This window comes from Streptomyces meridianus, assembly GCF_023703325.1.
GTDB classification, from domain to species: Bacteria; Actinomycetota; Actinomycetes; order Streptomycetales; family Streptomycetaceae; genus Streptomyces; species Streptomyces meridianus.
Genome location: NZ_JAMQGM010000015.1, coordinates 1 through 113,385, shown reverse-complemented (window position 1 = coordinate 113,385; position 113,385 = coordinate 1). Strand labels below are relative to the sequence as shown.

Annotated in this window: 106 protein-coding genes and 6 tRNA genes (1 of these 112 only partly in view); 33 read left to right on the top strand and 79 right to left on the bottom strand. The window is 71.2% G+C overall.

The window, feature by feature from the left end:
- Window positions 1–379 carry part of the coding region annotated (locus tag M1E25_RS07105; RefSeq protein ID WP_372500535.1) for an SCO7613 C-terminal domain-containing membrane protein on the top strand (this coding region is incomplete at its 5' end). 407 nt of the annotated region lie to the left of the window's left edge, so 379 of the 786 annotated nt are shown.
- Window positions 380–463: 84 nt separating this feature from the next.
- On the opposite strand, the gene M1E25_RS07100 is transcribed toward M1E25_RS07105, so the two are convergent.
- Window positions 464–535: transfer RNA gene (locus M1E25_RS07100), tRNA-Val, on the bottom strand.
- Window positions 536–590: 55 nt separating this feature from the next.
- Window positions 591–1,082 (bottom strand): TIGR02611 family protein, encoded by a 492-nt coding sequence (locus tag M1E25_RS07095; protein WP_285830472.1) that lies wholly within the window; start codon window positions 1,080–1,082, stop codon window positions 591–593.
- Between the two features lie 187 nt (window positions 1,083–1,269).
- Here M1E25_RS07095 and M1E25_RS07090 point away from each other — a divergent pair, with 187 nt between their 5' ends.
- Window positions 1,270–1,683 (top strand): SsgA family sporulation/cell division regulator, encoded by a 414-nt coding sequence (locus M1E25_RS07090; RefSeq protein ID WP_190129223.1) that lies wholly within the window; start codon window positions 1,270–1,272, stop codon window positions 1,681–1,683.
- 220 nt (window positions 1,684–1,903) lie between these two features.
- Window positions 1,904–2,461: a CGNR zinc finger domain-containing protein gene (locus tag M1E25_RS07085; protein ID WP_251411357.1), complete on the top strand. Its 558-nt coding sequence runs from the start codon at window positions 1,904–1,906 to the stop codon at window positions 2,459–2,461.
- 4 nt (window positions 2,462–2,465) lie between these two features.
- Here the strand turns inward: M1E25_RS07085 and M1E25_RS07080 are convergent, their stop codons facing one another.
- Complete coding sequence (locus tag M1E25_RS07080) at window positions 2,466–2,714, bottom strand: hypothetical protein (protein WP_251411354.1); 249 nt, start codon at window positions 2,712–2,714, stop codon at window positions 2,466–2,468.
- 225 nt (window positions 2,715–2,939) lie between these two features.
- Between M1E25_RS07080 and M1E25_RS07075 the strand changes: the two genes are divergently transcribed.
- Window positions 2,940–3,461 (top strand): DsbA family protein, encoded by a 522-nt coding sequence (locus M1E25_RS07075; RefSeq protein ID WP_251411351.1) that lies wholly within the window; start codon window positions 2,940–2,942, stop codon window positions 3,459–3,461.
- Between the two features lie 28 nt (window positions 3,462–3,489).
- Here the strand turns inward: M1E25_RS07075 and M1E25_RS07070 are convergent, their stop codons facing one another.
- Genes M1E25_RS07070 through M1E25_RS07060 form a run of 3 tightly spaced genes read right to left on the bottom strand, consistent with a single transcriptional unit; the run spans window position 3,490 to window position 6,257 of the window.
- Window positions 3,490–4,329 (bottom strand): GNAT family N-acetyltransferase, encoded by an 840-nt coding sequence (locus tag M1E25_RS07070; RefSeq protein WP_251411348.1) that lies wholly within the window; start codon window positions 4,327–4,329, stop codon window positions 3,490–3,492.
- A 57-nt stretch (window positions 4,330–4,386) separates the two neighbouring features.
- Window positions 4,387–5,211 carry an aminotransferase class IV gene (locus M1E25_RS07065; RefSeq protein ID WP_251411346.1) on the bottom strand — a complete coding sequence of 275 codons (825 nt, stop codon included), beginning with the start codon at window positions 5,209–5,211 and terminating at the stop codon, window positions 4,387–4,389.
- Window positions 5,208–6,257: a chorismate-binding protein gene (locus M1E25_RS07060; protein ID WP_285830491.1), complete on the bottom strand. Its 1,050-nt coding sequence runs from the start codon at window positions 6,255–6,257 to the stop codon at window positions 5,208–5,210. Before M1E25_RS07060 ends, M1E25_RS07065 begins: the two co-directional genes overlap by 4 nt.
- A gap of 226 nt (window positions 6,258–6,483) precedes the next feature.
- Here M1E25_RS07060 and M1E25_RS07055 point away from each other — a divergent pair.
- From M1E25_RS07055 to M1E25_RS07035, 5 genes are all read left to right on the top strand, one after another.
- Window positions 6,484–6,556 (top strand) — tRNA-Gly (locus M1E25_RS07055).
- A 27-nt stretch (window positions 6,557–6,583) separates the two neighbouring features.
- A tRNA-Cys gene (locus M1E25_RS07050) sits at window positions 6,584–6,654 on the top strand.
- Window position 6,655: 1 nt separating this feature from the next.
- Window positions 6,656–6,727, top strand: a tRNA-Val gene (locus tag M1E25_RS07045).
- Between the two features lie 51 nt (window positions 6,728–6,778).
- Window positions 6,779–6,850: transfer RNA gene (locus M1E25_RS07040), tRNA-Val, on the top strand.
- A gap of 25 nt (window positions 6,851–6,875) precedes the next feature.
- Window positions 6,876–6,947, top strand: a tRNA-Val gene (locus tag M1E25_RS07035).
- A 63-nt stretch (window positions 6,948–7,010) separates the two neighbouring features.
- On the opposite strand, the gene M1E25_RS07030 is transcribed toward M1E25_RS07035, so the two are convergent.
- The 4 genes from M1E25_RS07030 to M1E25_RS07015 form a co-directional block, all read right to left on the bottom strand.
- Window positions 7,011–7,283 (bottom strand): TFIIB-type zinc ribbon-containing protein, encoded by a 273-nt coding sequence (locus M1E25_RS07030; protein ID WP_251411389.1) that lies wholly within the window; start codon window positions 7,281–7,283, stop codon window positions 7,011–7,013.
- A 70-nt stretch (window positions 7,284–7,353) separates the two neighbouring features.
- A complete protein-coding gene (locus tag M1E25_RS07025) occupies window positions 7,354–8,340 on the bottom strand; it encodes a phosphotransferase enzyme family protein (RefSeq protein WP_251411340.1) in 987 nt (328 codons plus the stop codon).
- A gap of 270 nt (window positions 8,341–8,610) precedes the next feature.
- Window positions 8,611–8,817, bottom strand: a complete 207-nt coding sequence (locus tag M1E25_RS07020) for a hypothetical protein (protein ID WP_251411337.1) — start codon at window positions 8,815–8,817, stop codon at window positions 8,611–8,613.
- A gap of 184 nt (window positions 8,818–9,001) precedes the next feature.
- Window positions 9,002–9,256, bottom strand: a complete 255-nt coding sequence (locus M1E25_RS07015; protein ID WP_251411335.1) for a DUF8836 family protein — start codon at window positions 9,254–9,256, stop codon at window positions 9,002–9,004.
- Window positions 9,257–9,483: 227 nt separating this feature from the next.
- Between M1E25_RS07015 and M1E25_RS07010 the strand changes: the two genes are divergently transcribed.
- On the top strand, window positions 9,484–10,755 hold the full coding sequence (locus M1E25_RS07010; protein ID WP_251411332.1) for a serine/threonine-protein kinase: 1,272 nt from the start codon (window positions 9,484–9,486) through the stop codon (window positions 10,753–10,755).
- A gap of 406 nt (window positions 10,756–11,161) precedes the next feature.
- Here M1E25_RS07010 and M1E25_RS07005 read toward each other — a convergent pair whose 3' ends face one another.
- The 10 genes from M1E25_RS07005 to M1E25_RS06960 all read right to left on the bottom strand — a co-directional run bounded on the left by M1E25_RS07005 (window position 11,162) and on the right by M1E25_RS06960 (window position 24,075).
- The gene (locus M1E25_RS07005; protein WP_251411330.1) at window positions 11,162–12,058 is read right to left on the bottom strand and encodes a TrmH family RNA methyltransferase; all 897 of its coding nucleotides are present in this window, start codon (window positions 12,056–12,058) and stop codon (window positions 11,162–11,164) included.
- A gap of 113 nt (window positions 12,059–12,171) precedes the next feature.
- On the bottom strand, window positions 12,172–12,783 hold the full coding sequence (locus M1E25_RS07000; protein ID WP_251411327.1) for a TetR/AcrR family transcriptional regulator: 612 nt from the start codon (window positions 12,781–12,783) through the stop codon (window positions 12,172–12,174).
- Between the two features lie 106 nt (window positions 12,784–12,889).
- Window positions 12,890–14,134 (bottom strand): uroporphyrinogen-III C-methyltransferase, encoded by a 1,245-nt coding sequence (gene cobA, locus M1E25_RS06995; RefSeq protein ID WP_251411324.1) that lies wholly within the window; start codon window positions 14,132–14,134, stop codon window positions 12,890–12,892.
- Between the two features lie 246 nt (window positions 14,135–14,380).
- The gene (gene cobT, locus M1E25_RS06990) at window positions 14,381–17,884 is read right to left on the bottom strand and encodes a nicotinate-nucleotide--dimethylbenzimidazole phosphoribosyltransferase (protein ID WP_251411321.1); all 3,504 of its coding nucleotides are present in this window, start codon (window positions 17,882–17,884) and stop codon (window positions 14,381–14,383) included.
- 257 nt (window positions 17,885–18,141) lie between these two features.
- Window positions 18,142–19,371 carry a precorrin-6y C5,15-methyltransferase (decarboxylating) subunit CbiE gene (gene cbiE / locus M1E25_RS06985; protein ID WP_251411320.1) on the bottom strand — a complete coding sequence of 410 codons (1,230 nt, stop codon included), beginning with the start codon at window positions 19,369–19,371 and terminating at the stop codon, window positions 18,142–18,144.
- Window positions 19,372–19,496: 125 nt separating this feature from the next.
- Window positions 19,497–20,135: a GNAT family N-acetyltransferase gene (locus M1E25_RS06980; RefSeq protein ID WP_251411317.1), complete on the bottom strand. Its 639-nt coding sequence runs from the start codon at window positions 20,133–20,135 to the stop codon at window positions 19,497–19,499.
- Between the two features lie 156 nt (window positions 20,136–20,291).
- Window positions 20,292–21,146, bottom strand: coding sequence for a MetQ/NlpA family ABC transporter substrate-binding protein (locus M1E25_RS06975; protein ID WP_251411315.1), 855 nt, complete (start codon window positions 21,144–21,146; stop codon window positions 20,292–20,294).
- A gap of 81 nt (window positions 21,147–21,227) precedes the next feature.
- On the bottom strand, window positions 21,228–22,001 hold the full coding sequence (locus tag M1E25_RS06970) for a methionine ABC transporter permease (protein ID WP_251411312.1): 774 nt from the start codon (window positions 21,999–22,001) through the stop codon (window positions 21,228–21,230).
- Window positions 21,998–23,038, bottom strand: coding sequence for a methionine ABC transporter ATP-binding protein (locus tag M1E25_RS06965; RefSeq protein ID WP_251411308.1), 1,041 nt, complete (start codon window positions 23,036–23,038; stop codon window positions 21,998–22,000). The genes M1E25_RS06970 and M1E25_RS06965 overlap by 4 nt, the downstream gene beginning before the upstream one ends.
- A gap of 392 nt (window positions 23,039–23,430) precedes the next feature.
- Window positions 23,431–24,075: an HAD-IA family hydrolase gene (locus M1E25_RS06960; RefSeq protein ID WP_251411305.1), complete on the bottom strand. Its 645-nt coding sequence runs from the start codon at window positions 24,073–24,075 to the stop codon at window positions 23,431–23,433.
- 102 nt (window positions 24,076–24,177) lie between these two features.
- Here M1E25_RS06960 and M1E25_RS06955 point away from each other — a divergent pair, with 102 nt between their 5' ends.
- Window positions 24,178–24,546, top strand: coding sequence for a hypothetical protein (locus M1E25_RS06955; protein ID WP_251411302.1), 369 nt, complete (start codon window positions 24,178–24,180; stop codon window positions 24,544–24,546).
- Complete coding sequence (locus tag M1E25_RS06950) at window positions 24,539–24,991, top strand: hypothetical protein (RefSeq protein ID WP_251411299.1); 453 nt, start codon at window positions 24,539–24,541, stop codon at window positions 24,989–24,991. Before M1E25_RS06955 ends, M1E25_RS06950 begins: the two co-directional genes overlap by 8 nt.
- 64 nt (window positions 24,992–25,055) lie before the next feature.
- Here the strand turns inward: M1E25_RS06950 and M1E25_RS06945 are convergent, their stop codons facing one another.
- From M1E25_RS06945 to M1E25_RS06935, 3 genes are all read right to left on the bottom strand, one after another.
- Complete coding sequence (locus tag M1E25_RS06945; protein ID WP_251411386.1) at window positions 25,056–25,559, bottom strand: GNAT family N-acetyltransferase; 504 nt, start codon at window positions 25,557–25,559, stop codon at window positions 25,056–25,058.
- Window positions 25,560–25,659: 100 nt separating this feature from the next.
- Window positions 25,660–26,196 carry a sigma-70 family RNA polymerase sigma factor gene (locus M1E25_RS06940; RefSeq protein ID WP_251411296.1) on the bottom strand — a complete coding sequence of 179 codons (537 nt, stop codon included), beginning with the start codon at window positions 26,194–26,196 and terminating at the stop codon, window positions 25,660–25,662.
- Between the two features lie 174 nt (window positions 26,197–26,370).
- A complete protein-coding gene (locus tag M1E25_RS06935; protein ID WP_251411293.1) occupies window positions 26,371–27,543 on the bottom strand; it encodes a glycerophosphodiester phosphodiesterase in 1,173 nt (390 codons plus the stop codon).
- Between the two features lie 241 nt (window positions 27,544–27,784).
- Between M1E25_RS06935 and M1E25_RS06930 the strand changes: the two genes are divergently transcribed.
- Window positions 27,785–28,453, top strand: coding sequence for a lysophospholipid acyltransferase family protein (locus tag M1E25_RS06930; RefSeq protein ID WP_251411290.1), 669 nt, complete (start codon window positions 27,785–27,787; stop codon window positions 28,451–28,453).
- A 1-nt stretch (window position 28,454) separates the two neighbouring features.
- Here M1E25_RS06930 and M1E25_RS06925 read toward each other — a convergent pair whose 3' ends face one another.
- The 4 genes from M1E25_RS06925 to M1E25_RS06910 all read right to left on the bottom strand — a co-directional run bounded on the left by M1E25_RS06925 (window position 28,455) and on the right by M1E25_RS06910 (window position 33,077).
- The gene (locus tag M1E25_RS06925) at window positions 28,455–28,919 is read right to left on the bottom strand and encodes a phosphatase domain-containing protein (protein ID WP_251411287.1); all 465 of its coding nucleotides are present in this window, start codon (window positions 28,917–28,919) and stop codon (window positions 28,455–28,457) included.
- 353 nt (window positions 28,920–29,272) lie between these two features.
- Window positions 29,273–30,247, bottom strand: coding sequence for an aldo/keto reductase (locus M1E25_RS06920; RefSeq protein ID WP_251411284.1), 975 nt, complete (start codon window positions 30,245–30,247; stop codon window positions 29,273–29,275).
- 71 nt (window positions 30,248–30,318) lie between these two features.
- The gene (argH, locus tag M1E25_RS06915; RefSeq protein ID WP_251411281.1) at window positions 30,319–31,770 is read right to left on the bottom strand and encodes an argininosuccinate lyase; all 1,452 of its coding nucleotides are present in this window, start codon (window positions 31,768–31,770) and stop codon (window positions 30,319–30,321) included.
- A gap of 110 nt (window positions 31,771–31,880) precedes the next feature.
- Window positions 31,881–33,077, bottom strand: a complete 1,197-nt coding sequence (locus M1E25_RS06910) for an argininosuccinate synthase (RefSeq protein ID WP_251411278.1) — start codon at window positions 33,075–33,077, stop codon at window positions 31,881–31,883.
- Between the two features lie 313 nt (window positions 33,078–33,390).
- On the opposite strand from M1E25_RS06910, the gene M1E25_RS06905 reads away from it, so the two are divergent.
- Complete coding sequence (locus M1E25_RS06905) at window positions 33,391–33,564, top strand: CsbD family protein (RefSeq protein WP_251411275.1); 174 nt, start codon at window positions 33,391–33,393, stop codon at window positions 33,562–33,564.
- A 251-nt stretch (window positions 33,565–33,815) separates the two neighbouring features.
- On the opposite strand, the gene M1E25_RS06900 is transcribed toward M1E25_RS06905, so the two are convergent.
- Entirely contained in the window at window positions 33,816–34,703 is an 888-nt protein-coding gene (locus M1E25_RS06900; RefSeq protein ID WP_251411271.1) for a SigB/SigF/SigG family RNA polymerase sigma factor, read from the bottom strand.
- Window positions 34,704–34,904: 201 nt separating this feature from the next.
- On the opposite strand from M1E25_RS06900, the gene M1E25_RS06895 reads away from it, so the two are divergent.
- On the top strand, window positions 34,905–35,063 hold the full coding sequence (locus M1E25_RS06895) for a hypothetical protein (RefSeq protein ID WP_251411269.1): 159 nt from the start codon (window positions 34,905–34,907) through the stop codon (window positions 35,061–35,063).
- Window positions 35,064–35,106: 43 nt separating this feature from the next.
- Here M1E25_RS06895 and M1E25_RS06890 read toward each other — a convergent pair whose 3' ends face one another.
- The gene (locus M1E25_RS06890) at window positions 35,107–36,495 is read right to left on the bottom strand and encodes a protein kinase domain-containing protein (RefSeq protein WP_251411266.1); all 1,389 of its coding nucleotides are present in this window, start codon (window positions 36,493–36,495) and stop codon (window positions 35,107–35,109) included.
- Window positions 36,496–36,695: 200 nt separating this feature from the next.
- Here M1E25_RS06890 and M1E25_RS06885 point away from each other — a divergent pair, with 200 nt between their 5' ends.
- Window positions 36,696–37,937: a PP2C family protein-serine/threonine phosphatase gene (locus M1E25_RS06885; RefSeq protein ID WP_251411263.1), complete on the top strand. Its 1,242-nt coding sequence runs from the start codon at window positions 36,696–36,698 to the stop codon at window positions 37,935–37,937.
- A gap of 188 nt (window positions 37,938–38,125) precedes the next feature.
- Here the strand turns inward: M1E25_RS06885 and M1E25_RS06880 are convergent, their stop codons facing one another.
- Complete coding sequence (locus M1E25_RS06880; RefSeq protein WP_251411260.1) at window positions 38,126–38,632, bottom strand: MarR family winged helix-turn-helix transcriptional regulator; 507 nt, start codon at window positions 38,630–38,632, stop codon at window positions 38,126–38,128.
- Between the two features lie 278 nt (window positions 38,633–38,910).
- On the opposite strand from M1E25_RS06880, the gene M1E25_RS06875 reads away from it, so the two are divergent.
- Complete coding sequence (locus tag M1E25_RS06875) at window positions 38,911–39,360, top strand: SRPBCC family protein (RefSeq protein ID WP_251411257.1); 450 nt, start codon at window positions 38,911–38,913, stop codon at window positions 39,358–39,360.
- A gap of 135 nt (window positions 39,361–39,495) precedes the next feature.
- Here M1E25_RS06875 and M1E25_RS06870 read toward each other — a convergent pair whose 3' ends face one another.
- The 5 genes from M1E25_RS06870 to argC form a co-directional block, all read right to left on the bottom strand.
- Complete coding sequence (locus M1E25_RS06870; protein ID WP_251411383.1) at window positions 39,496–40,032, bottom strand: arginine repressor; 537 nt, start codon at window positions 40,030–40,032, stop codon at window positions 39,496–39,498.
- A gap of 5 nt (window positions 40,033–40,037) precedes the next feature.
- A complete protein-coding gene (locus M1E25_RS06865) occupies window positions 40,038–41,243 on the bottom strand; it encodes an acetylornithine transaminase (protein ID WP_251411254.1) in 1,206 nt (401 codons plus the stop codon).
- Window positions 41,240–42,151 carry an acetylglutamate kinase gene (gene argB / locus M1E25_RS06860; RefSeq protein WP_251411251.1) on the bottom strand — a complete coding sequence of 304 codons (912 nt, stop codon included), beginning with the start codon at window positions 42,149–42,151 and terminating at the stop codon, window positions 41,240–41,242. Before argB ends, M1E25_RS06865 begins: the two co-directional genes overlap by 4 nt.
- Entirely contained in the window at window positions 42,148–43,299 is a 1,152-nt protein-coding gene (gene argJ, locus M1E25_RS06855; protein ID WP_251411248.1) for a bifunctional glutamate N-acetyltransferase/amino-acid acetyltransferase ArgJ, read from the bottom strand. The genes argB and argJ overlap by 4 nt, the downstream gene beginning before the upstream one ends.
- Window positions 43,300–43,402: 103 nt before the next feature.
- Window positions 43,403–44,431, bottom strand: coding sequence for an N-acetyl-gamma-glutamyl-phosphate reductase (gene argC / locus M1E25_RS06850; RefSeq protein WP_251411380.1), 1,029 nt, complete (start codon window positions 44,429–44,431; stop codon window positions 43,403–43,405).
- A 176-nt stretch (window positions 44,432–44,607) separates the two neighbouring features.
- Here argC and M1E25_RS06845 point away from each other — a divergent pair, with 176 nt between their 5' ends.
- Window positions 44,608–45,513: an aminoglycoside phosphotransferase family protein gene (locus M1E25_RS06845; RefSeq protein ID WP_251411245.1), complete on the top strand. Its 906-nt coding sequence runs from the start codon at window positions 44,608–44,610 to the stop codon at window positions 45,511–45,513.
- An 80-nt stretch (window positions 45,514–45,593) separates the two neighbouring features.
- Here the strand turns inward: M1E25_RS06845 and M1E25_RS06840 are convergent, their stop codons facing one another.
- Window positions 45,594–48,356 (bottom strand): discoidin domain-containing protein, encoded by a 2,763-nt coding sequence (locus M1E25_RS06840; RefSeq protein WP_251411242.1) that lies wholly within the window; start codon window positions 48,354–48,356, stop codon window positions 45,594–45,596.
- Window positions 48,357–48,607: 251 nt separating this feature from the next.
- Between M1E25_RS06840 and M1E25_RS06835 the strand changes: the two genes are divergently transcribed.
- Window positions 48,608–48,808 (top strand): DUF1918 domain-containing protein, encoded by a 201-nt coding sequence (locus M1E25_RS06835; protein ID WP_251411239.1) that lies wholly within the window; start codon window positions 48,608–48,610, stop codon window positions 48,806–48,808.
- Between the two features lie 51 nt (window positions 48,809–48,859).
- Here M1E25_RS06835 and M1E25_RS06830 read toward each other — a convergent pair whose 3' ends face one another.
- Window positions 48,860–50,101 carry a glycoside hydrolase family 10-like protein gene (locus tag M1E25_RS06830; RefSeq protein WP_251411236.1) on the bottom strand — a complete coding sequence of 414 codons (1,242 nt, stop codon included), beginning with the start codon at window positions 50,099–50,101 and terminating at the stop codon, window positions 48,860–48,862.
- 182 nt (window positions 50,102–50,283) lie between these two features.
- Here M1E25_RS06830 and M1E25_RS06825 point away from each other — a divergent pair, with 182 nt between their 5' ends.
- Window positions 50,284–51,141 (top strand): 3-hydroxybutyryl-CoA dehydrogenase, encoded by an 858-nt coding sequence (locus M1E25_RS06825; protein WP_251411233.1) that lies wholly within the window; start codon window positions 50,284–50,286, stop codon window positions 51,139–51,141.
- A gap of 125 nt (window positions 51,142–51,266) precedes the next feature.
- Here the strand turns inward: M1E25_RS06825 and M1E25_RS06820 are convergent, their stop codons facing one another.
- The 3 genes from M1E25_RS06820 to M1E25_RS06810 form a co-directional block, all read right to left on the bottom strand.
- On the bottom strand, window positions 51,267–51,446 hold the full coding sequence (locus M1E25_RS06820; RefSeq protein WP_251411230.1) for a hypothetical protein: 180 nt from the start codon (window positions 51,444–51,446) through the stop codon (window positions 51,267–51,269).
- A gap of 321 nt (window positions 51,447–51,767) precedes the next feature.
- Entirely contained in the window at window positions 51,768–52,475 is a 708-nt protein-coding gene (locus M1E25_RS06815; RefSeq protein WP_251411227.1) for a response regulator, read from the bottom strand.
- Complete coding sequence (locus tag M1E25_RS06810; protein WP_251411225.1) at window positions 52,472–56,788, bottom strand: HAMP domain-containing protein; 4,317 nt, start codon at window positions 56,786–56,788, stop codon at window positions 52,472–52,474. Before M1E25_RS06810 ends, M1E25_RS06815 begins: the two co-directional genes overlap by 4 nt.
- A gap of 103 nt (window positions 56,789–56,891) precedes the next feature.
- Here M1E25_RS06810 and M1E25_RS06805 point away from each other — a divergent pair, with 103 nt between their 5' ends.
- Window positions 56,892–58,781, top strand: coding sequence for a SpoIIE family protein phosphatase (locus tag M1E25_RS06805; protein ID WP_251411222.1), 1,890 nt, complete (start codon window positions 56,892–56,894; stop codon window positions 58,779–58,781).
- A gap of 184 nt (window positions 58,782–58,965) precedes the next feature.
- On the opposite strand, the gene M1E25_RS06800 is transcribed toward M1E25_RS06805, so the two are convergent.
- From M1E25_RS06800 to infC, 8 genes are all read right to left on the bottom strand, one after another.
- Window positions 58,966–59,106: a hypothetical protein gene (locus M1E25_RS06800; protein ID WP_251411218.1), complete on the bottom strand. Its 141-nt coding sequence runs from the start codon at window positions 59,104–59,106 to the stop codon at window positions 58,966–58,968.
- A gap of 243 nt (window positions 59,107–59,349) precedes the next feature.
- On the bottom strand, window positions 59,350–61,878 hold the full coding sequence (gene pheT / locus M1E25_RS06795; RefSeq protein WP_251411215.1) for a phenylalanine--tRNA ligase subunit beta: 2,529 nt from the start codon (window positions 61,876–61,878) through the stop codon (window positions 59,350–59,352).
- On the bottom strand, window positions 61,878–63,023 hold the full coding sequence (gene pheS / locus M1E25_RS06790) for a phenylalanine--tRNA ligase subunit alpha (protein WP_251411212.1): 1,146 nt from the start codon (window positions 63,021–63,023) through the stop codon (window positions 61,878–61,880). Before pheS ends, pheT begins: the two co-directional genes overlap by 1 nt.
- Window positions 63,024–63,197: 174 nt before the next feature.
- A complete protein-coding gene (locus M1E25_RS06785) occupies window positions 63,198–64,322 on the bottom strand; it encodes a sensor histidine kinase (protein WP_251411209.1) in 1,125 nt (374 codons plus the stop codon).
- Between the two features lie 38 nt (window positions 64,323–64,360).
- Entirely contained in the window at window positions 64,361–65,215 is an 855-nt protein-coding gene (locus M1E25_RS06780) for a TrmH family RNA methyltransferase (RefSeq protein ID WP_251411206.1), read from the bottom strand.
- 144 nt (window positions 65,216–65,359) lie between these two features.
- Window positions 65,360–65,743: a 50S ribosomal protein L20 gene (gene rplT, locus M1E25_RS06775; protein WP_251411203.1), complete on the bottom strand. Its 384-nt coding sequence runs from the start codon at window positions 65,741–65,743 to the stop codon at window positions 65,360–65,362.
- 122 nt (window positions 65,744–65,865) lie between these two features.
- Window positions 65,866–66,060, bottom strand: coding sequence for a 50S ribosomal protein L35 (gene rpmI, locus M1E25_RS06770; protein ID WP_251411198.1), 195 nt, complete (start codon window positions 66,058–66,060; stop codon window positions 65,866–65,868).
- Window positions 66,061–66,174: 114 nt separating this feature from the next.
- Entirely contained in the window at window positions 66,175–66,789 is a 615-nt protein-coding gene (gene infC, locus M1E25_RS06765) for a translation initiation factor IF-3 (RefSeq protein ID WP_251411376.1), read from the bottom strand.
- 384 nt (window positions 66,790–67,173) lie between these two features.
- Between infC and M1E25_RS06760 the strand changes: the two genes are divergently transcribed.
- Complete coding sequence (locus M1E25_RS06760; protein WP_251411196.1) at window positions 67,174–67,560, top strand: DUF1844 domain-containing protein; 387 nt, start codon at window positions 67,174–67,176, stop codon at window positions 67,558–67,560.
- Between the two features lie 46 nt (window positions 67,561–67,606).
- On the opposite strand, the gene M1E25_RS06755 is transcribed toward M1E25_RS06760, so the two are convergent.
- Genes M1E25_RS06755 through M1E25_RS06740 form a run of 4 tightly spaced genes read right to left on the bottom strand, consistent with a single transcriptional unit; the run spans window position 67,607 to window position 71,308 of the window.
- Window positions 67,607–68,449, bottom strand: coding sequence for an aquaporin (locus tag M1E25_RS06755; RefSeq protein WP_285830468.1), 843 nt, complete (start codon window positions 68,447–68,449; stop codon window positions 67,607–67,609).
- Window positions 68,450–68,505: 56 nt separating this feature from the next.
- Complete coding sequence (locus M1E25_RS06750) at window positions 68,506–69,243, bottom strand: SseB family protein (RefSeq protein ID WP_251411193.1); 738 nt, start codon at window positions 69,241–69,243, stop codon at window positions 68,506–68,508.
- 50 nt (window positions 69,244–69,293) lie between these two features.
- The gene (mycP, locus tag M1E25_RS06745) at window positions 69,294–70,517 is read right to left on the bottom strand and encodes a type VII secretion-associated serine protease mycosin (RefSeq protein ID WP_251411190.1); all 1,224 of its coding nucleotides are present in this window, start codon (window positions 70,515–70,517) and stop codon (window positions 69,294–69,296) included.
- A complete protein-coding gene (locus tag M1E25_RS06740; protein WP_251411187.1) occupies window positions 70,514–71,308 on the bottom strand; it encodes a hypothetical protein in 795 nt (264 codons plus the stop codon). The genes mycP and M1E25_RS06740 overlap by 4 nt, the downstream gene beginning before the upstream one ends.
- A gap of 646 nt (window positions 71,309–71,954) precedes the next feature.
- On the opposite strand from M1E25_RS06740, the gene M1E25_RS06735 reads away from it, so the two are divergent.
- A complete protein-coding gene (locus M1E25_RS06735) occupies window positions 71,955–73,154 on the top strand; it encodes an amino acid deaminase/aldolase (RefSeq protein ID WP_251411184.1) in 1,200 nt (399 codons plus the stop codon).
- A 408-nt stretch (window positions 73,155–73,562) separates the two neighbouring features.
- Here the strand turns inward: M1E25_RS06735 and M1E25_RS06730 are convergent, their stop codons facing one another.
- The 3 genes from M1E25_RS06730 to M1E25_RS06720 are packed head-to-tail and all read right to left on the bottom strand — an operon-like array spanning window position 73,563 to window position 77,117.
- The gene (locus M1E25_RS06730) at window positions 73,563–74,372 is read right to left on the bottom strand and encodes a 3-oxoacyl-ACP reductase (RefSeq protein WP_251411181.1); all 810 of its coding nucleotides are present in this window, start codon (window positions 74,370–74,372) and stop codon (window positions 73,563–73,565) included.
- On the bottom strand, window positions 74,365–75,741 hold the full coding sequence (locus M1E25_RS06725; protein ID WP_251411178.1) for an aldehyde dehydrogenase family protein: 1,377 nt from the start codon (window positions 75,739–75,741) through the stop codon (window positions 74,365–74,367). Before M1E25_RS06725 ends, M1E25_RS06730 begins: the two co-directional genes overlap by 8 nt.
- Before the next feature lie 8 nt (window positions 75,742–75,749).
- Window positions 75,750–77,117, bottom strand: a complete 1,368-nt coding sequence (locus M1E25_RS06720) for a glutamine synthetase family protein (protein WP_251411175.1) — start codon at window positions 77,115–77,117, stop codon at window positions 75,750–75,752.
- 135 nt (window positions 77,118–77,252) lie between these two features.
- Between M1E25_RS06720 and M1E25_RS06715 the strand changes: the two genes are divergently transcribed.
- From M1E25_RS06715 to M1E25_RS06690, 6 genes are all read left to right on the top strand, one after another.
- Complete coding sequence (locus tag M1E25_RS06715; protein ID WP_251411172.1) at window positions 77,253–78,002, top strand: FadR/GntR family transcriptional regulator; 750 nt, start codon at window positions 77,253–77,255, stop codon at window positions 78,000–78,002.
- Window positions 78,003–78,114: 112 nt separating this feature from the next.
- Complete coding sequence (gene eat / locus M1E25_RS06710) at window positions 78,115–79,590, top strand: ethanolamine permease (RefSeq protein WP_251411169.1); 1,476 nt, start codon at window positions 78,115–78,117, stop codon at window positions 79,588–79,590.
- 22 nt (window positions 79,591–79,612) lie between these two features.
- Window positions 79,613–80,320 (top strand): gamma-glutamyl-gamma-aminobutyrate hydrolase family protein, encoded by a 708-nt coding sequence (locus M1E25_RS06705; protein ID WP_251411167.1) that lies wholly within the window; start codon window positions 79,613–79,615, stop codon window positions 80,318–80,320.
- Between the two features lie 311 nt (window positions 80,321–80,631).
- Window positions 80,632–81,129, top strand: coding sequence for an ATP-binding protein (locus M1E25_RS06700; RefSeq protein WP_251411165.1), 498 nt, complete (start codon window positions 80,632–80,634; stop codon window positions 81,127–81,129).
- 294 nt (window positions 81,130–81,423) lie between these two features.
- Entirely contained in the window at window positions 81,424–82,557 is a 1,134-nt protein-coding gene (locus M1E25_RS06695) for a site-2 protease family protein (RefSeq protein ID WP_251411163.1), read from the top strand.
- A 148-nt stretch (window positions 82,558–82,705) separates the two neighbouring features.
- On the top strand, window positions 82,706–83,617 hold the full coding sequence (locus M1E25_RS06690) for a 5'-3' exonuclease (protein ID WP_251411369.1): 912 nt from the start codon (window positions 82,706–82,708) through the stop codon (window positions 83,615–83,617).
- Window positions 83,618–83,702: 85 nt separating this feature from the next.
- Here the strand turns inward: M1E25_RS06690 and M1E25_RS06685 are convergent, their stop codons facing one another.
- The 12 genes from M1E25_RS06685 to M1E25_RS06630 form a co-directional block, all read right to left on the bottom strand.
- On the bottom strand, window positions 83,703–86,525 hold the full coding sequence (locus M1E25_RS06685) for a DEAD/DEAH box helicase (protein ID WP_251411161.1): 2,823 nt from the start codon (window positions 86,523–86,525) through the stop codon (window positions 83,703–83,705).
- Window positions 86,526–86,604: 79 nt separating this feature from the next.
- Entirely contained in the window at window positions 86,605–87,495 is an 891-nt protein-coding gene (locus tag M1E25_RS06680; protein WP_251411159.1) for a diacylglycerol kinase, read from the bottom strand.
- A gap of 157 nt (window positions 87,496–87,652) precedes the next feature.
- A complete protein-coding gene (gene tatC, locus M1E25_RS06675; protein WP_251411366.1) occupies window positions 87,653–88,558 on the bottom strand; it encodes a twin-arginine translocase subunit TatC in 906 nt (301 codons plus the stop codon).
- A 97-nt stretch (window positions 88,559–88,655) separates the two neighbouring features.
- Window positions 88,656–88,940, bottom strand: coding sequence for a Sec-independent protein translocase subunit TatA (gene tatA, locus M1E25_RS06670; RefSeq protein WP_251411156.1), 285 nt, complete (start codon window positions 88,938–88,940; stop codon window positions 88,656–88,658).
- 224 nt (window positions 88,941–89,164) lie between these two features.
- Window positions 89,165–89,368, bottom strand: coding sequence for a hypothetical protein (locus tag M1E25_RS06665; RefSeq protein ID WP_251411151.1), 204 nt, complete (start codon window positions 89,366–89,368; stop codon window positions 89,165–89,167).
- 68 nt (window positions 89,369–89,436) lie between these two features.
- Window positions 89,437–89,667: a CpXC domain-containing protein gene (locus M1E25_RS06660; RefSeq protein WP_251411148.1), complete on the bottom strand. Its 231-nt coding sequence runs from the start codon at window positions 89,665–89,667 to the stop codon at window positions 89,437–89,439.
- Window positions 89,668–89,680: 13 nt separating this feature from the next.
- Window positions 89,681–90,631, bottom strand: a complete 951-nt coding sequence (locus tag M1E25_RS06655) for a helix-turn-helix transcriptional regulator (protein WP_251411145.1) — start codon at window positions 90,629–90,631, stop codon at window positions 89,681–89,683.
- 19 nt (window positions 90,632–90,650) lie between these two features.
- Entirely contained in the window at window positions 90,651–91,622 is a 972-nt protein-coding gene (locus M1E25_RS06650) for a helix-turn-helix transcriptional regulator (RefSeq protein ID WP_251411142.1), read from the bottom strand.
- Window positions 91,623–91,761: 139 nt separating this feature from the next.
- Complete coding sequence (locus M1E25_RS06645) at window positions 91,762–92,133, bottom strand: FKBP-type peptidyl-prolyl cis-trans isomerase (protein WP_251411139.1); 372 nt, start codon at window positions 92,131–92,133, stop codon at window positions 91,762–91,764.
- A gap of 39 nt (window positions 92,134–92,172) precedes the next feature.
- A complete protein-coding gene (locus M1E25_RS06640; RefSeq protein WP_251411136.1) occupies window positions 92,173–93,153 on the bottom strand; it encodes an FKBP-type peptidyl-prolyl cis-trans isomerase in 981 nt (326 codons plus the stop codon).
- Window positions 93,154–93,309: 156 nt separating this feature from the next.
- The gene (pafA, locus tag M1E25_RS06635; RefSeq protein WP_251411133.1) at window positions 93,310–94,671 is read right to left on the bottom strand and encodes a Pup--protein ligase; all 1,362 of its coding nucleotides are present in this window, start codon (window positions 94,669–94,671) and stop codon (window positions 93,310–93,312) included.
- Between the two features lie 9 nt (window positions 94,672–94,680).
- Window positions 94,681–95,964, bottom strand: coding sequence for an MFS transporter (locus tag M1E25_RS06630; RefSeq protein WP_251411129.1), 1,284 nt, complete (start codon window positions 95,962–95,964; stop codon window positions 94,681–94,683).
- A 218-nt stretch (window positions 95,965–96,182) separates the two neighbouring features.
- Here M1E25_RS06630 and M1E25_RS06625 point away from each other — a divergent pair, with 218 nt between their 5' ends.
- Window positions 96,183–97,163 (top strand): LacI family DNA-binding transcriptional regulator, encoded by a 981-nt coding sequence (locus M1E25_RS06625; RefSeq protein ID WP_251411126.1) that lies wholly within the window; start codon window positions 96,183–96,185, stop codon window positions 97,161–97,163.
- A gap of 55 nt (window positions 97,164–97,218) precedes the next feature.
- On the opposite strand, the gene prcA is transcribed toward M1E25_RS06625, so the two are convergent.
- The 5 genes from prcA to arc form a co-directional block, all read right to left on the bottom strand.
- Window positions 97,219–97,986 carry a proteasome subunit alpha gene (prcA, locus tag M1E25_RS06620; protein ID WP_251411123.1) on the bottom strand — a complete coding sequence of 256 codons (768 nt, stop codon included), beginning with the start codon at window positions 97,984–97,986 and terminating at the stop codon, window positions 97,219–97,221.
- Between the two features lie 64 nt (window positions 97,987–98,050).
- Window positions 98,051–98,896: a proteasome subunit beta gene (gene prcB, locus M1E25_RS06615; RefSeq protein WP_251411120.1), complete on the bottom strand. Its 846-nt coding sequence runs from the start codon at window positions 98,894–98,896 to the stop codon at window positions 98,051–98,053.
- A gap of 114 nt (window positions 98,897–99,010) precedes the next feature.
- The gene (locus M1E25_RS06610) at window positions 99,011–99,229 is read right to left on the bottom strand and encodes a ubiquitin-like protein Pup (RefSeq protein ID WP_251411117.1); all 219 of its coding nucleotides are present in this window, start codon (window positions 99,227–99,229) and stop codon (window positions 99,011–99,013) included.
- Between the two features lie 134 nt (window positions 99,230–99,363).
- Complete coding sequence (gene dop, locus M1E25_RS06605; RefSeq protein WP_251411114.1) at window positions 99,364–100,875, bottom strand: depupylase/deamidase Dop; 1,512 nt, start codon at window positions 100,873–100,875, stop codon at window positions 99,364–99,366.
- 230 nt (window positions 100,876–101,105) lie between these two features.
- A complete protein-coding gene (gene arc / locus M1E25_RS06600; RefSeq protein WP_251411112.1) occupies window positions 101,106–102,872 on the bottom strand; it encodes a proteasome ATPase in 1,767 nt (588 codons plus the stop codon).
- Between the two features lie 251 nt (window positions 102,873–103,123).
- On the opposite strand from arc, the gene M1E25_RS06595 reads away from it, so the two are divergent.
- Window positions 103,124–103,447, top strand: coding sequence for a ferredoxin (locus M1E25_RS06595; protein WP_251411109.1), 324 nt, complete (start codon window positions 103,124–103,126; stop codon window positions 103,445–103,447).
- A gap of 4 nt (window positions 103,448–103,451) precedes the next feature.
- On the opposite strand, the gene M1E25_RS06590 is transcribed toward M1E25_RS06595, so the two are convergent.
- The 3 genes from M1E25_RS06590 to M1E25_RS06580 form a co-directional block, all read right to left on the bottom strand.
- On the bottom strand, window positions 103,452–104,072 hold the full coding sequence (locus M1E25_RS06590) for a hypothetical protein (protein ID WP_308290397.1): 621 nt from the start codon (window positions 104,070–104,072) through the stop codon (window positions 103,452–103,454).
- Between the two features lie 185 nt (window positions 104,073–104,257).
- A complete protein-coding gene (locus M1E25_RS06585; RefSeq protein ID WP_251411107.1) occupies window positions 104,258–105,166 on the bottom strand; it encodes a tRNA (adenine-N1)-methyltransferase in 909 nt (302 codons plus the stop codon).
- A 65-nt stretch (window positions 105,167–105,231) separates the two neighbouring features.
- Window positions 105,232–106,479, bottom strand: coding sequence for a site-2 protease family protein (locus M1E25_RS06580; protein ID WP_251411104.1), 1,248 nt, complete (start codon window positions 106,477–106,479; stop codon window positions 105,232–105,234).
- Between the two features lie 117 nt (window positions 106,480–106,596).
- On the opposite strand from M1E25_RS06580, the gene M1E25_RS06575 reads away from it, so the two are divergent.
- Together M1E25_RS06575 and M1E25_RS06570 are read left to right on the top strand one after the other, a co-directional pair.
- Window positions 106,597–107,619, top strand: coding sequence for a RecB family exonuclease (locus M1E25_RS06575; RefSeq protein ID WP_251411102.1), 1,023 nt, complete (start codon window positions 106,597–106,599; stop codon window positions 107,617–107,619).
- A gap of 12 nt (window positions 107,620–107,631) precedes the next feature.
- Window positions 107,632–108,303, top strand: coding sequence for a response regulator (locus M1E25_RS06570; RefSeq protein ID WP_251411099.1), 672 nt, complete (start codon window positions 107,632–107,634; stop codon window positions 108,301–108,303).
- 285 nt (window positions 108,304–108,588) lie between these two features.
- On the opposite strand, the gene M1E25_RS06565 is transcribed toward M1E25_RS06570, so the two are convergent.
- The 4 genes from M1E25_RS06565 to M1E25_RS06550 all read right to left on the bottom strand — a co-directional run.
- Window positions 108,589–110,181 (bottom strand): ABC transporter substrate-binding protein, encoded by a 1,593-nt coding sequence (locus M1E25_RS06565; protein ID WP_251411096.1) that lies wholly within the window; start codon window positions 110,179–110,181, stop codon window positions 108,589–108,591.
- 112 nt (window positions 110,182–110,293) lie between these two features.
- The gene (locus tag M1E25_RS06560; protein WP_251411092.1) at window positions 110,294–111,895 is read right to left on the bottom strand and encodes an ABC transporter substrate-binding protein; all 1,602 of its coding nucleotides are present in this window, start codon (window positions 111,893–111,895) and stop codon (window positions 110,294–110,296) included.
- Window positions 111,896–112,326: 431 nt separating this feature from the next.
- Window positions 112,327–113,019 carry an HAD family hydrolase gene (locus M1E25_RS06555; protein ID WP_251411089.1) on the bottom strand — a complete coding sequence of 231 codons (693 nt, stop codon included), beginning with the start codon at window positions 113,017–113,019 and terminating at the stop codon, window positions 112,327–112,329.
- A 106-nt stretch (window positions 113,020–113,125) separates the two neighbouring features.
- Window positions 113,126–113,385: vitamin B12 dependent-methionine synthase activation domain-containing protein (locus tag M1E25_RS06550; protein ID WP_251411086.1), on the bottom strand; the 260-nt coding region annotated here is incomplete at its 5' end.

The following is a 113,385-nucleotide window of genomic DNA, read 5'->3' as shown; positions in this document are numbered from 1 at the left end:
CCGGCAACGACGTGACCCCGGGGTCTCGTCGTGGAAGGCCTACGGGCCGGGGCTGGCGGCAACGCTGGTGCCCAGTCTGATCGCCGCCTGGGCGGACCCCGACTGGGTACGGCCGCTGGTTCTCGGACCGACCGCGCTGGCCGTCACGCTGGCGGGCGCCCGGTGGCGGCTGCAGGCGCCGCTGCTGCTGGGCGGAGCCGTCGTCGCTCTGGTGGCGGTGCACGAGTTGGCCCCGTACATCGTCCAGGTGGTGGACGGTCTGCCGCGCTGGCTGCCGCCGGCCCTGGCCGGGGCCCTGCTGCTCGCCCTGGGCACCACCTACGAGCAGCGGCTGCGGGACGCCCGCCGGATCCGCGAGGCACTGGGCAGACTGCGCTGACGCCTGTTGCGGCCCCCGGGCCGCAACAGGCCCCTGGGCACGCGGAAGGGCCCGGAAGCCGTCGGCTTCCGGGCCCTTTCCCGGTGGGCGATACTGGGTTCGAACCAGTGACCTCTTCGGTGTGAACGAAGCGCTCTCCCGCTGAGCTAATCGCCCGGGCGCAGGGCAAACATTACCCCATGTCAGGGCCTGCCCCGGACCAGTGCGCCGGTCAGCCGACCTGCCACGGCATGCGGATCCCGAAGTTGGACACCCACAACCCGACGCCGGCCGCGATCACCAGCAGCCCGATCGTCAGCATGGCCGTGTTGCGGCGCCGCACCTTCGGATCCATGGCCCGGTGCGCGGCCTCGGTGACCTTGCGCTTGGTCCACCGAAGAATCAGTTGGGCCCAGATGAATTCGGTCGCCCAGACCGCCATGCCACCGAAGATCACCAGCCATCCCGGGCCGGGGAGCGGCAGCAGCACGATTCCGGCTCCGACGATGGCGAGGCCCACCGCGAAGACGCCCACCTGCCAGCTCAGGTGCAGTGGCCGTGATGCCTTGACGAACCGCGGCGCACGGGACCCCAGGGGCCGGGGGGGCCGGTCGGCGGCCTCGTCGTGAGAGCTGTCCGGGACGTCCCGGCCATGCCGGTCCGGTGCCACGCCGGCGCCCGTTCCACCGGCACCCCTGCACCGTTCGTCACGCTCCGCATCCATGCCATCCAAACTACCCGACGCGTCCGTTTCCGGAACGATCGTGGAGGCGATCACCTGCTCCCCCATCAGAGGTACCTGAAGGCCCACAAAACGCTCAGAGGGGTTTACAACGGCACCGTAGGTGGCATGTCGATTTCGCCGACGTGCGAATCCCCGAGCGCACACTGAGCGAAAGGCCATGGCGCTTATGAACACCACGGTCAGCTGTGAGCTGCACCTGCGCCTCATTGTGTCGAGTGAATCCTCCCTGCCCGTTCCGGCGGGCCTGCGGTATGACACGGCCGATCCCTATGCCGTGCACGCCACCTTCCACACCGGAGCGGAAGAGACCGTCGAGTGGGTGTTCGCCCGCGATCTGCTCGCCGAGGGCCTGCACCGGCCCACCGGCACCGGTGACGTCCGCGTGTGGCCGTCGCGCAGCCACGGCCAGGGCGTCGTCTGCATCGCGTTGAGCTCGCCGGAAGGCGAAGCCCTTCTCGAGGCTCCCGCCCGGGCCCTGGAGTCGTTCCTCAAGCGGACCGATGCCGCGGTGCCCCCGGGCACCGAGCATCGCCATTTCGACCTCGACACGGAGCTGTCCCACATCCTGGCCGAGAGCTGAATCCGGCCGCCGACAGGAGAACGACTCCGACACAATCCGCTCGCTTCCGCAGCCGTCCGACTCGGGGAGACGGCACGGAGAACACAACCGCATACGGCACACATGGGCGCCCTCCGCCGCAGACCCACCGCGACGGGGGCGCCGATGCGTTCCCGAGCCGCTACAGTCGGCCGTCACCGACCGAACGAGCCGTCCGACCCCCTCGGCCAGGGAGCGAACCGTGCTGATCAACCACGACACCCGGTGCGCCCTCGACTGCGTCGTCGACCTGGTCAACACCACGGCCGAGGGCGATGAGCCGGACACCCTGACGGGCATCGGCGATCTCGATGACTTCGTGCGGCGCAACGCCGTCAGCGACGTCGGAACGCTGCGGCCCGAGGACCTGCACGCCGTGCGCCGCGTACGCGGCCGGTTCGCGGAGGTCTTCGCGGCGACGGACACCACCCGGGCCGCGGAGGTGGTGAACGCCCTCGTGGCAGCGGCCGGCACCACGCCGCGCCTCACCGACCACGACGGCTACGACTGGCACGTGCACTACTTCGCACCGGGCGCCTCCGTCGCCGATCACCTGGCGGCCGACGGCGGGATGGCCCTCGCCTTCCTCATCGTTGCAGGCGAGCAGGGACGGCTGAGGCGCTGCGAGGCACCGGACTGCCGCCGGGCCTTCGTGGACCTGTCGCGGAACCGCTCCCGGCGCTACTGCGACAGTCGCACCTGCGGGAACCGGCTGCACGTGGCCGCCTACCGTGCGCGCCGGCGCGAGTCCGCCGGCTGAACGCTCAGCCTGCGTACAGGTCGTGGACGGCCGCCAGCAGCAGAAGAAGGCCGATGAACCCGAGGAAGAGCATCAGCGGGGGCTGGGACAGGGCGAAGAGGCAGCCGCGCGGATCGTCCGGGCCGCTCCGGCCGGGCGGGTCCGGGCCGCTCCGGTCCTCCTCGGCGGCCAGCAGTGCACCACCGCGGTGCGGGTCCGGCGGGAGGGGCACCGGAGGCGATGCCGGTCCCGGTTCGGCGATGTGCTCGTTCATCTCGGGCGATGATGACGCAGCACGGTCCACCGCCGGGGCCAACACGCCCAGTCGCCGGCTCATCACCGAAGAGCACCAGAACTTTCCGGCGCCCGTTGCTCCGTCGGGGTCACGACCCCGCCCCCGGGACTCCCCCTCCGGACGCACCCCGGTCGCCGGGCGTGCCCCGGCGCGGGCTCCCGGTGCGGCTGGAGCCGTGGGAGGCCAGGCTGGAAGACTGTGACCATGACCGATACTCCTTCCGCCCGCCCCGGCCCCCTCGTCCTGGACTTCTGGTGCGAGCTGCAGTGCCCCGACTGCCGTGCCGCGCTGGCCGACGTCCGGGCTCTGCGCGAGCGCTACGGCGGCACACTGGACATCCGGTTGCGCCACTTCCCGCTGGAGAAGCACAAGTACGCCTATGCAGCGGCGCAGGCGGCCGAGGAGGCCGCTGCTCAGGGCCGGGGCACGGAGTTCGCCGAGGCGGTCCTCGGACGCACCGAGGAGTTCTCCCGGCGCGGCGAGCAGCTGCTGACCGAAGTGGCGGGCGAGCTGGGCCTGGACACCGAGGAGGTGGACACCGCGCTGATCGACGGCCGGCACATGCTGGTCGTCGACGCGGACCAGGCAGAGGGCAAGGCGATCGGCGTGACGGGGACTCCGGCCTACGTGATCGACGGTGTGCGGCTGGACGGCGGCCGGAGCCAGGAGGGTCTGCGCGGGCGGATCGAGGAGATCGCCGACCGGCTGCTGGCCGGCCGGGACTGACCACCGCGCCGGATCGGGCGGTCCGGCGTCAGACCAGCGTCTTGACGATGTTGATCCGGCTGGTCTCGTAGCCGAGCGAGCGGTAGAGGCCGAGCGCCGGGGCGTTGTCGGCGAAGACGTGCAGGCCCGTGCGTTGCGCGCCGGCCTCGGTGCTCTCACGCTCGCCGACCAGCATCAACGACCGTCCATGGCCCCGGCCCCGGTGCTCCGGTGCCACGTCGACGCCGAAGGTGTAGGTGCCGGCGCCGTCCGGCAACTCCCGGCCGACAGCGAGCCAGAGCGCGCCGACCGCGACACCCCGGTGGAGCAGCACACGCAGGACGGCGCCCGGGGTGCGCAACCCGTCCGGGAGCAGCCTGGCGTGATCCGCCTCGGCCTTGGCCCGGGCCTCGTCGGCGGGCAGACCGCGGTCGAGCCAGCTCCGGGCGTACTCCTGCCTGGCCTTCTCCTCCCAGACCCGGTACTCCGCTTCCTCCATGGGCCGGCTCGCGGTCCCGTCCGGCAGCTCCGGCCCCGGGCCGCCGAGGCGCTTGGTCATGTTGCGGCTGCGTTCGGCGTAGCCGAGGGATCCGGCGAGGCGCAGGGCGGCCGTCGCGTCCGCCGGAAGTGTGGCCTCGATCCGGTGGCACCCCCAGCTCCGCAGCACCTCCTCGGCGGTCAGCACCGCCACGGCTCCGCGGCCACGACGGCGGTCGCCCTCGTCGACCCGCAGATCGTGGATGCGGCCGACGGAGGGACCCCAGCGCCGGTCGGTGCCGATGTGGACGGAGCCCACCGGGCGGCTGTTGACGCACACCCGGAAGTCCCGGGAACGCTGCCCGCCGGGGCCGCTGCGTTCCGGGCCCGTGGGTCGCAGTGTGGTGGTCACCGTCGTGTTCTACCGGCTGCCGCCCGCCCCGTCAGCCGGTTCCGCGACAATCTCCGCTCAGGCGGGGTCGTTGTCGGCCGCCGCGCGCTCGTCGAAGACACGCATGGCCTTGGCGGTCACGGGGCCGGGGGCGTCCGCGAGTTCGCGGCCGTCCACCCGGTGCACGGCCTGGACGTCGCGGAGGGAGGAGGTCAGGAAGATCTCCTCCGCGCGTTCGAGGACGTCCGGGGTGAGTTCGGTCTCGCGGGCGCCGGTCCAGCGGATGACGAGGTCGCGGGTGATGCCGGCGAGGCAACCGGAGGCCAGCGGCGGGGTGTGGATCTCACCGCCCAGGACGACGAAGACGTTGGAGCCGGTGCCCTCGCACAGCTGCCCCGCCGTGTTGGCGAGCAGCGCTTCGGACGCCCCGCTCTCGTGGGCCCGGGCGAGCGCCACCACGTTCTCGGCGTAGGACGTCGTCTTCAGGCCGGTGAGAGCGCCGCGTTCGTTGCGCGTCCAGGGCACGGTGACGACTGCCGTCGAGTCCGGTCGGCGAGTGGTCGCACCGACCGCGACGACGAGCGTCGGCCCGGCCGTGCCCCGGTCGGATCCGAGCGGGGACAGGCCGCCGGTGTAGGTGATGCGCAGCCGGCCGAGTTCGACGGGTTCCGCCTCCAGTACGGCCTCGCAGGCCCGGCGGACCTCGTCCCGGTCGGGCTCGGGCAGGCCCAGGCCGCGGGCCGAGCGGGCCAGCCGCTCGAGGTGGCGGGCCATCGCGAACGCGCCGCCGCGGGTGGCCTTGAGGGTTTCGAACACGCCGTCGCCCACGGTCAGGCCGTGGTCGAGCACCGAGACCCGCGCGTCGTCGACGTCGCGCAGTCCACCGTCGAGCCAGATCTTCACCGGACCGTCCCTTCGCTCTCCTGGTACGCCCCCGACGCTACATCGAGCAGCCGGGCCGCCTTCAGTTCGGTCTCCGCCCATTCGCGCTCCGGGTCCGATCCCCAGGTGATCCCTGCGCCGGTGCCGAACCGCAGCAGCGGGCGACCGGGGGTGGCCCTGTCGATCCAGAACGTCCGGATTCCCACTGCCAGTTCGGCGGTTACGCGATCGGCGTCGACCCAGCCGACCGCTCCGCAGTACGGGCCGCGGGGTGCGGTCTCCAGACTGCGGATGATGCGCAGCGCGCTGGACTTGGGCGCGCCGGTGACCGAACCCGGCGGGAACGTGGCGGCCAGCAGTTCGGCCCAGCCCATGTCCGGGGCGAGTCTGCCGCGGACCGTGGAGACCAGGTGCACCAGGCCTGGGTGGGGCTCCACCGTGCACAGGGCCGGGACGCCGACCGAACCGGCGGCGCAGACCCGTCCCAGGTCGTTGCGCACCAGGTCGACGATCATGACGTTCTCGGCGTGGTCCTTCTCCAGGAGGCCGTCCGCCGTCCGGGCCGTGCCCTTGATCGGCCCGGACTCCACCATGTCGCCGGCGCGACGCAGGAAGAGCTCGGGGGAGGCGGTGGCCACCTCGACCCCGTGGCCGGGCAGCCGGACCGTCCCCGCGTAGGGAGCGGGGTTGCCGCGGGCCAGCACCGCGGTCAGGGCGTCGATGTCACACGCGTCGGGGTCGGGCAGCGGCGCGGACAGCACCCGGCAGAGGTTGGCCTGGTACACGTCGCCGGCCGCGATGTGCTCCCGTATCCGGCGCACACCGGCGACGTACGCGTCGTGGCCGAGCGAGGACGTCCAGTCGCCGGGTACCGGCCCGCGCCACGCGCCGGGGGCCTGCGCCGACGCCGCGGAGGCGTCGTCGGTGCGCACATCGGCGAAGCGGGCGCAGACCAGCCGGCCTTCGAAGTCGGCCACCACGGCCCAGAAACCGTGGGATTCCAGGGCTCCGGGGTCGTGCGTGACGTCACGGAGTCCGGTGGCGACGAGGCGGCCGAAGCGGGCCATGGCGGGAAGATCGTGCACGCCAGCGAGTCTATGGCGCGCTGCGCGCCGGGGTTCCCGCCGCAGACGGGCGGGCATCGGACGGACCCACGGTGCAGGAGAGGGCAGCACGCTGGGCAAACGGAATTTGAGCTGGCCCGGGAATCCGCTAGAGTTCAACACGTCGCCGGGACGCGGAAGCGCTCCGGTGGCAAGGAGCACCTCCGGGAGCCTGCCCCGGGGAGCACCTGCGGACGTGGCTCAGTTGGTAGAGCATCACCTTGCCAAGGTGAGGGTCGCGAGTTCGAATCTCGTCGTCCGCTCGATGGGGGTTCTCGGATCCCCGCGTTGGTGGAGTGGCCGAGAGGCGAGGCAACGGCCTGCAAAGCCGTCTACACGGGTTCAAATCCCGTCTCCACCTCGGACGATTAGCTCAGCGGGAGAGCGCTTCCCTGACACGGAAGAGGTCACTGGTTCAATCCCAGTATCGTCCACTGGTCCGTAAGGACCTCCCCGCCGCCGTCTTCCGGGACGGCTGCGTCCCCGCGCGATTAGCTCAGCGGGAGAGCGCTTCCCTGACACGGAAGAGGTCACTGGTTCAATCCCAGTATCGCGCACCGGAGCCCGATGGTTCCCACCCGAGGACGATTAGCTCAGCGGGAGAGCGCTTCCCTGACACGGAAGAGGTCACTGGTTCAATCCCAGTATCGTCCACACGGACAACGGCCGGTGGCCGGAGCGTGACGCTCCGGCCACCGGCCGTTTCGATGTCCGCACTCAGGAGGAGAAAAGCATCCGGCCGAAGCTGCGGTGTCCGTGGTGACCGTGATGGCCGTGGTGGCCCCAGGCGGGAGCGGCCTGCGGCGGGTATGCCTGCGGTGGGGCAGGAGCGACCGGCGGCGCCTGCTGGCTCCACTGCGACTCGAGGCGGGTCAGCGACTCGAGCTCCCCGTAGTCGAGGAAGATCCCACGACAGCCGCTGCACTGCTCGATCTGGACCCCGTTGCGGTTGTAGGTGTGCATCGGCGCACGGCACTTGGGACACTGCATGGTCGGTTCCATCTCCTCGACAGTCATCGGGTTCCGCCGGGAAATCCTGCCCGGCGGCGCTGAGTTCACACTACGGCGCACGGTGCGCCGGTTCGGGTGGAAGGTTCACATCTGCGCTCATGCGTGAGCAGGCTTCGATCAGGGCCTGCTCCGCGTCGTCCGGTTCGCGGGCCTCGGCCGCGGCCTTGGCCAGGGCGACGGCTGCGGACTGCACGGTCAGCGCCCGAGCGGGAACGTCCAACTGCGGCCAGGGATCGCCCTCCGCGGCCACTGCCCGTCCGCCCGCTGCCCGGTAGGCACCGAGGAACCGGGCCCACACGTGGGGGTCCAGCAGGCCGGTCGCGAACCAGGCCGCGGGTCTGGCCAGGTCCCACGCAGGATCGCCGGCGCCGAGGTCGTCCACGTCGATGAGCAGCCAGGGCCCCCCGGGAGCCGGGTGCCTGACGAGCTGTCCGAGATGCATGTCCCCGTGGCAGACCGCGTCCCGGCAGCGCGGCGGGGCCTCGTCGCGGGCCCAGTGGGGCAGCCCGGACCAGGCGCGTTCCACGGCGCTCCGGGCGGACGGGCGTACTCCCGGAGCCGCTCGCATCCGGTCGACGGCCCGGGCCGCCTTGTGCGGGCCACGCATGGGCGGCAGGGGGAACGGCAGCTTGCCGGGGCGCACCGCGTGCAACCGTGCGAGGAGCCGGGCCGTCGCTTCCCAGGGAGCAGCATCGGGGTCGTCCGGCGAGACCGGCTCGCCCCGGGGCCACAGGCTCACCGGCCGTCCGGTGAGCGGGACGCGGGAACCGGCGGGGGCGCGCGGCGGGGCGTCCAGCGGCGCCAGCAGAATGCCGGCGAAGAGCGGATGCGCGGCCGCTCGTAGGCGGGTGTCCAGGGCGTACGGATCCGAGGCGGCCTCGTGCGCCTTGGCCACCCTGTCCCCGAGCCCGACCACCGTGCCGTCGGGCCGGTCGGCCAGAACGACGGGAGTGCCGGGCGCAGCACTGGAACGGGTCGGTCCTGACCCGGGCAAGTGCTCGAGAAGTACGGCCAGTTCCCCGGCGATCGAGGTCATGTCCCCCCTTGGACGTCGGGCTTCCGGCTTCCGGCTTCCGGCTTCCGGCTTCCGGCTTCCGGCTTCCGGCTTCCGGCTTCCGGCTTCCGGCTTCCGGCTTCCGGCTTCCGGCCGGGAATCGTACGACGCCGCCTCCCGTTCGGGACGGTCGGCCGGGCTGCCCGACGGCCCGGACGCCTCCCCAGGCATCCGGGCCGTCGGGCCGTCCGTGTGCACCCCGTCCCCGAGGGGTGGCCTTCCCGGGCCGCTCTCCCGGCACTCGGACGCCGCTCAACGCCCCAGCAGTACGGCTACGGACGACGCCTGGACCACCACGGCATCCCAGCCGCCGAAGCCCACTGCGAGCAGGACCGCCAAGGGCACCACCATCACCGCCGCGAGTACGGGGTGGCGTCTGCCGGACCTGCCGGTTCCCAACAGGGCGAGCAGTCTGAGTCCGTGCGACCGGACGGCACCTGCCCTCGCCGTGTCGGTCATGGCGCCTGCTCCCGTCGCGCGACGGCGGGGCACCGCACACGGGCCCCCGCCCCTGTTCACCGTCACAGAACACCCTAGGAGCGCCGGAGCTCCGTGACGTCATGCCGGCGTACCGAAGCGAGGGCATCCCGTAGGAGGAGGGCGGTGCCCGGGTGTACTCCCCGGGGTGGAGCTCAGACCGGCTTCACTCCGGGCTCTCCCCGAGGGGCCCGTCGGCTCCCCCGGTCTCCGGCACCGGCTGTTCGACCAGCGCCAGGACCCGGTTCGCCATGAACCGCGCGGTGCGGACCACGGCCCCGTTTCTGGTGACTTCGCTCACTTCCACCACTCCCCTGCGCACCGCGGTCTCGACCCGGCGCCCGGCCCGGCCCGCCACCACCTCGTACGTACGCGTGCTGTCCCCCGCGTCGACGACTATCTCCACCCGGTCACCCTTCACGGCGTCAATCCCCCTTCTAAGACGCAACCTTGAGGTTCCGAACTGCCGTCGCGAACGGCCGCCCGCAGGCTGTCCGCCGCCACTTCCTTCAGGATCCCACCCGGCACTGACAATCGGTGGGCGACGGTTGCGCGGCCTCTGAGCACAACGGGCCGTCAATCCGTAAGCTGTCCACGTCAGATGGAGAGGGCAGCCACGGGCTTTCCCACCGCAGGCAGAGGACGGACATGGCGATGATGCGGCTCCGGCGCGAGGACCCGCGAGTCGTCGGGTCGTTCCGGCTCCACCGCCGGCTCGGCGCCGGCGGGATGGGCGTGGTGTACCTCGGCTCGGACCGGCGCGGCCAGCGCGTCGCGCTGAAGGTGATCCGGCCCGACCTCGCCGAGGACCAGGAATTCCGCTCGCGTTTCGCGCGCGAAGTGTCGGCAGCCCGGCGCATCCGCGGCGGATGCACGGCCCGACTGGTCGCCGCCGACCTCGACGCCGACCGGCCCTGGTTCGCCACGCAGTACGTGCCGGGCCCGTCGCTGCACGACAAGGTCGGCGAGGAGGGACTGCTCTCCGCCGCGCGGACCGCGTCGATCGGGGCAGCGCTCGCCGAGGGACTGGTGGCGGTTCACGAGGCAGGAGTGGTGCACCGCGACCTCAAACCGTCGAACATCCTGCTCTCGCCCAAGGGGCCGCGCATCATCGACTTCGGCATCGCCTGGTCCACCGGCGCGAGCACACTCACCCACGTCGGCACCGCTGTCGGCTCGCCCGGCTTCCTGGCACCGGAGCAGGTGCGCGGCGCGGCCGTGACGCCGGCCACCGACGTCTTCGCGCTGGGCGCCACCCTCGCCTACTGCTGCACCGCGGACTCCCCGTTCGGACAGGGCAGTTCCGAGGTCATGCTCTATCGCGTCGTGCACGAGGAGCCGCAGCTCGACGGTGTGCCGGACGCTCTCGCACCCCTCATCCGGGCGTGCCTGGCCAAGGACCCCGAGGACCGGCCCAGCACCCTCCAGTTGGCGATGCGGCTGAAGGAGATCGCGGTCCGGGAGGCGCACGGCATGCCGGTCGACACCCGGGGCACGGCGCTTGCCCGGGCCGCCGGGCCCGAGGCCGGGCACCACGGCGCCGAGCGACCCGGCCGCCCCGCCGAGACGTACGCCCGGCGGCACACCGAACGCCCGCCCGCCCGCGCGCCACAGGCCCGGCGGAACTCGGCATCCGGCGTCCGGTCGGGTGCGCGCGGCGGGGCTCGTCCCGTTGCCCAGCGCTCCCCGGCACGCACCGATGCCCCGCCCGGCCGCCCGCCGCACCGTCCCACCACGACGGGACGCCGGCCCGGGCCCAACCGACGTCTGCTGCGGCAGCGGATCATCGTCTTCTTCACGGTGACGTTGCTGGTCGCCCTCGGCATCGCCGCCGCGCAGGGCTGCCAGGGACCGGCCGAGGGCGCCGGCCCCGGACAGAACCACCGGGGCTACTCGGTCTCGTGGGGATCTCCCCGCTGAGCCACTCCTCGTGCGTGCCGGGCCCGCCGGCGCCGGGCCGTGGAAGCTCCGCCGATCACGGCATGTCTGCGGTCGGCCAGGGACTGCTGAGGGCCGGATGCCGGTGCTTTCGTGATCGGCCCGACCTCCTGGGGAAGGCATTGCCATCGGCAGGAGGCCGGGCAGCGGAGGCGCGGAGAGCTCCTTGTGTACGTCCTGGCCGTCCGGTGTTGCACGTGCGGCCCCGCCACCCCGGGGTCCTGAACGGATCCGTGTGCCCGGTCGCCGCCGTGCTCGTCCTCGCCGCGCTGACGTCGTCGTCACCGTTCCCACCGCCCTGCGGACCGTCGCCACTCACTGACCTGGCCTTGTAGCGCGACTGAGGAACGGCGCCCGGGCCGGTCCGTGGATCACCGGAGGGCCGGCGTCAGGAGGACCGGGGCCGGGTGGCGTAGAAGGCGACGGCCGAGGCGGCCGCCACATTGAGGGAGTCGACGCCGGCTTCCATCGGGATCCGGACGTGCTCGTCGGCCGCGGCGAGGGTTGCGGGGGCGAGCCCGGCGCCCTCCGTGCCGAAGACCAGCGCGAGTTTCCCCTCGTTCCGCGCGGCAAGTTCGTCGAGTGTGATCGCCCGGTCGCTCAGGCAGAGTGCGGCAACGGTGAATCCCTCGGAACGCAGGCCAGCGACGTCCGTCGGCCAGGACTCCAGACGCGTCCAGGGCACCTGGAGGACAGCCCCCATCGAGACCTTCACGGACCTGCGGTAGAGAGGGTCTGCGCAGCGGGGGGTGAGGAGCACCGCGTCGACGCCGAGGGCTGCGGCGTTCCTGAACGCAGCCCCGATGTTGGCGTGATCGACGATGTCCTCGAACACAGCGACGCGCCGGACCGTGCGTTCCTGTGGTCGGCCCGAAGGCGCGGTCACGGCGATGCCGACGGGTTCCTTCTCCGGCTCCGCCGGCTCCACCCTCCGTGCGGTCAGGAGTTGCGCGGCCGCGGCCAACGGCTTGCGCTGCATCGAGGCGAGTGCGCCTCGGTGGACGTGATAGCCGGTCACCTGCTCGGCGAGCGCCGGATCCACCAGGTAGACGGGGGCGTCGGCCGCCTCGGTCACGTCCCCCATCACGCCGGCCCACTTGGCCGACAGCAGCATCGACCGCATCGCGTAGCCGGCCTGCAGGGCGCGGCGGATGACCTTCTCGCCCTCGGCGATGAACAACCCTTCGGCGGGTTCCCGCCGGCGGCGCAGCCCGACGTCCGTCAGTCCGGTGTAGTCGTGCAGCCGGGGGTCGGCCGGATCGTCGAGGGTGATGAGTTCGGCCACAGTGTGAGACTGCCTGTCCTGATGGTCTGCGCGCTTGTCGGGGCTTGCCTTCGCGACCCCGCGACCAGCACTCTAGCGGTGGTGTCCCGGGCTGCGGCGAGGAGCGGCGGGACTCAGGGCCGGGAGCACAGTCCGCCGAGGGCGGTCCGCACGACCGCGTCGGCGTACTCGGGGGTGAGGGGCCCGCTGCGCAGCAGCCACCGGTCCCGGACCGGACCCCACAGCATCTCCACGGCCAGGTCCAGGTCGAGCTCATCGGGCAGTTGGCCGGCCCGTTGGGCGCTGCGCAGCCGCTCCCGCTTGAGCTCCTTCATCGGCCCGTCCAGCCGCTCGGTGTAGGCGGCCGCGAGGGCGGGATCGTGGAGGAGTTCGGTGGTGAGCGCGCGCATCGGCTCGTCGTAGCGCGGATCGGTGAGTTCGGCGACGGTGGCGCGCATGACGGTCCTGAGGTCGGTTTCGAGGTCACCGGTGTCGGGCAGGGCGGCGCTCCCGTCGTCCCGGCCCTCGGCCAGCATGAGGAAGGCGTCGAAGAGGACCGCTCCCTTGGACGGCCACCAGCGGTAGATCGTCTGCTTGCCGACGCCGGCCCGGGCGGCGATGCCCTCGATGCTCAGCCTGGCGTATCCCACCTCGCCGACGAGCTCGAACGCCGCCGTGAGAATGGCCCGCCGGGACGTCTCGCTGCGGCGCGTGGGATTGGGGGACTTCCCGCTCTGCGTGGTCATGGCCTGAACCTACCACCAGCGAGACGAGTCGAATCGTCTCGATAATGGGCGGGCAAGGTGCATCTGTGTGCACATCTGCGGACTTCGGCCGGAGCCCGGCCCGGGGTCACCCGTTGCGGGCCCCCGCAGCGACGACATCTCCGATCACGACTACCGCCGGCGGACGCACGCCCTCGGCCTCGACCGTCGCCGCGACGGTCGCGAGCGTCGCGTCGACCCGGCGTTCGGCAGCTGTCGTGCCCTCCTGTACGACGGCCACCGGGGTGTCCGGGGAGCGGCCGTGACGGGTCAGCACGTCGGCGATCGCACCGATCCGCTCCACCGCCATGAGCAGCACCAGCGTGCCGCGCAGCCGGGCCAGGGCCTCCCAGTCGACGAGCGAGCGCGGGTCCCCCGGGGCGAGATGCCCGCTGACCACGGTGAACTCGTGGGCGACCCCGCGGTGGGTGACAGGGATCCCGGCCGCCCCGGGCACGCTGATCGAACTCGAGATGCCGGGGACGACCGTGCACGGGATGCCGGCCTCGGCGAGAGCGTCGGCTTCCTCCAGCCCGCGGCCGAACACGAACGGGTCGCCGCCCTTGAGCCGCACAACCGCCTTGCCCGCCTTCGCGTGCTCGATCAGCGCCGCATTGATGGCCTCCTGGGCCATGTAGCGGCCGTACGGGATCTTCGCAGCATCGATCACCTCGACGTGCGGCGGGAGTTCGTCGAGCAGGTCACGCGGGCCGAGGCGGTCGGCGATGACCACGTCCGCCTCGGCGAGCAGGCGCCGCCCTCGCACGGTGATCAGGTCGGGGTCGCCGGGCCCGCCGCCGACCAGGGCGACTCCGGCCGTCCGGGTCCGGTGGCGCGGCGCGGCGAGGGAGCCGTCCCGCAGGCCCTCCACGATCGCGTCCCGGATGCCGGCCGAGCGGCGCGGGTCCCGTCCGGTCAGGACGGCGACCGTGACGCCCTCGCTGCGGCCGGTCGCCGGGGTCCAGGCGGTGGCGGCCTCGGCGTCGTCGCTGCGCACGCACCAGACCCGGCTCGCCTCGGCCTCCCTCGATGCCGCGGTGTTCGCGACGGGGTCGCTCGTGGCGATCAGGGCGTACCAGGCGTCGGCGAGGTCACCCGGCCGGTAGCTGCGGCGCTCCCAGCGCAGTTCACCGGCCTCGGCCATCGCTTCGACGGATGGCGTGGCCTCCGGGGCGACCAGCCGGATGTCCGCGCCGGCAGCCACCAGCGCGGGCAGCCGGCGTTGCGCGACCTGACCTGCTCCCAGAACCACCACGCGTCGCCCCGCGAGGCGCAGGCCGACGGGGTAGGCGGGATGGGCGGCTTCCGTCCGGTGAGCGGCGGGCTCGGTCATCTGCGTGCGGCTCCTCGCGGGGAAGGGTGGCCAGGGTGCGGTGCCTGCCGCTACGGCGATGGAGCGGAGGGGAACGCGGCGCTGTGGGAGGCGCTGCGTGCGGAACAGCCTACGTGGCGGCACCCGGCCTGCGCCGTCCCGCGGATCACCGGCGGGAGTCCCGCCGCGCACGGCCGGGAAGGCCGGGACCGGAGACCGCGTCCCGGTGGCCGCCGCAGCGAGGCGCCGGCCACCGGGCCTGGGGTCTCAGTTCTTCTCGGTGACGCCGGCCGCGTCGAAAGTGGCGACCTCGTGCATCGCGCGGGCGGCGCTCTGCACGATCGGCAGTGCCAGCAGGGCACCAGTGCCCTCGCCGAGGCGGAGGTCCAGGTCGATCAGCGGACGCAGGCCGAGTTTCGTCAGAGCCGCGACGTGGCCGGGCTCGGCGCTGCGGTGACCGGCGATGCAGGCGGCCAGCGCCTCCGGGGCGATGGCGCGCGCGATCAGGGCCGCGGCTCCTGCGCTGACCCCGTCCAGGATCACCGGCGTGCGCATGGACGCGCCGCCGAGCAGGAGCCCGACGAGGGCCGCGTGCTCCAGACCGCCCACCGCGGCGAGCACGCCGATCGGGTCCGCCGGGTCGGGCTGGTGGAGTTCCAGCGCCTTGCGGACGATGTCCACCTTGCGGGCGTGCATCTCGTCGTTGATTCCGGTGCCCCGTCCGGTGACCTCGGCGGGGTCCATGCCGGTGTACACGGAGATCAGGGCCGCCGAGACGGTGGTGTTCGCGATGCCCATCTCACCGGTGACGAGGGCCTTGTTGCCGGCGGCCACCAGGTCGCGGGCGGTCTCGATGCCCACCTCGACCGCGCGCATCACGTCCTCGCGCGAAAGCGCCGGGCCCTCGGTGAAGTCGTCGCTGCCGGGGCGCACCTTGCGCGGCAACAGACCCGCCCTGCCCGGCAGTTCGACGGCGACACCGACGTCCACCACGCACACCTCGGCGCCCACCTGCGAGGCGAAGGCGTTGCACACCGCGCCCCCGTCCAGGAAGTTGGCCACCATCTGCGCGGTGACCTCCTGGGGCCACGGGGTCACGCCCTGCGCGTGGACGCCGTGGTCACCGGCGAACACCGCCACCGCGGCGGGTTCGGGGACGGGCGGCGGGCACTTGCGGGACAGGCCGCACAGCTGCGCCGAGATGATCTCCAGCATGCCGAGCGCACCGGCCGGCTTCGTCATCCGCTTCTGGCGTTCCCATGCCTCCCCGAGCGCCTTCGCGTCCAACGGCCGGATGCCCTGGAGGGTTTCGGCGAGCAGGTCGTGGGGATCCTCGCCGGGCAATGCGCGGCGGCCGTACGTCTCCTCGTGCACGACCCAGGACAGCGGGCGGCGCTTGGACCAGCCGCTCTGCATCAACTCGGGCTCGTCCGGGAACTCGTCGACGTAACCGACGCACAGGTACGCGACCACCTCCAGGTGTTCGGGCAGGCCGAGTTCGCGGACCATCTCGCGCTCGTCGAAGAAGCTGACCCAGCCGACGCCGAGGCCCTCGGCGCGGGCCGCGAGCCACAGGTTCTCGACGGCGAGCGCTGAGGAGTACGGCGCCATCTGCGGCTGGGTGTGGCGGCCGAGGGTGTGCCGGCCCCCGCGCGTGGGATCGGCGGTGACCACGATGTTCACCGGGGTGTCGAGGATCGCCTCGACCTTCAGCGCCTTGAACTGCTTCGCCCGGCCCTTCGGAAGGGACTTGGCATAGGCCTCCCGCTGCCGGGCGGCCAGCTCATGCATGGCGCGGCGGGTCTCGGCGGACCGGATCACGACGAAGTCCCACGGCTGGGAGTGCCCGACACTGGGTGCGGTGTGGGCTGCTTCGAGGACCCGCAGCAGGACGTCGTGCGGAACGGGGTCGGGGCGGAACCCGTTGCGGATGTCGCGCCGTTCCCGGATCACGCGCATGACGGCCTCGCGTTCGGCGTCGCCGTAGCCGAGGGCGCGGGGCCTCTCCTGCCCGTCGGGGCCGGGCTCGGCCGGGCCGGTGACCTCGAGGGGGTCGGCGTCCTCCGCCACCCCGTCGGCTGCGGTCGGGCGCTCGGGGTCGCCGTCCTCGGTCGCGTCGGCCTCGAGCGCCGGCCCTGCCTCGGCTGCGTCCTCGGCTGCGTCCTCGGTCTCCGGCTGCTCGGACTCCGCTTCCGGCGCGGACCCGGGCTCGGGCTCGGCAGCCGAGCCGGCTTCCGCGTCGGCTGCGGCTTCGGGCTCCGCCTCGGCCTGAGTCTCGGCCGCCTGCTGATCCTCTGCGTCCGCCTCGAGTTCCGGCTGGGTTTCGGGCTCGTCCGCTTCGGCCTCGGGCCCCGGCTGGGCCTCGGCCGCACCCGCCTCGGTTTCCGCTCGGGCGGTGACCGCGGGTTGTTCGCCGGGGATCTGCTCCTCGGTCGCCGAGGTCTCGAACTGCCCGGGCGTTTCCACGGTGACCTCGTCCGCGGCCGGTTCGGCCGGCCCCGCGACGGCATCGACCGCTTCCGGCTCGGTCGCGACGGACGCCGGTTCGGGGGTGGTTCCGGCCTCCGGCTCCGCCTCGGCGACGGGCTGCGGCGCTGCCTCCGGCGCAGGCTCGGCGACCGGCTCCTGGGCCGCCGGCCCGGGCTCGGGCTCGGCCCGGAGCGTCGCGGCTTCCGCCTCGTTGGCGTGGCCCGGCAGGCCGTCGTGCTGCTCCGTGGCGAGGGCGGCATCCGCCGGCTCACCGTCCGGGTCTCCGTCGGGAGCCGGCTCCTCGCTCACGAACTCCGCGGAGGCCTGCTGATCGACGGACCCGACCGGCGACACGGCCGGATCGTCGGCGAGGGGCTGCTGCGACTGTTCGGGGACGGATCCGGCATCGGCCTCCCCGACGGGAGCCGGCTCCTCGGCGAGCGCCGACTGCTCGGCAGACAGCACGTGCTCGTCCGCAGGACCGGCTGCGGGGGCTTCCGGCAACGGCCGGCCGTCCTGTTCGGGCCCCCAGGCGGCCGGCGCCTCGGCGGCCGCGCCGGGCTGCGCACCGGCGAACTCCGCGGCCTCGGACGGGTAGTGGTACCCGGACGGCTGTGCCTGCTGCACGTCGAGGTATTCCGGGCCCAGGGTCGGGGGCCCGGCATGGCGCACCGGCGGAGGCGTCGGGTGCGCCGGTCCGCGGTCCGAGAGCGAACGGACCACGCCCCCGGTCGACTCCGGCACCGGCGGGCCGAGATGCAGGGGACGCCGGGCGGGCGGAACCTGAGCGACCGGCTGCACGGGCGGGGCGGGCTGCTCGGCGGCAACCGCCTGTTCCGGCCTGACGGGCTGTTCGGCAACGCGTGGCCCCTCCGCCGGCGACGGCTGCTCGGCCAGGTAGGACTGCTCCGCCGCGGCCGGTTCGGCGAACGCACCGTCGCCGCCCTGGACGGCCGCGCCGGGCACCGCTTCCTGCGGGTAGCCGGACGCCTGCAGATACGCGGCATCGTGCGCGTAGGCGACGTCGTGGGACAGGTAGAGCGACTCCTGCGGATGGACGGCATCCTGGGGATACGCCGGGGGCATCGGGTAGCCCAGCTGCTGGTCGCTCCAGGCCCCCTGGGCGCCCGGCATCAGCAGCTGGTCCTCCTCGTTCGGGACGACGGCGCCGTGGTCGTGGAACGCATAGCCGGGCTGCTCGGCGCCGACGGGACCGGAAGCAACCGGGTGACCCGGCCCCTCCTGCTGCCCGCCTGCGTTCTCCGGCAGTCCCTCGCCCGGGACCTGGCCGGTGTCGGTCATGCGTACCCCTCGCCCATCGGTAGTGCTCCTTCCCGCCGTTCGTCCGACGTGCCCGGCCACGGACGCGGCGACCGTCCCACAGGGAGAACGAGTGTCTGCGCCGCACGGCACGTCGGGCCTCCACCACATCGCACAGCGCCCCTCATCCCCAGGGGATTTCAAGGCATTTGACCGGATGCGGCTTCGGGCGATCCAGGCGGTACAACAGTCCGCCAGCCTACCTTCCGACGGGCACCGCGCAGGTCACGGGGCGGATCTCACCTGCTGTGCTGCATGCGCCGCCCGCACAGGAGAAAGACCACATCACGGTCGTGTTCGACCCACGAACCGGGGTCCGACGTGTCCAATTCCACAGACTGCAACAGCGCGCATTCCACTGAGTATCCGTCGTTCGCGAGGGCTCTTCCCACGGCCTCCGCCTCGTCGCGGGTGACCGCGTGCGCGACGATCCGCTCGGGACGGCGGGCGGCGACGGCCGCGACGACCGGGGCTCCTCCGCCGCCGACCCGGACCACATCCGGTTCCGGCAGGTCCTCCAGGACCTGCGGGGCGGTGCCGTGCACCACCTCGAGCTGGACGCCGAACCGGCGGGCGACGGCGGCAGCCCGTCCGCAGGCGTTCTCGTCGCGGTCGACGGCGATGACCGCCGCACCGAACCGGGCGGCTTCCGCGGCCGCGGCGCCGCTTCCCGCACCGATGTCCCAGACGAGGTCCCCGATGCGCGGTCCGAGTCTGGCCAGTTGCGCGGCGCGCAGCGGGGCGGACTCCCCGGGGCCCAGCGGCCCGGCGTAGTCGGACGCGGGCAGGGCCCATCCGCGGGGCGCGGCGGAGCGGGCGGCCTCGCCCCCCGCGATCCAGCCGCTGCCCTGGGACGGGGACTGCTGGTGTCCGCCGATGGAGATCACGACGTTCGGATCGCGCCAGGTGTGGTCGGCCACCTTGTCCGAGGTCAGGACGGTGACCTGCTCCTGACTGGTGCCCAGCGCCTCGCAGATGACGAACGAACGGTGCACGGGGCCGAGGAGCAGAGCGAGTTCGGCCGGCCCCGCCCCGGGCGAGGTGAGCACCGCGACCTTCGGGTGGGCACGGCAGACGTTGACCGCCCGGCGAAGGTCACGGCCGTGTGCGACGACCACCTGGGCGTCGTCCCACGGCATCCCGGCCCGGGCGAAGGCGGCGGCCACCGACGAGACGGCGGGCACGACCTCGACCTCGAGTCCGTGCTGCGGGGCCCGAAGGGTGCGGACGACACCGAAGAACCCGGGGTCGCCGTCCGCGAGGACGACGGCGGAGCCGCGGTGTCCGGCGATCCGCCGCGCGGCCAGATCGAGGCTGCCCAGCCGGATCCGCTCGGCGGCGGGCGGGACCTCGGGCAGGGCGAGGTGGTGGGCCGCGCCGGCCACCAGGGTCGCCGCGCCCAGTGCCGAACGCGCCGCGTCGGTCAGCGGCGTGCCGTCCCACCCGATCACCGTGACCCGGTCGGCCATCTCGTCAGTCTCCTGGGAATGTCGCGGATCGGCAGATCCCGTGGACAGGGGCCTTGAACACTACCCCGGCGCCGGCGCTCGGCCGTCCGGCAGGGCGTACGTGACTGCGGGGCGGGCCCGGCGGATCAGTTCCAGTCGGGGTACACGGCGTAACCGCCCATGTCGGCCATGTGCTCGGCCATGCCGTCGAGGTCCTCCGGCAGCAGGCTCCAGACGATGAGGTCGGTGCGGGTGTCCGTCCAGCTGCCGTCGTCTCCTCGGGTCCGCACCATGCCCGCGTTGCGCAGTACGCCCTCGCTGATGCAGCCGGCCTTCTGGGCGACCTGCTGCGCAGCGGTGTTGCCGGCCGCGGTGCGCAGCTCGATGCGCTCGAACTTCTGGTCCCGGAAGAGCCATTGGGCGACCGCGTTCAGGGTTTCCGAGGCGTAGCCCTCCCCGCGCGCCCAGGGGGCGGTGACGTAACCGGCCTGGGTGGAAAGGCACCGCCAGTCGGTGTTGCGCAGGTGCATGCTGCCGACGAGCCGCTGGGTGAGGAACTCGGTGACGGCGAAGACGATCCCGCGTCCCTCGGCGCGCTCGGCGGGTGCGAGCGCCGAGATCCACGCTCCGGCGTCGCGGGTCGTGTAGGGGTGGGCCGCGGCGGTCCATGCGGTGACGGACTCGTCGTTCATCATCTCCACGAGCGCGGGCACATCGGCTTCCTCGAACGGGCGCAGCACCAGCCTGTCCGTACTGATGGAGGTGTCCGGAAAGGTGGATGTCATGCGGCTCCGTACCTGTCCTTCGAGGTCGGGGACTGCGGGCCCCCACGTGTTTGCGGCAAGGACACAGCATGCAGCATGTCCGTACCGATGTGCAGGGCCGGGCCCCGCAACGACGGGGCCCGGCCGGTTCGTCGGGGCGGGGGTGTGCCCTGCGGCTCAGGAGGCGAGCGGACCGAACTCGGGGATGACCGAACCGTCGCTGTACTTCTTCTCGATGAACTTCTTCACCTGGTCGGACTGGAGCAGCTCGGCCAGCTTCCTGACGCGAGGGTCGTCCTCGTTGCCCTTCTTCACCGCGAGGAAGTTGGCGTAGGGATTGTCCTTCGCCTCCTCGATGGCCAGGGCGTCCTTCGACGGGGTGAGCTTCGCTCCGATCGCGAAGTTGCCGTTGATCACGGCGGCGTCGACGTCCGCGAGCCGGGCCGGGATCTGCGGTGCCTCCAGCTCGGTGAACTTCAGGCCCTTCTTGTCGGTGACGTCACCGAGAGTGGCCTCGGCTCCGACGCCCTTCTTCAGTGCGATGAGGCCCTTGCCCGCCAGCAGGTTGAGCGCGCGGCCCTCGTTGGTGGCGTCGTTGGGCAGCGCGATGGTGTTGCCCGGCTTCAGCTCGGAGAGCTTGCCGACCTTCTTGGAGTACAGGGCGAGCGGCTCGACGTGCACGTTCGCGACGGGCACGATGTGGGTGCCCTTCTGCTGGTTGAAGTCGTCGAGGAACGGCTTGTGCTGGAAGTAGTTGGCGTCGACGTCGCCGCTCTCCGTTGCCGGGTTGAGCTGGGTGTAGTCGGCGAACTCCTTGACCTCCAGCTTCAAGCCCTTCTTCGGGGCCAGTTCCTGCTTCACGAAGTTGAGGATGTCGCCGTGCGGTGTCGGGTTGGCGCCGACGACGAGCGGGGCGTTCCTGTCACCCTTGGCGGAGGTGTCCGAGTCGGAGGGCGCGCTGCACGCGGCGGAGCCGAGTCCGACGGCGGCGGCGAGGGCGGTGGCGAGGGTGATCCTGGTCCTGCTGCGCACGAAGAGTGCCTCTTTCCTGGTCACGATGGTTCTGCCCGGCAAAGGGTCCGGGCTCGTGGGTTCTGGACGAGTGGGCGGGTTTCAGCCGCCCGGTGTCCGGGGCGCGGCAGCCGGGTCGCCCGCGGTGCCGGCGATGTCGGGTGCTGCGCCGCCGGAGCGGCTGCGCAGCAGACGTGCCGGGGCTGCGGCCCCGGCGTGGCCGCGGTCGGCCAGCCGTCGCGCCGCAAGGTCACCGGCCAGCTGGACGACGGTGACGATGGCGATCAGCAGCACCACGGTGATGACCATGAGGGTGGTCTCGAACCGCTGGTAGCCGTAGATGTACGCCAGGTTGCCCAGCCCGCCGCCGCCGATGGCGCCGGCCATGGCCGAGTAGCCGATGAGGGCGATGACCGTGGTCGTCGCCCCGGCCACGAGCGAGGGCAGGGACTGCGGCAGGAGCACCTTGAACACGGTGGTCCAGGTGCCGCCGCCCATGGACTGGGCGGCCTCGACCAGCCCGTGGTCGACCTCCCGGACGGCGGTCTCGACGAGCCGGGCGAAGAACGGGATCGCCCCGATGGCGAGCGGTACGACGGCTGCGCTGGGCCCGATCGAGGTTCCGATGAGGAACCGGCAGAACGGGATGAGCACGATCATCAGGATGAAGAACGGCAGCGAGCGGCCGATGTTCACGATCACCCCGGTGACCTTCGCGACCAGGGCGTTCTGCAGGAGGCCGCCGCGGTCGGTCAGGACCAGCAGGATGCCGAGCGGGAGCCCGCCGAGGACGGCGTAGAGCGTCGACCACCCGACCATGAACAGCGTGTCGAGGCAGGCGTCGGACAGCAGTGGCTGCATCTGTGACCAGGTCACTTGGCGCCCTCCTCGGTGATGTCGGCGCCTGCTGCGGCACCGGCGACGTCCACCTGCAGACCCTGCTCGCGCAGGAAGCCGATCGGAACCACGTTCTCCTCGAACCGGCCGGGCAGTTCGATGCGCATCCGGCCGACCTGCCGTCCTCCGACGGTGTCCATGGCGGCGCCGAGGATGGAGATGTCGATGTTGTAGGTGCGCGACAGCTCGGAGATGACCGGCCGGGTGGCGGCCTCGCCCTGGAAAGTGACGTCGACGACCGTGCGGTCCGGGCCCGACGCCTCGCCGCCCACCGGGAACAGCTCGTGGGCGAGCTCGGAACCGGGGGTGGCGAGCAGTTCGGCGACGGAGCCGGACTCGGTGATCCGGCCGCCCTTCATCAGCGCCGCGGAGTCGCAGATCGTCTTGACGACGTCCATCTCGTGCGTGATGAGCAACACGGTCAGGCCGAGCTGGCGGTTGAGGTCGCGCAGCAGGTGCAGGACGGAGCGGGTGGTCTCGGGGTCGAGCGCGGAGGTCGCCTCGTCGGAGAGCAGCACCTGGGGGTCGCCGGCCAGCGCCCGGGCGATTCCGACCCGCTGCTTCTGGCCACCGGAGAGCCGCGCCGGGTATGCCCCGGCCCTGTCGGCGAGCCCGACGAGGTCGAGGAGCTCCAGGGCCTTGCGGGACCGTTCGCGGCCGTTGAGGCCGAGGATCTCGAGGGGGAACTCGACGTTGCCCTGCACCGTCCGGGACGAGAGCAGGTTGAAGTGCTGGAAGACCATGCCGATACGGCTGCGGGCCTGCCGCAGGGCGGAGCCCGCCCTCGGGCCGCGGCCTGCGAGGGCGGTGAGGTCCTGGCCGGCGACGTGGACCGTCCCGGAGCTGGGGCGCTCCAGCAGGTTGACGCAGCGGATGAGGGTGGACTTGCCGGCTCCGCTGCGGCCGACGACGCCGTACACCTCGCCCGCGCGGACGTTCAGATCGACGCCGTCGAGCGCGGTGATCTCGCGGCCTCGTGAGCGGTAGACCTTGGTCAGGCCTCTCGTGGTGATCACAGGGGTTTCCGTCACAGTCGAGTGCGCGGGGCATGGGTGGCCACCGGGCACGGGGCATCGGTCTCGGAAAGCGGCACGGTGCAGTGAACCCTCCGGGCGGTCCCGGAAGAGCATTCGTGACGCGGGGGGCTGAGCCGCAGGGCGGTCCGATCTCACGGATCCGCGCGTCGTGCGGCGGTCTCGCTTCGGGGCACGAGGTTCAGGCGCGGGCCCTCAGCGGTCACACATTCGACACAGGCAACGAGCACCGGGCGTCGTGTTCGCCTCGGTCGCAGGGGTGCGGCAGCTCGTCGTGGTCATGCGGGTCAGTTAAACAGCCGTGTTCCGGAGCAACCAAGTGCGTCCGCATTCTGGACAGCGCAGGTCACACAGTGGACTCGCATCCGCGCGGGTCAGTCCTCGGCCGTGATCTCCACACGTCCGCCGCAGGCCCGGGCGGAGACAGCCGAGAGGTCGTCGACGACCACGTCGGCAACCAGATCGTCCCGGGCGTGGGTTGTGGCCAAGGCCACGGTGCGCATGCCGGCCGAACGGCCGGAGAGGAGCCCCATGGGCGCGTCCTCGAAGACCACGCACCGCTCGGGGTCGGCGCCGAGCGCCTTCGCGGCGAGCAGGTACGGCTCGGGGTCCGGCTTCCCGCGGGTGATGTCGTCGGCCGCGATCAGCAGGGACGGACGCAGCTCTGCCGCGCCGAGCCGCGCCTCGGCCAGCCGCCGGGTCGCCGAGGTCACCACGGCCCATCTGCCGTCGGGCAGCGAGGAGAGCAGCTCGCGCGTGCCCGGAAGGACCCGGACACCGCCGGCGTCCGCCACCTCGAGGTCCTCGATCCGCCGCAGCGCCCCCGCCGTCCGCTCCCCGGGCACCAGGTCGGCGACGATGTCGGCAGCGGTCCGGCCGTGCAGGGCGTAGCGTGCGAAGGCCTCCGCGGTGACGCCGTACTCGTGGGCCCAGACGGTCCAGCAGCGGTTCACGGACTCCAGGGACGAGACGAGCGTCCCGTCCATGTCGAACAGCAGGGCGTCAGCGGTGATCTTCATGACGGGCCAGGGTACGCGGCGCTCCGGGGCCGGTCGCAGGCAGGCGCCGGGCGCGCATTAGAGTCCCTTCATGCCCGCCCCTCCCACCCTGCCGAGGTTCCGGTGATCGACGCCCTGACGGTCACGGTCTCCGTGACCGCGCTCCTGCTGGCCGCCTGGTGCGGGTTCGCCGTCTACCGGGATCAGCCCACCAAGGACTGGCACTTCGTCGGCATGGCCGTCGTGACCCTGCTGGTGCTCGTCCAACTGGTCGTCGGCATCGTGCAGCTGGCCCGGGGCGAGGAACCCCACGACAGCACCGCGATCTTCGTCGCCTACCTGTTCGGCGCCACCGCGGCCGTTCCCGCCGCGGGGTTCCTCTCGCTGTCCGAGCGCACCCGATGGGGCTCGGCGACGGTCACCGCGGGCAGCGTGGTCCTGGCCGTTCTCGAGGTGCGGCTGTTCGACATCTGGGGAGGCGCCGGTGCCTGACACCGGAAACACCGGGCCCACTGCTCAGGCCCCGGGTGACAGTGCCGCCGGGGCCCGGGCGAGGCTCGGCGCGGGCCCCGGACGCCTGTTGCTCGCGCTGTACGGCGTCTTCACCGTCGCCGCGGCCTCCCGGTCCGCGTACCAGCTGGCCGTGCAGTTCGACGAGGCCCCGCTCGCCTACGCGCTGTCGGCGCTGGCCGCACTCGTCTACGCCTTCATCACCGTCTCACTGGCACGCGGCGGCGAGACGGCGCGCAGGGCAGCGACCGTCTGCTGCGCCGCCGAACTTCTCGGTGTGCTGGCCGTGGGCACCTGGACGCTGCTCGAGCCGTCCGCTTTTCCCGACCAGACGGTCTGGTCGGACTACGGCATGGGGTATCTCTTCCTGCCGCTGGTGCTTCCGGTCACCGGGCTCGTCTGGCTGCGCCGGGCACGCCGCAGCTGACGGACGGGGCGCCCGGCCGGCTGTTCCCGGAACCGAACGGACGGGCGTCGATCCGGCCCGCCCCTCAGGCGCCGGTCGTGTAGGAGTCCGCGTTCGCGCCCTTTTCCAGGTGGATGAGGCTCAGCCGCTGCGAGACCTGTTCCGTGGCCACCGGCGCATAGCCGCACCTCCGGTACAACCGCAGGTTCGCCTCGCTGCGGTGGCCGGTGAACAGCCGGTACCGCTTGGCCTCCAGGTCGGCCCTCAGCAGGTTCTCGATCGCGGCGAGCAGCCGCCCACCCAGCCCGTGGCGGCGCATCCGGGGGTGGACGATCAGCTTGGCGAGCCGCGCCGTCCCGTCCGCGTCGACCGTTCCGCGCACCGATCCGACGATCTCGGTGCCGAGCCGGGCCACGAGGACCCGGCCGCCGGCGAGTTCGGCGCGGAGCTGGTCGAGGGTCTGGGTGAGCGGCTCGAGGGAGTAGTCGCCGTACAGTTCGGCCTCGCTCTGATAGCTGAGGTACTGGAGTTTGAGGATCTGCTCGGCGTCGTGCTCGGTCGCCGGGGAGATGGTCACGCTCATGCCCATGCGCTGCCTGCCTCTCATCGGTCCGCCCCGGCGCAGCGAGGTGTGTACGCGGGAGCCGGAGTCCGCGCCGGATCCAGGCGCGGACGTCCGTGGCGGTTGGCTACCGCTTCCTTCCCCGGTGTTGCGGAGTCGCAATCTCCGCGGCGAGCATTCTGCGCAGGCAGCTCAGACAGCGGGAGCGGACCGGCCCCAGACTGCCCTGCGAGATGTCCAGGGCATCCGCGACCTCACGGTAGGTCAGGTCGGCCGGGGAGAGCATGACCGCCAGCAGCCGCGGGCACCGTCCGGGCAGCCGGCGGACGGCGGAGCGCAGCGTCCGCTGCGCATCCGCGGCGACGACCCGGTCCTCCAGGGAGGGCGCCGCGCAGCGCGGTTCGTACGGCCCCGCTTCCCGGACCCGGCCGTAGGGCACCTCCCGGAGATTGCGGCGCCGGGCCGCCCGGGCCTCGGTCCGCACCGCTGTCCGGAGCCAGGCGGCCGGGGCCGCCGGCGGGCCCAGCCACCTGGTCCGCTCCAACAGCCGCAGCCACACGCCCTGTTCGAGGTCCTCCGCGTCGACGCCGTGACCGTGTGCCTCGGCCGAGGCCTCGACGGCGAGCAGCGGACGCAAAGTGGTGAAGAGGTCGCTGAAGGTCATGAACGGGAGAACGCGCCTGCGGCCGGGGCCGGTTTCGCCGGAAGCCGCAGCTCACCCGACCGGGTGGCGCTTCTCGCACATGCCATTCGCACAGGCCGCCCGCACGGTCGGCGGCGCGGAACCGCCGGTGCCCGGACGGCGGTGTGTGCACGTCCGGGCACCGGTGACGCCGGCTCAGGAACGGCGGAAGTCGTCCCGTGCCAGCAGTGCCGTGTCGCAGTTGTCGGAGAAAATACCGTCGATGCCCGTCTCGAAGTACTTCTTGAAGGCGCCGAACGCGTCCCCGTAGGCGTTCGGGTCGCTCCCGCGACGGAAGTCGGCGGGCAGGAAGGTGTTCTCGTTGCGCATCGTGTAGGGGTGCAGGATCAGCCCGGCCGCGTGGGCGTCACGCACCAGGGTGGTCGGCGTCCCCAGGTGGCCGGTGGAGTCCCGCGGGATGACCAGCCCCAGGTCGGGGCCGATGCCCTGGGCGAATCCGGCGATCCACTCCAGCCCCTCGGGCTTGACAAGATCCGCAACGGTCCGCGGGTCGCCCGCCTCGACGAAGTCCCAGGGGCGCGACGACGCCTTGGAGAGCAGAACGACGAGCCGGGAGTCGACGAGCCGGTCGAGCCGCTGGATGCTGCTGGGCTCGAACGACTGGAGGAAAACGGCGGAGTTGTGCTTGTGCCGGCCGTAGCGGCGCAACAGCTTGGCGAGCGGTTCCTCCAGGCCGAGACCCAGCTTGCGGAAATAGGTGGGGTGCTTGGTCTCGACGTGCAGCCACACCGGGCGGCCACGTTCCCGGCCCTTGCGCTCGGCCCATTCGAGGACCTCCACGAAGGTGGGCACCTCCCACCGGCCGTTGTAGAGCGTGTTGTGCTGCCGGTTGCCCGGAATGCGCTCCTTGGCCCGCAGCGTCTTCAGCTCGGCGAGGGTGAAGTCCTCGGTGAACCAGCCGGTGATCGAGGAGCCGTCGACGCTCTTGGTCGTCCGGCGACCGGCGAACTCCGGGTGTTCGGAGACATCCGTGGTGGCCGTGATGTCGTTCTCGTGACGGCAGACGAGGTGGCCGTCCTTCGTGGGCACCAGGTCCTGCTCGATGACGTCCGCGCCCATGTCGAGGGCGAGCTGGTAGGAACCGAGCGTGTGTTCGGGCCGGTAACCGCTGGTGCCCCGGTGCGCGATGACCGTCGGCACCGGCAGTTCGTGACCGCCGGAGGACGCCGACGCTGCTCGCCGGTTCTCCGGGCTCGCAGCGCCCGCAGCACCCGCCCCTGCAACGACAGCCGCTCCCGCGCCGAGGGCCGCGGCCCCCAGCAGCGTGCGTCTTCCCGGCTGCCGCTCCTGTTGCTGCTCGTCCTGCATGGAGCACTCCCTCGGGTCGTACGGATCGTGCCGATGACGGCCCGATCGTAGGGCCGCGGGGGTACGCAGAGGGAGACATCGGACGAACACAGTGCGAATGCTCACCGACTCTCCGTATCGGTTGGGTGTGCCCGACGTGCGAGGAACGGAGAGCCGCGAGTATCGTCCTCATCTGCGCACACCCACGGTGAATCGACCCCCTGACGTGCGCTTCGGACGACCATCACGACGGAGGGCCACGGTGTCCCGCATCCTGCTGAAGGCGATTCTCGGATTCCTCATGCGTGTCCTGTACCGCCCGAAGGTGGAGGGGCTGGACGCCATTCCGGGCAGCGGTCCGGTGATCCTGGCCGGAAACCACGTGACGTTCGTGGACTCGATGTTCCTGTCGCTCGTGGTGGAGCGGCCGGTGGCCTTCATCGGCAAGGACGAGTACGTCACGGGCACCGGAGTCAAGGGCCGGCTCATGGCCTGGTTCTTCACGACCGTCGGCATGATCCCCGTGGACCGGGACGGCGGGCGCGGCGGCGTCGCAGCGCTCATGACCGGCCGTCGGATCCTCGATGAGGGCCGGGTCTTCGGCATCTACCCGGAGGGCACCCGCTCGCCCGACGGGCGCCTCTACCGGGGCCGCACCGGGGTGTCCCGGCTCGCGCTGATGACGGGGGCGCCGGTGGTGCCGTTCGCGATGATCGGCACCGACAAGGTGCAGCCGGGCGGCAAGGGTGTCCCCCGGATCTCTCCGGTGACGATCCGCTTCGGCGCCCCGCTGGACTTCGCCCGCTACGAGGGCATGGACCGCGACCGGTACGTGCTGCGCGCCGTGACCGACGAGGTGATGAGCGAGGTCATGCGGCTCTCCGGCCAGGAGTACGTCGACATGTACGCCACGAAGGCCAAGGCCGCCTGAGTCACGTCCGGTACGAGGTCCCCGCGGGCGGCCCGTCCCAGCCGGGTACGACGGTGACGGGGATCTGCTCGGCGCGCCAGAGATCCAGGATGTCCGGGTTGTCGTCGTAGGCGTGCACCGGTTCGAAACGGGTGCGGATCCGCCGGAGGATGTCCTGCTTGACCGCCCGGTCCGGCCTGCCGTCGTTCCTCGCGCGCATCCACAGGACGTCCGACGGGACCGCGTGCAGCGCCAGCCACATCGCAGTGTGGGGCCGGTACCGGACCGAACGGGCCGTGACGATCAGTACGGCCCGTCCGGACGCGCGCGCGGCGTGTGCCGCCTCCACCACGTCGGGACGGGGAGGGCAGTCGACCGATGCGGTGTGGAAGGCGTGGAAGCTGCCGGGACCGTCGATGAGGTGACGGATCCCGCGGACGTCGCACAGGGTGCCGTCCACGTCGAAGATGACGGCCTCGCGTCTCACAGGCGATTCCACAGCGGCCCCCTCGGTCCATGACCCGGCAGCCTACGGTGGGCGGCGCAGGCGACGGACCGGGCCCCTTGCCGGTGCGGGCTCCGTTGCCGGATCGTCCCGTCGTCGCCGTGCATGGCCGGTCACCCGGACCGGGTCCGCCCGCAGTTCCCCCAACTCCGAGATCGTCCCGGCCGGCGACTTGGCGCGCCGCGTCGAGACGAACGCCGGAAGCGCCCTGAAGGCGATGCGGCTTTCGCCGCCCTGCTCCGCAGGGGTCCGGTTCCTCCCCGGCCTGGGCCGGGCATCCGCGGCAGAAGTCCGGTGAAGCAGCCCGCTGCTGCCGCACGTTCAGCCGCGGGGGCTCACTGCCAGGGCAGGGCGGAACGGTGCCGCCAGTACACGGCCGGTTTCTCGGCCAGTGCCGCCAGCCGCGCGAGGTGCTCCTCGTCGAGGACGAGTGAGGCGGCGGCCAGGTTGGAGGCGAGTTGGCCGGTGGTGGCAGCTCCGGAGAGGACCACCCCGGCCCAGGGTTGCGCGAGGACGGCCGCGAGAGCGACCGCGTCGCAGCCGGTGCCCGACTCTGCTGCGCAAGCGGCCAGTTCGGCGGGCTCCTGCCCCGCCGACGCGAGTCGGCCGTTCGCCACGGCCTCCTTCACGATCACGGTCAGTCCCGCCCCGTGCGCCTCCGCCAGCGCGGGCCCCGCCGACGTCTCCAGCAGGTTGTACGTCGCCTGGACCGCCCGGAACAGCGGCTCGCCACCGACCGCGACCCCGAGCGCCGCACGGATCGCGTCGGCCTGCGCCGGCCCGCTGGTCGTCAGACCGACCGTGACGCCCTCGCCGGCCAGACGCGCGAGGCGCTCGTGCAGCGCACGGTCGGTGAGCGCGGGGCTGTCCGGGGTCACCGAGTGGATCTGGTACAGATCCAGGCGCGAACCCAGGAGTTCGGCCGTCTCGGCGCGCTGGCGCTCGTACGCCGCCAGGCTGTGGTCCTTCACCTCGTGGACGTCGGTGTCGACGCGCCAGCCGGCCTTGTACGCGTAACCCCACTTGCTGCCCACCACGACGTCCCCGGCGTCCGGGCGGCTGCTGAGCCAGTCGGCGAGGAACTCCTCGGAGCGCCCGTACGAACGCGCCGCGTCCAGGTAGCGCACGCCGCCCGCGTACGCCGCGTCCAGCAGGGCGTATGCGCGCTCGCGCATCGCGTCCACCGTGCGGTCATCGGGAAGATCCCGGTCGCGGCCGAGGGTGATGTAGCCGGGCCGGCCGACCGCGGCCAGGCCGAATCCGACCCGGGCGGCCGGGGCTGCGACTTCTGCGAGGCGGTCGAGGGCCATGGCGTGTGTGTGCCTCCGCTACGGCTGATCGTGCCGGGCCCGCCGGTTCTGCGGGCCCGGGGACCAGTCTCTCAGCTCCTCTTCGCCGCCGCCCATGCCTGCTGCTCGGCCACGTCGCCCTTCACCTCGGCGAGCTGCACGGCCACGGCCGAGGGGGCCGTGCCACCGCGGCCGCTGCGCGAGGCGAGCGCGCCGGGCACGTTCAGCACCGTGCGGACCTCCCGGGTCAGGTGCGGGGAGATCCCGGCGAACTGCTCGTCCGTCAGCTCGTCGAGTTCGATGCCCTGCGCCTCGCAGACCTTTACGCACTCCCCCGCCACCTCGTGGGCCACGCGGAACGGGACGCCCTGGCGGACGAGCCATTCGGCGATGTCGGTGGCGAGGGAGAACCCGGCCGGGGCCAGCTCCTCCATGCGCTCCCGGTTCACGGTGAGCGTGGCGACCATGCCGGTGAAGGCGGGCAGCAGCACCTCGAGGGTGTCGCAGGAGTCGAAGACGGGCTCCTTGTCCTCCTGGAGGTCGCGGTTGTACGCGAGCGGCAGCGCCTTGAGGGTGGCCATCAGCCCGGTGAGGTTGCCGATGAGCCGGCCCGACTTGCCCCGCGCAAGTTCCGCGATGTCGGGGTTCTTCTTCTGCGGCATGATCGACGAGCCGGTGGAGAAGGCGTCGTCGAGGGTCACGAAGGAGAACTCCTTCGTGTTCCAGATGATGATCTCCTCGGCGAGCTTGGACAGGTCGACGCCGATCATCGCCGTGATGAAGGCGAATTCGGCGACGAAGTCGCGGGAGGCCGTGCCGTCGATGGAGTTGGCCGAGGAGCCCCGTTCGAAGCCCAGCTCGGCGGCGACGGCCTCCGGGTCCAGACCGAGGGAGGAGCCGGCGAGCGCTCCGGATCCGTACGGGGAGACGGCGGTGCGCTCGTCCCACTGGCGCAGCCGCTCGCCGTCCCGGCCCAGTGCCTGCACGTGGGCGAGGATGTGGTGGGCGAAGAGGACGGGCTGGGCGTGCTGGAGGTGGGTGCGGCCCGGCATGGCGACGTCCCGGTGCTCCTCGGCGAGGCGCACCAGTGCCTCCTGGAGGTCCGCGACGAGGCCGCCGATGATGCGGGCGTGGTCGCGCAGGTACATCCGGAAGAGGGTGGCCACCTGGTCGTTGCGGGAACGACCCGCACGCAGCTTGCCCCCGAGGTCGGCGCCGAGCCGTTCCAGGAGACCGCGCTCGAGAGCGGTGTGCACGTCCTCGTCGGCGATGGTTCCGGTGAACGAGCCGTCGGCGACGTCGGCCTCGAGCCGGTCGAGGCCGACGATCATGCGGGTCAGCTCGTCGGCGGTGAGCAGGCCGGCCCCGTGCAGTACGCGGGCATGTGCGCGGGAGCCGGCGATGTCGTACGGGGCCAGCCGCCAGTCGAAGTGGACGGACGCCGAGAGCCGGGCGAGCGCTTCGGCCGGGCCGCCGGCGAACCGCCCGCCCCAGAGCCGGACGTCGCCGGTCGTGTCGTCGCTCGGCTGTGCGGCGTTGCTCACCTGAAAGCTCCTCGTGCCTGTGAGTGACAGTGCGGCCGCCTCCCCGCCGGGACGGCGAGGAGGCGGCGGTGTACTTCCCGGACGTTACCGGCAGTGGCGCCTGCGGGCGGTCAGCCCTGGAGGTCGCGCTTCGCGGCGATCTTCGAGGACATTCCGAAGATCTCGATGAAGCCCTTGGAGAGCGACTGGTCGAAGGTGTCGCCCGTGTCGTAGGTCGCCAGGTTGAAGTCGTACAGCGACGAGGCGGACTTCCGGCCGGTCACGACGGCCCGGCCGCCCTGCAGGGTCATCCGGATGTCGCCGGTGACGTGCTCGTTGGCCTCGTTGATGAAGCCTTCCAGCGCCCGCTTCAGCGGGGAGAACCACAGGCCGTCGTAGACCAGCTCGCCCCAGCGCTGCTCCACCTGCCGCTTGTAGCGGGCCAGCTCGCGCTCGACGGTGACGGCCTCGAGCTCCTGGTGGGCGGTGATGAGCGCGATGGCGCCGGGCGCCTCGTAGACCTCGCGGGACTTGATGCCCACCAGCCGGTCCTCGACCATGTCGATCCGGCCGACGCCGTGGGCTCCGGCGCGCAGGTTCAGCTCCTGGATCGCCTCGAGGACGGTGACCTTCTTGCCGTCGATCGCGACCGGGACGCCGGCCTCGAAGGAGATGACGACCTCGTCGGCCTCGCGCGGCGTGGCCGGGTTCCGGGTGTACTCGTAGACGTCCTCGATCGGGCCGTTCCAGATGTCCTCGAGGAAGCCCGTCTCGACGGCACGCCCGAACACGTTCTGGTCGATGGAGTAGGGCGACTTCTTGGTGGTCGCGATCGGGAGGTTCTTGTCCTCGCAGAAGGCGATGGCCTTGTCCCGGGTCATCGCGTAGTCGCGGACCGGGGCGATGCACTTCAGGTCGGGGGCCAGGGAGGAAATGCCCGCCTCGAACCGCACCTGGTCATTGCCCTTGCCGGTGCAGCCGTGGGCGACGATGCCGGCGTTGTGCTTGTGCGCCGCCGCCACGAGGTGCTTGACGATGGTCGGCCGCGAAAGGGCCGAGACCAGCGGGTAGCGGTCCATGTACAGGGCGTTGGCCTTGATCGCCGGGAGGCAGTATTCGTCGGCGAACTCGTCCTTGGCGTCCGCGACCTCGGCCTCGACCGCGCCGCAGGCCAGGGCTCGCTCACGGATGACGTCCAGGTCCTCGCCACCCTGGCCGACGTCCACGGCGACAGCGATGACCTCGGCACCCGTCTCCTCGGCGATCCAGCCGATGCAGACGGACGTGTCCAGGCCGCCCGAGTAGGCGAGTGCGACGCGCTCGGTCACGGGTTTCTCCTAACGGTGCAGCGAGAGCTGTGGGGGTTCCGGGGGTCCCCCCGGCGAGGCTTGGCGCAGCGTCCGAAACACTGACCGGCATAACTATGCACTACTCCGTATGTTTCGTCAACGTGGCGGGCGGGAGGCGTCTGGGGCCGGGCTCACCCCGTGCGCGCCCGCACCGCCCCCTCCCCGGCCTCCGTTCGCACGGGCTCCCGGAAAACCCGCCGGAACGGAACGAGCCCAATTCCGCGTTTGCACACGGGATCATCGGGCAACCGAATCAGCGGCCGAAGAAACGCTGACGGTAAGGGAGCATGTCGTGAGTGGACGCAAGAAGGCCGAAGCGATGAGCAAGCAGATCATGGGCAAGGTCAAGACGACGGTCGGGCGCACGACCGGCAGCAAGCGCATGGAAGCCGCCGGCCGCGCCGAAAAGCTCCAGGGCGACATGAGCCAGGTCGTGCAGAAGGCGAAGGAGGCCTTCAAACGCTGAGCAGGTGGGCGCTCTCCTCCGGTGAATCGGGTGGGGCGGACGGATGAATCCGTCCGCCCCACCCGATTTCCGGTCCGGAACTCAGATGGGGGCGACTTCACGTTCGCGATCCGTGGAAGAAGGGATCGCCGGAATCGAACCCGGGGCGAGAACGCATCGGAGCGCCCGCCCCGCCGGACGGCGGAACGGACGCCCGATCGGCACATGCCGTACCCGAGCGGAACTCCCGGCAGCATTCCGGGAGTTCCACCTCAGCTTCCGGTCATGGCCTCACGCAGTTCGCCGAGGCACCGGGTGAGGAGCCGCGAGACGTGCATCTGCGAGATGCCGAGTTCGGCCCCGATCTGCGCCTGGGTGAGTTCCTGCCCGAAGCGCAGTTCCAGGATCCGGCGGTCCCGCTGATCGAGCCCGGCGAGCAGCGGCTTGAGTGCGTGGAGGTTCTCCACGATCTCCATCGCCGGATCGCTGCTCCCCATCCGGTCGCCGAGACCCGGGGCGTCTCCCCCGTTGTCGTCGTAGCCGGCGGGCAGGTCGAGGGATTCCGCGACATAGCCGTTGGACGCCAGACGCCCTTCGTTGACCTCCTCCACCGTGATGCCGAGGTACTCGGCGAGCTCCTCGGCGGTCGGAGCGCGGTCGAACAGGGCCTCCAGCTTCTCGTTCGCCTTGGCCAGTTCGAGACGCAGCTCCTGCAGCCGCCGCGGCACGTGCACGGCCCAGCTGGTGTCCCGGAAGAACCGCTTGATCTCTCCCGTGATGTACGGCAGAGCGAAGGTGTTGAACTCCACCTCGCGGCTGATGTCAAACCGGTCGATGGCCTTGATCAGACCGATGGTGCCGACCTGGATGATGTCCTCACGCAGTTCGGTGCGACTCCGGTACCGCGAGGCGGCGAATCGCACCAGCGAAAGGTTCAGTTCGATCAGCGTGTTCCGCACGTACTGGTATTCGTGCGTCCCTTCTTCCAGCGTCTGCAGCCGGTCGAAGAAGACTTTCGACATGTCACGTGCGTCGCCCGGAGTGACCTTTCTTGCGTCGGTCACCTCCGGCAGGGCCTCGCTTCCGACGGGTGCATCGCGCGACGGGGCGCTCGCATCCCGTGCGGCGGCGTCGGACGCCGCCGTTTCCATCAGATTCATGAAACCCTCCCACGAACAAAAAAGTTGCCGTTCGGCAATAGTTCCTCTGCCCGTGATCAAGCCCTCCACACCTGGGGAACCGCACCCGATTTCCGGATCAGCCCTCCGGGCAGGGATGAATGCCTCGTGCGGCACGGGGCAGGCCCACCAGCACAGCGATCGCGGCACCCGGCCGCATCCCCAGGCCGACAGGACGGTCCCATGACGACGGCACTCCATCGCATCGCCAAGATACTCGGCCGTAATCGCGAGCCCGCGAACCCCTCCCGGATGGGCAGAGGGCCCCAGGGTGTGTCCAGCGGAGCCATCCTCGCCCAGGGGCTGCGCACGCTGCGTTCCTGGTCCCGCAACGGCCGTTAGAAGTTGTCCGCTCCCTCGCCGCGGACCCGCGAACAACGCCGGACTACGCGGGTCCGCGGCCCCCACTGCCCTTGGCGGCCTTGCCGGGCCGGTCCGCCTTACCGGGCCCGTGCTCCTTACCGGGCCGGTGCTCCTTGCGCGGCCCGGGTGCCTTCCCCGGCCCGGCCTCCCGGACGTGCCGCGGCTTCTTCCCGGTCCTGACGTCCTCCGCCGCAGGGCGGGGGCCCCGGTCCGCCGCACCCCGGCCGGGCGTGGTCCGCGTACCGGCTGCCTCCGGTAGCTCCGGATCGCGCTCCGGGGAAGCCGGTACGGAGGTTTCGCCGCTGCGGCTCGGCGCGGGCTGCCGGACCGCGGCCCCCGATCCGCCCGCCGGATCGGCCGCCGACAGCGTGACGCCCAGGACGGTCATGGCCACTGCGGCACCCGTGGCGGCGAGCACTCCACCCCTGCGTCGCCGTCCGGCGGCCGTCGGACCGGGCAGCCCGTCGTGCCGGGTGTCGCCCGAGCCGACGACGGCGGCGGAGAGGGCAACCGGGGCGACCAGCCCGGCCCGGCTCCCCCCGTCCGCCTGCTGCTCGCCCACCGGCGGGCACAGACCCGGCCGGATGGTGTCCAGCAAGTCCTCCAGGCGCTGCGCGCAGTCCGGGGCGCAGGGCCGCGCCCACGGATCCGGGTCGGTCATCTCCCGTAGCAGCCGGTCGAGTTCGGGGGGCAGACCGCCGGGTATGACCGGCAGTCGGTGCAGCCGCGCCACGGCGGACTCGAGCGGCGTCCCCGCGTACTCGAGCTCCCCCTTGAGACACTCCAGCAGAACCAGACCGAGGGCGTAGATGTCGGCGGGTTGCTCGACCCGTTCCCCCTTGACCTGCTCCGGAGCGAGATAGGCGGCGGTTCCGACGAGCGCGCCGCCGTTGGTCGACGCCGTGGCGTCCACCGGCCGGGAGATACCGAAGTCCGTGAGATACGGGCGGCCGGCGCCGTCCAGCAGGATGTTCGACGGCTTGACGTCGCAGTGCATGACGTCCGCCGCGTGCACATGGGCGAGCGTTCCTGCGAGTGCTGCTCCGATCTCGGCGACGCGATGCGGGTCCATGGCCGTACCGGCCGCGTACTGGCGCAGGGTCCGGCCCTCGACAAGCTGCATCACGAGGAACGAACGCCCTTCGTGCCGTCCGATGTCGTAGACGGTCACCAGCCCGGCGTGCTCCAGACGGGCCAGCAGGAGCGCCTCGTCCTCGAAGCGGTCCTCCATGCCCCGCCCCACGCCCGGCCGGAAGACCTTGACTGCGACCGGCCGGCCCAGACGCCGGTCCGTTCCGCGGAAGACCTCGGCCGCGCCGCCCGACCCGAGCAGTTCGCCGAGTTCGTAGCGCCCTGCCAGCAGGCCCGTCGGGGACCACCCGGGCAGCCGGATGTCCTGTGGTGCCGTCAATGTCTCTCCCACGAGAAGTGCGGAACAGTTGCCCGAGTGCATATGTCGTCGCACGGCGCGTACCCGGTTCTCGCGTCGCCACCCTTACGGGCCGTCAGAACCGGACGCTGTTTCTCCGCCGCAGGCGGGGGTACCCGTTTCGCACAGTTCCGCCTGCCCGGGCCCCGGAGGCCCGCGGCCCCGAACGGATCCAGGAAAACGTGGACAGAATTTCCGACGTGGGGAAGGTCCTGCGCAATGCCGCGCCCCACCGCCTGCCCGAGGACATCGCCGCGGTGCTCGCCGAGCACTACGACGCCGGGGACGTCCGGCTGCGCATGGCCGACTACGGCATGCGCACACTGCAGAACACGGGACCGGCCGGACAGCACCTGGAGGCGATCCCGATCCAGGGGACCCCCGAGGGACGGGCGTTCGGCGCCCAGGAACCGTGGGTCGAGGCCGACCCGCTGCGCGAGACCGTCACCGTGCATCTCCCGGTGACCGTGCGCGGCGACCGGATGGGCGTCCTGACGGCGGTCCTGCCGGAGGCCCGGTACACCCCCGCCGTGCTCCCCGAGCTGGAGGCCGCCTGCGAGGCCCTGGGGCACGAGATCCTCGTCGCCGAACGGGACACGGACCGTTACGTGATCGCCCGCCGGGCGACCCGGCTCACGCTCGCGGCAGAGATGCAGTGGCAGCTGCTTCCGGGCCGCTCCTGCGACCGGCCGGAGTTCTCCCTCGGCGCCCACCTGGAGCCCGCCTACGCCGTCTTCGGTGACAACTTCGACTGGTCCGCCTCCGCCGACGCCCTGACCCTGACCGTCACCGACGGCATGGGGGACGGGATCGACGCCGCCTTGCTGACCAACCTGGCGGTCAGCGCCCTCCGCAACGCACGCCGGGCCGGCCTCGACCTGGCGGATCAGGCCCGCCTGGCCGACCAGGCCGTGTACGCGCAGCACCAGGGCGCAGTGCATCTGTCGGTCCTGCTGCTGCGCTTCGATCTGTCGACCGGGGAGGCCGAGGCCGTCGACGCCGGGTCGCCGCGCCTGTGGCGGCTGCGCGACCGGACCGTGGAGCCGGTGACCTTCGAGGCGCAGCTGCCCCTCGGCATGTTCGAGGACACTCCGTACGTGACGCAGCGGTTCGAGGTCCGTCCTGGGGACCGGCTGCTCCTGGGCAGCGACGGGGTGTACGACGTCGAGGGAGGGGGCGGGGAGAGGTACGGCGACCGGGCGGTCGCGCGGGCCCTGCTGGCCAACAGCCTCCTGCCCGCCGCGCAGGTACCCCGGGCGCTGCTGCACGAGCTCGGCGAGTACCGGGGCGAGACTCCGGTCGCGGACGACGCCATCGTGGTCTGCCTGGACTGGTACGGGCGCCCGCAGGGCACGGCGGACGGTGCGGACTCCGGTGCCCCGTCTCCGGTGCGACTGCGGCCGCCGGGAACCGGAAAAGACTAGGGTCTGCCTGACAAGGGCGCCGTCCGCCGTGAGGCGGCTCCCTGGGGGCGTCTGGTGCGTGCAGCTGCAAAGGCGGAGAGACGTCCTCGTAGTGGGCTGCTCGGGCGTTTCGACAACGCGGCGGATGCGCGTGCCAGGCGCTTCCGGCCAGGCGGGATTTGTCGGGCAGACCCTCTGGCGCCGCTGCCTCAGGCGGACTGGGCGGCGCCCGGTCGCATCACGGGCCGGTGGACGGGAGTGGTCGCCTCGACCGCCGTGCGAAACCCCTTCAGCCCCTCGACCAGGGCTTCCCGCTGGGCGGGAGGCATGGCGGCGATGGCCGTGCACATCGCCGCCTCCCGCCGGGCGCGCAATTCGGCGAGATAGGCCCGGCCCCGGCCGGTGAGCTTCAGTTCGAGTTCCCTGCGGCTGAACGGGCTCTGGGCCCGCTCCACGAAACCGATGGCCTGGAGCCGGTCGCAGAGACGGCTGACCGAGGACGGCGCGGAACCCAGGATCTCTCCGAGGGTACGCAGGTTGATGCCCTCGTCCCGGTCGAGGCTGTACAGCACCCGCAGTTGCGACGCGGACACAGGGGACGACGAGACCGCATCGCGGCCGCGCTCCCAGAGCACCTCGAGCAGTTCGATGACCTCGCCGGCCGCCTGGGCGGCATCAGGAGGCCGACGGTGCTGGGGTGCTGCGTTCACGCCCATGGCCATGACACTCCGAATCAGACTTGCCGGACTCAACAAAACCGCGAACGCGCTGTCCAACGGTCCCTTTCGTGCAATCGAATCGATCGCCGGTCGTACCTGTACCCCGGCAGGACCGTTCGATCCGGACACCCTATCGCCCGGCCGGCTGCCGGCTCAGCCCGTGCACCGAGCGGATGGAGAGTCCGCAATCCGTTCGCATGCCGTCGCCCGGTCAGGGCAGCCGCCACAACAGAAAGGCTACTGGCCACGACGATTGATGGAACGAGGTGCCTCGGATGACGACCAAGGTCGAGCAGTCCGTCGAGGTGGCGGTCCCGGTGACAACGGCCTACAACCAGTGGACTCAGCTCCAGGAATTCCCGGAGTTCATGGAGGGGGTCGAGCGCGTCGACCAGATCACGGACACCCGCTCGCACTGGGTCACCAGTGTCGCCGGGGTCAAGAGGGAGTTCGACGCCGAGGTCACCGAGCAGATCCCGGACGAGCGGATGGCCTGGACCAGCATCGACGGCCCCAAGCAGGCGGGCGTGGTGACGTTCCACCGGCTCAGCGACACGACGTGCAAGGTCATGCTCCAGCTGGACCACGACCCCCAGGGCATCGCCGAGTCCGTCGGCGACAAGCTCGGTTTCCTGAACCGGAGGGCGACGGGCGACCTCGAGCGCTTCAAGAAGGTCGTCGAGGAACGGGGTCACGAGACCGGTGCATGGCGCGGCAGGGTCTGAGGGCCCGGGCGACACACCCGATACACGGCCGACGGGCCGGGACGGCGGCACAGAGTTGCCCCTCCCGGCCCGTCCGCCGTCCGTGGTCGTGACAGGGGCGGCCCCGCACGGCCGGACCGGTCGTCGGCGTTGCTATCAGCGGGCCTTCTGCGCCAGCCGGAGGAGGTGGTCCGCGAGGGCCTGGCCGCCGCTCGGATCCCGGCTGATCAGCAGCAGCGTGTCGTCACCCGCGATGGTGCCGATGATTTCGTGCAGTCCCGCCTGGTCGATGGCGGAGGCGAAGAACTGGGCGGCCCCGGGCGGGGTGCGAAGGACTACGAGATTCGCCGAGGCCTCCGCGGAGATGAGGAGTTCACCGGCGAGCCGGGCCATCCGGGCCTCGCTGGCCGACTCCCCCATCGGCACCCTGGGGGTGCGGTCGCCGCCCTCCGAGGGCACCGCGTAGATCAGTTCGCCACCCGTGTTCCGGATCTTGACCGCGCCCAGCTCGTCCAGATCGCGGGAGAGCGTGGCCTGGGTGACCGAAAGGCCGTCGTCGGCCAGCAGCTTCGCCAACTGACTCTGCGAGCGTACGGGTTGCCGGTTCAGGATGTCCACGATTCGGCGGTGGCGCGCGGTACGGGTCTGCGGTACCGACTTGCCCCCGGGTTCGGATTCCTGCGCCTCGGTCATCGTCGTCATTCTCCGGATCCTCGGTCCTCGTGTGCGGCGTCGAGGACGGCCGGAAGGACCTGGAGGAACGCGTTCGCCTCGCCGTCGCCGATGATCAGCGGCGGGGCCAGCCGCACCACGTCGGGAGCGACGGCGTTCACCAGGAAGCCGGCTGCCTGAGCCGCCCGCTGCACCTGTGGGGCGGCGGGATCGCTGAGCACCATACCGATCAACAGCCCTGCTCCGCGGGCACGGTGGACGAGCGGGTGGCCGAGGGACTCGATGCCGGAGCGGAGCAGTTCCCCGGTGCGCTTGACCCGGTCGAGGATCCCGTCGTCCCGGATGGTGTCCAGGACGGCGAGCGCGGCGGCGCAACTGACGGGATTGCCGCCGAAGGTGGTGCCGTGCTGGCCGGGCCGGAACAGGTCCGCAGCGGGCCCGAAGGCAAGGGTGGCGCCGATGGGCAGCCCGCCACCGAGACCCTTGGCAAGGGTGACGACGTCGGGTTCGACTCCGTGCGCCTGGTGGGCGAACCAGTGCCCGGTGCGGCCGACACCCGTCTGCACTTCGTCGAGGACGAGCAGCGTCCCGGTGCTCCGGGTGATCTCACGGGCGGCTTCGAGATAGCCGGGCGGCGGGACCACGACGCCGCTCTCGCCCTGGACCGGCTCGATGATCAGCAGTGCGGTGTTCGCCGTGACCGCTTCGCGCAGTGCCTCGGTGTCGCCGTAGGGGACGTGGACGACGTCGCCCGGGAGCGGCATGAAGGGCTGCTGCTTGGCGGGCTGGCCGGTGAGCGCGAGGGCGCCCATGGTCCGGCCGTGGAACCCGCCCTCGGTCGCCACCATGCGGGTGCGCCCGGTGAGGCGGCCGATCTTGAACGCGGCTTCGACCGCCTCCGCACCGGAGTTGGCGAAGAAGACCCGGCCCGAACGCCCGGCCAGCTCGAGCAGCTGCTCGGCGAGCCGGACCGGTGGCTCGGCGGTGAACAGGTTGGAGACGTGGCCGAGGGTGGCGATCTGCTCGGACACCGCACGGACGACGGCCGGGTGTGCGTGGCCGAGGGCGTTGACGGCGATGCCGCTGACGAAGTCGAGGTATGCCTTGCCCTCGGCGTCCCAGACGCGGGCGCCCTCGCCCCTGACCAGCGGCAGGGACGGAGTGCCGTAGTTGTTCATCAGGGCGCCCTGCCAACGCCGCGCGAGCTCCTCGTTCGCGGATGCCCCGGTCATGATGCCTCCTCTGCCCGGGCGTCGGGCACGACCATGGTGCCGACGCCCTCGTCGGTGAAGATCTCCAGCAGGATCGAGTGCGGGACCCGCCCGTCGATCACGCGGGCGGTGTGCACCCCGTTGCGGACCGCGTGCAGGCATCCCTCCATCTTGGGCACCATGCCGCTGGCCAGGTCGGGCAGCAGCTTCTCGAGCTCGCTCGCGGTCAGCCGGCTGATGACCTCGTCACTGTTCGGCCAGTCCTCGTAGAGCCCCTCGACGTCGGTGAGCACCATGAGGGTCTCGGCGGCCAGCGCCGCGGCGAGCGCTGCGGCGGCCGTGTCGGCGTTGATGTTGTAGACGTGGCCGTCGTCCGCGCTGCGGGCGATGGAGGAGACGACGGGGATACGGCCGTCGTCCAGGAGTGCCCGGATCGCGCCGGCGTCCACCTCGGTCACCTCACCGACCCGGCCGATGTCGACGCTCTCGCCGTCGACATCGGCGAAACGCTTCGTGGCAGTCATCGTGTGGGCGTCCTCGCCGGTGATGCCGACGGCGAACGGTCCGTGGTGGTTGAGCAGGCCGACGAGGTCCCGCTGCACCTGGCCGGCGAGGACCATGCGGACGGCATCCATCGCCTCGTCGGTGGTGACGCGAAGGCCGGCCTTGAACTCCGAGACCAGGCCCAGCTTGTCGAGGTGGGCGCTGATCTGCGGCCCGCCGCCGTGCACCACGACCGGCTTGAGCCCGGCGTGCCGGAGGAAGACGACGTCCTGGGCGAAGGCGGCCTTGAGTTCCTCGTCGACCATGGCGTTGCCGCCGAACTTGATGACGACGGTCTTCCCGTGGTGGCGGGTCAGCCAGGGCAGCGCCTCGATGAGCGTGTGTGCCTTGGGCAGGGCGGTGTGCTTGCGTGTGGGGCTCGTCATGAGGAGTAGGCGCTGTTCTCGTGGACGTAGTCGGCGGTGAGGTCGTTGGTCCAGACGACGGCGGATGCGTTGCCGGCGGCCAGGTCGGCGGTGATGCGGACCTCGCGGTAGCGCATGTCGACGAGGTCGCGGTCGTCGCCGACGGACCCGTTGCGGCAGACCCAGACATCGTTGATCGCGACGTTGAGTGCGTCCGGTTCGAAGGCTGCGGACGTGGTTCCGATGGCCGAGAGCACCCGGCCCCAGTTGGGGTCCTCGCCGTGGATCGCGCACTTGAGCAGGTTGTTGCGGGCGATGGAGCGGCCCACCTCGACGGCGTCGTCCTCGCTCGCCGCGTTCACGACCTCGATGCGGATGTCCTTCGAGGCACCCTCGGCGTCGCGGATGAGCTGCTGGGCGAGGTCGTCGCAGACCTTGGCGACGGTCTCCGCGAACTCCTCGTGCCCGGGGAGGACACCGCTCGCGCCGGAGGCGAGCAGGAGCACGGTGTCGTTGGTCGACATGCAGCCGTCGGAGTCGACCCGGTCGAACGTGCTGCGGGTCGCTTCGCGCAGCGCCTTGTCCAGGCCCGGGGCCTCGACGTCGGCGTCCGTGGTGAGGACGACGAGCATGGTGGCCAGGCCCGGGGCCAGCATGCCTGCGCCCTTGGCCATGCCGCCCACGGTCCAGCCGTCGCCCTCGGCCACGGCGGTCTTGTGCACGCTGTCGGTGGTCTTGATCGCGATGGCCGCCTTCTCGCCCCCGTGCGGCGACAGCGCGGCTGCGGCGGCGCCCACCCCGGGCAGGAGCTTGTCCATCGGGAGCCGGAGGCCGATCAGGCCGGTGGACGCCACGGCGATCTCGGCCGCGCTCACGCCGAGTTCCTCCGCCGCCTTCTCCGCGGTGGCATGGGTGTCCTGGAAGCCGAGCGGGCCGGTACAGGCGTTGGCGCCGCCGGAGTTGAGGACGACGGCCTCGACCCGGCCGGACTTCAGGACCTGCTCGGACCACAGGACCGGGGCGGCCTTGACCCGGTTGGCGGTGAAGACGCCGGCGGCGGCCCGGCGCGGCCCGTTGTTGACGACCAGCGCCAGGTCCGGGTGGCCGTTGTCCTTGATCCCGGCGGCGATGCCCGCTGCCGTGAATCCCTTGGCTGCCGTGACGCTCACTGCGTCCCCTTCCGATGGTTCGCTCCGGGGCCGGTGCGGCCCGGATGGTGGTCTGCTGCCGTTGCCGGCCCGGTGGGTCCGGCGGCGCTGGTGTGCGGTGGGGTCACGGTGCGACGCCGGTGCCGGTCAGCCCCAGCTCCTCGGGGAGCCCCAGAGCGAGGTTCATGCTCTGCACGGCGCCGCCGGCCGTGCCCTTGGCCAGGTTGTCGATGGCGCAGATGACGACGATGCGCCCGGCGGCCTCGTCCAGCGCGATCTGGAGGTGCGCGGCGTTGGATCCGTACACGGCACCGGTGGAGGGCCACCTCTCCTCGGGCAGCAGGTGCACGAAGGGCTCGGCCGCGAACGTCTTGGTGTACGCCTCGCGCAGCGCGTGCGGTGTGGTGCCGGGCCTCGCCCGGGCCGTGCAGGTGGCGAGGATGCCGCGGGGCATGGGGGCGAGGGTGGGCGTGAAGGAGACGGTGACCGGCTCGCCGGCCGCAGCCGAGAGGTTCTGGCTCATCTCGGGTGTGTGCCGGTGGACGCCGCCGACACCGTAGGGGGCCATGGATCCCATGACCTCGCTGCCGAGCAGGTGCGGCTTGAGAGCCTTGCCCGCACCCGAGGTGCCCGAGGAGGCCACGACGACCGCCTCCGGCTCGGCGAGCGAGGCCGCGTAGGCGGGGAAGAGCGCGAGCGAGACGGCCGTGGGGTAGCAGCCGGGGACGGCGATCCGGTGCGCGCCGCGCAGAGCGTCGCGGGCTCCGGGCAGCTCGGGAAGACCGTAGGGCCAGGTGCCGGCGTGCGGGGAGCCGTAGAATTTCTCCCAGTCGGCGGTGTTCTCCAGGCGGAAGTCTGCGCCGAGGTCGATCACCAGCGTTGCGGGGTCGAGGGCGTCGGCGAGGGCTGCGGACTGGCCGTGCGGGAGGGCGAGGAAGACCACGTCGTGGCCGGCGAGGACCTCGCTCGTCGTCGGCTCCAGGATCCGGTCCGCCAGGGGCAGCAGGTGCGGCTGCAGGGAACCGAGCTTCTGCCCGGCGTTGGAGTGGCCGGTCAGGGCGCCGATCTCGATCCCGGGGTGCCCCAGCAGGAGTCGCAGGAGTTCACCGCCCGCGTATCCGCTCGCTCCCGCCACCGCTGCCCGCACCGTCATGGCGTCCTCTCCGCTGTGCATCCCGCCTCCATCGACAGCATGACTATACGGAGATGGGAACTTTTATGCAATGCTCGATCCTGCCGGCGCCGGGCGGCACCGCGCCACGGCGGGCGTCCACAGGGGGCGGCAAGAAATACGTTGTCGCAGCAGGGGCCACCCGCGACCATGCGGTGATGACCGTGACGAAGATGCATGCCGACGAGATCGAGACCGACGTCCCCCTCATGCGCCGGCTGCTCGCAGACCAGCATCCGCAGTGGGCGGACCTGCCGATCCGCCGCGTCGCGTCCCACGGCACCGACCACGCCATCTACCGGATCGGCGACCGGCTCATGGCCCGGCTGCCGCGCACCGCAGGGGCCGCCCACCAGGCCGCGAAAGAGGCGCAGTGGCTGCCGCGGCTGGCGCCGCACCTGCCGCTCGCGATCCCGGTGCAGCTGGCCCGGGGGCGCCCGGCCGAGGGCTATCCGCTCGGCTGGTCCGTGTACGAGTGGCTGCCCGGCGAGAATCCCGACGGGAACCTCGACGACCCGGACCGGGCGGCCGACGACCTCGCGGCCTTCGTGACCGGCCTGCACCGGATCGGAACGGACGGTGCACCGGCACGCCCCCGCGGCGCCCGGGGCGGCCCCCTCTCGGAGGGCGACGCGGCGATCCGCCGCGCCATCACCGAACTCGGCGACCGCATCGACGGCCCCGCCGCTCTGCGCCTGTGGGAGGAGTCGCTCGACGCTCCGCCCTGGGGCGGGCACGACGTCTGGGTGCACGGCGACCTGCTCCCCGGAAATCTGCTCGTCGGCGAGGGCCGCCTCTGCGCCGTCATCGACTTCGGCTGCCTCCAGGTCGGCGACCCCGCGACCGATCTGCTCCCGGCGTGGAATCTCTTCTCCGGGCCAAGCCGGGAGCGGTTCCGGGCGGCGCTCGCCGTCGGAGACGCGGCCTGGCTGCGCGGACGCGGCTGGGCCCTCCTCCAGTCCGTGGTCGCGCTGCCGTACTACTGGGACACCAACCCCGGCATGGTCCGCCAGGCCTCGTACGCCCTCGCGCAGCTACTCGCCGGCAGCTCCCCCGCAAGGTAGCCGGACGCGAAGTCGGCGGCGGGCCCGTCCGGCCGCCCACTCCACCGACTTCGCGCAAGCGCCCTCGGGCGGGCGGCCGATCACCTGCCGCTGCCTCCACCGGCACGGTCGACCACGAGTTCCGCGATACCCGGATGATCATCGGCCTCGGCACCGCGCACGGCGACCCGCACGTAGCGGGCCGGCACCGGCCGCCGCAGCTCTCCCGAACCGCTCTCGGCCTCGACAGTCCGCCAGTGCTTTCCGTCGACGGAGGTCTGGAGCCGGTACGAGCCCGGACGTGGCTTCGTCCATTCCGGAGCAATCCGCTCGATGCGGACGGGGCCGCCGAGATCGACGCGCAGGCGGTCCTGCCGCCGGTCGGGCGTCCACGACGTGGCACCGCTGCCGTCCACGGCCGCGCCGGCATACATCCCGGGCTCCTCCGAACCCGCCGATGCCGTGCGGCAGCGGGCCAGGTTGCCGGTCGGCGCGAGGTCGGGGCGACGGGTCTCGAGGACGGCCGGCGCGGTCTCGCCGACGGTACGGCGGCCCTGGGGACTCTCCACCTCGAAGGGCTTCCCGTCGGTGAGCCGCACCGTGGTGGTGCGCTGTCCGATCTCGACGTCGAACGTCCTGCCCTGCCAGTGCAGGCCCCTCAACTCGACCCCGTCCTTCATCTGGGGCGGTAGCAGCGGATCGAGGTGTACGGCGTCCCCGCGCCAGCGCATACCGGTCAGCCCGTTGGTGAACACCTGAAGGAAACCGCCCTTGCCGGTGAGGAAGTCCTGAGCGGGAGTACCCGCGTGCGGGTCCGCCGCCCCGGCCTTGTCGCCGCGGGCCTCGGAGAACTGGGCGAAGTCGCCACGGAAGAACGGCTTCGCGGACCGCATGAGGTAGGTGTACGTCGAGCAGCCGGCCTCACCGGTCATGGCCGCGTCGATGGCGTGTACGGAGTCCGTCATCGCCGGCCCGTCCGGGTCCGTCCGGGCCGCGTAGTAGTCGAGCGTGCGTGTCGCCGCACCCCGCGACATGGGCCACTCCAGCGGGTACATGAGCAGAGCCGTGTCGGCCTGCTTGATCATCGAGCCCTTGTAGCCGTCGTACTGGCGGAAGACCCCCTTGTCCTTGTCGTACGGGATCCGCAGACCGTCCGCGACCCTTGACCACGCCTCGGGGACGTCCTCACCGAGCAGCCTGGCCGCACGGGTGGCGTTGCGCAGCGAGGTGGCGGCGCCGGCGTTGGTGAACACCCCGTCGTCCACGCCGTTGCTGTACTCGTCGGGACCGGCGACGTTCTTGACGGAGTAGCTGCCGTCCTCGTTCCGGTTCGCCCGGTGGGCCCAGAACTCCGCGATGCCCTTCAGCACCGGCCAGCCGCGGCTGCGCAGCCACTTCGTATCGCCGGTCGCCTGGTAGTACTGCCACACCGCGAGGGCGATGTCGCTCTGCAGGTGGTTCTGGGTGCGGCAGTGCGGCGGTTCCCAGCTGTGGCACTCCTTCCACAGGTCGCCCCTGCCGCCACTGGTCCACGCGTAGAACAGGCCCTTGTGGCCGAGCTTCTCAGCATTGGCACGGGCGGCCGTGCGGGTGCGGTAGCGGTAGTCCACGACGGACCTGGCCAGCTCGGGATCGGATGCCAGCAGGCTCGGGAACATCCACGTCTCGGCGTCCCAGAACACCTCGCCGGCATAGTTGTCGCTGGTCAGACCGGCCGGTGCGATGCTGTTGCCGGCGCCGCGGCGCATGCTCGACAGCAAGCCGTAGCGCGACGAGCGGAGCCACTTCTGGATCTCCGGCCGTCCGGGCACCTCGATGTCGCTGCGCCACAACTTCCGCCAGGCCGTGGCGTGGGCCGAGAACAAGGCGGGCCAGCCCCGGTCGGCGGAACTCCTCGATGCCGCGACGGCGGACTTCTCCGGCGCACCGGAGGTGAGGCCCGTGTCCACACCGACGTACTTGGTGATGTCGTAGGTGCGGCCCGCGCGGACCGGGAAGCCCACTTCCTGACGGGCATTCATGTCACGTGCCGATGCGGCGCGTCGGCCGTTCTCGGCGTGGACGTTCGGGCCGGTGCGCAGCGTGGAGGCCACCGCACCGTCGGTCTTGGTCCCGTGGGTGCGGAAGGCGACGTCGATGGTCCGGCCGGGCTTCGCCCCTCCGCCGGTCCCGGTCACGCGACGGGCCGCTCGGCCGTCGATGCTGTCGGCGACCCGGGTCTCGCCGCTCCAGTGCGGGGTCATGCGCATGCGCACTGCCGCGGCGTGCTCGTTGTTGCGGTCGGCGAGGACGTCGTAGACGAGATCCGTCGCACGGCCGTCGGCGGTCCTCCAGGTCAGGGAGGTGCGGACGATGCCGCACCGGAGGTGGACCGACTGCCGGTAGTCGGAGATCCGGGTGACGGGTGCAGAGGAGTCGAACGTCTCCTCGCCGACGCGGACGGCCAGCGTGGACCAGTTGGGGATCGCGGCGACGGCCTGCCGGTTCTCGGCGGTCTTCTTGTCGTGCGCGTACAGGCCGGAGACGAAGGATCCGTCGTAGCCGGGCGTGAAGAGCGGCCATCCCGTCTTCCGGTCCGACCGGGTGTAGCCCGTGCCGTTCGGCGGCACGCGCTGCCCCAGGTATCCGTTGCCGACGTAGGCGTGGGAGGCATCCTCCTGGTCGGGGCGGGTGGTCGACAGTTCCCACCCGGATGGGGAGGCGCCGCGGTCCCGGCTGCCGGCCGGGCACGGATCGTCGCCGGAGTGCGCTGTCGGCGGCCCTCCTCGGCCCGGGGCGGCGTCGCCGACGGCTGTGGCCGGCGGGAGGGTTGCGGCGAGGACGGCTGCGAGGAGCGAGGCGACCAGCCGTGGGGAGTACGACATCGTTCTCCGTGCCCGTGATCGAGGGAAGGACTCAGCGACCATAAAAATCTGAACACAACACGTCAACGGCCTCAGGTTATGCGTTCAATATTTGAACGAATGTGGGAGTCAAAAACCGTCCTGACAAGCCGATGTGCGCTCACAAGGCAGATACGGTGCATCCCGCCATAAACTGGCCGCACAGGCACGAACGCCGATGCGACCCAGCTCAAGAGCTGCAGTCTGCCTCTCCCGACTGGAGGTCACCGCGGATGGAAGCGAAAGTGGGCGACGAACTGCTGGTGCACGGCAGGACGGTCGGGCATCACGACCGGCACGCGAAGATCATTGAAGTGCTGGGACGGAACGGTCAGCCGCCGTACCGGGTGCGCTTCGAGGACGACGGAAAGGAATGCCTGGTCTCCCCGGGCCCCGATGCGGTGGTGCAGCACCGGGACGCGGTCGGCGGGTAGCGAACCGGAGCCGGGCGGAGGCGGCGCAGCACCCGCCGCCGGCCCGTCCGCTCAGTGCGGAGGCCGGACACGCGTCGGATAGTGGTCGGCGACCACCCGGGTCATGGCCCCGTTGCGGTCGGCGGCCACTTCCTTCGCCGAGAAGAAGACGTTGCCCCGTACCTGCGGGAAGTCCGCGCAGAACGTGAGGTGTCGGGAGAGTTCGGCCGGGTCCTGCCAGGCCGGCGGCTGTGCGGGGTCACCGGCCTTGTACAGCGCCTCGCCGATGTACAGTCTCACGCCCGTGCCACTGACCACGTCCGACCACCAGGGCACCAGGGCCGCGTAGTCCGCGGCGGGGAACCCGATGTTCCAGTACACCTGCGGGACCACGTAGTCGATCCAGCCCCGGCGCACCCAGGTCCGGGTGTCGGCATACAGGTCGTCGTAGGTCTGGACTCCCGCCCGGGTGTCGGAGCCTTCGGGGTCGGTGGCGGCGTTGCGCCATACGCCGAACGGGCTGATCCCGAACCGCACCCGGGGTCCGGTCCTCCTGATCCGTGCGGCCGTCTCCCGCACGAGCCGGTCGATGTTGTCCCGCCGCCAGGAGGCCCGGTCGGGGAAACGGCCCTCACCGTACTCGTGCCATGCGGCGTCGTCGTCGAAGACCTGGCCGGCGACGGGATACGGATAGAAGTAGTCGTCCCAGTGCACCGCATCGATGTCGTAACGCCGGACGGCGACGAGCATGGAGTTCTGGACGAAGCGCCGGACGGCCGGCAGACCGGGGTTGTAGTACAACTTCCCGCCGTAGGTCACCACCCACTCCGGGTGCTGCCGGGCCGGATGTTCGGGGACGAGCCTGCCGGGATCCGCGTGGTTGGCGATCCGGTACGGATTGAACCATGCGTGAAGTTCGAGACCACGCCGGTGCGCCTCGGCGACGGCGAAGCCGAGAGGGTCCCATCCGGGGTCGGCCCCCTGCTGCCCGGTGAGGTACTCCGACCACGGCTCGAACGGTGACGGCCAGAACGCGTCGGCCGTGGGGCGGACCTGGAGGACGACCGCGTTCAACCGCCGTTCGACCGCCGTGTCCAGGAATCCGATGAGCTCGGCCTGCTGGTCGGCCTCCGGGAGGCCCCGGACGGAGGGCCAGTCCCGGTTGGCGACCGTCGCCAGCCACATCCCCCGGAACTGCCGGACCGGGCGCCCCTGTGGCCCCCTCGGCTGCGCGGCCGCCGTGTCCGCAGCCGTCAGTCCGCAGACCACCGCGGTCGCGGCGATCGTGAAGACCCGCCGTGTGACTGCTGCCATGCGGCACCCCCACCGGTTCTTCCCGTCCGTTTTGCTCCACTCGCAGAGCATGCCCGCCCCACCCCCCGTGCCACACCGCGCTTCGGAGTAACGTCTGGGGCCGAGGCATGCGCAGGTCGACCGCCACAAGCGGAAGACATACCGCCGCTTGCCGGCCGATGAAGATCAGCGAAAGGCACGATGTGACCGACATCGAACGCGTCGGAGTGGTGGGCTGCGGCCAGATGGGCGCGGGGATCGCCGAGGTGTGCGCCCGCTCCGGTCTGGAGATCGTGGTCGCCGAGACCACCGGCGAGGCCCTGGAGATCGGCCGCACCCGTCTGACGAACTCCCTGGACAAGGCGGTGGAGCGGGGCAAGATCGCGCAGGAGGAGCGGGACGCGACGCTCGCCCGGCTGAGCTTCACCACGGACCTGGGCGAGTTCGCCGACCGTGACCTCGTGATCGAGGCCGTCGTCGAGAACGAGCAGGTCAAGACCGAGATCTTCCAGATACTCGACCGGGTCATGACGAGGCCTGACGCGATCCTCGCGTCGAACACCTCGTCCATCCCTCTCGTCAAGCTGGCCGTGGCCACCTCCCGGCCGGATCATGTGATCGGCATCCACTTCTTCAATCCCGCGCCCGTGCAGAAGCTCGTCGAGCTGATCCCGGCGCTCACCACGAGCGACGAGACGATCAAGCGCGCCGAGGCTCTGGTCACCCAGGTGCTGGACAAGCACGCCATCCGTGCCCAGGACCGCTCCGGCTTCGTCGTCAACGCCCTGCTGATCCCGTATCTGCTCTCCGCGATCCGCATGTTCGAATCCGGCATCGCGAGCCGCGAGGACATCGACAACGGCATGGAGATGGGCTGCGCCCACCCGATGGGCCCACTCAAACTGTCGGACCTGATCGGCCTCGACACGGTAGCGTCGGTGGCCGACTCCATGTACCACGAGTACAAGGAAGCGCTGTACGCCGCTCCCCCGCTGCTCCAGCGGATGGTCGACGCCGGACGCCTCGGCCGCAAGACCGGCTCGGGCTTCTACACGTACTGACCGGACGGGCTTCCGGCACATGGAACCGGGCCCGTCCCCTCGGCGGGGGGGGCGGGCCCGGTTCGTCGTTTTCCGGCACGTGCGCGGGTGCGGCGCGGCGGGGTGACCAGTCGTTGCGCCGGCCGTCAGGCAGCCTCGATGACCTCGCCGCGCGAGGCCGCCGCCCAGGCGACGACGAGTCGCTGATACTCACGGTGGTCCCGCGGTGACAACCGACCGTCTGCACGCGTGACCAGGTCACGGATCTGCTGGTTCAAATCCTCGGCAGACAGGCGCACCGGGACAGTGCGGGGAGACTCGGGCATGACCTGATCATAGGACCGAGCTATGACAATCAGTCGCCGTGGCGGCGTTGTTGAGGATCTGTGACGAACATCGCCCTACCGGACCGTACGCGGCCCCGCACGAGCGCCGCGGATCCGTCGTCTTCCGTGTGAGGACCGGGCAGCGGGCGATCCGGCGCGGGCCGGACACCGGACCGCCGAACGGCCCGCGGCGCGCCCGCCGATTTGGGCGGGCGCGTGCCGTCGCGATACAACCGTGAGGCCGCCGTGTGCGGCGCGGCGCTGGACCGCCGCGCCGCACACGGCGGTTCTTCATGTGCGAGGGGCGCACGGCCGGTCGGGTCAGGTCCCGTCCGGCGCCTTCAGGCGGTCGATGGCGCGCTCGAGGGCTGCGACCCGGTCCGCGAGCGCCGTCGCCTCGTCTCCCTTCGCTTCGCGCAGCTGCAGCTCGATCTGGGCCAGCTGTTCGGAGATCTCCGTCACAGCGCGGGTTTCCCCGGCCCCGGAGCCTGCCGACGGGGGGCGGCCCGAGGGCGTGGCGACGGCGGCCGAGGGCGGCTTCGCCCCCGTGCCCGTGACGGCCTCCGGAGGCACCGGCTTGCCCTCTCCCACCAGCAGTCGCCGCAACTGATCGGCCTGTGCGGCCAGTTGGACGTTCTTGCGGTGCAACTCGAGGAAGATGTTCACCTTCGTGCGCAGCAGCCAGGGGTCGATGGGCTTGGTCAGGAAGTCGGCCGCACCGACGGCGTATCCGCGGTACACGTAGTCGGACTCGGCGTCGGCCCCGGTCAGCAGGATGACCGGCACGTCCTTGGTCTGGTCCAGGCGTTTGATGTTGGCGGCGGTCTCGAAGCCGTCCATGCCGGGCATCGACACGTCGAGCAGTACGACTGCGAACTCCTCGCGCAGCATGGCTTTCAGCGCTTCCTCCCCGGACCGCGCGGTGACGAGATTCTGGTCCAGCGAGCTGAGGACGGCCTGGAGCGCGACGAGGTTGGCCTCCATGTCGTCGACGATGAGGATGCTGGACTTGTCGGCGGCTGCGCTCATGTCTCCTGCCTGGGCGGGTCGTCGTCGCCATGCTCGGCGAACGGGATTCCGGCGGTGTTCGGGCGGTCCGGCGGCGGGCTCTCCTCCGGCTCGAGCAGATCGCAGACGGTCGTGAGCAGGCGGTCGACGTCGACGGGCTTGGGCACGTACCCGGAGGCACCGCTGGCCAGGGCCTTCTCGCGGTCGCCCGGCATGGCCTTGGCCGTGAGCGCGACGATCGGAAGCCCGGCGAAGCGCGGAGCCTTCCGGATCGCCTGCATAGTCTCATAACCATCCATTTCGGGCATCATGATGTCCATCAGCACCAGGGACACCTCGGGCGATCGGTCGAGGACCTCGATCCCCTCCCGGCCGTTCTCGGCGTACTTCACCCGCATCCCGACCCTTCCCAGCACGTGGGTGAGCGCGAAGACGTTCCGGATGTCGTCGTCGACGATGAGGATGGTGCGCCCCGACAACAGGCGGCTGGGGCGCCCGCTCTGCCAGTCGGAGAGCCGGCTTGTCTCGGGCCAGCTCCTGTCCTCGTCCAGGCCGGTGATTCCACTGGGCTCCTCGTCCTCGCCGACCGCCGTGTTCTCGGCGTGCAGCGGGGGCAGCGGGGTCGGCGCGTCGCCGTTCCGGCCCGGCGGCCCGGGCTGCCCGGGGAGGGTCGGCGTCGCGGTCGCGCTCCCCTCCGCCGCCGCGAGTTCCGGCGCCGCGGAGCCGCCGGCCAGGGGCTGCCGACCGTCCTCGCCGTGGACGGTCGGCGCCTGCTGTTCCGGGGCCCCGTGCCGTTCGTCCTGGTCCTCCGTGACGGCGGCGGTGTGACGCGAGGGCACATAGAGGGTGAACACCGACCCCACGCCGCGTTCGCTCTGTGCCGTGATGCGTCCGCCGAGGAGCCCCGCGATCTCACGGCTGATCGACAGCCCCAGGCCGGTGCCGCCGAAGTTGCGGCTGGTGGTGCCGTCGGCCTGCTGGAAGGCGTCGAAGATGAGCGTGAGCTTCTCGGGCGGTATGCCGATCCCGGTGTCCTTCACCGAGAAGGCAATGACCGCTTCGGCATAGCGCAGCCCGTCCTCTTCGAAGTCCATGTCCCGGACGCGCTCCACCCGGAGTTCCACGCCGCCGGAGGAGGTGAACTTCACCGCGTTGGAGAGCAGGTTGCGCAGGATCTGCTGGATCCGCTGCTCGTCCGAGACCAGTTCGCGCGGGACGTCCTCCCCCACCGTGATGTCGAAGGCCAGCCCGCGGTCCTTGGCCACCGGCCGGAAAGTGGACTGCACGTAGTCCAGCAGCTTCACCAGCGGCAGCGGTTTCGGACGGACGTCCATGCGGCCGGCCTCGATCTTGGACAGATCGAGGATGTCGTTGATGAGCTGGAGCAGATCGGAACCCGACTGGTGGATGGTGGCGGCGAACTGCACTTCCTGCTCGGACAGCCGCTTGTCCTGGTTGTCGGCGAGCAACCGGGCCAGGATCAGCAGGGAGTTGAGCGGGGTCCGCAGTTCGTGCGACATGTTCGCCAGGAACTCGGACTTGTACTGCGACGAGGTCGCCAGAAGCGACGCCTTCTCCTCCAGGGCGGCATTGGACCGCTGCAGCTCCTCGGACCGCTGGCGCAGCTCGGCGGTGAGCCGCTGGGACTCCGAAAGCAGAGCCTCCGTGCGGGAGTTGGCGATGATGGTGTTGATCGAGACACCGATCGTGGTGACGAACTGGTCGATGAAGGCGAGGTGGACCTCGTTGAACCTGCCGAAGGAGGCGAGCTCGATCACACCCAGCACCTGGTCCTCGAAGAGGATCGGCAGAATGACGACGCTGGCCGGAAGAGCCGATCCCAGACCGGACTTGATGGTGATGTAGTCGGGCGGCACCTCGGAGACGAGAATGCGCCGCTTCTCCAGGGCCGCCTGCGCAATGAGCCCGCGGCCCGGCGTTCCGGGGCTCGGCAGGGTGCCCTCGCCGTCGGCCGCGTAGCCGGCGATGAACTCGAGCCCCTCGCCGGGCCTGGCACCCGCCTCGGCCAGGAAGAAGGCACCGAACTGGGCGTTCACCAGCGGTGTCAGCTCGCGCAGGATCAGGTCGGCGACCTCGACCAGATCGCGGTGCCCCTGCATGAGACCGGCGATACGGGTCAGGTTCGACTCCAGCCAGTCCTTCGCCCGGGTGGTCTCCCGGAGGTTGGTCACCATCAGGTTGATGTTGTTCTTCAGCTCCGCGACCTCGCCCTGGGCCTCCACGGAGATCGAGCCCGACATGTCCCCCTGAGTGACCGACCTGGCCACCTCCGCAATGGCGCGGACCTGCGTGGTCAGGTTGAGGGCGAGTTCGTTCACACTCGTGGTCAGACGCTTCCAGGTGCCGTAGACGCCCTCGACGCGCGCCTGACCGCCGAGCCGGCCCTCGCTGCCGACCTCCCGCGCCACCCGGGTCACCTCGGAGGAGAAGGAGGACAGCGTGTCGACCATGGTGTTGATCGTGCTCTTCAGCTCGAGGATCTCGCCCCGCGCATCCACGTCGATCTTCTTCGACAGGTCGCCCTGCGCCACGGCCGTCGCGACCTGGGCGATGTTGCGCACCTGCGACGTCAGGTTGTCGGCCATGAAGTTGACGTTGTCGGTGAGGTCCTTCCACACCCCCGACACCCCGCGCACCTTGGCGCGCCCGCCCAGGTTTCCCTCGGTGCCGACCTCGCGGGAGACCCTGGTCACCTCGTCGGCGAAGGCCCGCAGCTGGTCGACCATGGTGTTGATCGTGCTCTTCAGCTCGAGGATCTCGCCCCGCGCATCCACGTCGATCTTCTTGGAGAGGTCGCCGTTGGCGACCGAGGTGGTCACCTGGGCGATGTTGCGCACCTGCGACGTCAGGTTGAGGGCCATGAAGTTGACGTTCTCGGTGAGGTCCTTCCACACCCCCGACACCCCGCGCACCTGGGCCTGCCCGCCCAGGTTTCCCTCGGTGCCGACCTCCCGCGCCACCCGCGTCACCTCGGAGGAGAACGCCGACAACTGGGCAACCATCGTGTTGATGGTCGTCTTCAGTTCGAGGATCTCGCCCTTGGCGTCCACGGTGATGGTCTTGGCGAGGTCGCCCTCGGCGACGGCGCTGGCGACCTGGGAGATGTTGCGGACCTGCGACGTCAGGTTGTCCGCCATGAAGTTGACGTTCTCGGTGAGGTCCTTCCACACCCCCGACACCCCGCGCACCTGGGCGCGTCCGCCGAGCCTGCCCTCGGTGCCGACCTCCCGCGCCACCCGCGTCACCTCGTCCGCGAAACCGGAGAGCTGATCGACCATCGTGTTCACGGTGCTCTTGAGCTGGAGTATCTCCCCCTGGGCGTCCACGGTGATCTTCTGGCTGAGATCGCCGTTGGCGACCGAGGTGGTCACCTGCGCGATGTTGCGGACCTGCGACGTCAGGTTCGAGGCCATGAAGTTGACGTTGTCGGTGAGGTTCTTCCAGACGCCCGAGACGCCGGGCACCTGAGCGCGTCCGCCGAGCCTGCCCTCGGTGCCGACCTCCCGCGCCACCCGCGTCACCTCGTCCGCGAAGGCCCGCAGCTGGTCGACCATGGTGTTCACGGTCAGCTTCAGCTCCAGCAACTCGCCGCTGGCCTCGACGGTCACCTGCTGGGTCAGGTCACCGCGTGCCACCGCGGTGGTCACCTCGGCGATGTCGCGCACCTGGGCGGTGAGACGCGAGGCCATGGCGCTGACGGCGCCCGTGACCTGACGCCAATCGCCGCTGAGGCCCTGCACGTTGGCCTGTACGCCGAGCCGCCCCTCGGTTCCGACCTCCCGCGCCATTCGGGTCAACTCACCGGTGAACTGGTTCAGTTGGTCCACGGTCCGGTTGACGACCCGCCCCAGTCTGCTCAGGTCCCCGCGGATCTGCCGGTTGCCGTCGTGCAGGTCCACCCGCTGTGACAGATCCCCGGCGGCAACGGCGTCGAGCACCCGGGTAGCGCTGGCCACCGGACCCACGAGGGCTTCCACGAGCTGGTTCGCCGCGTCGACGCCCGCCGTCCACGAGCCGAGCCCGGGGCTGGCGGCCAGGCGGGCATCCATCCGGCCCTGGCGCACGACTTCGCGGCGCACCCCCTGCAACTCGGACACCAGGTGGGCATTGCGCGCCACTATCTGGTTGAAGACCCCTGCCATCTCGGCGACGACGCCCTCGCTCCCACCACCCGCACGCACGGTGAAGTCGCCGTCGCACAGGGAGTTCATCGCGGCGAGGAGAGGTCGCAGTTCCGCCACGTGCACCCACTGCCCGTCCTGGGCCGGCGGTGCGCTGGGGTGAGGTTCAGAAGGGGCCGGGTCGAGTGCCATGTCTACCATTTTCGGCAATCGGGGCATACAGGTACTTCCGTCGTAAAGTATGTTACATCTACCGGTCGAGAAGCCGGAGCGCAGGCGGAGAAGGGAGGCGGACGTGGGGTGGTCGCTGGCATCGCAGCCGCGAGAGTTCGTGGCCCGGACCCATCTGCCCGCGAACGACACCGCCGCCCCGGCGGCCCGCGCCTTCGTGCGTGACGCTCTCGAGGACTGGAGCTCGCCCTCCATGCCCGCCTGGAAGAAGATCAGCCGGCGGGCCGTCGACGACGCCGCGCTGCTGGTGAGCGAGCTGGTGACCAACGCCGTCCTCCACGCCGGCACCGAGATCGAAGTGGTCTGCGTCCTCCAGGCGGCCCCGAAACCCTCCGCGGACGCCACCGCGGAGGAGAGCGGTCCGATGCACGTCGTCGTCGAGGTCGCCGACCAGCACCCTTCCCGCATGGTGCACAAGTCCAAGGACACCCGGCACGACTGGTACGGCAAGGGTCTGCGGCTGGTCGGCGCCCGCGCCGAGTCGTGGGGCGTGACCTATCGGCGCACCCAGAAGGCCGTGTGGTTCCGGATCGAGGCCATGCGCGAGGCCGCCGCGCCCCCGGCCGAACCCGCCGAAAGGGCGCTCCACCACGAGCTGCACATCGGCGAGCAACAGCCCGCGACCGAACTGCCCGACCGGGAGAGCGGATTCACGGAGTGGGTCGACCGGGCCGGTCCGTCCTATCTGGCCGAGGCCGGTGAGCTCCTCGCAGGCCAGCTCGACGAGGACATGGTGGCCGCCCTCGCCGCCCAGCTGCTCGTGCCGCGACTCGCCGACTGGTGCGGCGTGTGGTTGTCCACGGAGGGCGGCGGGATGCGGCTCTCGCGGGTGTGGCACGCCGACGAGCAGCACATCGACGTCCTGCGCCGGGCCCTGGAGGCGTCACCACCGCCCGCCCGGCTCGGCGCCAGGGGCCAGCCCTGGCCCTGGCCGTCCATACCGGACGGCGAGAACCGCGGCGGCTCCGCACTGGCCTGCTCCCTGACGACCGGAGGACGCCAGTACGGCGTACTTCTCCTCGGTCGGGCCGGAACTGTGCAGATCGCCCCCGGGGTGGCCCGCCTTGCCGAGGACGTCGCCCGCCGCGTGGCCCAGGCGATCGTCACGGCCCGCCAGTACACCCGGCAGACCACCATCAGCCGGGCGCTCCAGCGCAAGCAGCTGCCCGCCTCCATCGCCAGCATCCCGGGCGTGGACACTGCCGTCGTCTACGAACCGCACGGCGAGGACCAGACGGTCGGCGGCGACTTCTACGACGTCTTCCCCATCGGCGAGAACCGTTGGTCCTTTCTGCTCGGCGACGTCTCGGGACACGACGCCGAGGCGATGTCCGTCACCGGCTTCGCCCGGCACCTCGTCCGTCTGCTCGCCCGCGAGGGTCACGGCGTGGAGTCGCTGCTGACCCGGCTGAACACGGCCATGGCCGAGGAGAGCGTCGAGGCAGTGCAGATCAGCGGCGAACAGGCCCGGCCGCGCTTCCTGAGCCTGCTCTACGGGGAGTTGGAGACCGACCCCGCCCGTGCCGGTGCACGCTGCACCCTGGCCAGCGCGGGTCATCCGCTGCCGCTGCTGCTGTCGAGCGACGGGACGGTCGGCACCGCAGCCCATCCGCAGATGCTGCTCGGAATCGACGCGGACGCCACCTACACCACCGACTCCTTCCATCTCGGCGTGGGCGAGACGCTGCTGTGCGTCACCGACGGCGTGACCGAGCGGCGCAGCGGAGCCCGGCAGCTGGATGACGACGACGGCCTCGCGGAGGTGCTGCGCGACTGCGTGGGCCTCGCCGCCCGAGGCGTCGCCGAGCGGGTACGGCAGGCTGCGCACGATTTCGACACCGGCCCTGTGGACGACGACCTGGCGGTGCTGGTGCTCCAGGCGGTGCCCGTCCCGGCCCGGGCCCGGGTGCAGGGCCCGGCGCAGGCGGTCGACTGGGCCGGCGACGCGAGCTGATCACCGGGCCAGGCTCGGCCCGGTCTCCCCGGCCGTGACACGGTCCCGCGCCAGGCCCGGTCGTTGCGCAGCAGGACGAGGGCGACGTCGTCGGCGAGCCGCCCGCCCGTGTGCGTCATGAGCGCCCGTGCCACCCGCTCGGCCGCGGCTGGAGCCGCTTCGGCGCCGGTTCGTTCCCCGCCTGTCACGGCGTCGGCGAGCACGGGAGCAGCGGGAAGAACCGGCCGTGTGCGGACACGATCCAGATGCCCGGAAGGGCGGTACCGAGCACACGCAGCGCACGCCGGACAACCGTGGGTGCGCCGTCCACGCTGGTGCGGGTCATGCCCGACATCTGCTCGTGCCACGCATCCGGCCCCTCCGCGGGGTCGGCCCCGCCGGTGACGGGACCGGCCGTCCGGGAGGCTCGGTCGTCGCGAGCCGCTACCCCCGACCGACGCACAACGTGCACTCATCACCCGATCGGGACGGGGCATATACGCAACAGAGTTCACGGGAAAGCAGAGGGGCGCACACCATCATGCGGTGTGCGCCCCTCGTGCTGAGGTCCAGCGGACCCGACTCCCGGTCAGGTGCCGCGCAGGACCGCGCCCGTCTCGGCCGCGGCGGCCGCAACGGCGGCGTCGCGCGCGGCGGACGCCTCATCCACGGTCAGCGTCCGGTCGTGGGCGCGAAAGCGCAGCGCGTACGCGAGCGACTTCCGGCCCTCGCCGATCTGCGCCCCGGAGAACACGTCGAACAGCCGCAGGGACTCGAGGAGCTCACCCGCACCGGCGGTCAGCGCCGCCTCGACCCGCTCGGCGGGGACGGAGGAGTCCACGACCAGTGCTACGTCCTGCGTGGCGACCGGGAAGGCGGACACCCGCGGCGCAGGCACCGGCCCTCCTGCAGCCTCTTCCAGGACGTCCAGCTCGAGCTCCATCGCACAGGTGCGCTCCGGAACACCGAGCGCCTTGACGACGCGCGGGTGCAGCTCTCCGGCGTGGCCGAGGAGCACCTCCGCACCGTTCACCTCGGCGAGCAGGGCCGCACAGCGCCCCGGATGCCACGGCGCCAGCTGTCCCTGACGGACGATCAGCCGCACCCCGGCCTCCCGGGCCACGGTACGGGCCGCCTCGACCGCATCGGCCCAGAGTGCCGGCCGGCCCCGGCCCCACCAGCCTGCCTGCTCCCGGGAACCGGCCAGTGCGACGGCCACCCGGCGGGGCTGCCGGGGAAGCGCGGCGTCGAGCGCGGTCAGTTCGTCCGCGTCGGGCCGGCGGTCGACCGGCAGACGGACCGACGCCGCCGACGGGTCCCGGCCGTCGGGACGGAACACCAGCCCCGTCTCGAACAGCGCGAGGTCGTGCTCGCCGCGGCTGTGGTTGCGGCGCAGCGCGGCGAGAAGACCCGGCAGCAGGGTGGTGCGCATCGCCGGCTCGGTGTCCGAGAGCGGGTTGGCCAGCGTCACGACGCTGCGCCGCTCGTCGCCCGCCTCGATACCGAGCTGGTCGAGGACCGTCTCGCCGATGAACGGGTAGTTGAGCGCCTCGACGTATCCGGCTCCGGCCAGCGCCCGGCCCACCCTGCGGTGCAGCCGCTGGCGTGCGGTCAGCCCCTGGCCCGCGGGCGGGCGCGGCAGCGTGGAAGGGAGGTTCTCGTAGCCCTCGAGCCGGATGACCTCTTCGGCGAGGTCGTTCGGGTCGGTGAGGTCGGGCCGCCAGCTCGGCACCGTGACCGTGAGCGTGTCCGTGCCCTGCACCTCGCACCCGACCTGCCGAAGCCGGCGGACGACCGTCTCCCGGCCGTAGGCGACACCGGCGATCCGGTCGGGGTGATCGGCCGCAACGGTGACCGTCCGCGGCTGCGGCGGCGCACCGGCGACGGTGACACCGGCGTCCGCCGTCCCGCCCGCGAGCAGCACGAGGAGGTCGACGGCCCGCTGTGCGGCAGCCGGTCCGGCCTGCGGGTCGACGCCCCGCTCGAAGCGCTTGGCGGCCTCCGAGGAGAGCTTGTGGCGGCGCCCGGTCCTGGCGATGGAGACCGGGTCGAACCATGCGGCCTCGATCACCACCTCGGTGGTGCCCGCGGCCGCATCCGGCGGGACGTCCCCCGTGCCGGCGATCTCGGTGCCGGCGCCGCCCATGACCCCGGCCAGACCGATAGGCCCGCCTGCGTCGGTGATGACGAGGTCCTCGGCGTCGAGCACGCGCTTGGCGCCGTCGAGGGTGACGAGCTTCTCGCCCGGCTGTGCCCGGCGCACGCCGATCGCCCCCTGGATCCGGGAGCGGTCGTAGGCGTGCAGTGGCTGGCCGACCTCGAGCATCACGTAGTTGGTGATGTCGACGGCGAGCGAGACCGGCCGCATGCCCGCCTTCTGCAGCCGGCGCTGCAGCCAGAGCGGGGAGTGGGCCTCCGGGGCGAGACCGGTGACCGTTCGGGCGGTGAAGCGGCTGCAGCCCTCGGCATCGGCGATCTCGACGGGGTGGCCGTGGCTGTTGGGCGCGGGCACGTCGAGCAGTGCCGGGTCGCGCAGCGTCAGGCCGTACGCGGTGGCCGCCTCCCGGGCAACGCCGCGCAGGGAGAGGCAGTATCCGCGGTCCGGCGTGACGGCGATGTCCAGGACCTCGTCGACGAGTTCGAGCAGTTCGATGGCGTCGGTCCCCGGCTCGTGCTCACCGGGGAGGACGATGATGCCGTCGTGCTCGTCGGACATGCCCAGCTCGCTCGCCGAGCAGATCATGCCCTCGGAGGTCTTGCCGTAGGTCTTGCGCGCGGAGATGGCGAAGTCACCGGGCAGCACCGCCCCGGGCAGGACCACGACGACCTTGTCGCCCACGGCGAAGTTCCGCGCACCGCACACGATGTTCTGCGGTTCGCCGGTGCCGTTGGCGTCGCCGACGTCCACCTGGCAGTAGCGGATGGGCTTCTTGAACTCCGTGAGCTCCTCGACGGCCAGCACCTCGCCGACCACCAGCGGCCCCTTGAGGCCGGCGCCGAGCTGCTCGACAGCCTCGACCTCGAGGCCCGCCTCGATGAGTTTGGCCTGTACGTCACGACCGGTCTGCCCGGCCGGCAGGTCGACGTACTCCCGCAGCCAGGAAAGCGGGACCCGCATCAGATCTCCATCCCGAAAGGCCGGGTGAAGCGCACGTCACCCTCGACCATGTCTCGCATGTCCTCGACGTTGTGGCGGAACATCAGCATCCGTTCGATGCCGAACCCGAAGGCGAATCCGCTGTACTTGTCCGGGTCCACGCCACAGGCGGTCAGCACCCGCGGGTTGACCATGCCGCAGCCGCCCAGCTCGATCCAGCCCTCGCTGCTGCAGGTGCGACAGGGCCGGTCGGGGTTGCCGACCGAATCGCCCCGGCAGACGTAGCACTGCATGTCCATCTCGGCGGACGGCTCGGTGAACGGGAAGAAGTTCGGCCGCAGCCGGGTCCTGGTCCCCTCGCCGAACAGGGCCTGGACCATGTGGTCCATGGTCCCCTTGAGGTCGGCCATCGTCAGTCCCTCGTCGACGGCGAGCAGCTCGACCTGGGTGAAGACGGGGGTGTGGGTCGCGTCGAGCTCGTCGGTCCGGTAGACCCGGCCCGGGCAGACGACGTACAGCGGCGGCTCACGGTCCAGCATGGAGCGGATCTGCACCGGCGAGGTGTGGGTGCGCAGGACGATGCCGGTCTCGGTCTGCTTCGTCGCGCCCCTGCCGGCGGCTGTGTCCGGTCCGGCCACGAAGAAGGTGTCCTGCATCGCGCGCGCCGGGTGGTCCGGCGGGAAGTTGAGCGCGTCGAAGTTGAACCACTCGGCCTCGATCTCGGGGCCCTCGGCCACCTCGTAGCCCATGGCCACGAAGATGTCCTCGATGCGCTCGGAAAGGGTCGTCAGCGGATGGCGTGCCCCGGCCGGAGCCCGGTCGTGGGGCAGGGTGACGTCCACCGCCTCCTCCACCAGGACGCGTGCGTCGCGCTCCGCCTCGAGCTCCTCCTGCCGGACCTTCAGGGCCCGGCCGACCTCGCCGCGGGCTCCCCCGACGCGCTTGCCGGCGTCTGCCTTGGCGTGCGGCGGGAGGGCCCCGATCTCGCGGTTGGCGAGGGCCAGCGGCGAGCGGTCGCCGGTGTGGGCGACCTTCACCTCGCGCAGTTCCTCGAGGTCGTCGGCCGCGGCGAAGGCGGCCAGCGCCTCGTCCCGCATGCGGGTGATCTCTTCGGGTTTCAGTGCCTCGACCTCGACAGGGTCGTACGACTTATTCGGTGCCGACATCTCTTCCCGTGTTTTCCGGTTGGCTGGCTGCGCTCCCCTTCGCCTCGGTTCCGCGGTGTCCGGCGGAGGCCGAGCGCGAGGCCCCACTCGGCGGCGCGGCTGCCGAAGGTGCCGGAGGCCGAGTCTACGGGGCTCGGAGCAGGTGTGAGCGTCACGGGGCGCCCGTGGACCGCTTCAGGCCATGAAGGCCGGCGTGCCCACGGGCAGGGTAAATCGGAACTGTGCGCCGCCGGCGGGGGCCCGGCCGACCGCGATGGTCCCGCCGTGCGCCTCGACGATCCCCTTGACGATGTAGAGCCCGAGCCCGGTGCCGCCGCGCTTGGAGCCGCGCCAGAAGCGGGTGAAGACGCGGCTCATCGACTCCTCGGGGATGCCGGGTCCTTCGTCGCTCACGGTGACCGATGTTCCTTCTGCCGTTCCGGCGATGGGGTCGGGTGCCACGTCGATGGTGACGGTTCCCTCGCCGTGGCGCACGGCATTTTCCAGCAGGTTGCCCAGTACCTGGTCCACTTTGTCGGGATCGGCCCACAGGTCCGGCAGCGGACCGGCGACGTGCACCCGGAACCGGTCGGCGCTGTGGCCCGCCCCGGTCTGCGCGTTGACGTGCCGCTGGACCGCCGCGGCCATGTCCACGGGCTGGCGCCGCACCTCCAGTCGGCCCGAGTCGATACGGGAGATGTCGAGCAGTTCGGCAATGAGGCGGGTGACGCGGTTGGCGTCCGCGTTGACCGTCTCGAGCATCAGCCGCTTCTGGTCGTCGGTGAACCGCTCCCACTTGGCGAGGAGGGTGGCCGTGAAGCCCTTCACCGAGGTGAGCGGTGACCGCAGTTCATGGGCGACCGTGGCGATGAGCTCGGCGTGGCTGCGCTCGGTCCGCCGGCGGGCCTCGGTCCCGCGCAGCATCACGACCACCCGCTGGACGGGCCCGGTCGGATAGGCGCGGACGTACCGGGCGGAGACCATGACCTCGCGTCCGCCGGGAAGCAGGAGGTTCCGTTCGGGGTGGCCGAGCCGGATGTTCAGCCCGCGGTAGGGATCGGTGAGATCCCACCAGCGACGTCCTTCGAGGTCCTCGAGCGGCAGGGCCCGCTCGAGGGGGAGGCCGACGGCCTCGGTGGCGGGTCTGGCGGTGATCCTGGCTGCCGCGGTGTTGAAGACGACCACGGTGCCGGTCTCGTCGGCGACGACGAGGGCGTCCGGCAGATCGTCGGGCCGCAGTCCGGAGCCGTTGAAGGGCGCGGAGCAGCAAAGCTGCGGGTCCGGGCCGGGCGTACTGCGTCCGGACGTCCCCACCCTCATCTCGTGCCCCCTCCCCCTGCCCCGGGGTAGGGATCCTACTAGGCGGACGTCACGGAACGACACCCTCCGGATGCACGCTGCGCACGGGCGGAGGTGTAGAGGCACACTGCCGCGGCGGTGGCGAGGTTGAGGCTTTCGGCCCGGCCGTGGATCGGAACCCGCACCACGTCGTCCGCGAGGGCGCGCGTTTCCTCCGGAAGCCCCCAGGCCTCGTTCCCGAAGACCCAGGCCGTGGGACGCGCCAGGCTCCCCTCGTCGAGCTCGGTGTCGAGGTCCCGCTCACCCGCGCCGTCGGCCGCCAGCACCCGGACGCCGGCGCCCCGCAGCCCGCGCACGGCCTCGTGGACCGGCACGCCCACGGCCACCGGCAGGTGGAACAGGCTCCCCACCGAGGCGCGGACGGCCTTCGGGTTGTAGAGGTCCACCGAGGCGTCGGTGAGGATCACGGCATCGGCTCCCGCGGCGTCGGCGCAGCGCAGCACGGTCCCGGCGTTTCCGGGGTCCCGTACGTGGGCGAGGACGGCGACCAGGCGCGGCCGGGCGGCAAGGATCTCCTCGAACGGGGAGTCCAGGAAGCGGCAGACGCCGAGGATGCCCTGCGGGGTGACGGTCTGCGAGATGCCGGCGATGACGTCCTCATCCGCGATGTGCACCCGGGCCCCCGTGGCACGCGCTGCTTCGACGATGCCCGCGTACCGGTCCGCGGCCTCCGCCGTGGTGAAGAGTTCGACGAGGGTGGGCCTCTCGCCACTGCGGTGCTCGACCGCCTCCCGGACGGCCTGTGGGCCCTCGGCGATGAACAGGCCTTCCTTGGCACGGAAGTTGCGCTTCACCAGACGCCGGGCGGCGGTGACGCGCGCGGACCGCGGAGAGATCGGCTCGGGCGTTCCCATGAGCGGCGGCTCGATTCTGTGATGGCGGCACTGGGGCTGCGGTTCCGGGGGTGCGGTGCCCGACGGGCCGCCGGCGGGCGGGCAGACGGAAGCGGACCCGCAGGCTGGGCCTGCGGGTCCGTGTCTGTCCTCGGAAGGCTGTGATCAGGCGGCCTTCGGGGCGTTGACGTCGCTCGGCAGCGCCTTCTGCGCCACCTCGACGAGGGCGGCGAAGGCGTTGGTGTCGTTCACCGCGAGCTCCGCCAGCATCTTGCGGTCCACCTCGATGTTGGCGGCCTTCAGACCCTGGATGAAGCGGTTGTAGGTGATGCCGTTGGCGCGGGCAGCGGCATTGATCCGCTGGATCCACAGCTGACGGAAATCGCCCTTGCGCTTCTTGCGGTCGTTGTAGTTGTAGACCAGGGAGTGGGTGACCTGCTCCTTGGCCTTGCGGTACAGACGCGACCGCTGGCCGCGGTAACCGCTGGCCTGCTCGAGGATCGCCCGGCGCTTCTTGTGGGCGTTGACCGCCCGCTTGACGCGTGCCACTTGTTAACTCCTTGTACGGGGCCGGCGTCGGCGCTTCGACGCACCCGGCCCGGAAACGAACGGGTCCCGGTGTCGGACGGATGCCCCGTTCCCACCTCGCGCGGAGGTGCGGGGCACCGGCCTCACTTGCCGAGAAGCTTCTTGATCTTCTTGGCGTCGGCCGGAGCCATCTCCGTCGAGCCGGTGAGGCGGCGCGTCAGCTTGGACGACTTGTGCTCGAGCAGGTGGCGCTTGCCGGCACGCTCGCGCATCACCTTGCCCGAGCCAGTGATCTTGAAGCGCTTGCTGGCACCACTGTGCGACTTGTTCTTCGGCATCGCGCCGTACTCTCCTCGTCGGTGGCGCCCCCTGCGGTCCGGGGACCGGCATGCGGGGGCGTCAGGTGTGTCGGTTGTCTCGGGCGATCCCCGTGCGGGATCTGCGGCCCGGCGTCACGCGTCGGCAGGCTCCTCGACGGGGTCGCCCGTCGCGCCGCCGTTGCGCTCGGCCTTGCGGGCCGCCTGTGCCTCACGGGCCTCGGCCATCGCCTCGGTCTTCTTCTTGTGCGGACCGAGGACCATGATCATGTTGCGGCCGTCCTGCTTCGGGTTCGACTCGACGAACCCGAGATCCTGGACGTCCTCCGCCAGACGCTGCAGCAACCGGAAGCCCAGCTCCGGCCGCGACTGCTCGCGACCACGGAACATGATCGTGATCTTGACCTTGTCGCCCTGCTTGAGGAACCGGACGACGTGACCCTTCTTGGTGTCGTAGTCGTGCGGGTCGATCTTCGGCCGGAGCTTCATCTCCTTGATGACCGTGTGCGCCTGGTTCTTGCGCGCCTCACGGGCCTTCATGGCCGACTCGTACTTGAACTTCCCGTAGTCCATGAGCTTGCACACGGGCGGACGGGCGTTCGCCGCGACCTCGACCAGGTCGAGGTCGTACTCCTGCGCGAGTTCCAGTGCCTTGGCGAGCGGCACGATACCGACCTGCTCGCCACTGGGACCCACGAGTCGCACCTCGGGAACTCGGATCCGGTCGTTGATGCGGGGCTCGGCGCTGATGGGGCCTCCTCGGTTGCACCACGCGACCGCCTGGCGGACAGCCGCGTAACGTCTGTTCTGTCGACCACCGCACCGAGGCGCAAAAAAGCCCCGAACGAACACAGGCGGGGCTCCTCGTGTACCGGGAACACCGCCACGGCTCGCCGCGGGGCGCATCGACTGCCCGGTCGCCGGGGATGTCCCCGACGCCTTCAGCCTGACCGGTGACCCGCCGACCCCGAGGGCCGGCCAGGTGGGAGAGCGGAGCCTCCACTTGCGGGCCGGTCACATCAGTGTCCGGCCGGTCGTTGCACCAGCATACCAGCCGTCCGAGGCCAGGTCCCACTCGCGTCCGGCGGGGCCATAGGCTGATGGGGACCGCACCCCCGACAGAGAAGCAGGACCATGAGCGACGCCACTCCGCAGCAGCCGGCCCCGGACCCCCGACAGGAGCAGGCGCCGGACTTCGACGCGATGACCCGCGACATCGCCGACGTGCCCGCGGTCGAGGTCATCACGACGGTCGCCGTGCACCTGATGAGCGCCGCGGCGGTCAACCTCGGCCTCTCCGAGGACGGCGGCGAGCACAAGGACCTCGACGAGGCCCGGAAGCTGATCACCTCGCTGGCCGGACTGGTCACGGCCTGTGCCACCGAGGTGGGCTCGTACCACGCCGGGCCGCTGCGCGACGGCCTGAAGTCCCTCCAGCTGGCGTTCCGCGAGGCGTCCGTGGTCCCGGACGAACCAGGTCAGGGACCGGGCGAGAAGTTCACCGGACCCGTCCACGGCTGAGCGCGGCCCGCCGCCGCGGACGGCACCCGGCCGGCTTACATGGGGGTCAGGGCCCCTGGGACGGCCCGCCCGGCGACGGGGCCGGGCCGTCCGGGGGCGCCGGCGGCTCGCCGTGTCCGGCCACCGGGGCCGCCCCGTCGTCCGGCCGGGTCGGCACGGCCGCCCCCATGCCCGCGAGAGCGTCCAGATGCGTGACGCGATGGACGACCGCCGCGAGTGCGCCGCCCACCAGCGGCGCGACGATGAACAACCACAACTGCGAGAGGGCGTCCCCGCCCGCGAAGATCGCCGGCCCGAAGCTGCGCCACGGGTTCACCGACGTCCCGGTGAGCGGGATGCCGACCAGGTGCACCACGGTCATGCACAGCCCGATCGCCAGTCCCCCGAATCCGGTCACCGTCAGGTGGTGCGTGACCGCGAGCCAGACGAAAACCAGCAAGAAGGTCATCATGACCTCGGCGAAGAACGCGCCGCCGGTGTCCACCCGCAGCGCCGAGCGGTCTCCGTAGCCGTTGGTCCCGAACGCGCCGCTGGTCTCCAGCCCGGGCACCTGTTTGGCCAGCAGGAGCAGCAGCGCCGCACCCGCGATGGCACCCGCGAGCTGGGCGACCCAGTACTCGATCGCGGTCCGGAGCGCGATCCGCTTGCCGATCAGCATGCCGAGGGTCACGGCAGGATTCAGGTGGCTTCCGGAGATCGGCCCGAACGTGTAGATCAGCGCGAGCATCAGGAAGCCGAATCCCAGGGCGATTCCCACCGTGCCGATGTACTCGGCCCCCAGGACCGCCGCGCCCACGGCGAAGAACACGAGCAGCAAGGTGCCCAGGAACTCCGAGACGACCGTGCGCATGTCGATCTCGGACAGGGCCACCGGGGACCGCGTCTCCATAGCGCCTCCCATGCAAAGATCACGGATCTCCCTGCATTGTGGGGCGCTCCCGGCGATCACGCCCGCCGGACGAACAGCGCATTCCCGGGAAGCGGGGTGTCCTCGGGCAGCAGCGCGAGGTCGAGTCCCCGCACCAGGCGGCCCCGCAGCACCTCGTCGGCGGCCAGCGCGGCGGCCACCCGCTGCATCGTCTCCCTCGGCGGTACATCCGGCATCGGAGTGAGAGCCAGGGTCCCGTCGGCGCCGTTCCCGGCAACCAGTGCGGCGCCGCGCACTCCCGGCTCGGCCGCGACGACGGCCCGGACCGCTTCGACGACGGCGGGGTCGGCCACCGGAGCGGCCGAAGTCCGGCCCTCCGCCAGAGCGGTCAGTGCCGGTCCGCTGAGCTGGAACGTCACAGGTCCCGCGATGTCCAGCACGATCGTGTCGGCGTTCTCGTGCGCCGCCGCCCGAAGGGCCTGCTGCAGCGGTACGGCGACCGGACGGGCCTGCGGGTCCCAGCGGGCCAGCGTCGCGGCGGAGGTGAAGGCCGGCAGCGCCCGGCGGCCGCCCGGGCCTCGGAGGGTGGGGACGGCCATGTCACTGCTCTTCTCCCGGCGCAGACCGTCCGGTCCCGTCTCGGCCTCGCCGAGCACGGCGACCACCGGGACGAGCAGCCGGGCTCCCGGAAGCGCCGCGAGCACCTGCGGCCCGGCCGAACGGTCGTCGCCGTACGCGGTCAGGGCCGCGGCGAGCGACGCGTCGGCGGAGCCGTCGTCGTCGGAGAATCCGGGGTCAGGGATGTTCTTGAGCACCCGACGAGACTATCCGGCGCCCCGGACCGGCTCCCTACGGCCGGGGCGGGTCACTGCTCCCCGGGGCGGCGCCGGAGTCCGCCTCGCCACAGCACGTACGCCCCCACGAGCAGCCCGGTTCCGGCGACGCCGGCCGCGGAGGCCAGCCACAGCGATCCGCTACCGGCGGACACCGCGGTGTCCGGTCCGGGCCCGAAGTACCGCTTGCCGTAGGAGGCGACCGCCGGCCGCTGCGGGCGCGGCTCGATCGAGCTCCCCTTCCCGAGAGCCGCGGCCGGATCGATCAGGCCCGCGCCGCGGTCGTCGCTGCGGCCCCCCTGCGGTGCGTTGCGTGCCGTGTCCACGAACAGCTTGCGGACCTGCGCCGGGCTGAGCCTCGGGTACGCGGAGCGGACGAGCGCGGCCGCACCGGAGACGAACGCGGCGGCGGCGCTCGTCCCCCAGCCCTCGTAGTAGCGCCGGTCGGGGTCGGCTATGACCACGTCGACGCCGGGGGCGCTGACGGTCGCGTACCAGCGCCTGGTGGAGAACGCCGCGCGCCGGCCGTACCGGTCGACCGCGGTGACCGCGATGACCCCCGGATAGGCGGCGGGGTAGGAGACCGGGTCGCCTTCCTTGCCGCCGTTGCCGGCCGAGGCCACCACGACCGCCCCCTTGCGCAGGGCGTACTGGACGGCGGCGTCCTCCGTCGGCTCGGGATGCGCGGAGCTGCTGTCGTCGCCGAGCGACAGATTGATCACGTCGGCGCCGTGGTCGACGGCCCAGCGGATGCCCTCGGCCAGCGCCGCTCCGCGCTCGCTGCGGGCCTTCTTCCGGTCGGGGTCGCCGTCCTCGAGGATCACGCGGACCGGGAGGATCTTGGCCTCCGGTGCCAGGCCGAGCACGCCCTCGGATCCGCCGGGGCCGTGTCCGCGACCGGCAATGATGCCGGCCATGGCCGTGCCGTGGCGGGCCCACTTCGACTGGCCGCGCGCGGCTCCGAATCCGACCAGGTCCTTTCCCGGGAGGACCTGACCGGCGAGGTCCGGGTGCTGGTCGTCCACCCCGGTGTCCAGGACGGCGACGACGACGCCGTGGCCCTTCGCCGTGCGCCAGGCGTCCTGGGCATGGAGTGCGTCGAGCGCCCACTCCTGGGCCTGGATGCCGTCGGCATGCGCGGCGGTGGGCGGCAGCAGCGCGACGCCCGCGGTCAGGACGGAGACCAGGACTGCCCGGCCGAGGCGGCGGACCCGGCCCGATCCGGCCACGGGCGCGCCGCGCGTGCGACGGGTCATGGGGTGTCCTCCGCTGCGGGGCCGCTGCTCTTGCGCAGCCGGCGTTCGATCCGGTCGGCGATGGCGCTGGCGTCGTGTCCGAGTCCGGACTGGGCGGCTGCCGAGTCGGCGCCCGGCACGGTCGCCTCGACCGCGGGGACCGGACGGGCCACCGTGCGGCCGTCGGCGAAGCCGGAGACGGCGTAGACCACGATCGGCACATCGGTGAGCACCCGGATCGTCCAGCTGGCGCGCTGGCCGGGGCCGAAGCCGGCGGCCGGAGTGCCTTCGGCCGGGTAGGGGCGCGGGACCAGGTCCGTGCGCTTCCGGAGACCCTCGCTGCCGAAGCGGCGCTGCAGGGTGCGCATACCGCGGGGGTCGGTCTCGGTGACGAGCAGGCCCACGGTGATGACGCTGCTGCTCGTCGCGTCGGTGTACGTGGCGCGCAGCAGGCGCTCGCATCCGGCCGGAGAGAGCACCTTGGTCAGCAACGGGTCGAAGGCGCCCCGGCAACCGCTGTCGGGGGCGACGGCGATCCGTGTCCAGGTCCGGTCGGCCTTGCCGGGACCGGCGTCCTCCCCGTAGAGAGTGCGCGGGAAGATCGTGTCGACCGGAAGGGTGTGCCAGAGCGATCTGGCTTCCCCGAAGTCGGGCGCTGCGGCGCTCTCGTCACCGTGCAGCACGGCCCCGGCCACCGCGCCGCCGAGCAGGCCGAGACCGAGGACGAGGCAGGCGCAGATTGCCGCGGCCCGGACCGGGGCCCGGCCCAGTCCGGCCCGCGGGATGCCCGCCCAGCCGCGCAGGCCTGGCATGTCGGGAGCCGGTGCGGCCGGCGCCGGACTGCCGAACGGGTACGGCACGGAGCCGGCGGCCGGAGCGGGGGCCGTCGGTGCGGTCGGCGGCCCGGGGGGTGCCGCCGGGACTGCCGGAGCCGCAGGCCTGGCCGGGGCGCCGGGGAACCGGGTGGTGGGGCCGCCCCGCGGAGCGGGGATCGTCTGCTGGGGAGCGGCGGGAGCGGGACGTGCGGGCGGTTCGGGCCCGACATCGGCGGGTGTGGGTGCCGGGGCGGACGCGGTGTCGGCCGCCGGGCGTTCGGGCCCGGACGCCGGGGCGTCCGTGCGCCGCGGGGCCGCCGTCGGGCGCGGCGGTATGGGGGGCGGCGGCACTTCGGAGGGCAGCTCCGAGGCCGATGACGGTGCGGTGGGCGGGGCGATGGTGTCGCGGGTGCGCTGTGCCTCGGCGCTCATCCGCCCCCCTCGTGCTGTTGTACCTGCCCGTGCCACCGATCGCCTTCAGGGGCAGGGCAGTTGCCGTGATGATCATGCGGGACCGTTCCTCACCGCACGGCGCCACTTTACGGGGAGGTCCCGTGCGGTCGGCAACCCGCTCGGCCCCGAGGCCGGTTTGTCCCAACCGCACCTCTACCGGGGCCGCAACCCACTCTGGCAGGGTGTGACCATGCCCGGTCCCGACGCCGTCAGGGCCCGGTACGACCGGGCCACCGCCCATCTCGACGCTCCTCTCGCCCTCGTCGACCTTCAGGCGTTCGACGCCAACGCGGCGGATCTGGCACGCCGCGCCGGGGGCAAGCCGATCCGGGTGGCGACGAAGTCGGTGCGCTGCCGGGCGCTGCTGGAACGGGTGCTGGCTCGGGACGGGTTCGCGGGCGTCATGACGTTCACCCTCGCCGAGTCGCTGTGGCTGGCGAAAGCCGGATTCACCGACGTCCTGCTGGCCTATCCGTCGGCGGACCGTTCCGGGTTCAACCTGCTGACCTCCGACTCCGAGCTCGCCGCGACCGTGACCGTGATGATCGACGACACGTCACAACTCGACCTGGTGGACGCAGCGCGTGGCGGCGGGGCCGAGGTCCGGGTGTGCCTGGACCTGGACACCTCGCTGCGGCTGGCGGGCGGCCGGGTGCGGGTGGGGGCGCGCCGCTCCCCGTTGCGCTCACCCGGGCAACTCGCCGCGCTGGTGGCCGAGGTGACCCGGCGGCCGGGGTTCCGCCTGGTCGGACTGATGGCCTACGAGGGCCACATCGCCGGAGTCGGCGACGCAGTGGAGGGACGGCCGCTGCGCTCCGGCGCGGTCAGGCTGATGCAGGCGGTCGCGCGCAGGCAGCTGACGAGCCGGCGGGCCGAGGCCGTGCGGGCGGTGCGATCGGCGGCCCCGGGCCTGGAATTCGTCAACGGCGGGGGTACCGGCAGCGTTCAGCACACGGCGGCCGAGGGTGCGGTGACGGAGGTGGCGGCCGGCTCGGGACTCTTCATGCCCCGGCTGTTCGACGGCTACAGCTCTTTCCGGGGACGCCCGGCGGCACTGTTCGCTCAGCCGGTGGTGCGGCATCCGGGGCCGGGGGCGGTGACGGTACTGGGGGGCGGATATCCGGCGTCCGGCGCGGCCGGCGCGGATCGCCTGCCGGTCCCGTACCTGCCCCGAGGACTGCGGTACGACCTGCAGGAGGGGGCCGGTGAGGTGCAGACCCCGCTGCTGGGGGCGGCTGCGGATGATCTGCGGACCGGCGACCGGGTCTGGTTCCGCCATGCGAAGGCCGGTGAACTGTGTGAGCGCTTTGCCGAGTTGCACCTGGTGGACGGCGACCGGGTGGTCGGATCGGTGCCGACGTACCGGGGCGAGGGCCGCACCTTCCTTTGACCGCGCCTGTCCCTGAGGGGAGGGGATTCCTGGCACGGGCCGCCTCCCGAGGCGGCGCTTCGGGGAGTCCTGCGCCCTCGACCGGCGGACACGGCTCCGCACGGTTCAGGTGCAGGTGCGTTCGGACAGCGGCCGTGCGTGCTCGGTTGTCGTTCCGGGCCGGGCGCAGGCCGTGGTGGTGTGCACGGGATGCACCCTGCAGACCGGCGGTCCCCCTCGCCCTCCGAGATCGTGTACCTCCCCGGAGGTCGCCTGCGCCGCTCCCCCGGTGGACGCCGTACCGCCCCGGCGGCAAGAGGCCCGCACAGCCACCGGAAAGTCAGGTGGGCACGGCCGGACACCGCCGGGGCGGTCGGCCGGATCCGGGCCCCTCGCGGGGCCCGGCCCGGGCGTGCACGGGGACGGGTCTCACATCGGGGTGACGTAGGCCCCCGCGATGCCGCCGTCGACGAGGAAGTCGGAGGCGTTGATGAACGACGAGTCGTCACTGGCGAGGAAGGCGACGGCCGCCGCCATCTCCTCGGGTTCGGCGAACCGGCCCATCGGCACGTGCACCAGGCGGCGCGCCGCACGCTGCGGGTCCTTGGCGAAGAGCTCCTTCAGCAGCGGGGTGTTGACCGGCCCGGGGCACAGGGCGTTGACCCGGATGCCCTCGCGGGCGAACTGGACGCCCAGTTCGCGGGACATGGCCAGCACGCCGCCCTTGGAGGCCGTGTAGCTGATCTGCGAGGTGGCGGCGCCCATCCGGGCCACGAACGAGGCCGTGTTGATGATGGAGCCCTTCCCCTGGCGCTGCATGTAGGGGATGGCCGCCTTGCAGCACAGGTAGACGGAGGTGAGGTTGACCTCCTGGACGCGCCGCCAGGCGTCCAGCCCGGTGGTGAGGATGGAGTCGTCGTCGGGGGGCGAGATCCCGGCGTTGTTGAAAGCGACGTCCACCGAGCCGTAGGTCTCGTACGCCGTGCGGAAGAGGGCCTCCACCTGGTCCGCGTCGGTGACGTCCACCCGGACGAACAGACCTTCGACCTCGTCGGCGACGGTCTTTCCGGCCGCCTCGTCGATGTCGGCGCAGACGACGTCGGCTCCCTCGGCGGCGAAACGCCGGGCGGTGGCCAGCCCGATGCCGCTGCCGGCTCCGGTCACGACGGCGGTGCGGCCGACCAGGCGGCGGCACACGGGGGCGGCCGGGGCCTCGGTGGCCGGGGTCTGCTCAGTCACTGCGCTGCTCCTCGGTGTCGATGAACACGTTCTTGGTCTCGGTGAATGCGGTGAGGGCCCCGGGTCCCAGTTCCCGGCCGAGGCCGGACTGGCCGAAACCACCGAAGGGCGTCGAATACCGCACGCTGCTGTGCGAGTTGACGGAGAGGTTGCCTGCCGCGACCCCGCGGGAGACACGGACGGCCCGTCCGGTGTCGCGGGTCCAGATGGAGCCGGAGAGGCCGTAGTCGGTGCCGTTGGCGAGCCGGATCGCGTCCTCCTCGTCGTCGAAGGGGAGCACGACCGCCACCGGGCCGAAGATCTCCTCGACTGCGGCCGGGTGGTCCGGGGAGTCCGGCGTCAGCACCGTCGCGGGGTACCAGAAACCCTTGCCGGCGGGGGCGTCACCACGGAACGCCACGGGCGCGTCGTCGGGGACGTATCCGCGCACCCGTTCCAGCTGTTCCGCCGAGATGAGCGGACCCATCTCGGTGGCAGGGTCGGCCGGGTCACCCACGCGGAACGCCTTCACGGCCGGCTCGAGGAGCTCGAGGAAGCGGTCGAAAACGCCGCGCTGGACGAGGATGCGACTGCGGGCGCAGCAGTCCTGGCCGGTGTTGTCGAGGAACGAGCCCGGGGCCGATGCCGCCGCGCGCTCGAGGTGGGCGTCGGCGAAGACGATGTTCGGGTTCTTGCCGCCCAGTTCGAGGGTCACCCGTTTCACCCGGTCGGCACACTTGGCCATGATCTGCTTCCCCACGGCCGTGGAGCCGGTGAAGACCACCTTGGCGACGCCGGGGTGCTCCACGAGGGCGTTGCCGGCGACCCGGCCCGCTCCGGGGAGCACCTGGAACAGACCCTCCGGGAGCCCCGACTCCAGCCCGATCTCGGCGAGCCGGAGAGCCGTCAGCGGAGTCAGGTCGGCGGGCTTGAGGAGGACGGCGTTGCCGGCCGCGAGGGCGGGGGCCGTGCCCCAGGCCGCGATCGGCATGGGAAAGTTCCAGGGCGCGATGACGCCGACCACGCCCAGTGGCTCGTGGAAGGTGACGTTCAGCCCGCCGGCCACGGGGATCTGGCTGCCGTTCAGCCGTTCCACCCCGCCGGCCGCATACTCCAGGAGGTCGCGGGCGTTGCCCGCCTCCCATCGCGCGTTGCCGATCGGGTGCCCTGCCTCCGCGACCTCGAGGAGGGCGAGTTCCTCGAGGTGGTCGTCGACGGCGGCGGCGAAGCGGCGCAACTGCCGGGCCCGGTCGGCGGGGGCGAGGGCGGCCCACGACCGCTGCGCGCGGGCGGCCCGCGCGACAGCGGCGTCCACGTCCGAGGGCGTGCTCGCGGTGACGGTGGCGACGACTTCCTCGGTCGCCGGGTTGATGACGCGGTTCTCCTGCAAGCTGTTCCTCACATGCGCTCGAAGGAGCGGTAGCGCTCCCAGTCCGTCACGGCCGTGTCGTAGGCGTCCTGTTCGACACGGGCCATGTTGAGGTAGTGGTCGACCACCTCGTCCCCGAAGGCCTCCCGCGCTATCGGGCTGGCTCCCCACAATCCGGCTGCCTCGCGCAGCGTGGCGGGGACGTGCTCAGCGTCTCCGGTGTAGGCGTTGCCGGTGCACACCTCGGGCAGTTCCAGCTCGTGCTCCACGCCGTACAGACCGGCTGCCACCATGCCCGCGATCGCGAGGTAGGGATTGACGTCCCCGCCGGGCAGCCGGTTCTCGAAGCGGTGGGACCGGCCATGGCCCACGACCCGCAGCGCGCAGGTGCGGTTGTCGGGGCCCCAGGCCACCGCGGTGGGCGCGAAGGAGCCCGGCCGGAAACGCTTGTAGGAGTTGATGTTCGGTGCGTAGAGGAGGGTGAAGTCCCGCATCGCGGCGATCTGGCCGGCCAGGAAGTGGCGCATGACCTTGGACATGCCGTACTCGCCGGTGTCGTCCGCCATCACGGGCTCTCCGGAGCCGTCGCGCAGCGAGAGGTGGATGTGGCAGGAGTTGCCCTCCCGCTCGTCGTACTTCGCCATGAAGGTGAGCGACTTGCCCTCCTGCGCGGCGATCTCCTTGGCGCCCGTCTTGTAGACGCTGTGCTGGTCGCAGGTGATCAGGGCCTCGTCGTAGCGGAAGGCGATCTCGTGCTGGCCGAGGTTGCACTCGCCCTTCGCCGACTCGACGATCATCCCGGCCGCGCCCATCTCGTTGCGGATGCGCCGCAGCAGGGGTTCCACCCGGCCGGTGCCGAGGATGGAGTAGTCGACGTTGTAGTGGTTGGCGGGGTTCATCCCGCGGTACCCGCGCGACCACGCCTCTTCGTAGGAGTCGTCGAAGACGATGAACTCCAGTTCGGTGCCCGTCCATGCGGTCCAGCCGTGCTCCGCCAGCCGGTCGAGTTGGCGGCGCAGCACCTGGCGCGGTGAGGCGACGACGGGCAACCCGTCGTGCCAGCTCAGGTCCGCCGTGACGAGGGCGGTGCCGGTGTTCCAGGGTGTGCGGCGCAGGGTGCTGAGGTCGGGGCGCATGGCGAAGTCGCCGTAGCCGCGCTCCCAGGAGGACATGGTGTAGCCGTCGACGGTGTTCAGGTCGACGTCCACGGCAAGGAGGTAGTTGCAGCCCTCGGTGCCGTTGTCGAGGACGTCGTCGAGGAAGAAGCGGGCGGCGAACCGCTTGCCCTGGAGCCGGCCTTGCATGTCGGTGAAGGCGAGCACAACGGTGTCGATCTCCCCGGAATCGACCAGCCTGCGCAGTTCTTCGACGGAGAGCGGGGGCGTACGGTCTGCCACGGCGATGGCCTCCTGGCTTCGACGGAATGCCCGATGGCCGCTCCCGGACGGTGCGCCGCATCGGATGCCATAAGGTATGCACAAGAACCATTGCTTGGGAAGAGGTGCCGCGAGAGGCACGCCGAGGAGGTGGCGGTGAGTTCGGCAGACCGTGGGGAGGGGACCGTCGTGGACCGGCTGGCGTCGGTGCTGCGGCCGGTGCGCGCGGGCAACGGCTTCGAGGAGGCCCTGGAGCAGATACTCCAGGTCGTACGGCTGGACCTGGTACCGGGTGGACACCGGCTGCCCTCCGAGCGCGAGCTCGCCGAGATGCTGGGCATCAGCCGCGTGACCCTGCGCGAGGTGCTGCGGGTGCTGCACGAGCAGGGGCTCGTGGAGTCCCGGCGCGGCCGGTACGGCGGCACGTTCGTGCGGCAGCGCCCCGAGCTGCCCACCGGCGCGGCGGAGGCAGAACTCCGGCGACGGGTGGAGACCGTCGACCTGGAGGACACGCTGAGGTTCCGTGAGGTCCTGGAGGCGGGGGCCGCCGGGCTGTGTGCGGAGCACGGCCTGGACGACGTGCAGGCCCGGCGGCTGCGCTCGGCGCTGGCGGCCACGCACGACGCCCCGCTGGCCGGCTACCGCCGGCAGGACACCATGCTGCACCTGACCCTCGTCGAACTCTGCGGCTCCCCCTCGCTCGCCGCCCGGTACGCCGCCGTGCGGGCCGGCCTCAACGAACTGCTGGACTGCATCCCGCTGCTGGTGCGGAACCTGGAGCACTCGCAGCAGCAGCACGCCGCCCTGGTCGAGGCGGTTTTGGACGGCGACGCCGACGCGGCCCGCGCGACCATGCGGGAGCACTGTTCCGGGACCGCGGCCTTGCTCCGGGGATTCCTCGCCTGAGTCCGGGGCAGGCGAAAAGTTGCCCGGCGTTGACCACCCGCCTCTTGCGTTCCCCTGCCGATGCGGCAAAGGTATGGCCTCAAACCTTTGCCCCCAGGCAGGAGATCCCCCCATGGCCGAAGGCACGGATTCGCGCATACCGTCCCCGACCGCAGCGAAGAGCGACGGCACACCCGCCGGTGACGACACGTATCTCGAGCGCCGCGAACTGCGCCGCGGCAGTGCCGGCTGGCTACTGCTCACCGGCCTCGGCGTGGCCTACGTCGTCTCGGGTGATTTCTCCGGCTGGAACTTCGGACTCGCCGAAGGCGGCTTCGGCGGACTGGCCATCGCCGCGGTCCTGATGGGGCTCATGTACACCTGCATGGTGTTCGCGCTGGCCGAGCTGGCTTCGGTCCTGCCGACGGCCGGCGGCGGCTACGGCTTCGCCCGGCGCGCGCTCGGCACCTGGGGCGGCTTCCTCACCGGCACGGCGATCCTCATCGAGTACGTGCTCGCCCCCGCGGCCATCTCCATCTTCATCGGCGACTACGTCGAGTCGCTGCGGCTCTTCGGTCTCGAGTCCGGCTGGCCGGTCTACCTTGCCTGTTTCGCCGTCTTCATCGGCATCCACCTGTGGGGGGTCGGCGAGGCGCTGCGGTTCAGCTTCGTGGTCACCGGCATCGCGGTCGCGGCGCTCGTGATCTTCGCCCTCGGGGCCGTCACCGAGTTCGATGCCGGCAAGCTCAACGACATCCCGGTCGAAGCGAGCGCGTTCGGCGGGAACTCCTGGCTTCCGTTCGGCCTCCTGGGCATCTGGGCCGCCTTCCCGTTCGGCATGTGGTTCTTCCTCGGAGTAGAAGGGGTTCCGCTGGCGGCCGAGGAGACCAAGGACCCCGCCCGCACCCTTCCAAGGGCGATGGCGCTCTCCATCGGCATCCTGCTGGTGCTGGCCCTGGTGACCTTCGTCGTGACGACGGGCGCCCACGGCTCCGATGCGGTGAAGGACGCCGGCAACCCGCTGGTCGCGGCGCTCGAGGGGGACAGCGGCCCCACCGCGCTGAGCCGGTTCGTGAACTACGCGGGCCTGGCCGGCCTGGTCGCCTCGTTCTTCTCCCTCATCTACGCCGGCTCCCGTCAGCTCTTCGCGCTGTCCCGGGCGGGCTACCTGCCGCGGTTCCTGTCGCTGACGAGCCGCCGCAAGGCGCCGTACCTCGGCCTGCTGGTCCCCGGTGCCATCGGCTTCTCGCTGGCTGCCGCGACCGGTGACGGGGCCCGCATGCTCAACGTCGCCGTGTTCGGCGCCACCATCTCCTACGCCCTGATGTCGCTGTCGCACATCGTGCTGCGGCGGCGGGAGCCGGAGCTGCCCCGTCCCTACCGCACACCGGGCGGCGTCGCCACCTCCGGAACGGCGTTCGCGCTGGCGCTCTCCGCGCTGGTGGCCACGTTCCTGGTGGACAAGGAGGCGGCGTTCATCGCTCTCGGCGTCTACGTCGTCGCCCTCGCCTACTTCGCCTTCTACAGCCGCCACCGTCTCGTCGCCGCCGCTCCCGAGGAGGAGTTCGCAGCGCTGGCGGCGGCCGAGGCCGAACTCGACCGCACCTGATCCGTACCCGCCCGGAGGACCCGTGACCAAGCCCCTCATCGGCATCAGCACCTACCTCGATCCATCGGTGCGATGGGGGGTCTGGCACCTTCCTGCGGCCCTGCTGCCCGCCGGCTACCACCTGCTGGTGCAGCGGGCGGGCGGACTCGCCGCCATGCTGCCGCCGGACGACCCGGCGGCAGCGGCGGAGACCGTCGTCCGGCTGGACGGGCTCGTCGTCTCCGGCGGCCCCGACGTCCAGCCGGTCCGCTACGGCGCCGAGCCGCATCCGCGGACGGGACCGCCCGCCCTGGAGCGGGACGCGTGGGAACTCGCTCTGATCGAGGCGGCGTTGGCGGCCGGAACGCCACTTCTGGGCATCTGCCGTGGCATGCAGCTGCTCAACGTCGCCCTGGGCGGTACTCTCCTGCAGCACCTCCCCGACACGGTCGGGCACGACGGGCACGCTGGGCCGCCTGGGGTGTTCACCGGCCATCCGGTCAAGCCCGTTCCGGGCACGCGGTACGCCGGGGCCGTGCCGGAGACGGCGAACGTGCCCACCTATCACCATCAGGGCGTGGACCGGCTCGGCCGCGGACTGCGGGCGAGCGCGCATGCCGAGGACGGCACGGTCGAGGCGATCGAGCTGCCGACGTCCGCCGGCTACGTCATGGGAGTCCAGTGGCACCCGGAGGCCGGCGACGACCTGCGGGTGATGCAGTCCCTGGTCACCGCGGCCCGAAACGACTGACGACCCGGGCAAGAGCTGTTTCCGCAGCTCGGAAGGGCCCCACCGCTCCCGGGCGGCGGTGCCCTTCCGCCTCTGTGCCGCGGTCACGGACGGTCACAGGACCTGCGGTGAGGGCGGCCACGAAACCCTTGACCCGAAAATCCCGGACTGATAGATACGAGCAGACGTCATTCCATACGAATCGTGCGTTTCCCTCCATCATTGTCCGGATGTCCCACCATGAACCACCACGCAGTCACCCCGCCCGCTCCGCTGTGCTCGCACGCCGGCCCCTCCGCACGCCCCGGCCCCGGGCCCGATCCTGGAGCGGGATGATCTACTTCACCGGCTGGACGAACACGGACGGACGCGTGATGTCCGTCCGGACCCGGACGTTCAGCGCACCGACCACGATCGACTCCGTACCAGCCGCACGGCGCCGGGCCCGGTCCGAGCTGGCCGGGTGCGGCCTGAACATCGAACACCCGGTCCTGGGCGCTGCCCTCGTCGTTTTCTCCGAACTCGTCACCAACAGCGTGGTGCACGCGGCCGGCCACTCCTCGCACTTCTCGGTGACCATCACCGTTCGCCCGGGCACCCTGGTGATCGCCGTCCACGACCGGCACCCCCACGTCCCCGGTCTCCGCCCGGAATCGGCCGGTCACGACGACTGCAACGGCCGCGGGCTCAACCTCGTCGCCCACCTCAGCGCGGAGGCCGGCGGCCATGCCGAGACCGTCCCGGACCCGGACGGCGGCGGGAAGACCATCCGGGCCTCGCTCCCCCTGCCGGCGGAGGCAAGATCCCCGGACGGCGCGACCGGCCTCTGAGCGCCCCTCCCCCGCCGCTGCCGACCCGGCCCCCTGCGCTTCGGCGGCTGTCCGGCACGGCAGGCACGCCGGGCCGATTCCCGACAGGCGCTTCGTCCGGCCCCGGGGGGTGCCCCGCCGGGCCGGTTGTCCGCCGGACCGGGGCCGGGCGGCTCTGCTCAGGCCGCCCCGTCGGAGCGACACTGGTGGACGGGGACGGGATCCGTCCCGTAATCCCCAGGCGTCAGGTGGGCGGCAGCCGAGTGGACGACCGGTCCACGCCGGCCACCCGGGCCGCCAGCCAGGGAGGTGGCGATGAACGGCTCGGTCCGGATCGGTCAGATCCTCGGGGTTCCGCTGCGCATGCACTGGAGTGTGCCCCTGCTGATCGTGCTGCTCGCCTACACCCTGGGGCGCGAGACGCTCCCCGTGTGGACACCGGGAAGATCCGCGACCGTCTACACGGTCGCGAGCGTGGCAGGTGCCGTCCTGCTCATGGCCAGCCTGCTCGCACACGAGGCCGCTCACGCCGCAACCGCGAAGCGCAGCGGGGTGCCCGTGCAGGACGTGACGCTCTGGGCACTGGGCGGCATGACCAGAATGGACCGGCCCGGGACGGCCCGAGTCGCGTTCCGGGTCGCCGTCAGCGGACCGGCCGTCAGCCTGATCGTCGGTGGCGCCGCCTACGGAGCCGGGATCGGCATCCATGCGTGGCTCGGCTGGGCGCTGCCCGCCGCCGTACTGGTGTGGCTCGGGGGGGCCAACGTACTGCTCGGTGTGTTCAACCTGCTGCCGGCCGCCCCCTTGGACGGCGGGCGGGTGGTCCAGGCGCTGCTGTGGTGGCGTACCGGCGACCGGGAGCGTGCTGAACGCGCGGCTGGGCGCAGTGGACAGGTCCTCGGTGTTCTGCTCCTCGTGCTCGGTTGGATCACCTTCGTCCGCGGCGCACCGGGGGGCCTGTGGCTGGCACTGATCGGCTTCTTCGTGATGGTGGTCGCCGGCGCCGAGCGCAGGCAGGCGGTGCTCACCACGACACTCAGCGGCGTACGGGTCTCCGACGCCATGTCCGCTCCCGTGGCCACCGGCCCCGACTGGGTGAGCGTGGGCCGTTTCATCGACGAGGTGGCGGCCCGCTCGCGCCACTCGGTCCTGCCGTTGCTGGATTTCGAGGGGCGCCCGAGCGGGGTGGTGTCGCTGGCGCGGCTGGCGCGGGTGCCCGTTCCGCAGCGGGAGAGCCTGCGGGTTCGGGACGTCGCCGTCCCGCGGGCGCAGTCCACGTTCGCCACGGCGGACGAGCCGCTCGCCGACGTCCTGCAGCGGGGCCGCCCGGGAGTGGCCGGGCTGCCCGTCCTGGTGGTCGACGGCGAACACCTGGAGGGGATCGTGACCGCTCACGACGTGAACCGTCTGACGCAGAAGCGCACGCTGCGCGGGGCGGCGAAGGGCTGACCGGGAGGCGGGCCTGGCCGGCGACGTCGACGGGACGGAGCGCCGGCAGACGGGCGCCGTCCACGGTTCCTCCGTCGCGGTCCCCGCGATTCCCGGCGTCCCGGCAACGCAACGGGTACGGCATCATCGGCATGTGACCCGACGCCTGATGCTTCTCGACAGCGCCTCCTTGTATTTTCGCGCCTACTTCGGCGTGCCCGACTCGGTCAGGGCCCCGGACGGCACGCCGGTCAACGCGGTCCGCGGACTGCTCGACTTCATCGCCCGGCTCGTCCAGGACCACCGGCCCGACGAGCTGGTGGCCTGCATGGACGCCGACTGGCGGCCGCACTGGCGGGTGGCGCTGATCCCCACCTACAAGGCCCACCGGGTGGCCGAGGAGGCCTCCTCGGCCGTGGATGCGGACGTCGAGGAGGTACCCGACACTCTCTCCCCGCAGGTTCCGGTCATCGAGGACGTACTCGACGCGCTCGGCATCGCCCGGGTCGGGGCCGCGGGCTTCGAGGCCGACGACGTCATCGGCACGCTGACCGGCAGGGCCACCGGCCCGGTGGACATCGTCACCGGCGACCGGGACCTCTACCAGCTGGTGGACGACGGCCGCGGGGTCCGGGTGCTCTACCCCGTCAAGGGCGTCGGCACCCTGCAGATCGTCGACGAGCAGGTGCTGCGCGACAAGTACGGGGTCGACGGCCGCGGTTACGCCGATCTCGCCCTGCTCCGCGGAGACCCGAGCGACGGGCTGCCCGGGGTGCCGGGGATCGGTGAGAAGACCGCCGCCAAGCTGCTGGATGCCTACGGGGACCTTGCCGGGATCATGGCCGCGGTGGGCGACCCCGCGGCGAAGCTGACCCCGACACAGCGCAAGCGGCTCGACGGGGCGCGCGACTACCTCGCCGTGGCGCCGAAGGTGGTGCGGGTCGCCGACGACGTGCCGCTGCCGGAGTTCGAGCCCGCGCTGCCGACCGGTCCGCGGGACGCAGCGGCGCTGCGCTCGCTGGACGACCGGTGGGGCCTCGGTGGCTCGTTGCAGCGACTTCTCACGGTCCTGGCCGGCTGAACCCGCGACGCACCGCAGGGGCAGGACGCACCCGGTCGGCTCCCACCGGGCGCCGGGGCGGGCGACCGGCGCCCGGTGCGGTCCGTCACCCGACGGACGAGTAGGCGACCACGCCGCGCAGCAGGCCGTCGACGGCCCGGCGGGCGTTGCGCCGCACCGTCGTTTCCTCGGGAGCGGCCTCGGCGATCTGACCGAGTACGTCGATCACCTGCTTGCACCAGCGCACGAAGTCCCCGGCGGGCATCTCCGCCTCGCGCAGGACTTCGTCGAGGCCGTGCCCGGAGGCCCAGCGGTGGACCGACCAGGCGAAGCCCAGATCGGGTTCGCGCTGTCCCACTCCCTCCGCCTGGCTGATGCCGTGCTCCTCTTCCTTCGCGTCCAGCCGCGCCCAGATGTGGACCATCTCGCCGAGCGCCCGCTTCGCCTCGCCGGACGGCAGCTTGGGAGGCAGGGCGTCGTCCGCGGCACGTGCCTCGTAGACGAGCGCCGACGCGCAGGCGGCCAGATCGGCGGGCTTGAGTCCCTCCCACACTCCCTCGCGCAGGCACTCCGAAGCGAGCAGGTCGAGCTCCCCGTAGAGGCGGGCCAGGCGGCGGCCGTCGTCCGTGACCTCGTCGCGATGCAGATAGCCGAGGTCCGACAGCAGGGCGTACACCCGGTCGAAGGTCCGGGCGATGGTGTTCGTACGGCCCGCAATGCGTCGCTCCAGCTGACGCGTGTCCTTCCGGAGCCGCTGGTAGCGCTCGGCCCATCGCGCGTGGTCCTCGCGGTCCTCGCAACCGTGACAGGGGTGGGCCCGGATCGCCGTCCGCAGCCGGGCGATCTCGTGGTCGTCGGCGGCCGGCGACCGCTTCTTGCGGTGCTTGTCCGGCGGGATGTGCCCGGCCTTCGTCCTCAGCGCGGAGGCCAGATCGCGGCGGGACTGGGGGCTCCGGGCGTTGAAGGTCCGCGGGATCCGCATCCGCTGCAGCGACTCCACCGGCACCGGGAAGTCGATCTGGGCCAGCCTCTTGACCTGCCGCTCGGCGGTGAGCACCAGCGGGCGCGGCCCGTCGTGATGGTCGAAACCGCGGTGCGAGTTGGACCGTCCGGCCGGCAGGCCCGGGTCCAGCACCAGGGCCAGACCCGCGTACTTGCCCGAGGGGACGTGGATGACGTCCCCCGGCTTCAGCTTCTCGAGGGACGCGGCGGCCGCGGCACGGCGCTGGGCGGCTCCCTCCCTGGCGAGTTCCGTCTCCCGGTCCTTGAGGTCCCGGCGCAGGCGGGCGTACTCGTCGAAGTCGCCGAGGTGACAGGTCATCGACTCCCGGTAGCCCTCGAGGCCTTCCTCGTTCTTCTGCACCTGCCGGGAGATGCCGACCACCGACCGGTCGGCCTGGAACTGGGCGAAGGATGTCTCGAGGAGCTCGCGGGAGCGGTGCCTGCCGAACTGCGAGACCAGGTTGACGGCCATGTTGTAGGAGGGCTTGAACGAGGAGCGCAGCGGGTACGTCCGGGTGCCCGCCAGTCCCGCCAGCGCACCCGGGTCCATGGCCCGCTGCCACAGCACGACCGCGTGGCCCTCGACGTCGATGCCGCGCCGCCCGGCGCGGCCGGTCAACTGGGTGTACTCGCCGGGGGTGATGTCGGCGTGCTGCTCGCCGTTCCACTTGACCAGCTTCTCCAGCACCACCGAGCGGGCGGGCATGTTGATGCCCAGGGCCAGCGTCTCGGTGGCGAACACCGCCTTGACCAGGCCGCGGACGAACAGCTCCTCGACGACTTCCTTGAACGCCGGGAGCATGCCCGCGTGGTGGGCGGCGATCCCGCGTTCCAGCGCCTCCAGCCACTCGAAGTAGCCCAGGACGTGCAGGTCCTCGTCGGGAATGACGGCGGTGCGCCGTTCGACGAGGGCCCGCACCTCTGCGCGCCCCGCGTCGTCGTTGAGGCGCAGCCCCGCGTAAAGGCACTGCTGCACGGCGGCCTCGCAGCCCGCCCGGCTGAAGATGAAGGTGATGGCGGGCAGCAGGCCTTCGGAGTCGAGCCGCTCGATGACCTCGACCCGGCTGGGGGTCCAGATGCGGCTGCGCTGCCGGCGCTCCCGCTCCCGGTCCGCATCCCGCCGGTTGTCGCGGCCCCGGCGGTAGCGGTCCTTCGGATGGACCGTGCGCTGGTTCTCCATCCGTGCCAGCCGGACGAGGTCGGGGTTGACCTCGCGCCTGCCGGCCCCGCCGGCGTCCCGCTCCTCGAAGAGGTCGTACATCCGCCGTCCGGCCAGGACGTGCTGCCACAGCGGTACCGGCCGGTGCTCGGAGACGATCACCTCGGTGTCGCCGCGCACGGTGTCGAGCCAGTCCCCGAACTCCTCGGCGTTGGAGACGGTCGCGGACAGCGAGACGAGGGTGACGGAGTCGGGGAGGTGGATGATGACCTCCTCCCACACGGCCCCCCGGAACCGGTCGGAAAGGTAGTGGACCTCGTCCATCACCACATAGCCGAGATTGGCCAGCGACTGCGAGCCCGCGTACAGCATGTTCCGCAGCACCTCGGTGGTCATCACGATCACCGGGGCATCGCCGTTGACACTGTTGTCACCGGTCAGCAGGCCGACCTTGTCGGCGCCGTAACGTTTGACCAGGTCGTTGTACTTCTGGTTCGACAGGGCCTTGATCGGCGTCGTGTAGAAGCACTTGCGGCCCTGGGCGAGGGCCAGGTGAACGGCGAACTCGCCCACGATGGTCTTGCCGGACCCCGTCGGGGCCGCGACCAGCACGCCCTTCCCGGCCTCGAGGGCCTGGCATGCCTCGATCTGGAAGGGGTCCAGGTCGAAGTCGTAGAGCTGCCGGAAGGGACGGAGGGCCGTGGCCTCCTCGACGGCCCGGATCCGGGCGGCGGCATAGCGTTCGGCTGGGGACATGTCCTCGGTCATCGTGTCTACGAGCCTACCGGCCGCCCCTGACAGTGACGCGATCTTTACCCGAAGCCCGGCCCGGGCCCTTCGTGGCCGGTCAGGGCACCACGACCCGCACCGCTGCGGGCACTGCCTCGGCCGTCAGCGGCAGCGGTCCCACCCGTTCGCCGTCCGCGTATCCGGTGATCCCGTCCGCCTCGAGGCTCACCTTCGCCGCCCGGTGGACCGTGACCGCAGGGTGGGACAGGTGCGTGCCTCGGTAGACCCGCGGGAACACCTTGAGCAGGGTGGTCCGGCTGCACTCACCGACCACCGTGATGTCGAAGAGACCGTCGTCGAGCTGCGCATCGGCGCAGATCCGCATGCCACCGCCGTAGGAGGGGCCGTTGCCGACGGCCACGAGCGTCGCCTCGATCTCCTGTACCGGACCGTCGTCCAGCCGGATGCGGTACGGGATGGGGCGCAGATCGGCGAGTTCGAGGAGCATGGCCACGTCGTAGCGCAGCCGCCCGGTGGGCCAGCGCATCCGGTTGCCGCGATCGTTGACCCGCGAGTCGAACCCGGAGGCCAGGACGGTGCCGAACCACCGGTCCCCGGACCGTCCGAGGTCGACGCTCCGGATGCGGCTGCCCTTGAGCGATTCGGCGATCAGTCGTCCTGCGGCTGCGGGGTCCCGGACCGGGAGACCGTTGTAACGGGCGAAGTCGTTTCCCGTGCCGACGGCCACCACTCCGAGGGGGGTGTCCGTGCCGGCCAGAGCCTGCAGGGCAAGGGAGACCATGCCGTCCCCGCCGACGGCTATCAGCGCGCCGGTGCCGCCGGCCACGGCCTCGCGGGCACGGCCGAGTGCGGCGTCGGCGTCCTCACCGACGACGGTGCGGACGGCGAAACCCGCCTCGCGGAGGGCGCCGGCGGCGGGCTGCGCGGCGTGAGCGCCGCGTCCTCGGCCCGCGGTGGGATTGACGAAAAGGGTGATCTCGCTGGTCACGCCGGGACTCTACTCGGCATCCCTGTCGCGTTGAAGAGCCGGGACGACTCCGATGCCGCACCGCGCGGATGCTCCCGTCCCACACCTCCCGAGGCGTCCCGGATGACCCGGCCGGAAGATCCTTCGGGCCGGGGTCCGGGGAGCCCGGTCCGGGCGATCAGGTGGCGTCGTCGTAACCGCTGCGAGGCGCGATCTGCGGGGCCTCGGCGGTCATCTGCTCCGGCAGCGCCCGCCGGGTGGTCGAGGCGAGCAGCTGGGCGTCACCGACCGGCTCGGGTGCCAGATCGAGCGGCGCGGCCTCGTCGTCGTCCAGCTCGGCGTCCGGGTCGCCGGAACGCCGTCGCCGGTCGTTGAGCAGGGAGAACCCGACCGCGAGGAAGTAGAGCAGGACGATCGGTCCCGCGAGGGCGAACATGCCGACCGGATCGGTGGTCGGGGTCGCGACGGCGCCGAAAACGAAGACGCCCATGACCACACCGCGCCACCATCCCAGCATGCGCCGGCCCGAGACGATGCCCGCCATGTTCATCATGACGAGGATCAGCGGCAGTTCGAAGGCGATACCGAAGACGAGCACCATGCGTACGACGAAGTCGAGGATGTCGTCCAGTTGCAGGATGTTGGCAGAGCTGTCCGGGGTGATCTGCAGCAGCACGCGCATGCTGATCGGCATGATCAGGTAGGCGAGGTAGGCGCCGCCGGCGAACAGCGGCACCGCGGAGGCCACGAAGGCGTAGGTGTAGCGCTTCTCGTTGCGGTGCAGTCCGGGCGCGATGAACGCCCACAGCTGGTACAGCCAGATCGGGCTCGAGACGATGATGCCCGCCATCAGACTCACCTTGACAGTGGTGGTGAAGGGCGAGAGCAGGGTGTTGAACGCGACCACGGCGCAGCTGCCGCCGGTGCTCTGGCCGAGCCCCTTCGTGCACTTGGGCACCGGGGCGGACAGGAAGGACATGATGTCCTCGCTGTAGAACACGGCAACGACGGTGACCACGATGATGCCGAGCATCGCCTTGGCCAGCCTGTTCCTCAGTTCGCGCAGGTGGTCCGCGAGCGGCATCCGCCCCTCGGGGTCCTTCTCCTCATTGCGGGCGGACTTGAGCAACCCACGTCCCCATCTCGTGCGGCGGCACCGAAGGCCGCCTGGTCGGCTGCGGTCAGCGCTGCGTCGTACGGTCGCTCGGTTCGGACACCGGGCGGGAGCTGCTCGCGTCACCGGGGGACGCCTGGATCGTGCGGTGCGTCTCCTTGTCCGCGGGCGGGTCGGCCGGGGCGGACGCGGAGTCCTTGCCCTCGGACTTCATCGCCTTGGCCTCGCTCTTGAGGATGCGTGCCGACTTGCCCAGCGAACGGGCCATGTCGGGAAGCTTCTTGGCGCCGAACAACAGCACGATGACGACGAGGATGAGAATGATCTCGGGGGCGCCGAGCCTGCCGAACATAAGAGTTTCCTTCTCACCGAGGCGGCATGGGTGGGCTGGCCTTCCGGACGCTCCCGGTCGGCACACTGGCTGCGATCCTAACGCGCACGAGGTGAACCCCGGGCAACCCCTGGATGTCCTCCCCGCCGGCGACCCCTGTCTCTCTGTCGGAGCCGCTTGCAGCAGCGTACCCCCCGGATCTCCGCCGACGGGAGGCCCTGGCGGGTCCGGGGCCGGAGGGCCCCTCAGCGCCGGCGCAGGGAGTCCGCGCTCGCCGCGAGCGGCCCCGCCGCCCGCTCGAGGTCCTCGGCCGCCCGGATGATCTGCTGTGAGCTGCTGGCGAGCTGACCGGACAGACGGCGCACTTCGACGAAGACCCGGACCGCGAGCACACCGAGGACCGCGATTCCGCAGAAGGCGAGGGTGAGGGCGAGCATGGGCCACAGCATGGGACGAGCCTATGCCCTGCCCGACTGCCCGGGTCCGCCGGGCGCGCCCGCCCCTCACGAGCGGTCCCTCACAGCGGGGTGTGCAGGCGCAGGGTGCGCACCCCGCCCCCGGTGAGCAGCTCCACGACCCTCTCCCCAGCCGGTTTGCGCACCGCTGCGCCGCAGTCCGGGCAGGTGAACGAGTAGAAGGTGGTGCGGCGGCTGGCGCCGATGGCGAGCCGGAACGCGTCCGAAGGGAGCTCGAAGGCGGCCCGGCAGTCCGGGCAGGCAGCTCTGAAGCGCACCGCCGCCGGCGTCACGACTCGTTCCCCTTCACTCGCCGTACGCCTCGAGGGCTGTCCGTGCGGCCTCCTGGGCACTCGCCGCCAGGCCGGGCGGGGAGACGATCCGGCCGTCCGGACCGAGTCGCAGGGCCAGGCGGCGCAGCGAGGCGGGGTCGGGGGTGCGCAGGGTGATCCGCAGGCCGCCGTCGGGCAGTTCCTCGGCGCTGTCGTGCGGGTAGTACTCGGCGACCCAGCGTCCGCCCGGTCCCACCTCGATGACGACCTCGGGATCCTCGGCCGCGGGCTGCACGAGTCCTTCCGAGAGGTCGCGCAGTTCGACGGGCGGGGGGTCGGCGGGGGCGTCCAGCAGCCTGATCTCGGCGACCCGGTCGAGCCGGAAGGTCCGCCGGGCCTCGGAGAGCCGGCACCAGGCCTCCATGTAGGTGTGGCCCACGGCGAACAGCCGGATGGGGTCCACCTCACGCTCGGTCAGCTCGTCACGGGCCGGCGAGTAGTAGCGCAGCCACAGGCGCCGGCGCTCGGCGATGGCACGGTCGACGTCGGCGAAAACGCCGCCCTCGGACTCGAAGGTGACGGAGACCCGGGAGCTCGCTCCCGCCACCTCCCCCGCGGCCGCCTCCAGCTTGGCCGTCGCCCGCACAAGGGCCTGCCGGTCACTGTCGCGCAGGCCCGGCAGGGTGGCGACCGCGCGGGCCGCGACCAGCAGTGCAGTCGCCTCGTCCGCGGCGAGCCGGAGCGGCGAGGCCACGTCGTCGGGGTTGTGCCACCAGATCCGGTCGCCGTCGGTGTCGATGTCGAGGAGGTCACCGCCGCGGAAGCTGGTGCCGCACATCGGGAGCACGTCGAGGTCGGCGATGAGCTGGTCCTCGGTGATGCCGAAGGCCCGGGCGACGTCGGACACCCGGGCGCCGGGGCGCTCTCTCAGGTACGTCACCAGGGACAGCATCCGGCGGGTCTGGTCGATCGCGTTGCCGGCCATGAAAAGTTTCCGGTTCCTCTCAGCCCTTGGCCACGGCGCGCAGCCGCTCCAGCACGTCGGCACGCAACTCCGCCGGGGCGAGCACGACCACGTCGGGGCCGAACTCCGCCAGCCAGGCGCCGAGCCCGTGGCCGTAGGGGACCTCCAGCTCGTCCCAGCCCTCCCCGGCTGCGCGGGTGCTGCAAGCCCGGGCGCGCAGCGGGTATCCGGCACCGGCCCGGATCCGGATCCTCGCCCGGCTCGTGGCGTTCTCGCCCGCCCAGCTCTCGACCGTTTCGCGGACGGTGACGTGGTCGGGGATCTCGGCGGTGAAGGCGGCCGAACGGGAGCGGACCCGGCCGGTGATCCGCGAGAGCCGGAAGACGCGTTCGGCCCTGCGTTCCCGGTCCCAGCCGGCGAGGTACCAGTGGCCGCGCCAGCACTCGAGCGTCCACGGTTCGACGTGCCGGCTCTCGGGGTGCGCCGCGTTGGCCTTGCGGTAGTCGAAGACGACCGGGCGCCGGTCGCGGCAGGCCAGCATCAGCGGCTCGAAGGCCGCTTCCCGGGCCGGTATCCGCGGTTCCAGCGCGCTCTGGCCCTCGTAGGCGTCCTCGGCCACGGGCATTCCGGCGGCCCGCAGTTTCTGCAGCGCACCGTTGGCGGCCCCGGCGAGCCGGGCCTGCTGCCAGACCTTGGCCGCGAGGCCGAGCGCCGCCGCCTCCTCGGCGTCCAGGGAGACCGGAGGCAGCCGGTTGCTGTCACGGCGCGCGAGATAGCCGGTCTCTCCGTCGAGGTTGTCGACGGTCTCGATGACGAGTCCGAGCTCGCGCAGATCGTCCTTGTCGCGCTCGAACATGCGGTTGAACGACTCGTCGTTCGCGGGAGTGCCGCCCCCCGCCCCCTCGACGTAGGCCTCGATCGATGCCCGCAGTTCACGCTTGCTCAGCGGTCGCCGGGTCCCCAGCAGGCACAGCGCCAGATTCATCAGCCGCTCGGCCTTGGCAATCGCCATCGACGCTCGTTCTCCTCTTCGTCCCCTCCACCCCTGACTGCTGAACCTACCGCCCCGGGGGCCTGGGGCAAAGCCTGGACCGGACGACGTGGGGCCCGTGCCGGACGGCACGGGCCCCACGTTCATGCGCTGCCGGGAATCAGACCGACACCAGGTCGCAGACGAAGATCAGCGTCTCGCCGGGCTTGATCCGGCCGCCTGCACCGCGGTCGCCGTACGCCAGGTGCGCCGGGATCGTGAGCTGGCGGCGTCCGCCGACCTTCATGCCCTGCACACCCTGGTCCCAACCGGAGATGACCTGGCCGACACCCAGCTGGAAGCGGAGCGGGGTGCCGCGGTTCCAGCTCGCGTCGAACTCCTCGCCGGTGCTGAACGCCACGCCGACGTAGTGGACGGCGACGGTGTCACCGGCCTTGGCGACAGGACCGTCGCCCTCCCAGATGTCCTTGATCTCCAGTTCCGCCGGCGGTTCGCCGCCCGGGAAGTCGACCTCGGGCTTCTCGATGCTCACTGAATTGCTCCTCTGTAGTGCTGGGCAACCGGGACAGTCTTACAGAACCGCCAGGATGTCGACGGAGAAGACCAGCGTGGAGTTCGCCGGAATGCCCTGCTTCTCCTGCTTCCCGTAGCCCAGGTCCGGCGGGACGACGATCACAACCCGGCTGCCCGCCTTCTTCCCGGTCAGTCCCTGCGACCAGCCCTTGACGACCTGCTGCAGGGAGAACTGGGCGAGCTGGCCCCGCTTGTAGGTGGAGTCGAACTCCTTGCCGTTGTCCCAGAGCACGCCCTTGTACTGGACGAGCACCCCGTCGCTCTTCTTCACCTCGGCGCCGTCGCCCTCGATGACGTACTCCGACACGAGCTTCTTCGGCGGGTCCTGCTTCGGGACCTCGATCGAGGGGGCCTTGCCGTCGGTGTCGGTGCCGACCTTCGGCACGGCGGCGTCGGTCTGCGGCACGTCCTTGCCCTTGGCCGAGCTCTTGCCATTGAAGGAGCCGACGATGTCGACGACGAAGACGAGCGTGTCCTTGCCCTTGATGCCAGCCTGGGGGTTGCCCTGGGGCCCGTAGCCGAGCGCCGGCGGGATGGCCATCTCCACCCGGCTGCCGATCTTCTTCCCGACCAGGGCGCGGTCCCAGCCGGGGATGACCTGGCCGACGCCGATCGGGAAGACGGCGGGCTTGCCGCGGTCGTAGGAGTTGTCGAAGACCTTGGCGGTCGTCCAGATCTGCCCCAGGTAGTCGGCCTGGAGGAAGTCGCCCTTCGTGATCTTGTCGCCCTTGCCCTGGATGAGCGTCTTCACCGCGAGGTCCTTGCTGGGCTCACCCGGCCCCTTGGCCACGGTCGGCTTCTCGCCGAGCTTCTTCCCGCCGGTCACCTTCGGCAGCGGACCGTTCACGATCTTGGCCGAAGGAGTGGCGGACTGCGACGGGGTCTTGCTGCTGGACGACTTGTCGGTCTTGTCGTCACCGCACCCCGCGAGCGTGAGCAGACCGGCAGGCACGGCAAGGAGTACGGAGCGTCGGCGCACGGGATTCCTCAGTTCGCGTCAGGTTGTTGTCGGAGATCGACACTGTACGGCGTGCGAGGCACCGGAGCTGCCGAGTAAGGCACCGGACGCGTGCGGAGGCTCCGTGAAGCACAGGTGGGCGGCCGGTTCCCCGGCCGCCCACCTGTGCTGCGCCGGCTACATGCCGGCGATGAGCTTCTCCACCCGGTCGTCGACGGAACGGAACGGGTCCTTGCACAACACGGTCCGCTGCGCCTGGTCGTTGAGCTTGAGGTGCACCCAGTCGACCGTGAAGTCGCGTCGCTGCTCCTGGGCACGGCGGATGAAGTCCCCGCGAAGCCGGGCGCGTGTGGTCTGCGGGGGCACGGACTTCCCCTCGAAGATCTTCACGTCGTCGCAGACGCGCGCCGCCTGCCCCCGCTTCTCGAGGAGGTAGTAGAGACCACGACGCCGGTGGATGTCGTGGTACGCGAGGTCTATCTGGGCGATCCGCGGGTGTGACATGGTGATGTTGTTCTTCGCCCGGTAGCGCTCGACGAGCTGGTACTTCATCACCCAGTCGATCTCGGTGCCGATCTTGTCCAGGTCCTGCGTCCTGATCGCGTCGAGAGCCCGTCCCCACAGTTCGAGGATCCGCTCGACAGTGCCTGTCCGGATACCGCGGCGCTCGCAGAAGTCGACGGCCTTCTCGTAGTACTCCTGCTGCACCTCCAGGGCGGAGGCTTCCCTCCCGCTGGCCAGGCGCACCTTGCGCTGGCCGGTGATGTCGTGGCTGACCTCGCGGATGGCCCGGATGGGGTTCTCCAGGGTCAGGTCCCGCATCACGGTGCCCGCCTCGATCATGCGCAGCACCAGGTCGGTCGCGCCGACCTTGAGCAGCATGGTCGTCTCGGACATGTTCGAGTCGCCGACGATGACGTGCAGACGCCGGTAGCGCTCGGCGTCCGCGTGCGGCTCGTCCCGCGTGTTGATGATCGGGCGGGACCGGGTGGTGGCCGAGCTGACACCCTCCCAGATGTGCTCGGCACGCTGGCTCACGCAGTAGACGGCCCCGCGCGGGGTCTGCAGCACCTTTCCCGCGCCGCAGATCAGCTGACGGGTGACGAGGAACGGGATGAGGATGTCCGCGAGGCGGGAGAACTCACCGTGCCGGGCCACGAGATAGTTCTCGTGGCATCCGTAGGAGTTTCCCGCCGAATCGGTGTTGTTCTTGAAGAGGTAGACGTCGCCCGCGATTCCTTCCTCGTGCAGGCGGCGTTCGGCGTCGACGAGCAGGCCCTCGAGGATGCGCTCCCCGGCTTTGTCGTGGGTGACCAGTTCGGTCACGTTGTCGCACTCGGGAGTTGCGTATTCCGGATGCGATCCCACATCGAGATAGAGGCGGGCGCCGTTGCGCAGAAACACATTGCTGCTGCGGCCCCAGGAAACGACACGGCGGAAGAGGTAGCGCGCCACTTCGTCAGGTGACAGTCGGCGCTGTCCCCTGAACGTGCACGTGACGCCGTACTCGTTCTCCAGCCCGAAAATGCGGCGGTCCATGACTGAACATTACGCCTGATGCCCTGACCTGAAACCGGGTTCGACCCCACCGTTTCGATCATTTTCCTTCCGGTGCACCGCACCCGCCGCCGGGGCGGGAGCCTTCAGAACCGGCCGCGTCGCCAGCATCACGAGCAGCGCGACGACTCCGCCGCCCCCGGCGACGGCGAATCCCGCCGCCGCCCCGCCGAGTTCCACCGCCGGGCCGGCGGCCCCGGTTCCGACCGACGCGCCCACGCTGAAAGTGGTCACCAGCCAGGAGAACGCCTCGGTGACCGTGCCCCGCGGCGCATGCCGGTCGATCACCGTGAACGCGCAGGCGAGCGCAGGCGCGAGGAAGACGCCTGCGACGGCTGAGAGAAGCGTCATGGCCCCGGTACCGGGGACCAGGACGAGGGGAAGATAGCCGGCGGCCAGGCAGGCCGTCAGCAGCCGGAGCCGGGCTTCGGGCTCCCCCGGCCACGGGCGCGCGCCGTAGACCAGCCCGCCCACGAGGGCTCCGGCGCCGAGCGCTGAGAGCAGGTAGCTGGAGACCATGCCGCCGCCGTGACCGTCGGCGTACGCGACAGCGGCCACCGCGATCGAGCCGAGGGCGAGACCGACGAAGAAGAACGCACCGAGGAGGGCCAGCAAGCCGCCCGACCGCAGGGCCCCGAGCCAGTGGGACTCGCGCGGCTCGGAGCGCCAGAGCCGGGACGGCTCGGAGACCACCACGGACAGCGCCCCGAGCACCCCGGCCGCGTTGACGACCAGCACGGCCGCCGTCTCCGACCACGCCGCGACCAGCAGGGTGACGAGCAACGGGCCGACGGCGAACATCAACTCCTGGGCGACCGCGTCGAGAGCGTAGGCCGCCTGCACCCGGTCCTTGCGCTTCAGGACGCTCGGCCACAGAGCCCTCAGCCCGCCCTCCAGGGGCGGGGTGAAGAGGCCCGCGATCAGCATCGCGGCGTGGGCGGGCCAGGGGGTCTCGCCGCCCAGGAGCGGGAAGTGCGTCAGGCCCACGAGGACGAAGAGCCCCATGCCCAGGCCCGAGAGCAGGGCGGCCGGGAGCATGACGCGCGGCTGCCCGTACAGGTCGACGGCACGTCCGAGCAGCGGCTGGCCGACGGCGGTGGCCAGACCGTAGACGGCCGCGAGCACGCCGGCCAGGGCGTAGCCGCCGCCCTCGGCCCGGGTGTACAGCACGACCGCGAGCGCCGCCGTGGCGTTGGGCAGCCGGCCCACGAGCGTGCCGGTCAGCAGCCGCGCGGCGTGCGGTGTCCGCAGCAGTTCCCCATAGCCCGCGGTCATCGTCGCCCCTTGCTCCCGGCCCTCGGGGGCCATCACGTTTTACGTATAACGTCTGCGCACCAATCCGTACCATGTCGGCTGTCGGCAGGTCCATCGAGCGGACGGCCGGAGCGCACCGAGAGAGGCGGCGAGAGACCGTGGCAGGACCGTCCGGCTCCCGCGGTGGCGCCCCGGCAGGGGAAGGCCGCCCCCGCGCCGCACGCCCGACCAGCAGGGACGTGGCGAGCCGGGCCGGCGTCTCCCAGGCGACCGTGTCGCTGGTCCTCGGCGACAAGTGGCGCGGACGGGTCTCGGAGCGCACGGCGGAAGCCGTGCGCTCAGCGGCGCAAGAGCTGGGCTACCGGCCCAACCTTGCGGCACGGAGCCTGCGTCTGGGACGGACGCGGACAGCGCTGCTGGTCGTCCCCGCGCTGACCAACGAGTACTTCGCCCGTGTCCACGCGGGTGCCTCGCAGGTGGCGGCCGACAACGGCTTCGGGGTGGTCCTCTACCCCTCACCGGAGGGCGTCGGCCCGGCGCGGGGCCCGTTCGACTCCGCCCGGGCGGCTCTGGACGGGGTGATCGCCTCGTCCATGGCTGCCCGGGCGCTGACCGCCCTGCGCGGCGGCGGGCTCCCACTGGTGATGCTGGACAGCGATCCCGAGGACACCGACGCCGCGGCCACCGTGAATCTCGACATCGCCGGGGGCATGCGGGAGACGGCCCGGCACCTGCTCGCGCTCGGCCACCGGCGGTTCCTCCATCTCGCCTCGGCGGTGGACTCCTGGACCTTCCGGAAGCGCGCCCGTGCGCTCCGGGAGGCCGTGGGCGCAGTGCCGGGCACCGAGCTGAGCACGGTGACGGCCGCACTCGGTGTCGACGAGGCCCGCCGCTCCGCGGAAGGCGCCCTGAGGGCCAGTGGCCGCCGGCCCACGGCCGTGGTCTGCGACGACGACATTCTGGCCGCAGGCGCGTGCAAGGCCGCTCGTCGCCTGGGGCTCGCGGTACCCGAGGACCTGTCGGTCACGGGGTTCGACGACCTGGCGCTGGCGACCGCCGTGGAACCGGAACTGACCACGGTCCGGCTGCCCGCCGAACAGGTCGGTGCCCAGGGCATGTCGGCGCTGCTGAGCGTGCTCGACGGCCGTCCCGTGGCCACGGCGGACCTGCCCGTCGAGCTGGTGGTGCGCGGGTCGACGGCCGCCCCGGGCGTCCGCTGACCGGCGCTGCCGCCGGTCCCGGCAGTGCCGAGGACGGCGGCAGCGTCTCCGGTTCCTACTCCTCGGTGTCCGCGTCCGCAGCGGTACCGGTGCCGTCCTCTTCCGCGGCCGGCTCGGGTGCGGAGTCGCCCTCGAGCAGACGCGCCAGCCGGCTGCCGACGATGCGCTTGAACTTGCGCTTCTGGGGGCGGGTGCGATCGAGGACCGCGACCTCCAGCTGGTCGGCCGAGAGCCGCCGCTCACCGCCGTTGGTGTCCCGCGACAGGGACTGGACCGCCAGTTCGACGGCCTCGGCCAGTGTCATGCCGTCACGGTGCCGCTGGTCGAGGTAGCTGCTGATCTGCTCGGCGCTGCCGCCGACCGCGACTGAGCCGTGCTCGTCGACGATCGAGCCGTCGTGCGGCAGCCGGTAGATCTGGTCCTCCTCCGGCACCGTGCCCACTTCGGCGACGACCAGCTCGACCTCGTACGGCTTCTCGCCGGCGCTGGAGAAGATCGTGCCCAGCGTCTGCGCGTAGACGTTGGCGAGGCCGCGGGCGGTGACGTCCTCCCGGTCGTACGTGTATCCACGCAGGTCGGCGTAGCGGACGCCGCCGATCCGCAGGTTCTCGTACTCGTTGTACTTGCCTGCCGCGGCGAACGCGATGCGGTCGTAGATCTCACTGAACTTGTGCAGGGCCCGGGACGGGTTCTCGCCGACGAAGACGATGCCGTCGGTGTACTGCAGTACGACGAGACTCCGGCCGCGCGCGATGCCCTTGCGGGCGTATTCGGCACGGTCGGCCATGGCCTGCTGGGGTGATACGTAGAACGGCGTCGACACCGGCTATCCGTCCTTCTCTTCCGAAGTCTCTGTCATGGTCGCGTGCATTCCCCGGACCCTTCCGTCACAGGAGGGAGGCTCGGGGGCCGTCGGGCTCCTCGAGCCGCCGCTCGTGGATGGCGCGTGCGGTCTCCGATGCCTCGGCATCGGTAAGCCTGCGGAAGCCCTCATCGCTGACGACCGTGACGACGGGGTAGATCCGGCGGGCCAGGTCGGGACCGCCCGTCGCCGAGTCGTCGTCGGCCGCGTCGTAGAGCGCCTGAACGACGAGGGTTACAGCCTGCTCCTCGGTGAGACCGGCGCGGTAGAGCTTCTTGAGCGCGCCCCGGGCGAACACCGAACCCGAGCCGGTTGCAGCGAATCCCCGCTCCTCGGAGCGCCCGCCGGTGACGTCGTACGAGAAGATCCTCCCCTTCTCCCGGTCGACGTCCCAGCCGGCGAACAGCGGAACCACCGCGAGCCCCTGGAGGGCCATACCGAGGTTCCCCCGGATCATGGTGGAGAGCCGGTTAGCCTTGCCCTCCAGCGACAGTTGGGTGCCCTCGACCTTCTCGAAGTGCTCCAGCTCCAGCTGGAAGAGCTTGACCATCTCGACGGCCAGCCCGGCCGTGCCGGCGATGCCCACGGCCGAGTACTCGTCGGCCGGGAAAACCTTCTCGATGTCGCGCTGTGCGATCACGTTGCCCATGGTCGCCCTGCGGTCACCGGCCAGGACGACACCCCCGGCGAAGGTGGCCGCGACGATCGTGGTTCCGTGCGGCGCCTCGACTGCGCCCCGGACCGGTGGCAGAGACCGGTTCCCGGGCAGCAGCTCCGGTGAATGGTCGGACAGGAAGTCCAGGAACGACGACGAACCGGGGGTCAGGAAGGCGGCCGGCAGACGCCCGGTGTTACGAGTGTTGGCTTCCACGCGTTTCCTTCCGGAAGATCTTGGAATACAGCACGGACCCTACCCATGGCCAGGAAAGGTCATCCGTCCTGTGTCCCCCTCCCGAGCGGGGGGACACAGGACGGATGAACGGCCCTACTGCCCGCCCTTCTGGACGAAGGAACGCACGAAGTCCTCGGCGTTCTCCTCCAGGACGTCGTCGATCTCGTCCAGGACGGAGTCGACGTCGTCCGACAGCTTCTCCTGGCGCTCCTTGAGGTCCTCCGAGGCCTGCGCGTCCTGGGCGGTCTCCTCGACCTCCTCGGTGGAACGCGTCGCCTTCTGCTGACCGCCGCCGGTGTCCTTGGTCGCCATCTACCTCACCCCGCTCGGTTCGCCCGCATTGGTTCATCCGTCAAGATCAGACCCTACAAGCCGGGTCCGACATCGGCCCTGCACTTCCTGCAACGCCAGGAAGCCATCTCGATGATTCCCGTTCCCACTGCTTTTCAGCCTCCGGACAGCACCTGGACCAGCTCCTCCGCGGTTCGGCAGCGGTCGAGCAGGGTCTTGACGTGATCACGTGTGCCGCGCAGGGGCTCCAGTGTGGGAACGCGCTGGAGCGAGTCGTGTCCCGGCAGGTCGAAGATCACCGAATCCCAGGAGGCGGCGGCAACGTCGTCCGCGTACTTGTCCAGGCAGCGGCCCCGGAAATAGGCCCTGGTGTCTGCCGGAGGCTCGGTACGCGCGGCCATGACGTCCTCGTCGTCCACCAGGCGACGCATCCGGCCGCGGGCCGCCAGCCGGTTGTACAGCCCCTTGTCGGGCCGCACGTCGGCGTACTGCAGGTCCACCAGGTGAAGCCGGGCGGCGTCCCAGCCCAGGCCGTCGCGGCGGCGGTAGCCCTCGAGGATCTCCTTCTTCGCGACCCAGTCCAGCTCGCCGGCCAGGCTCATCGGGTCGTTCTCGAGCCGGTTCAGCACGTCCTCCCACCGGTTCAGGACGTCCTTGGTCTGCTCGTCGGCGTCCATGCCGAACCGGTTCTCGACGTACTTCCGCGCCAGCTCGAAGTACTCCATCTGCAGCTGCACCGCGGTGAGAGTCCGCCCGCTGCGCAAGGTGACCAGGTGCTCCAGGGACGGGTCGTGAGAGACCTCGTGCAGGGTCCGAACGGGCTGGTCGACGGCCAGATCGACGGTGATGAAACCGTCCTCGATCATGGACAGCACCAGGGCCGTGGTGCCGAGCTTGAGGTAGGTGGACAGCTCGGAGAGGTTGGCGTCACCGATGATCACGTGCAGTCGCCGGTACTTCTCGGCATCGGAGTGCGGTTCGTCCCGGGTGTTGATGATCGGCCGCTTGAGCGTCGTCTCCAGACCGACCTCGACCTCGAAGTAGTCCGCCCGCTGGCTGATCTGGAACCCGTGCTCGTGGCCGTCCTGGCCCAGGCCCACCCGGCCGGCTCCGGCGACGACCTGGCGGGAGACGAAGAAGGGCGTCAGGTGCCGCACGATGTCCGAGAAAGGGGTCTCCCGCTTCATCAGATAGTTCTCGTGGGTGCCGTAGGAGGCGCCCTTGTTGTCGGTGTTGTTCTTGTAGAGGTGGATCGGCTGGGCGCCGGGCAGCTGTCCCGCACGCTCGGCGGCCTCCGCCATGATCCGCTCGCCGGCCTTGTCCCACAGCACGGCGTCCCGCGGATTGGTCACCTCCGGCGAGCTGTACTCGGGGTGGGCATGGTCCACGTAGAGCCGGGCGCCGTTGGTGAGGATCACGTTGGCGAGGCCGATGTCCTCGTCGGTGAGCTGACTGGCGTCCGCGGTCTCACGGGCGAGGTCGAATCCGCGGGCGTCCCGGAGCGGATTCTCTTCCTCGAAGTCCCAGCGGGCCCGGCGAGCCCGGTGCATCGCCGCCGCGTAGGCATTGACGATCTGGGACGAGGTGAGCATGGCATTGGCGTTCGGGTGACCGGGGACGGAGATTCCGTACTCCGTCTCGATTCCCATTACTCGCCGTACGGTCATGCGGCCCTCCTTGCCGGCTCCGCCCCGGCCGGGTCGAAGCTCAAGTACCGCCTTTTCGCCGCGGCACGTGCGGGTACTCGTCCCGTCCCCGCACAGCGCGTCCGGGCGGTACCGAAAGCCTAAACGGCTTTGCCTCGGCGGGGAGATCTTTCCAGCAAAGCAACGACCGCGGACGCCCTCCCCCGCCGAGAGCGGAGAGATAACGAGGGCGCCCGCAGCCGGCCCGCCTTTTACAGGTACTGACCGGTGTTCGCCACCGTGTCGATGGAACGTCCGGTGTCCGCCCCCTGCTTTCCGGTGACGAGCGTGCGGATGAATACGATCCGCTCGCCCTTCTTTCCGGAAATCCGGGCCCAGTCGTCCGGGTTGGTGGTGTTCGGAAGGTCCTCGTTCTCCTTGAACTCGTCCACACACGCGGCGAGCAGATGGGAGACCCGCAGACCCTTCTGGTTGTGGTCGAGGAATGCCTTGATGGCCATCTTCTTCGCCCGGTCCACAATGTTCTGGATCATTGCGCCGGAGTTGAAGTCCTTGAAGTAGAGGACTTCCTTGTCGCCGTTGGCGTACGTCACCTCGAGGAAGCGGTTCTCCTCGGACTCGGCGTACATCTGCTCGACGACGGACTGGATCATGCCGTCGACGGCCGCTTCCGGCGATCCCCGGTGCTCGGTCAGGTCGTCCGAGTGGAGCGGAAGCGTCGGCTTGAGGTACTTCGCGAAGATGTCCTTGGCCGCCTCCGCGTCCGGACGCTCGATCTTGATCTTCACATCGAGCCGGCCGGGCCGCAGGATGGCGGGGTCGATCATGTCCTCGCGGTTGGAGGCTCCGATCACGATGACGTTCTCGAGGCCCTCGACACCGTCGATCTCCGCGAGCAGCTGGGGGACGATGGTGTTCTCCACGTCCGAGCTGACGCCCGAGCCGCGGGTGCGGAAGAGCGATTCCATCTCGTCGAAGAAGACGATGACCGGGGTCCCCTCGCTCGCCTTCTCCCGCGCGCGCTGGAAGACCAGACGGATGTGCCGCTCGGTCTCGCCCACGTACTTGTTGAGGAGTTCGGGGCCCTTGATGTTCAGGAAGTAGCTCTTGCCCGCGGGCCGGCCGGTCACCTCCGCGACCTTCTTGGCAAGGGAATTGGCCACCGCCTTGGCGATGAGCGTCTTGCCGCAACCGGGCGGGCCGTAGAGCAGAACGCCCTTCGGCGGCCGCAGTTCGTGCTCCTTGAACAGGTCCGGGTACAGGTACGGGAGCTCGACCGCGTCCCGGATCTGCTCGATCTGGTTGCCCAGACCGCCGATCCTGTCGTAATCGATGTCCGGAACCTCTTCCAGGACCAGCTCTTCGACCTCGCTCTTGGGCACGACCTCGTAGACGTAGCCGGAACGGGGTTCGAGCAGCAGGGCGTCCCCGGCGCGCAGCGTGGTGTTCAGCAGCGGCTCGGCGAGCCGCACCACCCGCTCCTCGTCGGTGTGCCCGATCACCAGGGCGCGTTCGCCGTCCTCGAGGATCTCCTTGAGGGTGACGATGTCCCCGGCGCGCTCGAACTCCATGGCCTCGACCACGTTGAGCGCCTCGTTGAGCATGACCTCCTGGCCGCGCCGGAGGTCCTCGAGGGAGACACTGGGGCTGACGTTCACCCGGAGCTTGCGCCCCCCGGTGAAGATGTCGGCGGTGCCGTCGTCGCTCGCCTGCAGGAACACGCCGAAGCCCGCCGGCGGCTGCGCGAGCCGGTCGACTTCCTCCTTGAGCGCCACGATCTGGTCCCGGGCCTCACGGAGCGTGTTGGCGAGCCGCTCGTTCTGAGCCGACACACCGGCCAGATTCGTCTGCAGCTCGACGATCCGCTCTTCGAGAATCCTCGTGTGACGCGGCGAGTCGGCGAGCTTGCGCCGCAGGACGGCGATCTCCTGCTCGAGATAGGCAACCTGGCCGGCGGGGTCGTCGGACCCTCGCCCGGGCCGGAAGCCGCGGTTGGTGTCATCGTCGTGGGCTGCCACGGTCCTCACCTCCTCCAAGGGGAGCTGGACGCTTCCTGACCCTACCTGGGCCGGTGCGGGTTGAAACCCCTAGATCACAAACACCGCGGGGTGTGTCCGATCTTCACCCCTGGACGGTGCTCGTGCCAGTGAGATACCCCGTAGAGGTACGCCCGACAACATCGGAGGGCGACCGGTTGTATCGTCGAAGCGGTCAACACCCGTCAGTGCTGGCAGCAATTGGTTCACACGCGCAGGAAACGGCAGGCGAGATGACCGTGCAGAACGAGGCCCCCGTTGCGACGAGCGCGGACACGGCACCCGAGGAGCTCGAGGTCTGGATCGACCAGGACCTGTGCACCGGCGACGGGATCTGCGCCCAGTACGCACCCGAGGTCTTCGAGCTCGATATCGACGGGCTGGCCTACGTGAAGGGCTCCGACGACGAGCTGCTCGCGGAGCCCGGCGCCACCACGCCGGTGCCGCTTCCGCTGCTGAACGACGTCGTCGACTCCGCAAAGGAGTGCCCCGGCGACTGCATCCACGTCCGCCGCGTCTCGGACAGGGTCGAGGTGTACGGCCCCGACGCCGGGTGACGGGTCAGACGCTGCCCGGCACCGGCAGCGCCGTCAGCACGAACTTGCCGTCGGACCACTGCCACTTGACCCGCCGCTTCCGGTCCGGGCAGCAGCGCGGCACGTCCGGCGAGGAATAGCCGAGGAGCGTTGCCGAGACCGTACGTCCGCCGACAGCGAACTCCCCGACGTTGATCCCCTCCCCGGGATCGAGCAGCGTCTCCACGACGCGTGGCTCGCCGTCGTCGCCGGTCCCCTGCGCGAGGACGTAGATCCCGCTCGGCGGCGTCCCCATCCCGCTGTGGCAGCGCACGACGGCGACGGTCTCGGGCCGGCCGTCCCCGTCCAGGTCGGCCGACCCCTCCTCCAGGACGTCCGCCCCGGCCCGACCGCACTTCACGGGGAAATGCGCCTTCCCCGGGTCCGGGGCACCCATTGGCCGCGAGGCGGCCGGATCCCCGTCCGAGGGCCGGGGCGGTCCCGCTGTCGCGGCCGACGGCCGGACCAGGGCCGATGCGCCCAGCACGGCCGCGACAGCGACGGTCGTGACCACCCAGTGCACCGGACGGCTGCTGTGGTGCGGGGGCGCCGCACCGGAGGCGTCGGAGGACGGCGGAGCGGACACAGAGCCTGCCGGATGCTGCACGCGGAGAGTCTCCTGCGAGGGGGGAACCGAAAGGGGGCGGCCAGCATCGTGTCACACGTCACATCGGGCCGGAACGCCCGGGTCCGGTGTGGCGGGAACCCGTACCGCGCGCCTTCCGGAACGGCGACGGCCGACCGCCCCGGCAGGGGAAGTCGGCAGCGGCGCCCGTGCGTTGTGGTGGCGGCTCAGCCGCGTCCGCCGGAGCCGGACGACGCGCCGGGACCGGAGTAGTCCTCGCCGTAGGCGCCCTTGGCGGGCCGGCGGCGGCGCAGCGGAGGCTCCACGCCGTCCGCGAGGCGTCGGGCGGTGAGCAGGAATCCGGTGTGGCCGATCATGCGGTGGTCCGGGCGGACCGCGAGTCCTTCGACGTGCCAGGTCCGGACCATGGACTCCCAGGCCGTCGGCTCGTTGAACGTGCCGTGCTCGCGGATCTCCTCGACGGTGCGCGCCAGCTGCGTGGTGGTGGCCACGTACGCGCAGAGGATGCCGCCGGGCACCAACGCCTTGGACACGGCGTCCAGGCACTCCCAGGGGGCGAGCATGTCGAGGATGACGCGGTCGACGTCGGTGTCGGACAGGTTGTCCTGGAGGTCGCCGACGGTCAGCTGCCATGCGGGGTGCTCGGCCCCGAAGTAGCGACGGACGTTCTGCGCGGCGATCTCGGCGAAGTCCGCGCGGCGCTCGTAGGAGTGCAGCATGCCCTGGTCGCCCACGGCCCTCAGCAGGAACGTGCTGAGTGAACCCGAGCCCACTCCCGCCTCGACGACGCGGGCACCGGGGAAGATATCGGCCATCGCCAGGATCTGCCCCGCGTCCTTGGGGTAGACCACGGCGGCACCGCGGGGCATGGACAGGACGTAGTCGGGGAGCAGGGGACGCAGCGCGAGATAGGCGACGTTCCCCGTGGTACGCACAACACTGCCCTCGGGAGCACCGATCAGCTCGTCGTGCGGGAAGGCACCCTTGTGGGTGTGGAAGCTCTTCCCGGCTTCGAGCGTGAAGGTGTAGTGACGTCCCTTGGGGTCGGTGAGCTGGACCTGGTCCCCGACCTGGAAGGGCCCGCGACGGCGGGCGGCACCGGTCGGTTCGGACATGTGACCAGCTTACCGGTCGGGTCGGTCGCTCCCGACCGCGGGCAACGGCCCCGCTTCAGGGAGGGTCAGGAGCCGCGGCGGGACATGGCCGCGACGAAGGCCCGCTCGACGTCGGCCGCGGAGAGCACTCCGTAGACCTGGCCCGCTTCCTCCACGACGAGGTACTCCGTGGCGGGGGTGGTGCGCAGGGTGTCCAGCAGGTCCTCGCCCGCCAGCTCCGCCGAGACCCGCATACCGGGCTTGAGTTCCTGTGCCAGACCGCTCACCGCGACCCAGGGGCGGCGGTGTTCCGGGACGCCCACGATCGCGGCCTCGCGGACCAGGGCGGTCGGGTTGCCCTGCCCGTCGACCACCACCAGGGCCCGGGCACCTGCCTGGTTGGCGCGGCGCAGCGCCTCGGAGAGCGGAGTGGCGGACTCGACGGGAACGGCGCGGCGGGTCAGGGTCCGGGCACTGAGGTCGGGCAGCCGCTCGCGCAGCCGTGCCATCCGCAGGCTGTTGCCGGCGCCGGTCCAGATGATCCCGGCAAGGATCGCAGCGAGCAGGGCATCGGTGACGGTGTCGAGCCCGCCGAGGTCCCCGGTGCCGCCCAGCCCTCCGGTGCGCGTGAGCATCGGCAGCCCCAGCAGGACGGTGACGGCGAGCGCGCGGCCGACCCAGGCGGCCACGACGGTGCCCGTCATCGGCTTGCCGCTGAGCTTCCAGACGAACGCCCGCAGCATCCGGCCACCGTCCAGCGGCAGCCCGGGCAGCAGGTTGAACGCGGCGACGATCAGGTTGGAGACCATCAGCCCGGCAAGCAGCACACCGGGCACCGTCCCGGGTTCGACCAGGCGCATCGTGAGGTGGAAGACCCCCGAGAGGACCAGCGAGAGGAGCGGCCCGACGAACGCGAGCACGAACTCCCGCCCGGGGGTCTCGGATTCCTTTTCGATCTCGGAGATGCCGCCGAAGAACTGGAGCTGGATCTTCCGGACGGGCAGCTTGAAGCGGAGTGCGGCGACCGTGTGGGCCAGCTCGTGGACGAGCACCGAGGCGTAGAACGCCACGGCGAAGAAGAGCGAGACGAGGTAGCGGGCACCGCCCAGCTCCGGCAGCACGCGTTCCAGCTGTTCGCCGAAGACCCAGGTGATCAGGGCGGCTACCACGAACCAGCTGGGCGCGACGTACACCGGCACACCGAACGGGCGGCCCATGAGGATGCCGCCACCCCTGCCCCTGAGGGTCGTGGGCTCGCGCTTGCCGGTCTCGTCGTCCCGGTCCCCTCCCCCGTCGTCGGACCGCGGCTTCCCGCTGCCGCCGCTGTTGTCCACGGTGTCCCCTCATCAAGATCGTTCCTCGCGCCGTCACCACGATCATCGCAGTACGAGGCGGTCGGGTGTCGATGGTATTCGGCCCGTTGTCGGTGACTGCCCGTAGGGTCATCACCCATGGGAACCAGCAGCGAGCGTCCGGACGCCGGCTCGGCCGGTCCGTCCGCGGCCGAGGAGACCGGCCGGAGTGTTCCGGCGCCCAAGGCACCGACGGCGCGCACAGCGCCCACCGCCCCGACATCCCTGTCCCCGTCCCGTGCGGGCGACTTCATGACCTGTCCTCTGCTCTACCGGTTCCGGGTGATCGACCGGCTGCCGGAGAAACCCAACCCTGCGGCCACTCGGGGGACGCTGGTCCACGCCGTACTGGAGCGGCTCTTCGACGCGCCGGCGGCGGAACGCACCGCGCCCCGGGCGCGGGCGCTGGTCGCCGGCGAATGGGAACGGCTGCTGGCGTCCCGGCCCGAGCTCGCCGGACTCTTCGCGGGGGAGGACGGCGATGCGGGAGGGGGGGTCGCGCCGGAGCGGCTGGCGCAGTGGCTGAGCGAGGCCGAGGCGCTCGTCGAGCGGTGGTTCACGCTGGAGGATCCGACGCGTCTGGAACCGGCGGAACGGGAGCTGGCGGTGGAGACCGTGCTGGACTCGGGCCTGCCCCTGCGCGGGATCATCGACAGGGTCGACGTCTCCCCGTCCGGCGACGTGCGCATCGTCGACTACAAGACGGGCAAGGCGCCGCGAGCCGACTACGCGGCCGGCGCGCTGTTCCAGATGAAGTTCTACGGACTGGTGCTGTGGCGGCTGCGCGGAGCGCTGCCCCGCCGGCTTCAGCTGGTCTATCTCGGCAGTGGGGACGTTCTGACGTACGACCCCACGGAGTCGGATCTGCTCGCGGTGGAACGCAAGCTGCTGGCTCTGTGGGAAGCCATCCGCAGGGCGACCGAGACCGGGGACTGGCGGCCGCGGCCGAGCAAACTGTGCGGCTGGTGCGAGCACCAGGCCTTCTGCCCGGAGTTCGGCGGTACGCCGCCGCCCTACCCGCTGGTCGCGGGGCGGGAGTTGCCGCTGATTCCGGCTCCGTCAGGACCCGTTGACCCGGTGCCCGGCGAGCGGGGCAGAATGGACCCGCTCCAGCAAAGGTGAGGGGGGAACGCCGTGGCGACCCGGGTTCTGCTGGTCGACGACCAGCCGCTGTTGCGCACCGGATTCCGGATGATCCTGGAGGCCGAGCCGGATCTCGTGGTGGTGGGCGAGGCCGGTGACGGGCAGCAGGCCGTGGAACAGGTGCGGGCGCTGCAGCCGGATGTCGTCCTGATGGACATCCGCATGCCACGCATGGACGGGGTCGAAGCCACCCGGCAGATCACCGGGCCAGGCAGGGACGGGCCGGCCAAGGTCCTCGTTCTGACCACCTTCGACCTCGACGAGTACGTCGTGGACGCCCTGCGGGCGGGAGCCAGCGGTTTCCTGCTCAAGGACGCTCCGGCCCAGGAACTCGTCCAGGCGCTCCGGGTCGTCGCAGCAGGCGAGGCGATGCTCGCGCCGAGCGTCACTCGCCGGCTGCTCGACAAGTACGCGGGGAAACTGCCGTCCGGCGAGGATCCGGTACCGAACGCCCTGCACACGCTGACAGAGCGGGAGGTCGAGGTGCTGAGGCTGGTCGCCCGGGGGCTGTCGAACGCCGAGATCGCGGCGGAGCTGTTCGTCAGCGAGACGACGGTGAAGACGCACGTGGGACACGTCCTGAACAAGCTCGGGCTGCGCGACCGGGTGCAGGCTACGGTGCACGCCTACGAGAGCGGGCTGGTGCGCCCCGGGGCCGAGTGATCTGCGGGCCCTGACGGACGGGCACGGAGCAGGGCCGGGCAGCGGGCCGAGCAGGGAGCTGCCCCGGGCGCCTCTCACCCGGGGCAGCCGACGCACACGTGGCCCGGCGTCCAAGGCGTGTTGTGAAAGTCCCGTCTGGCTCGCGGCGCCCGGCACGCACATCCGCTGCGTTGACGCATCGTCCGAGTAGCCCGCTACGAGGCCGGCTCTCCGCCTTGCGGCTGCACGCACCAGACGCCGCAGCCCCCGCCCCAGGGGCGGACGACGCTCCATTCACAACAAGCCTTAATCCTCGCTGCTCTTGCTGATCTCCCAGAACCGGAAGACCGTCGAGGGGTCCAGGGTCCACTCGAGACCGGAGATGTCCGGGCCGGCCACGGCGTACTGCCTGCCCTGCCACAGCGGCAGCATGGGCACGTCGTCGGCAACGGTGTTCTGCAGTTCGTCGAAGGCCGGCCCGGTCGCCGCCCGGTCCGCCTCGGCGGCCGTGGCCGGGAGGATCTGGTCGACGATGCGCCGCGAGCTGTAGTGGTTGGACAGCACGTTGCCCTCACCGAAGAAGGGCGCGGTGAAGTTGTCCGGATCCGGGTAGTCCGGCACCCAGCCCTTGACGTAGGCGCCGTAGCGGCCCTTCTCGATGCCCTTCTCGTACGTGTCGAGGGGGACACTTTTGACGTCGACGTCGAAGAGACCGCTGCTGTTGAGCTGCTGGGCGAGTTCGCGGAAGCCGGGCACGGTGTCCGGGCCGTACCGGACCGGGGTGGCCCACAGGGTGAGCTTGACCTTGCCGGAGATGCCCGCACTGCGCAGCGCCGCGGCCGCCTTGGCCGGCTGCGGCCGGTCGCCGTACTTGTCGAAGAAGGCGGTGTTGTGGCCGGCGATGCCGGCCGGAACGATCGAGTAGAGCGGCTTGGCCGTGCGCTTGTACACGTCCCGCACCAGGGCGCTGCGGTCGACGAGATAGGCGATGGCCTTGCGCACCCCCGGGTTTCCGGCGACGGGGTGCCGCAGGTTGAACACCAGGTGCTGGACCTCGGCGCTGCTGCCGTCGACGACCTCGAGGCGTTCGTCCCCGCCGGTGTCGGCCGAGTCGAGCCGGGCGATGTCCTTCGTGGCGAGGCCGCGGTACGCGAGGTCGACGGACCCGTCCTCCACGGCCTTCTTGAGGGCCGACCGGCTGGAGAAGAACTTCATCGTCATGCCCGAGTTCTGGACCTTGGCGGTGCCCTTGTACCCGGGGTTGACGGTGAAGACGGCCTTCTTGTCGTCGAACGACTTCATCCGGTACACGCCGGATCCGACGGCCTTGCCGTCCTCGCGCAGCCGGCCGGCCGGGTACTCCCGGTGGTCGACGATGGAGCCTGCGCCCGATGCGATCTTCTGCGGCAGGGTGGCGTCCGGCGTCTTCAGGTGGAAGACCACGGTCTTCGCGTCGGGCGCGGTGATGTTGCGGATCGACGTGAGCATGACGGCCGGGCCGTTCTTGTCGTCGATCCGCAGGGTCCGGTCGAAGGAGTACTTGACGTCCTTCGACGTGAGTTCGTCACCGTTGCTGAACTTCAGGCCGTCCCGCAGGACGCAGCGGTAGGTAGTGCTCTTCTTGTCGGTGAATCCGCAGCGCTCCGCCGCTTCCGGCTGGGGAGTGGTTCCTCCGCGCGGGAAGCTCATCAGTGACTGGAAGACGTTGTTGAACAGCAGCCATGACGCCGGGTCGTAACCGGATGCGGGGTCGGTGGCCAGCACCTTGTCCGTCATCCCCATGACGATCGGCAGCCCCTTGCCGGGCCGGTCCGCCTCGTCGGAGCCGCATCCCGTCAGCAGTCCGGCCGCAAGCCCTGCTCCGAGGGGGGCGGCGAGCCACTGGTGACGTTTCCTCACGTGTGCACGTCCTCACGCATTGTTTCGATTGCCTGCCGGTCCTGCTTCCGCAGACCGGTGCGCTCGGACGTCACCGGCCTGCGGTCGATCGGCCCCCGCCAGCGGCCCGGGATCAGCCGGGAACGCTGCGGTCCAGCTCCCACAGCTGGAGCACCGAAGCGGAGTTGAGCGCCCACTCCAGGCCCGTGACGTCCCCGCGCGCGGCGACGTACTGCTGGCCCTGCCACAGCGGCAGCACCGGCACGTCCTCGGCGACGATGTCCTGGATCTTCTTGAAGTTGTCGGCGGCGGCGGTCCGCTCGGCCTCCTGCCGCGTGCGCGGGATCAGCCGCGACTGGATCGTGCTGTTGCGGTAGGGGCTGTGGAGGAAGTTGTCCTTGCCGAAGAAGGGGTCGGTGAAGTTGTCGGCGTCCGGGAAGTCCGGGAACCAGCCCATACCGTAGACGCCGTAGGAGCGCTTGGCCTGGCCGGCCCGGAACTTCGTCCACGGCACGCCCTGGATCGAGACGTCGAAGAGTCCACCGCGGTTGAGCTGCGACTGGAGGGTCTTGAACTCCTTGGCCGTGGCAGAGCCGTAGTGGTCGGTGGTGTAGCTGAGGGTCAGCTTCACCGGGGTCGAGATGCCCGCCCGGCGCAGGATCGCGCGGGCTGCGTTCGCGTCGGGCTCGCCGTACTTGTTGTAGAACGAGTTGACGTGTGAGCCGACGCTCGTCGGCACGATCGAGTAGAGCGGCTTGGCCGTGCGCGCGTAGACGTCACGCACGAGTGCCTGACGGTCGATGAGCTGGGCCATCGCCTGGCGGACCGCCTTGCGGCCCACGACCTTGTCATCGGTGTTGAAGGCGAGGTAGCGGATCTCCTGGCCGGGCATCTCGACGAGTTCGATCTCCTCGTCGGTGCTCAGGTCGAAACGGCGCACCTGGTCCGGCGACATGGTGCGCGTCATCATGTCGATCTCGCCCTTCTTCAGGGCGCTCTCCATCGCCCCGGAGTCGGACAGGAACCGCATTTCGATCTTGTTGTTCTTGATCTTGAGCCCGCCCTTGTAGTGCGGGTTCCTGGTGAACACCGCGCTCAGGACACGGCCATCGCCGATACGGGTCTTGAGCCGGTAGGGACCGGATCCGTCGACGTCGTAGCCCTTGCGCAGAGCGCCCTCGTCGTAGACCTCGCTGTCCATGATCGAGGCGGCCGGAGTGGCGAGCTTGTGCGGGAACGTCGCGTCGGGGCTCTTGAGGTGGAAGACCACTTCCCGAGCGGACGGCGTCTCCACCTCGTCGATGTTGGAGAGGAGGCCGATCGGGCCGTTCTCGTACTTGATGTTGAGGATCCGGTCGACCGAGAACTTCACGTCCTCGGAGGTGAGGGCATGGCCGTTGGCGAACTTGAGCCCGCTGCGCAGAGTGCAGCGGTACTGCTCGTTGCGGCGGTCGGAGAAACCGCACCTGGTGGCCGCCTCGGGCACCGGGTCGCCGCCGGATCGGGGAAGCCGCATGAGCGTCTGGAACGTGTTGCGCAGGATGTTCCACGAGGCGGCGTCGTAGGACTGCGCGGGGTCGAAGGGGGCGGGAGCTTCCGGGACCGCGGAGAACTGGTCCGTCGTCCCGACGACTATGGGAGCAGCGCCCTCGGCCGCGTCCGATCCACCGCAACCCGCGAGTACGGGAGCCAGCATGCCCATCACGACCGGCAGCACCAAGGTCTTGCGATTCATCGTCGGTGATCTCCTGCAGAGATATCGGTCCCGGGACCGTACCGACGTGGGCGTACAGGTCACAGGGGTGAGGGCGAAGTTTCTCGGCACGAGATTAGTGGGAACAGCCATCGATCCCGGAACGGGCTCGGGGCGGACGGGACCCGCCTGCGGACCGCCGCCACGGGATGTCCACTTCGTGGACGCCGGAGCGTTTGCCGCACTCCCTCACACAAGCGGACAAGAGGCAGCATCGGCCGGCGCAAAAATGCGCACGAGAACAGCGCCCGCAACTCCTGTCGATCCCTGGGTGGGTGATAAACCTCACTCAATTGCCCGTGTGATGGTTTTGTGCAGCTAAGCTGATTCGTTCGTCACGCACAATGAACGGCCTGCCGCCCAGAGTTCCCCCCGGCTTCATGCGCCCACGCTCCGTGCGCGCTCCGCCGCTTTCAGCTGACGAGTGCCCGCAGCAGCGCGAGATCCACTTCTTCCAAGGAGCCGACGACTCTGCGGTCACCGACCGGCTCGATCGGCACGACCGACGGTACGGCGACCACCGCGCACCCCGCCGACTCACCGGCCGCCACGCCCGTCGCCGTGTCCTCCACGACCACGCAACGTGACGGCTCGGCACCGAGACGTGCCGCGGCCAGCAGGTACGGGTCCGGATGGGGCTTGGTGCGCTCCAGCTCGTCACCGGCCAGCGTGAAGGCGAAGTTCTCCGGGCCGAGGGACTGCAGCACCAGGTCGATGATGCGCCGGTGGGACGCGGACACCAGGGCGGCCGGGATCCGGTGTGCGGCGAGCTCGGCCAGCAGCCGGGCTGCGCCCGGCATCAGGGGCACGCCCCGGGTGATCAGTTCCTCGAACCGCTTGTTGAGGAGCACCGTCAGCTCGGGCAGGGTGATGTCCGCCCCGGTGGCGTGGATGAGGTACGAAGCACTGCGGGTCATCGGGCCGCCGACCACGATTTCCCGGTGCTCCTCGGACAGCTCGTGTCCGAGTTCCGCGAAGATCTCGACCTCGGCGTCCCACCAGAAGCCCTCGGTGTCGACCAGCGTGCCGTCCATGTCAAGGAGCACGGCTTGCAGCGCCGATCCCTCGGCCGTACGGGTGCGGATTGCTGGAATGCTGCTGGTCATCCGTGCCCCTTTCGTCAGTGGAGCCCCATGGGGACGAAGGGCCGGCCGCTTTCCTCTGAGGGAAGGCGGCCGGCCTTTGCCGGATCGACAAGTGTACGTCCGATGGTTACCGAGCGTTGAAGTATTTGGCTTCGGGGTGGTGGATGACGATCGCGTCGGTGGACTGTTCGGGGTGCAGCTGGAACTCCTCCGACAGCTCGACGCCGATGCGCCCGGGCTCCAGGAGGTCGGCGATCTTGGCCCGGTCCTCCAGGTCCGGGCACGCACCGTAGCCGAGCGAGAAACGGGCTCCGCGGTACTTCAGCGCGAACATGCCCTCGACGTCCTCGGGGTCCTCACCCGCATAGCCCAGCTCGGCGCGCACCC

Bases quoted from the DNA above. Each gene is read 5' to 3' on its own strand.
- cobT (WP_251411321.1), bottom strand. From the start codon at position 17,884: ATGACCGACACCGGCCAGGTCCCGGGCGAGGGACTGCCGGAGAACGCA.
- M1E25_RS07030 (WP_251411389.1), bottom strand. From the start codon at position 7,283: ATGCAGTGTCCCAAGTGCCGTGCGCCGATGCACACCTACAACCGCAAC.
- M1E25_RS07020 (WP_251411337.1), bottom strand. From the start codon at position 8,817: ATGACCGACACGGCGAGGGCAGGTGCCGTCCGGTCGCACGGACTCAGA.
- M1E25_RS06980 (WP_251411317.1), bottom strand. From the start codon at position 20,135: ATGACATCCACCTTTCCGGACACCTCCATCAGTACGGACAGGCTGGTG.
- eat (WP_251411169.1), top strand. From the start codon at position 78,115: ATGGCCGAAGGCACGGATTCGCGCATACCGTCCCCGACCGCAGCGAAG.
- M1E25_RS06940 (WP_251411296.1), bottom strand. From the start codon at position 26,196: ATGACCTTCAGCGACCTCTTCACCACTTTGCGTCCGCTGCTCGCCGTC.
- M1E25_RS06755 (WP_285830468.1), bottom strand. From the start codon at position 68,449: ATGGAGACGCGGTCCCCGGTGGCCCTGTCCGAGATCGACATGCGCACG.
- M1E25_RS06935 (WP_251411293.1), bottom strand. From the start codon at position 27,543: ATGCAGGACGAGCAGCAACAGGAGCGGCAGCCGGGAAGACGCACGCTG.
- M1E25_RS06690 (WP_251411369.1), top strand. From the start codon at position 82,706: ATGCTTCTCGACAGCGCCTCCTTGTATTTTCGCGCCTACTTCGGCGTG.
- M1E25_RS06835 (WP_251411239.1), top strand. From the start codon at position 48,608: ATGGAAGCGAAAGTGGGCGACGAACTGCTGGTGCACGGCAGGACGGTC.
- M1E25_RS06700 (WP_251411165.1), top strand. From the start codon at position 80,632: ATGATCTACTTCACCGGCTGGACGAACACGGACGGACGCGTGATGTCC.
- tatC (WP_251411366.1), bottom strand. From the start codon at position 88,558: ATGCCGCTCGCGGACCACCTGCGCGAACTGAGGAACAGGCTGGCCAAG.
- M1E25_RS06610 (WP_251411117.1), bottom strand. From the start codon at position 99,229: ATGGCGACCAAGGACACCGGCGGCGGTCAGCAGAAGGCGACGCGTTCC.
- tatA (WP_251411156.1), bottom strand. From the start codon at position 88,940: ATGTTCGGCAGGCTCGGCGCCCCCGAGATCATTCTCATCCTCGTCGTC.
- M1E25_RS06810 (WP_251411225.1), bottom strand. From the start codon at position 56,788: ATGGCACTCGACCCGGCCCCTTCTGAACCTCACCCCAGCGCACCGCCG.
- M1E25_RS06920 (WP_251411284.1), bottom strand. From the start codon at position 30,247: ATGGCCCTCGACCGCCTCGCAGAAGTCGCAGCCCCGGCCGCCCGGGTC.
- cbiE (WP_251411320.1), bottom strand. From the start codon at position 19,371: ATGGCCGACCGGGTCACGGTGATCGGGTGGGACGGCACGCCGCTGACC.
- M1E25_RS06655 (WP_251411145.1), bottom strand. From the start codon at position 90,631: ATGGCCGGCAACGCGATCGACCAGACCCGCCGGATGCTGTCCCTGGTG.
- M1E25_RS07060 (WP_285830491.1), bottom strand. From the start codon at position 6,257: ATGGCCCGCTTCGGCCGCCTCGTCGCCACCGGACTCCGTGACGTCACG.
- M1E25_RS06575 (WP_251411102.1), top strand. From the start codon at position 106,597: ATGGGAACCAGCAGCGAGCGTCCGGACGCCGGCTCGGCCGGTCCGTCC.
- M1E25_RS06695 (WP_251411163.1), top strand. From the start codon at position 81,424: ATGAACGGCTCGGTCCGGATCGGTCAGATCCTCGGGGTTCCGCTGCGC.
- dop (WP_251411114.1), bottom strand. From the start codon at position 100,875: ATGACCGTACGGCGAGTAATGGGAATCGAGACGGAGTACGGAATCTCC.
- pheT (WP_251411215.1), bottom strand. From the start codon at position 61,878: ATGCGGGTCCCGCTTTCCTGGCTGCGGGAGTACGTCGACCTGCCGGCC.
- cobA (WP_251411324.1), bottom strand. From the start codon at position 14,134: ATGACCGAGCCCGCCGCTCACCGGACGGAAGCCGCCCATCCCGCCTAC.
- M1E25_RS06740 (WP_251411187.1), bottom strand. From the start codon at position 71,308: ATGCCAGGCCTGCGCGGCTGGGCGGGCATCCCGCGGGCCGGACTGGGC.
- pafA (WP_251411133.1), bottom strand. From the start codon at position 94,671: ATGGACCGCCGCATTTTCGGGCTGGAGAACGAGTACGGCGTCACGTGC.
- M1E25_RS06630 (WP_251411129.1), bottom strand. From the start codon at position 95,964: ATGACCGCGGGCTATGGGGAACTGCTGCGGACACCGCACGCCGCGCGG.
- M1E25_RS06840 (WP_251411242.1), bottom strand. From the start codon at position 48,356: ATGTCGTACTCCCCACGGCTGGTCGCCTCGCTCCTCGCAGCCGTCCTC.
- argB (WP_251411251.1), bottom strand. From the start codon at position 42,151: ATGACGAGCCCCACACGCAAGCACACCGCCCTGCCCAAGGCACACACG.
- M1E25_RS06875 (WP_251411257.1), top strand. From the start codon at position 38,911: ATGACGACCAAGGTCGAGCAGTCCGTCGAGGTGGCGGTCCCGGTGACA.
- M1E25_RS06555 (WP_251411089.1), bottom strand. From the start codon at position 113,019: ATGACCAGCAGCATTCCAGCAATCCGCACCCGTACGGCCGAGGGATCG.
- M1E25_RS07075 (WP_251411351.1), top strand. From the start codon at position 2,940: ATGACCGATACTCCTTCCGCCCGCCCCGGCCCCCTCGTCCTGGACTTC.
- M1E25_RS06585 (WP_251411107.1), bottom strand. From the start codon at position 105,166: ATGTCCGAACCGACCGGTGCCGCCCGCCGTCGCGGGCCCTTCCAGGTC.
- M1E25_RS06880 (WP_251411260.1), bottom strand. From the start codon at position 38,632: ATGGGCGTGAACGCAGCACCCCAGCACCGTCGGCCTCCTGATGCCGCC.
- M1E25_RS06900 (WP_251411271.1), bottom strand. From the start codon at position 34,703: ATGAATCTGATGGAAACGGCGGCGTCCGACGCCGCCGCACGGGATGCG.
- M1E25_RS06845 (WP_251411245.1), top strand. From the start codon at position 44,608: ATGACCGTGACGAAGATGCATGCCGACGAGATCGAGACCGACGTCCCC.
- M1E25_RS06685 (WP_251411161.1), bottom strand. From the start codon at position 86,525: ATGACCGAGGACATGTCCCCAGCCGAACGCTATGCCGCCGCCCGGATC.
- M1E25_RS06870 (WP_251411383.1), bottom strand. From the start codon at position 40,032: ATGACCGAGGCGCAGGAATCCGAACCCGGGGGCAAGTCGGTACCGCAG.
- M1E25_RS06560 (WP_251411092.1), bottom strand. From the start codon at position 111,895: ATGAATCGCAAGACCTTGGTGCTGCCGGTCGTGATGGGCATGCTGGCT.
- M1E25_RS06735 (WP_251411184.1), top strand. From the start codon at position 71,955: ATGCCCGGTCCCGACGCCGTCAGGGCCCGGTACGACCGGGCCACCGCC.
- M1E25_RS06945 (WP_251411386.1), bottom strand. From the start codon at position 25,559: ATGGGCATGAGCGTGACCATCTCCCCGGCGACCGAGCACGACGCCGAG.
- M1E25_RS07010 (WP_251411332.1), top strand. From the start codon at position 9,484: ATGGCGATGATGCGGCTCCGGCGCGAGGACCCGCGAGTCGTCGGGTCG.
- M1E25_RS06780 (WP_251411206.1), bottom strand. From the start codon at position 65,215: ATGGGAACGCCCGAGCCGATCTCTCCGCGGTCCGCGCGCGTCACCGCC.
- rpmI (WP_251411198.1), bottom strand. From the start codon at position 66,060: ATGCCGAAGAACAAGTCGCACAGTGGTGCCAGCAAGCGCTTCAAGATC.
- M1E25_RS06865 (WP_251411254.1), bottom strand. From the start codon at position 41,243: ATGACCGGGGCATCCGCGAACGAGGAGCTCGCGCGGCGTTGGCAGGGC.
- M1E25_RS06800 (WP_251411218.1), bottom strand. From the start codon at position 59,106: ATGACCCGCACCAGCGTGGACGGCGCACCCACGGTTGTCCGGCGTGCG.
- M1E25_RS06650 (WP_251411142.1), bottom strand. From the start codon at position 91,622: ATGGCGATTGCCAAGGCCGAGCGGCTGATGAATCTGGCGCTGTGCCTG.
- M1E25_RS06595 (WP_251411109.1), top strand. From the start codon at position 103,124: ATGACCGTGCAGAACGAGGCCCCCGTTGCGACGAGCGCGGACACGGCA.
- M1E25_RS06665 (WP_251411151.1), bottom strand. From the start codon at position 89,368: ATGCTGTGGCCCATGCTCGCCCTCACCCTCGCCTTCTGCGGAATCGCG.
- M1E25_RS06820 (WP_251411230.1), bottom strand. From the start codon at position 51,446: ATGCCCGAGTCTCCCCGCACTGTCCCGGTGCGCCTGTCTGCCGAGGAT.
- M1E25_RS06760 (WP_251411196.1), top strand. From the start codon at position 67,174: ATGAGCGACGCCACTCCGCAGCAGCCGGCCCCGGACCCCCGACAGGAG.
- M1E25_RS06815 (WP_251411227.1), bottom strand. From the start codon at position 52,475: ATGAGCGCAGCCGCCGACAAGTCCAGCATCCTCATCGTCGACGACATG.
- M1E25_RS06960 (WP_251411305.1), bottom strand. From the start codon at position 24,075: ATGAAGATCACCGCTGACGCCCTGCTGTTCGACATGGACGGGACGCTC.
- mycP (WP_251411190.1), bottom strand. From the start codon at position 70,517: ATGACCCGTCGCACGCGCGGCGCGCCCGTGGCCGGATCGGGCCGGGTC.
- M1E25_RS07095 (WP_285830472.1), bottom strand. From the start codon at position 1,082: ATGGATGCGGAGCGTGACGAACGGTGCAGGGGTGCCGGTGGAACGGGC.
- M1E25_RS06830 (WP_251411236.1), bottom strand. From the start codon at position 50,101: ATGGCAGCAGTCACACGGCGGGTCTTCACGATCGCCGCGACCGCGGTG.
- M1E25_RS07080 (WP_251411354.1), bottom strand. From the start codon at position 2,714: ATGAACGAGCACATCGCCGAACCGGGACCGGCATCGCCTCCGGTGCCC.
- pheS (WP_251411212.1), bottom strand. From the start codon at position 63,023: ATGTCGGCACCGAATAAGTCGTACGACCCTGTCGAGGTCGAGGCACTG.
- argC (WP_251411380.1), bottom strand. From the start codon at position 44,431: ATGACGGTGCGGGCAGCGGTGGCGGGAGCGAGCGGATACGCGGGCGGT.
- M1E25_RS07000 (WP_251411327.1), bottom strand. From the start codon at position 12,783: ATGACCACGCAGAGCGGGAAGTCCCCCAATCCCACGCGCCGCAGCGAG.
- M1E25_RS06785 (WP_251411209.1), bottom strand. From the start codon at position 64,322: ATGAGGGTGGGGACGTCCGGACGCAGTACGCCCGGCCCGGACCCGCAG.
- M1E25_RS07025 (WP_251411340.1), bottom strand. From the start codon at position 8,340: ATGACCTCGATCGCCGGGGAACTGGCCGTACTTCTCGAGCACTTGCCC.
- M1E25_RS07090 (WP_190129223.1), top strand. From the start codon at position 1,270: ATGAACACCACGGTCAGCTGTGAGCTGCACCTGCGCCTCATTGTGTCG.
- M1E25_RS06895 (WP_251411269.1), top strand. From the start codon at position 34,905: ATGACGACGGCACTCCATCGCATCGCCAAGATACTCGGCCGTAATCGC.